This is a genomic window from Pseudomonas sp. MPB03 (genome assembly GCF_046605385.1).
GTDB lineage: Bacteria > Pseudomonadota > Gammaproteobacteria > Pseudomonadales > Pseudomonadaceae > Aquipseudomonas > Aquipseudomonas zanjanensis.
Genome location: NZ_CP176770.1, coordinates 5,372,115 through 5,487,457, shown reverse-complemented (window position 1 = coordinate 5,487,457; position 115,343 = coordinate 5,372,115). Strand labels below are relative to the sequence as shown.

Below are 115,343 nucleotides of genomic sequence, written 5' to 3'. Positions count from 1 at the left end.
CGGGTTTCTCGGTACCTGATTCCACCGGCAAGATCGTTGGTATCGACGCTGACTTCTGCCGTGCCGTGGCCGCTGCGGTGTTTGGCGACGCGACCAAGGTCAAGTTCAGCCAGTTGAACGCCAAGGAGCGCTTCACCGCGCTGCAATCCGGCGAAATCGACATGCTGTCGCGCAACTCCACCATGACCAGCTCCCGTGATGCGGGCATGGGCCTGAAGTTTCCTGGCTTCATTACCTACTATGACGGCATCGGTTTCCTGGCCAACAGCAAACTGGGCGTCAAGAGCGCCAAGGAACTGGACGGTGCGACCATCTGCATCCAGGCCGGTACCACCACCGAGCTGAACGTGTCCGACTACTTCCGCGCCAACGGCCTGAAGTACACCCCGATCACTTTCGACACCTCCGATGAAAGCGCCAAGTCGCTGGAATCCGGTCGTTGCGACGTGCTGACCTCCGACAAGTCCCAACTGTTCGCCCAGCGCAGCAAGCTGGCTTCGCCGAAGGACTACGTGGTCCTGCCGGAAACCATCTCCAAGGAGCCACTGGGCCCGGTCGTGCGTAACGGCGACGACGAGTGGCTGGCCATCGTGCGTTGGACTGGCTTCGCCATGCTCAATGCCGAAGAAGCAGGCGTGACTTCGAAGAACGTCGAAGCTGAAGCCAAGTCCACCAAGAACCCGGACGTCGCTCGTATGCTGGGCGCTGACGGTGAATACGGTAAAGACCTGAAGCTGCCGAAGGACTGGGTCGTGCAGATCGTCAAGCAAGTCGGCAACTACGGTGAAATGTTCGAGCGCAACCTCGGCAAGGACACCCCGCTGCAGATCGATCGCGGTCTGAACGCTCTGTGGAACGCAGGCGGCATCCAATACGCACCACCAGTGCGCTGATGGTTCTATCACCCGGTGGGCCAACCACCGGGTGATGTTCTGTTCCATTCTTTGCGGGGCACTTCATGCAAAATTCAATCGGCGCACCTAAGCAGAGGCTCAGCCTCAGCGATCCACGAGTGCGTGCGTGGGTATTTCAGATCGTCACCATCGTGGCGGTTATTTCGCTGGGCTGGTTTCTGTTCGATAACACGCAGACCAACCTGGAACACCGGGGCATCACGTCCGGTTTCGGCTTTCTGGAGCGCAGTGCCGGGTTCGGCATCGCCCAACACCTGATCGACTACACCGAAGCGGACAGCTATGCCCGCGTCTTTGTCATCGGTTTGCTCAACACCCTCCTGGTGACCTTCATCGGCGTGATTCTGGCGACCATCCTGGGGTTCATCATCGGCGTCGCACGCTTGTCGAAGAACTGGATCATCTCCAAGCTGGCGACCGTCTATGTGGAGGTTTTCCGTAACATTCCACCGCTGTTGCAAATCCTGTTCTGGTACTTCGCCGTATTCCTGACGATGCCGGGACCACGGGCTGCCCACAATTTCGGTGACACCTTCTTCGTCAGCAGCCGCGGCCTCAACATGCCGGCGGCGCTGATGGCGGAAGGGTTCTGGCCGTTCGTGGCCAGTGTCGTGCTGGCGATCGTCGCCATCGTGCTGATGACCCGCTGGGCCAACAAGCGTTTCGAAGCGACCGGCGAACCGTTCCATAAATTCTGGGTGGGCCTGGCGCTGTTCCTGGTGATCCCGGCACTGTGCGCCGTGATCTTCGGTGCGCCCGTGCATTGGGAAATGCCGGAACTCAAGGGCTTCAACTTCGTCGGTGGCTGGGTATTGATCCCTGAGCTGCTGGCCTTGACCCTGGCCTTGACCGTGTACACCGCGGCGTTCATCGCCGAGATCGTGCGCTCGGGCATCAAGTCCGTGAGCCATGGCCAGACCGAGGCGGCCCACTCGCTGGGCCTGCGCAACGGTCCGACCCTGCGCAAGGTGATCATCCCGCAAGCCCTGCGCGTGATCATCCCGCCGCTGACCAGCCAATACCTGAACCTGGCGAAAAACTCTTCCCTGGCTGCCGGTATCGGTTACCCGGAAATGGTTTCGCTGTTTGCTGGCACGGTGTTGAACCAGACCGGTCAGGCCATCGAGGTGATCGCGATCACCATGAGTGTGTACCTGGCGATCAGTATCAGCATTTCCTTGCTGATGAACTGGTACAACAAGCGCATTGCGCTGATCGAGCGGTGAGGAAAAGCGCATGACATCCCATACTTTCAAACCTGATATGCCGCCACCGAGCAAAGTGTTCGGGCCGGTGGCATGGATGCGCGCGAACATGTTCTCCAGCTGGCTCAACACGCTGCTGACGTTGTTCGCGTTCTACCTGATCTACCTGATAGTTCCACCGATCCTCGGTTGGGCTATCCTCGATGCCAACTGGGTCGGCACCACCCAGGCCGATTGCACCAAGGAGGGCGCCTGCTGGGTGTTCATCCAACAGCGTTTCGGCCAGTTCATGTACGGCTATTACCCGACGGGCCTGCGCTGGCGCGTAGACCTGACCGTGTGGGCGGCAGTGCTGGGTGTGGCGCCGCTGTTCATCTCGCGCTTCCCGCGCAAGGCGATCTACGGCCTCAGCTTCCTGGTGCTGTATCCGATCATTGCCTGGTGCCTGCTGCACGGTGGCGTTTTCGGTCTGGATACCGTGGCGACCAGCCAGTGGGGCGGCCTGATGCTGACGTTGGTGATCGCCACCGTCGGTATCGTCGGTGCTCTGCCGCTGGGCATCGTCCTGGCCCTGGGCCGGCGCTCGAACATGCCGGCGATCCGCGTGGTCTGCGTGACCTTCATCGAGTTCTGGCGCGGTGTGCCGTTGATCACGGTGCTGTTCATGTCGTCGGTGATGCTGCCGCTGTTCCTGCCCGAAGGCATGAACTTCGACAAGCTGCTGCGGGCATTGATCGGGGTGATCCTGTTCCAGTCGGCCTATGTGGCCGAAGTGGTGCGCGGCGGCCTGCAAGCCATTCCGAAGGGGCAATACGAAGCGGCCGCGGCGATGGGCCTGGGTTACTGGCGCAGCATGGGCCTGGTGATCCTTCCACAGGCACTGAAGATGGTGATCCCGGGGATCGTCAACACCTTCATTGCACTGTTCAAGGACACGAGCCTGGTGATCATCATCGGTCTGTTCGACCTGCTCAACAGCGTGAAACAAGCTGCCGCCGACCCGAAATGGCTGGGCATGGCCACTGAAGGCTATGTGTTTGCCGCCCTGGTGTTCTGGATTTTCTGTTTTGGTATGTCCCGCTATTCCATGCATTTGGAACGCAAGCTGGACACTGGCCACAAGCGTTAGGAGTTGACTCATGAGTGAAGCGATCAAACAGCCTGTGAGCCCTGAAGGCATTATTCAGATGCAGGGCGTGAACAAGTGGTACGGCCAGTTCCACGTGTTGAAAGACATCAACCTGAACGTCAAGCAGGGCGAGCGTATCGTGCTGTGCGGCCCGTCGGGTTCCGGCAAGTCCACGACTATCCGCTGCCTCAACCGCCTGGAAGAGCACCAGCAGGGTCGCATCGTGGTCGATGGCGTGGAACTGACCAACGACCTCAAGCAGATCGAAGCGATCCGCCGTGAAGTCGGCATGGTGTTCCAGCATTTCAACCTGTTCCCGCACCTGACCATCCTGCAGAACTGCACCCTGGCGCCGATGTGGGTGCGCAAGATGCCCAAGCGCAAGGCCGAGGAAATCGCCATGCATTACCTGGAGCGCGTACGCATTCCAGAGCAGGCGCACAAGTATCCGGGCCAGCTCTCGGGCGGTCAGCAACAGCGTGTGGCCATTGCCCGTGCCCTGTGCATGAAGCCGAAAATCATGCTGTTCGACGAACCGACCTCGGCACTCGACCCAGAGATGGTGAAAGAGGTGCTGGACACCATGATCGGCCTGGCCGAAGACGGCATGACCATGCTCTGTGTGACCCACGAGATGGGCTTCGCCCGCACCGTGGCCAACCGCGTGATCTTCATGGACAAGGGTGAAATCGTCGAACAGGCTGCGCCGAACGACTTCTTCGACAACCCGCAGAACGACCGCACCAAGCTGTTCCTGAGCCAGATCCTGCATTGATCTAGCCTTAGGTAATGAAAATAAACCCGGATTTGTCCGGGTTTATTTTTTTGCAGGCTCAATGAGTCGTGAGGGTTTCGTGCTCTTTATGCGCCGTAGTCTTGAATCCTCTCAAGTCTGCACCTTCAGCCAGGGTTCGTGCATCTACGAGCAAATGCGGGTAGCGATCAAGCAGGCGCATCAGCAGCATCAACGCTTTTGGTGGCAATACCTCACCGCGCTCATAGCGGGAAAACGCGTTGTGCCCGCCACCTGACAACAGCGCTACCGCTTCTTTTTGAGAGAGATTCAGTTTGCGCCGGACACGTTTGATCTCTTCGCCAATCATTCGCCTGGCCGCATTGACCAGCTCATCACCGGCGTGGTCATAGCGATCCGAGCAGCTTGAGTCGAGCTCGACTTCGCCGCACATCTGACATTCCCAGCCAGACAAGTCATCGACCCGGCGTTCCAGTCCCTTGACGCTGATGGTTTCGCCGCGACCTTCGAAATGCAACATGCCCTCCGGGGCACCGCAGCTGAAGCATTGCTGGTGTTTCATGAGTTGTTCTCCTTGAAGGAAATTACCGGTGGGCCTCCGCTGGGGCGGTACGTCACTTTCAGGTAAATCTGCAGACCGTGTGAATTGGCGTGGTAGACGTCATGCCAGACTCGATGATCGTCATAGGTGGTCATCGATTTATAGAACTGTTTTCGTTCAAGCCCATGGATGACCTGCTGCATATCCGAGACGTTTAAACCGAGCGTCCGAGCAGTGTTCTTCGCAGTGCTGGTGAAAGCTTTCCCTTTAAGCCGCCTGACATCCGCCTGTATCGCCACCAAGGCGTAATGGGGTGTGTTCTTCTCCATGGAACGGTGTTCCTCGTCCTTAAAATTACCCTTAAAGGGTAATTTTGACTAATCGAAAATTTCGCTCCTTTTCCGTCCCATTGACCCTAGGGCAGTTGCCGTCCTACACGAAGCTGACTAACATGTCAGAAAATTCATCCTATGATTGGATGAAAGGGCGGACTCTATGTCAGATATTTCTCCATTAATGAAACGCTCCCTGGTCGATCAGGCCCTGGAACAATTGCGTCGACGAATCAGCGAGGGCGTTTGGGCTGTCGGCCAGCGCTTGCCCACCGAGCCGGAGTTGGTGGCGGAGCTGGGTATCAGCCGCAACACGGTGCGCGAAGCCATGCGCGTGCTGGCGTTTTCCGGTTTGATCGAGATCCGCCAGGGCGACGGCAGCTACGTGCGGGCGGCGGTCGATCCGCTGGATACCCTCAAGGTGTTGTCGCGCTGTTCGCTGGAACAGGCCCGGGAAACCCGGCACATCCTGGAAGTAGAGGCCATTGGCCTGGCGGCGCTGCGGCGTACCGATGAGGATTTGCTTGCCTTGCGCCAGGCGCTGAAAACCAGCGGCGAGCATTACCACGGTGACCTGGAGCACTACATCAAGTGCGACCTGGTGTTCCATCGCCTGCTGGTGGACGCCGCGCATAACCCGGCCCTCAGCGAGTTGTATCGCTACTTCTCCAACGTGATCGGCGCGCAATTGCGCCAGAGCCTCAACATCATTCCCCGTCATCAGCATGTGTTCGATTTGCATATCGAGATTCTCGAAGCCGTCGAACGCCAGGATCCGGAGCGGGCCAAGGCCCTGTGCCGGCAGTTGATCAATGAACCCTGAACCAGAGCTTTCCATGTCCCGCGATCCGCTTGACCGCACCCCTTTGACGCCGCAAAAACGCGCCGCCGAACTCGAAGAACTGTTGATCGACGCCGAAGCCGACGATGAGCAGGCCCAGCAGAGCCACCCGTTGGTACGACGTCCCTGGCTGTTGCTGCTTGGGTTGATTCTGGTGGCGCTGAACTTGCGTCCGGCGCTGTCGAGCATGGCGCCGTTGCTCAGCGAGGTTTCCAAGAGCCTTGGCCTGTCGGCTGCGCAAGCAGGTTTGCTGACGACCCTGCCCGTGCTTTGCCTGGGGTTGTTCGCACCGCTGGCGCCTGTGCTGGCGCGACGTTTTGGCGCTGAGCGCGTCGTGCTGGGCATTTTGCTGACCTTAGCCTGCGGCATCGTCTTGCGCAGTTCGTTCGGCCAGTTCGGCTTGTTCGCTGGCAGCATCCTGGCGGGCGCCAGCATCGGCGTCATCGGGGTGCTGCTGCCCGGCATCGTCAAGCGCGACTTCGCCAAGCAGGCCGGCACCATGACCGGCGTCTATACCATGGCGCTGTGCCTGGGCGCGGCGATGGCGGCCGGTGCGACGGTGCCGTTGAGCGAGCACCTTGGCCACGACTGGGCCTTGGGCCTGGGGTTCTGGGCGGTCCCGGCGCTGCTGGCTGCGGTGTTCTGGTTGCCGCAAGTGGGCGAAAAACACGGTGCCCATCAGGTGGCGTACCGGGTTCGCGGTTTGCTGCGCGATCCCCTGGCCTGGCAAGTGACCTTGTACATGGGGCTGCAGTCGTCCCTGGCCTACATCGTCTTTGGTTGGCTGCCCTCGATCCTGATTGGGCGTGGCCTGACCCCGACCCAGGCCGGGCTCGTGCTGTCCGGTTCGGTCATCGTGCAGCTGATCAGTTCGCTGGCGGCGCCTTGGCTGGCCACGCGCGGCAAGGACCAGCGCCTGGCCATCGTGGTCGTCATGGTGATGACCCTGGGCGGGTTGTTCGGTTGCCTTTACGCACCCATCGATGGCTTGTGGGGCTGGGCGATCCTGCTGGGCTTGGGGCAGGGCGCGACGTTCAGCCTGGCGCTCACGTTGATCGTGTTGCGTTCGCGGGACGCCCACGTGGCCGCCAACCTGTCCGGCATGGCCCAGGGCTTTGGTTATACGCTGGCGTCGCTGGGGCCCTTCGCGGTGGGCGTGGTCCACGACTTGACCGGCGGCTGGAATGCCCTGGGCTGGATCTTCGGCCTGATTGGCCTGGGGGCGATCATTGCGGGCATCGGCGCAGGCCGGGCATTGTACGTCGGCGTCAGCAGCGAAAGGGTCACTGACCTTCGTTGATATCATTTTCATGGCGAATGACGATGGTCTTCCCCACGGCGGCAGATTATCGTGCAGGCCTACTGAACCGTTTTCCGGAGCCTGTCCATGAGTGATGCCCACAACGCCTTGATCACCCGTTTTTACCAGGCTTTCCAGCGCCTGGACGCCGACGCCATGAGCGCCTGCTACACCGATGATGTGGTGTTCAGCGATCCAGCGTTCGGCGAACTGCGCGGGCGTGATGCCGGTGACATGTGGCGCATGCTGACGACCCGCGCCAAGGACTTCTCCCTGACCTTCGATAACGTGCGCAGCGACGAACGTACCGGCGGTGCGCACTGGGTGGCGACGTACCTGTTCAGCCAGACCGGCAACATCGTGATCAACGACATCCAGGCACGCTTCGTGTTTCGCGATGACAAGATCTGCGAGCACCACGACAGCTTCGATCTGTGGCGCTGGTCTCGCCAGGCGCTGGGCACCAAGGGCCTGTTGCTGGGCTGGACGCCGCTGGTGCGCAACGCCGTCAGGGCCCAGGCGCTCAAGGGGCTGCGGGCGTTCCAGGCCAGTCGCTGATAAGATCGCGGTTTGTCCTGACTCACCTGTTGAACATTTTGTGACGACCGTCGACTTATCCTCCGATCTGCCTGCACAAGGCGCCGCCGAACCGGACAAACCCTGGTTCGTCTACCTGGTGCGGGCCGCCAACGGCTCGCTGTACTGCGGCATCAGTGATGACCCGGTGCGGCGCTTCGCCAAGCATCAAAGTGGCAAGGGCGCGCGTTTCTTCCTGTCCAGCCCGGCAGTGGCCCTGGTGTACACCGAGGCCTGCCGCGACAAGGGCGAGGCCTTGCGCCAGGAGCGGCTGATCAAAAAGCTCAGGAAAAGTGCCAAGGAATGTCTGGTGGCCAGTGCGCTGCCCCTTCATCAGCCTGGCTGATAGGTCTTTATCAGGCCGGTAGGCTGGCCCGGTCAGGCGCGCTAAGCTGAAAGACTTCATTCCTGCAGTGGCGAATCTCATGTCAGAGTTGATTCTTCATCATTACCCGACGTCTCCTTTCGCGGAAAAAGCCCGGCTGTTGCTGGGTTTCAAGGGCTTGTCCTGGCGTTCGGTGAGCATCCCGCCAATGATGCCCAAGCCTGACCTGACGGCGCTGACGGGTGGCTATCGCAAGACGCCGGTGTTGCAGGTCGGCGCGGATATCTATTGCGATACGTCGCTGATTGCTCGTCGACTGGAGCAGGAGAAAGCCTCGCCGGCGCTGTTTCCCGAAGGACGGGAAATGATTGCTGCCTCCTTTGCGGCCTGGGCCGATTCGGTGGTGTTCCAGCATGCCGTGAGCCTGGTGTTCCAGCCTGAATCGGTGGCGGTGCGGTTCGCCAAGCTATCGCCTGAAGCCATCAAGGCATTCATCAGCGACCGCTCCGGGTTGTTCAGCGGTGGCACGACCACGCGCTTGCCCGCCGACCAGGCCAAGCACCAGTGGCCGACGATCATGGCGCGCCTCGAACAACAGTTGCAGCGCGAAGAGGGCGATTTCCTGCTGGGCGATCCGTCGATTGCCGACTTCGCCATGGCTCATCCGCTGTGGTTCCTCAAGGGCACGCCCGTCACTTCGCCGTTGGTGGACGAATACCCGGCGGTATCGGCGTGGCTCGCGCGGGTGCTGGGTTTCGGCCATGGCGCGTCGAGCCAGATGAGTTCCGAAGAAGCCTTGGAAGTTGCCCGAAACGCAACACCGGCTGCGCTGCCAGATGAGTCGTTCGAAGAGCCTAACGGGTTCACGGCAGGGCAGCAGGTGAGCATCGCCGCGACGGACTATGGTGTCGATCCGGTGGCTGGGGAGTTGCTGTTTGCCGGTAGCGAGGAATTGATCTTGCGCCGGGAAGATGAGCGTGGCGGGGTGGTGCATGTGCACTTTCCGCGGTTTGGGTTTCGGGTCGAGGCCCGATGAACAACGAATGATCTTGTGGGAGCGAGCTTGCTCGCGATGGCGCCAGAGCAGTCAATATTGATGCTGAATGTCAGTCCGCTATCGCGAGCAAGCTCGCTCCCACAGGGGATGTGTTGTTCACAGGATCTGCGTTTGCCGCTACTCACTGTGTAGGGGCGAGCTTGCTCGCGATGAGGCTCTCAAGCCTATATCGCGGGCACTTCTTCAGCACCCTGCCTGCATCAGTTGCGGCGCTTGAGCTGATCGGTCAACGAAGTCGGCAACCCCTTGATGATCAACGTCCCAGCCTCTTCGTCATATTCGATCTTGGAACCCAGCAGGTGCGCTTCGAAGCTGATGGACAAGCCTTCGGCGCGGCCAGTGAAGCGGCGGAACTGGTTGAGGGTGCGTTTGTCGGCGGGAATTTCCGGCGATAGGCCGTAGTCCTTGTTGCGGATGTGATCGTAGAAGGCTTTCGGGCGCTCTTCGTCGATCAGCTCAGAGAGCTCTTCCAGGCCCATCGGCTCGCCGAGCTTGGCCTGGCTGCTGGCGTAGTCCACCAGGGTCTTGGTCTTTTCCCGGGCATCGTCTTCCGGCAGGTCTTCGCTTTCGACGAAGTCGCTGAAGGCCTTGAGCAGGGTGCGGGTCTCGCCGGGGCCGTCGACGCCTTCCTGGCAGCCGATGAAGTCACGGAAGTACTCCGAAACCTTCTTGCCGTTCTTGCCCTTGATGAACGAGATGTACTGTTTGGATTGCTTGTTGTTCTGCCATTCCGACACATTGATCCGCGCCGCCAGGTGCAACTGGCCCAGGTCCAAGTGACGGGACGGGGTCACGTCCAGCTCATCGGTCACCGCCACGCCTTCGCTGTGGTGTAGCAGGGCGATGGCCAGGTAATCCGTCATGCCCTGCTGGTAATGCGCGAACAACACGTGGCCACCCACCGACAGGTTGGACTCTTCCATCAGTTTTTGCAGGTGTTCCACCGCCACGCGACTGAACGCGGTGAAATCCTTGCCGCCCTCCAGGTATTCCTTCAACCAGCCGCTGAACGGATGCGCCCCGGACTCGGCGTGGAAAAAGCCCCAGGCCTTGCCTTGCTTGGCGTTATAGCTTTCGTTGAGGTCGGCGAGCATGTTCTCGATGGCCGTGGACTCTGCCAGTTCGGAGTCGCGGGCATGGAGCACAGCAGGGGTGCCGTCGGGTTTTTTGTCGATCAGGTGGACGATGCAATGACGGATCGGCATGGATTTCTCGGCTGATGAAAGAGAGGAGGGCACGCTCCCCGAAAAAGGGCCCAGTGTACCGCAATCACTGGTTTTGGAACCCGGCAAAGGCCCTTTCAGAGCCGTCCGACAGCCTATATGCAATTTTTTAACGTTTTAGCGCAAGAAAGCTGACCAAATGGGTAGCTAGAGGCGGATATTTCAGAGGCATTGTGCTAGTTTTGCCCGGTCTTACGCGATGTCACTGCGTTAAGCGTGCATTCAGCATCTGTCAGGTCGAACCAAACCCGGTTTTCGGCATCTATTACCCCGATCCGTCGTGGTGATTGCCGAGGGTGCCTGATCCACAGAGATCGGGCTCGATGGCTGACACTGCACTCTGCAATCCATATGAATTTGATAGGGAAGGAACACTACATGGCTCTTACTAAAGACCAACTGATCGCTGATTTGGCTGAATCTGTAGACGCACCAAAAGCTACCGTGCGTGCTCTGCTGGACCAACTGGGCCAAGTCGTTGCCGATCAGCTGGAAAATGGCGGCGAAATCACTCTGCCAGGCGTTGGCAAGCTGAAAGTCACCGAGCGTCCTGCCCGTACCGGCCGTAACCCTTCGACTGGCGCTGCCATCGAAATCGCTGCCAAGAAAGTGATCAAGCTGGTTGTGGCCAAAGGCCTGACCGACGCGGTCAACAAGTAAGACCGCTGTAAAAAAAACCGTGCCTCGGAGCGATCCGGGCACGGTTTTTTTGTGTCTGTGTTTTTTGTGTCGGCGGCGGACACCGTCATCATGGTAGGCGCTCGCTCCCACCTTGGATCAGCGTCGTATTAGCGAACCCAGCGCTCACGCCGCCAGATCTGCTGCTCGGACTTGGTCTGGAAAGTCCACGCCACAAAGCGACTCTGCTTCTGCCCCTGCGACATCTCCACCACCTGGCTCTCCAGTGCGCCAGCCTTCTTCAACGCGGTTTCGATCGCCGGCAGGTTCGAGGCTTTCGACACTAACGTACTGAACCACAAAACCTTGTGTTGGAAGTTCGCACTTTCGGCAATCAACTGCGTCACAAAGCGCGCTTCACCGCCTTCACACCATAACTCCGCCGATTGCCCGCCGAAGTTCAGCACCGGCAGCTTGCGCTTCGGATCAGCCTTGCCCAGGGCCCGCCACTTGCGCTCGCTGCCCTTGGTCGCTTCTTCCATCGAGGCGTGGAACGGCGGGTTGCACATGGTCAGGTCGAAACGCTCGCCCGGTTCCAGCAAGCCGATGAGGATGTGCTTGCGGTTTTGCTGCTGGCGCAGCTGGATGACCTTGTTCAGATCGTTGGACTGAACGATGGCCCGGGCGGCCGCCACGGCTGTCGGGTCGATCTCCGAGCCGAGGAAGTGCCAGCGGTATTCGCTGTTGCCGATCAGCGGATAAACGCAATTGGCGCCCATACCGATATCCAGCACATTGACGATTGCGCCACGCGGCACCTTGCCGTCGTTCATGCTCGCCAGCAGGTCAGCGAGGAAGTGCACGTAATCGGCGCGGCCTGGAACCGGAGGGCAGAGGTAATCCGCCGGGATGTCCCAATGCTGGATGCCATAGAACGCCTTGAGCAGCGCCCGGTTGAACACCCGCACCGCGTCGGGGCTGGCGAAGTCGATGCTTTCCTTGCCGTACGGGTTGGTGATCACAAACTTGGCCAGTTCGGGTGTGCTCTTGATCAGCGCCGGGAAGTCGTAACGACCCTGATGGCGGTTGCGCGGGTGCAGGCTGGCCTTCTCACGCGGCGCCACGGGTTTGGCCTCGGTGGCGGGCTTGGTCTTCTGACGGGCAGGTTTTGGAGCGCGAGGGGCAGTCATGGGCGGGTCGATTCGGGGAGGGTTCAGAAATTGGCGGACATTGTCCCACTATTCAAATGTGGGAGCGAGCTTATGTGGGAGCGAGCTTGCTCGCGATAGCGGTGGGTCAGCTTGCCCTCATGTTGAATGTACTGCCGTCATCGCGAGCAAGCTCGCTCCCACAAGGGTTTTTCATTGTCTGGTAGAAAGGGGCGGGCATAAAAAAGGAGGTCCAGCTGGACCTCCTTTTTCATTGCGAACCACCGTTACAGGCTGGAGATCCGTCCGTGCTGCTCAGCCAGCTTGCCCAGGGCCTGTTCGGCCTCGGCCAGCTTGGCCCGTTCCTTCTCGATGACCTCGGCTGGCGCCTTGTCGACGAAGCCAGCGTTGGACAGCTTGCCGCCGACCCGCTGTACTTCGCCTTTGAGGCGCAGGATTTCCTTGTCCAGGCGTGCCAGTTCGGCCGCCTTGTCGATCAGGCCTGCCATCGGCACCAGCACTTCCATCTCGCCGACCAATGCGGTGGCCGACAGAGGCGCTTCTTCACCCGCAGCCAGCACGGTCACTGATTCAAGCTTCGCCAGCTTCTTGAGCAATGCTTCGTTCTCATTGAGGCGGCGCAGGTCTTCGGCGCTGGCGTTCTTAAGGAACAGGGTCAGCGGCTTGCCCGGGCCGATGTTCATTTCGGCGCGGATGTTACGCAGGCCGAGCATGAAGGTCTTCAGCCACTCGATGTCGTCCTCGGCCGCCGGATCGATGCGGCTCTCGTTGGCCACCGGCCACGGTTGCAGCATGATCGTCTTGCCTTGGATACCCGCCAGCGGTGCAATGCGCTGCCAGATTTCCTCGGTGATGAATGGCATGAACGGATGCGCCAGGCGCAGGGCCACTTCCAGTACGCGCACCAGGGTGCGGCGGGTGCCGCGCTGGCGTTCGACCGGTGCGTTTTCGTCCCACAGCACCGGCTTGGACAGTTCCAGGTACCAATCGCAATACTGGTTCCAGATGAACTCGTACAGGGCTTGTGCGGCCAGGTCGAAACGGAACTGGTCCAGTTGGCGGGTCACTTCGGCTTCGGTGCGTTGCAACTGGGAAATGATCCAGCGGTCGGCCAGGCTCAGCTCGTAGGCTTCGCCGTTCTGGCCGCAGTCTTCACCTTTATCCAGCACGTAGCGTGCGGCGTTCCAGATTTTGTTGCAGAAGTTGCGATAGCCTTCGACGCGACCCATGTCGAACTTGATGTCGCGACCGGTGGACGCCAGCGAACAGAAGGTGAAGCGCAGGGCGTCGGTGCCGTAGCTGGCGATGCCTTCGGCGAATTCTTCGCGGGTGGCTTTCTCGATCTTCTTCGCCAGTTTTGGCTGCATCAGGCCGGAGGTGCGTTTCTGGACCAGGGTTTCCAGGTCGATACCGTCGATGATGTCCAGCGGGTCCAGGACGTTGCCCTTGGACTTGGACATCTTCTGGCCCTGGCCGTCGCGCACCAGGCCGTGGACGTAGACGGTCTTGAACGGTACTTGCGGGGTACCGTCTTCGTTTTTCATCAAGTGCATGGTCATCATGATCATCCGGGCGACCCAGAAGAAAATGATGTCGAAGCCGGTGACCAGCACGTCGGTGGAGTGGAATTTCTTCAGGAATTCGGTCTGCTGCGGCCAGCCCAGTGTCGAGAAGGTCCACAGGCCCGAGCTGAACCAGGTGTCGAGGACGTCATTGTCCTGCGCCAGGGCAATGTCCGGACCGAGGTTGTGCTTGGCGCGGACTTCGCCTTCATCGCGGCCGACATAGACCTTGCCCGATTCGTCGTACCAGGCCGGAATGCGGTGGCCCCACCACAGCTGACGGCTGATGCACCAATCCTGGATGTCGCGCATCCACGAGAAGTACATGTTCTCGTATTGCTTGGGCACGAACTGGATGCGGCCATCTTCCACGGCGGCAATCGCAGGCTCAGCCAACGGCTTGGTGGACACGTACCACTGGTCGGTCAGCCACGGCTCGATGATGGTGCCGGAGCGGTCGCCTTTCGGGACTTTCAGGGCGTGATCGTCGACGCTGACCAGCAGGCCGGCGGCCTCGAACGCCGCGACGATCTGCTTGCGCGCCTCGAAGCGGTCCAGGCCGGCGTATTCGGCCGGGATCTGGCCGTCGACGTTTTCGTTCAGGGTGCCGTCGAGGTTGAAGGCCTGGGCGGCCGGCAACACATGGGCGTTCTTGTCGAAGATATTCAGCAGCGGCAGGTTGTGGCGCTTGCCGACTTCGTAGTCGTTGAAATCGTGGGCCGGGGTGATTTTCACGCAGCCGGTGCCGAATTCGGGGTCGCAATAATCGTCGCCGATGATCGGGATCCGACGGCCAACCAACGGCAGCTCGACAAACTTGCCGATCAGGGCCTGGTAGCGCTCGTCGTTCGGGTTCACCGCCACGGCGGAGTCGCCCAGCATGGTTTCCGGACGCGTGGTGGCGACGATCAGGTAATCCTTGCCGTCAGCGGTCTTGGCGCCGTCGGCCAGCGGGTACTTCAGGTTCCACAGGAAACCTTTCTCGTCGTGGTTCTCCACTTCGAGGTCGGAAATGGCCGTGTGCAACTTGGTGTCCCAGTTGACCAGGCGCTTGCCGCGATAGATCAGCCCGTCCTCGTGCAGGCGCACGAAGGCTTCCTTCACCGCTTCCGAGAGGCCGTCATCCATGGTGAAGCGCTCGCGGCTCCAGTCCACGGACGAACCGAGGCGACGGATCTGGCGGCTGATGTTGCCACCGGATTCGTCTTTCCATTCCCAGACTTTCTCGAGGAACTTCTCGCGACCCAGGTCATGGCGATTCTGGCCCTGGGCTTCAAGGCGGCGCTCCACCAGCATCTGCGTGGCGATACCGGCGTGGTCGGTGCCCGGCTGCCACAAGGTGTTGCGACCCTGCATGCGGCGGAAACGGATCAGGGCGTCCATGATCGCATTGTTGAAGCCGTGGCCCATGTGCAGGCTGCCGGTGACGTTCGGCGGCGGGATCATGATGGTGTAGGAATCGCCCGCGCCTTGCGGGGCGAAATAATTCTCGGACTCCCAGGTGTTGTACCAGGAAGTTTCAATGGCGTGCGGCTGGTAGGTCTTATCCATGCGCGGCGGGACCCTATTGGCATTTATTCAGGAAAAGCCGGGAAGTATAGCGGGCGGGGCTGGTGCAAGCCACATGCAGCAAGCTGGAAGCTTGGCAGATGGCTTATGGGCGCAACCGAACAATGTGGGAGCGAGCTTGCTCGCGATAGCGGTAGATCAGCAATATTGATGTTGACTGACACACTGCTATCGCGAGCAAGCTCGCTCCCACAAGGTGTTCGGTGGTCAGTAAATCTCGGGGTTATTCGTACTGACTCAACAACCGCTCCATCCGCGCATCCAGCCGGCGCTTGATCTCGGTTTCGATGTGCGGGGCGAAGTCGTCGATGACGTCTTGCATGATCAACTGCGCGGCAGCGCGCAATTCGCGGTCCAGGTGCAGCAGGGCGTCGGGGCCCTTGGCTTCGGCCTTGGCGGCAGGCTCGGGTTCGGGCTGGCCGTTGATCGGATCGAACAACAGGGGAATCTGTTCGTCATGCACCGGCTCATGAGCAGGCTCATGCACGACCGTGTCGGTCAGCAGCGGTGGTTGCAGGTTGTCGTCGCCGAGCAGTTGGCGGATCGACTCAAGGTCATCCAGCAGGTGCGCGGGCTTTTGTGGCGATTTTGGAGTGTCCATCGTAGGGCTCAGAGTCGCTGTAAACGGTGGTCTTGCAGAGGATAGCCCTGTTCGCGGTAGAAACGGAAACTCTCCCGCGCGGCTTGTCGGATGGCCGGGTCTTCCACCACCACTTCCGCCACACGGGCGAAGCGCTGGGCAAAGGCCGGTACTTTCAGGTCGAGATTGACCAGCAGGTCCTGGTGCTGACCGCAGTCATCCCCCAATCCCAGCACGATCAGGCCCTCGGGTTCGCTTTCGGCCGGGCCGTGGGGCACGAAGCTCTCGCCCTTGAACGCCCACAGCCGTGCGTCCAGATCCTCGCGCTGGGTGGCATCGCTGCAATGCAGGTAGATGCGGTGTCCCATGCGCCAGGCCTTTTCGGTGAGCTTGCAGGCGAAATCCAGCCGCGCCGACGGATCGGCGCTGGGCAGGATATAAAAATCGACTTTGGTCATTGCGGTTCCTGATCCGTCGCTGGCGCCACCCGAGGGCGACGCCAACGATGGTCATTGGTGTCAGGCCTTGGCGCGGTCCAACAGGTACTGGGTCAGCAGGGGCACCGGACGACCGGTGGCGCCCTTGTCCTTGCCGCCGCTGGTCCAGGCCGTGCCGGCGATGTCCAGGTGAGCCCAGTTCAGGTTCTTGGTGAAGCGCGACAGGAAGCAGGCCGCGGTGATGGTCCCGGCTTTCGGGCCGCCGATGTTGGCGATGTCGGCGAACGGGCTGTCCAGTTGTTCCTGGTACTCGTCGAACAGTGGCAACTGCCAGGCGCGGTCGTCGGCTTGCTGGCCGGCGCTGAGCAGTTGGCCGATCAGCTCGTCGTTATTGCCCAGCAGGCCCGAGGTGTGGGCGCCGAGGGCGACGACGCAGGCGCCGGTCAGGGTCGCGATGTCGATCACCGCTTGCGGCTTGAAGCGTTCGGAGTAGGTGAGGGCGTCACACAGCACCAGGCGGCCTTCGGCGTCGGTGTTGAGGATTTCCACGGTCTGGCCGCTCATGGTCGTGACGATATCGCCCGGACGCGAAGCTGTGCCGCTGGGCATGTTCTCGGCGCAGGCCAGGATGCACACCAGGTTGATCGGCAGTTGCAGTTCGAGCACGGCGCGCAGGGTGCCGAACACGCTCGCGGCGCCGCCCATGTCGTACTTCATTTCATCCATGCCGGCGCCCGGCTTGAGGCTGATGCCGCCAGTGTCGAAGGTGATGCCCTTGCCGACCAGTGCGTACGGCTTCTCGGACTTCTTGCCGCCGTTGTATTGCATGACGATCAGGCGTGGCGGCTGGGCGCTGCCCTGGCCCACGGCATAGAACGAACCCATGCCCAGGTCCTTGATCTTCTTCTCGTCGAAGACTTCGACTTTCAGGCCCTTGAACGCTTTGCCCAGTGCCTTGGCCTGTTCGCCCATGAAGGTCGGGTGGCAGATGTTCGGCGGCAGGTTGCCCAGGTCGCGGGTGAACGCCATGCCATTGGCAATCGCGGTAGCGTGGCTCACGGCGCGCTGGACTTCAGCCTGGGCAGCCTTGATGGTCAGCAGGGTGATTTTCTTCAGGGCGCGAGGTTCGGCTTTCTGGCTCTTGAACTGGTCGAATTGATATTCGCCGTCCACCAGGGTTTCGGCCAACAGGCGGTTCTTGCCGTAGCTGTCGCGACCCTTGACCACCAACTCGTCCAGCGCCAGGACGGCATCACCGCCGCCGAGGCCTTTAAGGGTGGCCAACACGCCGGCGATGATTTTACGGAACGGACGGTCGCCCAGTTCGGCGTCCTTGCCCACGCCCACCAGCAGCACGCGCTCGGCCTTGAGGTTGGGCAGGCTGTGCAGCAGCAGGCTCTGGCCGACCTTGCCGGCCAGGTCGCCGCGCTTGAGCACGGCGCTGATGGCCCCGCCGCTCAGGCTGTCGAGCTGGGTGGCGACGACGCCGAGCTGGCGGTTTTCGCCGACGGCAACCACCAGCGTGGCGGTTTTCAACGTTTCTGGGCTGACGCTTTTTACAACCAGTTCCATGTCCGGATCCCTGAATGAATGGTCAAGAGGCCAGGCGCCGAAACAATGGCGCGCTGAACAGCTGTCTTCTATATAAAAGAAGCGCCGGTAACTTGCCGGCGACAAAGGCCGCAGTTTGAACCCCGGTGCCCGAGCCTGACAACCCTCGGCGCCCCTAACTTTTCGGCTTTGAGCAGCGGGTTAAAGCGTGCGAAGTGACAGGCGCCTTCAATCACAGGATAATGCGGCTCTTTTTTCGGCGGCTCGCAGTATGAGTCGGCTCGATACGTTTCTTGTTCGGCCGCCTAGCCTGACAATCGTGGAGTGTCTGGTTTGATCGTCTTTCGTTATCTGTCCCGCGAAGTCCTGCTGACCCTGAGCGCCGTCAGCGCCGTGCTGCTGGTCATCATCATGAGCGGGCGCTTCATCAAATACCTCGCCCAGGCAGCCTCCGGCGCCCTGGATCCGGGCTCACTGTTCCTGATCATGGGGTTCCGCCTGCCCGGCTTCCTGCAATTGATCCTGCCTCTGGGGTTGTTCCTCGGCATTTTGCTGGCCTACGGGCGCTTGTACCTGGACAGCGAAATGACCGTACTGTCGGCCACCGGCATGAGCCAGCAACGCCTGTTTCGCATGACGCTGTTCCCGGCCACCTTGGTGGCGCTGGTGGTGGCGTGGCTGAGCCTGAGCCTGTCGCCCCAGGGCGCCAACCAATTCCAACTGCTGATCAACCAGCAGGACGCCATGACCGAATTCGACACCCTGGTGCCAGGGCGCTTCCAGGCCCTGCGCGACGGCACCCGGGTGACCTACACCGAACAGCTCTCGGATGACCGGGTCGACCTGGGCGGCGTCTTCATCACGCAAAAAAATGTGTCTGCGGACACCAAGAAGGACCGTGGCATTTCCGTGCTGATGGCCGAGAAGGGCCGGCAGGAAATCAACGCCGACGGCAACCGCTACCTGATCCTGGAAAACGGCTATCGCTACGACGGCAAGCCAGGGCAGGCCGATTACCGGGCCATCAAGTACGACACCTATGGCGTGCTGCTGCCCAAGCCCGAGGTCAGCGACGAAGTCACCGACCGCGACGCGATGCCGACCGCCAGTCTGCTGGGCAACAAGGACATTCGCGCCCGCACCGAGCTGCAATGGCGCCTGTCGCTGCCGCTGCTGGTATTCATCGTGACCCTCATGGCGGTCCCGCTGTCGCGGGTCAACCCGCGCCAGGGCCGTTTCCTCAAGTTACTGCCGGCGATTCTCCTGTATATGGCTTACCTGACCATCCTGATTTCCGCCCGCGGCGCACTGGAGAAGGGCAAGATCCCGTCGGCGCTGGGCTTGTGGTGGGTGCATGGCATCTTCCTGGCCATCGGCCTGGGGCTGCTCTATTGGGAGCCGCTGCGCCTGAAGATGGCCAGCCGTCGCAGCGCGATGGAGGTGGCCCGTGGTTAAACTCGACCGCTACATCGGCAGCAGCGTGTTCATGGCGATCCTCGCGGTGCTGGGGATCATCCTTGGACTGGCGACCTTGTTTGCCTTCATCGATGAAATGAGCGACGTCAGCGATACCTACACCCTGATGGACGTGGCGAGCTATGTGCTGCTGACCGCGCCACGCCGTCTGTACGACATGCTGCCGATGGCCGCGCTGATCGGCTGCCTGATCGGCCTGGGCAGCCTGGCCAGCAACAGCGAACTGACCATCATGCGCGCCGCCGGCGTGTCCATTGGTCGGATCGTCTGGGCGGTGATGAAGCCCATGCTGGTGTTGATGCTTGTGGGCTTGCTGATCGGCGAATACATCGCCCCGGCCACCGAGAATACCGCCCAGGCCAACCGCTCCCTGGCCCAGGGCGGCGGTGATGCGCAAAGCGCCAAGCACGGCCTGTGGCACCGCCAGGGCGACGAGTTCATCCACATCAACTCGGTCCAGCCCAATGGCATCCTCTATGGCGTGACCCGCTATCGCTTTGATGAACAGCGGCACATGCTGTCGTCGAGCTTTGCCAAACGCGCGAATTTCTCCGAGGATCATTGGCAATTGAGTGATGTCACCACCACCCTGTTCCATGACAAGCGCACCGAAGTGGTCGCCGTGCCGAAGGAACGCTGGGATGTGGCGATCAGCCCGCAGTTGCTCAGCACCGTGGTGATGGCGCCGGAGTCGCTGTCGATTACCGGTTTGTGGGGGTACATCCACTACCTGGCGGACCAGGGCCTGAATAACGGCCGCTATTGGCTGGCTTTTTGGGTCAAGGTGTTGCAACCGCTGGTTACTGCCGCCCTGGTGTTGATGGCGATTTCCTTCATTTTCGGCCCGTTGCGTTCGGTGACCCTGGGGCAGCGGGTATTTACCGGCGTGCTGGTGGGCTTCACCTTCCGTATCGCCCAGGATCTGCTGGGGCCGTCGAGCCTGGTGTTCGGTTTCTCGCCGCTGTTTGCGGTGCTGGTGCCGGCCGGTATCTGCGCACTGGCCGGGCTCTGGCTGTTGCGTCGGGCGGGTTGACCCATTTTCTTGTGGCGAGGGAGCTTGCTCCCGCTGGACTGCGCAGCAGTCCCCTGCAGCCTGCCTGACACATCGCCGTGGCGCATAATCGAGGGGCCGCTTCGCAGCCCAGCGGGAGCAAGCTCCCTCGCCACACGTGACGCTTGCGCGGTGTATCAGGTACAATTCCCGGCTATTTTTCGGCGGGCCATGCCTGCAGCCTTTTTGAGTGTTGATCCGTGAGTGATTTGAGTCATATCCGCAATTTCTCCATCATCGCCCACATTGACCATGGCAAGTCGACGCTGGCTGATCGCTTCATCCAGATGTGCGGCGGCCTGGCCGAGCGTGAAATGGAAGCCCAGGTCCTGGACTCCATGGACCTCGAGCGTGAGCGCGGGATCACCATCAAGGCCCACAGCGTTACCCTCTACTACAAGGCTCGCGACGGCGTCACCTATCAGCTGAACTTCATCGATACCCCCGGCCACGTCGACTTCACCTATGAAGTCAGCCGGTCGCTGGCGGCCTGTGAAGGTGCATTGCTGGTGGTCGATGCTGGCCAAGGCGTTGAAGCCCAGTCGGTTGCCAACTGCTACACGGCCATCGAGCAGGGCCTGGAAGTGATGCCGGTGCTGAACAAGATCGACCTGCCCCAGGCCGATCCGGACCGCGTCAAGGAAGAAATCGAGAAAATCATCGGCATCGACGCCACTGACGCGGTCACCTGCAGCGCCAAGACCGGCCTGGGCGTCGACGAAGTGCTCGAGCGCCTGGTCGCCACTATTCCTGCACCGACCGGCAATATCGAAGATCCGCTGCAAGCGTTGATCATCGATTCCTGGTTCGACAACTACCTGGGCGTGGTCTCCCTGGTTCGCGTGCGCCATGGCCGCGTGAAGAAGGGCGACAAGATCCTGGTCAAGTCCACCGGCAAGATCCACCTGGTGGACAGCGTTGGTGTCTTCAACCCGAAACATACCGCCACCGTCGACCTGAAGGCCGGTGAAGTGGGCTTCATCATCGCCGGCATCAAGGACATCCACGGGGCGCCGGTGGGCGACACCCTGACCTTGAGCTCGACCCCCGACGTCGATGTGCTGCCAGGCTTCAAGCGCATCCAGCCGCAGGTCTACGCCGGCCTGTTCCCGGTCAGTTCCGACGACTTCGAGGATTTCCGCGAAGCGCTGCAAAAGCTGACCCTGAACGACTCGTCGCTGCAGTACACCCCGGAAAGCTCCGATGCCCTGGGCTTCGGTTTCCGTTGCGGGTTCCTTGGCATGCTGCACATGGAGATTATCCAGGAGCGCCTGGAGCGCGAGTACGACCTGGACCTGATCACCACGGCGCCGACGGTAATCTTCGAACTGCTGCTCAAGAACGGCGAAACCATCTACGTCGACAACCCGTCCAAGCTGCCGGACCTGTCGGCCATCGAGGACATGCGCGAGCCGATCGTGCGGGCCAACATCCTTGTGCCTCAGGAGCACCTGGGTAACGTCATTACCCTGTGCATCGAGAAGCGCGGCGTGCAACACGACATGCTGTTCCTCGGCACGCAGGTCCAGGTGACCTACGACCTGCCGATGAACGAAGTGGTGCTGGACTTCTTCGACCGTCTCAAATCCACCAGTCGCGGCTATGCTTCGCTGGACTATCATTTCGATCGTTACCAATCGGCTAATCTGGTGAAGCTGGATGTGCTGATCAACGGCGAGAAAGTCGATGCCCTGGCATTGATCGTGCACCGGGACAACGCGCACTACAAAGGTCGTGCATTGACCGAGAAGATGAAGGAACTGATTCCGCGGCAGATGTTCGATGTGGCAATCCAGGCCGCCATTGGCGGGCAGATTGTGGCGCGTACAACCGTCAAGGCGCTCAGAAAGAACGTATTGGCCAAATGCTACGGCGGCGACGTCAGCCGTAAGCGCAAGCTGTTGGAAAAGCAGAAGGCCGGTAAAAAACGCATGAAGCAGGTCGGTAACGTGGAAATTCCACAGGAAGCCTTCCTCGCGGTGCTCAGGTTGGATAGTTAGGTCCTATGTCGCTAAATTTCCCGCTGTTGCTGGTTATCGCCGTGTTTGTCTGCGGTCTGTTGGCGTTGCTTGATCTGTTGTTCCTGGCGCCTCGGCGCCGGGCGGCCATCGCCTCCTATCAGGGCAGCGTCAGCCAGCCTGATGGTGTGGTGATCGAGAAGCTCAACAAGGAACCGCTGCTGGTCGAATACGGCAAGTCGTTCTTCCCGGTGCTGTTCATCGTGCTGGTGCTGCGTTCGTTCCTGGTGGAACCGTTCCAGATCCCGTCCGGCTCGATGAAGCCGACCCTGGATGTGGGCGATTTCATCCTGGTGAACAAGTTTTCCTACGGGATCCGCCTGCCGGTGATCGACAAGAAAGTCATCGAGGTGGGTGACCCGCAACGCGGCGATGTCATGGTGTTCCGCTTCCCGAGCGACCCGAACGTCAATTACATCAAGCGCGTGGTCGGCCTGCCGGGCGACACGATCCGCTACACCGCTGACAAACGTTTGTTCGTCAATGGCGAATCGGTGGCCGAACAGTTGCTCGGCTCCGAGCCGGGGACGCTGGGCAGTGCCGAGCTCTACCGGGAAAAACTCGGTGAGGCCGAACACCTGATCCGCAAGGAAATGAGCCGCTACCGCGCCGCGCCGGACCGTTCCTGGACCGTGCCGGCGGGGCACTATTTCATGATGGGCGACAACCGCGACAACTCCAACGACAGCCGTTACTGGGATGATCCGAACATTCCCAAGAACCTGCTGGGCATGGTCCCCGACCGGAACATCGTCGGCAAGGCCTTCGCGGTCTGGATGAGCTGGCCGGAACCCAAACTCAGTCACCTGCCGAATTTCTCGCGGGTTGGCCTGATCAAGTAATCACCCACGGCGCTGTTGAACACAGCGCCGAATGCTTTTCTGGAGCCTGTACAAGGGTTGCCCGGAGGCATGAAGCCAACGATAGTCAGGACGTCATTTTTGAACACAGCGTTAATTGTCCCAAGCCAACGGCGCCTTGCCGCCGTGGCGGTGGAATCCAGCCACGAACTCAGCGTGGGTAAACCGTGAGCGTTTCTCTAAGCCGACTCGAGCGTCAGCTCGGCTACACCTTCAAGGACCCGGACCTGATGCTCCTGGCCCTCACTCACCGCAGTTTTGCCGGGCGCAACAACGAACGCCTGGAATTCCTCGGTGACGCCATCCTGAACTTCGTCGCTGGCGAGGCGTTGTTCGAGCGCTTCCCGCTGGCCCGCGAAGGCCAGTTGTCGCGTTTACGCGCGCGACTGGTAAAAGGTGAGACCCTGGCCGTATTGGCCCGGGGTTTCGACTTGGGCGATTACCTGCGCCTGGGCTCCGGTGAGTTGAAAAGCGGCGGTTTCCGGCGCGAGTCGATCCTGGCCGATGCCCTGGAAGCGTTGATTGGGGCGATCTACCTGGATTCAGGCATGGAAATGGCGCGCGAACGCGTGCTGGCCTGGCTGACCTCCGAAATCGACAGCCTGACGCTGGTGGACACCAACAAGGACCCGAAGACCCGCTTGCAGGAATTCCTGCAATCGCGCAGTTGCGAACTGCCGCGCTACGAAGTGGTGGACATCCAGGGTGAGCCGCATTGCCGAACCTTCTTCGTCGAATGCGAAGTTGTCCTATTGAATGAAAAAAGCCGGGGTCAGGGTGTGAGTCGTCGTATTGCCGAACAGGTAGCGGCCGCCGCAGCACTGATTGCCCTGGGCGTGGAGAATGGCAATGACTGATACAACCGTCACCCGCTGCGGCTATGTCGCCATTGTCGGTCGGCCGAACGTGGGCAAGTCCACGCTGCTGAACCACATCCTGGGCCAAAAGCTGGCAATCACCTCGCGCAAGCCCCAGACCACCCGCCACAACATGCTGGGCATCAAGACCGAAGGCGCCGTGCAGGCGATCTACGTCGACACCCCGGGCATGCACAAGGGTGGCGAAAAAGCCTTGAACCGCTACATGAACAAGACTGCCTCGGCGGCGTTGAAGGACGTCGACGTGGTGATCTTCGTGGTCGACCGCACCAAGTGGACCGAAGAAGACCAAATGGTCCTCGAACGCGTCCAGTACGTGACCGGCCCCTTGATCGTGGCGCTGAACAAGACCGACCGTATCGAAGACAAGGCTGAGCTGATGCCGCACCTGACCTGGTTGCAGGAACAGTTGCCGAACGCCCAGATCATCCCGATCTCTGCCCAGCACGGCCATAACCTCGATGCGCTGGAGCGGGTGATTGCCGAACACCTGCCGGAAAACGATCATTTCTTCCCTGAAGACCAGATCACCGACCGCAGCAGCCGTTTCCTCGCCGCCGAGCTGGTGCGCGAGAAAATCATGCGCCAGATGGGCGCCGAGCTGCCGTACCAGATCACCGTCGAGATCGAAGAGTTCAAGCAACAGGGGAAGACCCTGCATATTCATGCGTTGATCCTCGTCGAACGTGACGGCCAGAAGAAAATCATCATTGGCGACAAGGGCGAGCGCATCAAACGCATCGGCACCGAGGCGCGCAAGGACATGGAGCTGCTGTTCGACTCCAAGATCATGCTCAACCTGTGGGTCAAGGTGAAGGGTGGCTGGTCCGACGACGAGCGGGCGTTGCGTTCGTTGGGTTACGGCGACCTGTAATCATTACTTGAGTGCATGAATTCCACTGTGGGAGCGAGCTTCTGTGGCGAGGGAGCTTGCTCCCGCTGGGCTGCGAAGCAGCCCCAGGATTTGCGATCACATCTAGCCAAACCCACCGCATGGCCTGGTTTCACGACTGCTTCGCAGCCGAGCGGGAGCAAGCTCCCTCGCCACAGGATTTCTTCAACCATTGATGTCTTGTTGATATTCAGGCCCCCGATGTCCCCCAACCAACCCACCGCCCAACCCGCCTACGTCCTCCACAGCCGTGCCTACCGCGAAAGCAGCGCCCTGGTGGACTTCCTCACGCCCCAAGGACGGCTACGGGCGGTATTGCGCGGAGCACGGGGCAAGGCCGGGACGCTGGCGCGGCCGTTCGTGCCGCTGGAAGTCGAGTTCCGCGGCAGGGGCGAGCTGAAGAATGTCGGGCGCATGGAAAGCAACGGTGTCGCGGCCTGGCTCAACGGTGAGGCATTGTTCAGTGGTTTGTACCTCAATGAACTGCTGATCCGCCTGTTGCCCGCCGAAGATCCCCACCCGGCGGTCTTCGACCACTACACCGCCACACTGCTGGCCCTGGCCGAAGGCCGGCCACTGGAGCCGCTGCTGCGCTCGTTTGAGTGGCGGCTGCTGGATGACTTGGGTTATGGCTTTGCGCTGAATACCGACCTGCACGGCGAGCCCATTGCGGCTGATGGCCTGTACCGCTTGCAGGTGGACGCCGGCCTGGAGCGGGTCTACCTGCTGCAACCAGGGCTGTTCAACGGTGCCGAACTGCTGGCCATGGCCGACGCCGACTGGCGTGCGCCGGGTGCCTTGTCGGCGGCCAAGCGGCTGATGCGCCAGGCCCTGGCCGTGCATCTGGGTGGTCGGCCACTGGTCAGTCGCGAGCTGTTTCGCAAGCCCTGATCAACCCGTATGCTGTGGGCCGACTATTTGTCCTTTCAGGAGCCTTTTCGTGAGCACCAGCAATCGCATTCTTCTCGGCGTGAACATCGACCATGTCGCCACCCTGCGCCAGGCCCGTGGTACGCGCTACCCGGATCCGGTCAAGGCTGCACTGGACGCGGAAGAAGCGGGGGCCGACGGCATCACCGTGCACCTGCGTGAAGACCGTCGCCACATCCAGGAGCGCGACGTGCTGCTGCTCAAGGACGTACTGCAAACCCGCATGAACTTCGAAATGGGCGTGACCGAGGAAATGATGGCGTTCGCCGAGCGCATCCGCCCGGCGCACATCTGCCTGGTGCCGGAGACGCGCCAGGAACTGACCACCGAAGGCGGCCTCGATGTAGCGGGCCAGGAATCGCGGATCAGCCTGGCGGTGGAGCGCCTGTCGAAGATCGGTGCCGAGGTCTCGTTGTTCATCGATGCCGACGAACGGCAAATCGAGGCAGCCAAGCGTGTCGGCGCCCCCGCCATCGAACTGCACACCGGCCGGTACGCCGACGCCGAGACCCCCACGGACGTGGCCGATGAGCTGCAGCGGGTCGCCGATGGCGTCGCCTTTGGCCTGGCCCAAGGCTTGATCGTCAACGCCGGCCATGGCTTGCACTACCACAACGTCGAAGCCGTCGCGGCCATCAAGGGCATCAACGAGCTGAACATCGGCCATGCACTGGTGGCCCATGCCTTGTTCGTCGGGTTCAAGTCGGCTGTGGCGGAAATGAAAGCGCTGATCCTGGCGGCTGCCAGATCCTGATCCCGTCTCATAACGCTTACTTAAGGCTTACCTGATCCATTGTGGCGAGGGAGCTTGCTCCCGCTGGGCTGCGAAGCGGCCCCTAGATTTTGCGGTCGCTACGCAACCGAGCGGGAGCAAGCTCCCTCGCCACAGGTTCATCACAGCATCAGAAATTGGTTACAGCTTATAGCTGCGGGGATTCCTGGCTTGGCTTGCTCTTGTCCACGCCCGGCACATGCAGATTGCCCTCGGCCACTTGGTCGCCTTCAAGCTGCGGCTGTGTCACCCAGGTCAGGATGTCGTAGTAGCGACGGATGTTCGCCACGAAATGCACCGGTTCGCCGCCCCGGGCGTAGCCGTAGCGGGTCTTGCTGTACCACTGTTTCTGGGACAGGCGCGGCAGGATTTTCTTCACGTCCAGCCATTTGTTCGGGTTCAGCCCTTCCTTGGCCGCCAGTTTGCGGGCGTCGTCCAGGTGGCCGCTGCCCACGTTATAGGCGGCAAGGGCGAACCAGGTACGGTCCGGCTCCTCGATGCTCTCGTCCAGCTGTTCCTTCATGTAGGCCAGGTACTTGGCGCCGCCCATGATGCTTTGTTTCGGATCCAGGCGGTTGGACACGCCCATGGCCTGGGCGGTGTTCTGGGTCAGCATCATCAGGCCGCGCACGCCGGTCTTGGACGTGACCGTTGGTTGCCAGAGCGATTCCTGGTAGCCAATGGCAGCCAGCAGGCGCCAATCGACCTTCTCTTTCTTGGCGTAAGCCTTGAAGTGTTGCTCGTATTTGGGCAACCGTTGCTGCAAATGCTGGGCGAAGGTTGTTGCGCCCATGTAGCCGAGGACGTCGACGTGCCCGTAGTAGCGGTCCTTGAGCCGCTGCAGCGTGCCGTTTTTCTGCACCTTGTCCAGATAGGCGTTGATTTCGTTGAGCAGGCTAGTGTCTTCGCCGGGGCCCACCGCCCAGCTTTGGCTGCGGACGTCGCCAAGGTCGAAGGCGACGCGCACGTTGGGGAAGTACACCTGGTTCATCGCCACTTCGTTGGAGTCCACCAGCGTCAGGTCGATCTGGCCCTCGTCCACCATGCGCAGCAGGTCGACCACCTCAACCGCGTCGGACTCTTCGTATTCGATGCCCGGAAATTGCTGCTTCAACTGCGCCAGTTGTTCGGCATGGCTGCTGCCCTTGAGCACCATGATTTTCTTGCCCGCCAGGGCGGCCGCGTCGGTGGGGCGTGATTGGCCGTTGCGGTAGATGATTTGGGGGGTGACTTCCAGGTAGGAGCGGGAAAACCGCACCTGCTTCTTGCGCTGTTCGCTGCTGACCAGGCCCGCGGCGGCCAGGACCGGCCCGTTGGGCTTGCCCACCTGGCCGAACAGGTCGTCGAGGTTGTCGGCGGTCTCGATTTTAAGCTCGACCCCCAAATCCTCGGCGAAACGCTTCACCAGCTCATATTCGAAGCCGGTCTCACCACTGCGATCCTGGAAGTAGGTGGCGGGGCTGTTTCGGGTAACCACCCGCAGCACGCCATCCTCCTTTACGCGCTCCAGTGTGTTGGGTTTCTCAACACAACCACTGAGCACCAGGAAGAGTCCGGTTGCGATCAGCCACTTGGCATATCGCGGACGCAAAGCCGTTGGGGAAAACATCTGCGCAGTATACGCAAACGGCCCCTACCGCCATATCTCGACAGCAAAAGGCCAGTCTGCTAGCCGTTGCAAAACATGTCCGCAACACCGGCCGGCCGGGCTGTGGCGGGCTTTGCGCCGCTGAAAAATATCTCTGCGCGAACCTTGGCACGGGTGTCCAATACCGCCGTGGGCGCAAAGACCGACATTCGGCCTGCACCGTGCGTGCCGTTTCGGGTGCCGTTGCCGGCGGTTTAGGCTAGAATGCACGGCCTCAAAGCACACCCCCTTCCCGAGGCTGTCCCGAAGATGTTGATCCTGCGCGGCGCTCCTGCCCTTTCTGCCTTTCGCCACAGCAAACTCCTTGAGCAACTGAGCCAGAAGGTTCCGGCTGTCAGTGGCTTGTATGCTGAATTCGCTCACTTCGCCGAAGTCACCGGCGGTTTGACCGGCGACGAACAGCAGGTGCTCGCGCGCCTTCTGAAGTACGGCCCCAGTGTTCCTGTCCAGGAGCCGGCCGGTCGCCTGTTCCTGGTGTTGCCACGTTTCGGCACCATTTCGCCGTGGTCGAGCAAGGCCAGCGACATCGCCCGCAACTGCGGCCTGGCGAAAGTCCAGCGCCTGGAGCGCGGCATTGCCTTTTATGTCGCTGGTGAGTTCAGCGAGGCCGAGGCCCAGTTGATCGCCGACGGCCTGCATGACCGCATGACCCAGGTCGTGCTCGGCAACCTGGAGCAGGCCGCCGGTCTGTTCAGCCACGCCGAACCCAAGCCCCTGACCGCCATCGACGTACTGGGCGGTGGCCGTGCCGCGCTGGAAAAAGCCAACGCCGAGCTGGGCCTGGCCCTGGCCGAAGACGAGATCGATTACCTGGTCAACGCCTTCCAGGGCTTGAAGCGCAACCCCCACGACATCGAACTGATGATGTTCGCCCAGGCCAACTCCGAGCACTGCCGCCACAAGATCTTCAACGCCAGTTGGGATATTGACGGCCAGGACCAGGAAAAAAGCCTGTTCGGCATGATCAAGAACACCTACCAGATGCACAACGAAGGTGTGCTGTCGGCCTACAAGGACAACGCGGCGGTGATCGTCGGCAACGTTGCCGGTCGCTTCTACCCGAACCCCGAGACCCGCCAGTACGGTGCGGTCCAGGAGCCGGTGCACATCCTGATGAAGGTCGAGACCCACAACCACCCGACAGCCATTGCCCCGTTCCCGGGCGCGTCCACCGGTTCCGGTGGCGAGATCCGCGACGAAGGCGCCACCGGTCGCGGTGCCAAGCCCAAGGCCGGCCTGACCGGCTTCACCGTGTCGAACCTGCAGATCCCGGGCTTCGAGCAGCCGTGGGAAAAGCCGTACGGCAAGCCTGAGCGCATCGTCAACGCCCTCGACATCATGATCGAAGGTCCCCTGGGCGGCGCGGCGTTCAACAACGAATTCGGCCGTCCGGCCCTGACCGGTTACTTCCGTACCTTCGAACAGTCCATCACCACCCCACGTGGTGAAGAAGTCCGTGGTTACCACAAGCCGATCATGCTCGCTGGCGGCATGGGCAACATCCGCGCCGAACACGTGCAGAAAGGCGAGATCCTGGTCGGCTCCAAGCTGATCGTCCTCGGCGGCCCGGCCATGTTGATCGGCCTGGGTGGCGGCGCGGCTTCCTCCATGGCCACCGGCACCAGCTCGGCCGACCTGGATTTCGCCTCGGTCCAGCGGGAAAACCCGGAAATGGAGCGCCGTTGCCAGGAAGTCATCGACCGTTGCTGGCAGTTGGGTGAGCAAAACCCCATCAGCTTCATCCACGACGTCGGCGCGGGCGGCCTGTCCAACGCTTTCCCGGAACTGGTCAACGACGGTGGCCGCGGTGGCCGCTTCGAACTGCGCAACATTCCAAACGACGAGCCGGGCATGGCCCCGCACGAAATCTGGAGCAACGAATCCCAGGAACGTTACGTCCTGGCGGTCGGCCCGGCTGACTTCGAGCGCTTCCAGGCCATTTGCGAGCGCGAGCGTTGCCCGTTCGCGGTGGTGGGTGAAGCCACCGCCGAGCCACAACTGACCGTCACCGACAGCCACTTCGGCAACAGCCCGGTGGACATGCCGTTGGAAGTGCTGCTGGGCAAGGCCCCGCGCATGCACCGTTCGGCGGTTCGCGAAGCGGAGCTGGGCGACGATTTCGATCCGTCCACCCTCGACATCGGCGACTCCATCGAGCGTGTGCTGCATCACCCGGCCGTGGCGAGCAAGAGCTTCCTGATCACCATCGGCGACCGCACCATCACCGGCCTTGTGGCCCGTGACCAGATGGTCGGCCCATGGCAAGTGCCGGTGGCTGACGTGGCCGTGACCGCCACCAGCTTCGACGTCTACACCGGCGAAGCCATGGCGATGGGCGAGCGCACGCCGCTGGCGCTGCTGGACGCCCCGGCCTCGGGCCGCATGGCGATCGGCGAAACCCTGACCAACATCGCAGCGTCGCGCATCGGCAAGATGTCCGACATCAAGCTGTCGGCCAACTGGATGTCCGCCGCCGGCCACCCGGGTGAAGACGCCCGCCTGTACGACACCGTCAAGGCGGTCGGCATGGAGCTGTGCCCTGAGCTGGGCATCACCATTCCAGTGGGCAAGGACTCCATGTCCATGGCCACGCGCTGGAACGATGAAGGCGTGGACAAGAGCGTAACCTCGCCGCTGTCGCTGATCGTGACCGGTTTCGCGCCTGTCACCGATATCCGCCAGACCCTGACCCCGCAACTGCGCATGGACAAAGGCACCACCGACCTGATCCTGATCGACCTGGGCCGTGGCCAGAACCGCATGGGCGCCTCGATCCTGGCCCAGGTGCATGGCAAGCTCGGCTCGCAAGCGCCGGACGTCGATGATGCCGAAGACCTGAAGGCCTTCTTCGCCGTGATCCAGGGCCTCAACGCCGACGGTCATCTGTTGGCCTACCACGACCGTTCCGACGGTGGTTTGCTGACCACCGTGGTGGAAATGGCCTTCGCCGGTCACTGCGGCCTGAGCCTGACCCTGGACAGCGTTGCCGAGTCCAAGGCCGAGATCCCAGCCATCCTGTTCAACGAAGAACTGGGTGCCGTGATCCAGGTTCGCCAGGACGCCACGCCAGACATCCTTGCCCAGTTCAGCGCGGCCGGCCTGGCCGATTGCGTCTCGGTGATCGGCCAGCCGATCAACAACGCGCACATCAACATTACCTTCAACGGCGACACCGTCTTCGAAGGCCAGCGTCGCCTGTTGCAGCGCCAGTGGGCGGAAACCAGCTACCAGATCCAGCGCCTGCGGGACAACGCCGAGTGTGCCGAGCAGGAATTCGACGCGCTGCTGGAAGAAGACAACCCGGGCCTGAGCGCCAAGCTCAGCTACGACGTTAACGACAACGTGGCCGCGCCTTACATCAAGAAAGGCATTCGCCCACAAGTGGCGGTCCTGCGCGAGCAGGGCGTCAACGGCCAGGTGGAAATGGCGGCAGCGTTCGACCGCGCCGGTTTCAACGCGATCGACGTGCACATGAGCGACATCCTGGCCGGTCGTGTCGACCTGAACGACTTCAAGGGCATGGTCGCTTGTGGCGGTTTCTCCTACGGCGACGTGCTGGGTGCCGGTGAAGGCTGGGCCAAGTCGGCGCTGTTCAACAGCCGTGCCCGCGATGCGTTCCAGGGCTTCTTCGAACGCACCGACAGCTTCACCCTCGGCGTGTGCAACGGTTGCCAGATGATGTCCAACCTGCACGAGCTGATCCCGGGCAGCGAGTTCTGGCCGCACTTCGTGCGTAACCGTTCCGAGCAGTTTGAAGCCCGCGTGGCGATGGTCCAGGTCCAGGAATCGAACTCGATCTTCCTGCAGGGCATGGCCGGTTCGCGCATGCCGATCGCCATCGCCCACGGCGAAGGCCACGCGGAATTCGAAAGCGAAGAAGCCTTGCTCGAAGCCGACCTGTCCGGTTGTGTGTCGCTGCGTTTTGTCGACAACCATGGCAAGGTCACCGAAACCTACCCGGCCAACCCGAACGGCTCGCCGCGCGGGATCACCGGCCTGACCAGCCGCGACGGCCGTGTCACGATCATGATGCCGCACCCGGAGCGGGTGTTCCGCGCGGTGCAGAACTCGTGGCGTTCGGACGACTGGAACGAAGACGCGCCATGGATGCGCATGTTCCGCAACGCGCGCGTCTGGGTGAACTAAGACGGTGTACAAGCTCTGCTTCTTCGTCCCGGACAGCCATGTGGACGAGGTCAAAAGCGCCGTATTCGCTGCCGGTGGCGGGCGAATCGGCGACTATGACCACTGCGCCTGGCAAGTGCTGGGCCTGGGCCAGTTTCGCCCTTTGGACGGCAGCCAGCCGTTCATTGGCGAGGCGGGGCAGGTCGAGCAGGTCGAGGAATGGAAGGTGGAGCTGGTGGTGGCCGATGCGTTGATCCGCCCCGTGGTGGAGGCCTTGAAGCAGAGCCATCCCTACGAGACACCGGCGTTTGAGGTATGGCGGTTGGAGGATTTCTGATTTTCCCTCCGCCCAAATAAAAAAAACCGCTGATCTAATCAGCGGTTTTTTTTGCGTGCGATTCTGTGTACACGAACCCTTGTGGCGAGGGAGCTTGCTCCCGCTGGGCTGCGTAGCGGCCCTAAGCTTTTTGGCGGTTGCTGCGCAACCGAGCGGGAGCAAGCTCCCTCGCCACGGGCTTGTTGTGTGTCAGATATAGGTGTTGGGTGTGTGCAGGCCCCTTCGTCGATCGCCGCCCGGAGCAAGCCCGCTCCCACAGTGGATTTGTATTGTCCACAGAACTTGTGAACGACATCAGACCTGTGGGAGCGGGCTTGCTCGCGAAGGGGCCAGACAGTCGGCGAAGGCCTAGGCTTTGACATCCGCCTTACCACTCAGCACCACCGCCTCCAACGCCCGCCACAACCCCGGCGCTTTCTCCCCTAACAACAAGTGCCAAACACCGCCTTCCAGCGAGCTGATCCCCTGACAACCCAGCGCCTTGAGCTGGCTTTCCGACAATCCCTTGCCATCAGCCAACCGCACCCGCAAACGGCTCGTCGCCACGCAATCGAGCTGCAACACGTTCCTGCCACCGCCCAGGGCATCGAGCCATTGCTGTGCTTCGGCCTCCGAGACAATTGTCGTTGAGGCCGGCTCGACCACGGCGTTCGCGGGCGCACTGGCTGGCCTATCGGAAGAAGGCAATGCCAAGCGGATCTCATCGGCGATGCTGTCGGCCATCGGCCCCACCACCACCTGCAAGCTGCCGCCATTGCCGGGGCGAACCACAGCCATGGCGCCGAGGGCCTTGAGTTGGGTGTCGGACGCCTTGTTGCGATCCACCAGGTCCAGCCGCAGGCGCGTGGTGCAGGCGCCGAGGGTGATCAGGTTGTCAGCGCCACCCAAGGCCTGGATGTAGGCGGCGGCCCGTTGGTTTTCGGCGATGACCGCTTTGTCGCCCGCCGGCACGTCTTCACGGCCTGGCGTCTTCAGGTCGAAGCGGCGGATGCAGAAGTCGAACACCAGGTAATAGATCGCCGCGTAGGCCAGGCCCACCGGGAAGACCAGCCAGCCGTTGGTGGATTTGCCCCAGCCCAGGACCATGTCGATGAAACCGCCGGAAAAGGTAAAGCCCAGGTGGATATTCAGTAAGTTAGTCACCGCCATCGACAGGCCAGTGAGCAACGCGTGGACCAGGTACAACAGCGGCGCAAGAAACATGAAGGCGAATTCGATGGGCTCGGTGACGCCGGTCAGGAACGACGTCAGCGCCATGGACAGCAAAATCCCGCCCATGACCTTGCGCCGCTGGGGCAGGGCGTTGCGGTACATCGCCAGGCACGCCGCGGGCAGGCCGAAGAGCATCACCGGGAACATGCCGGTCATGAACTGGCCGCCCTTGGGGTCGCCAGCGAAATAGCGGGTCAGGTCACCGGTGACCACCGCTCCGGTAGTCGGGTCGGTGAAGCTGCCGAAGATGAACCAGGCCATGTTGTTGAGGATGTGGTGCAGGCCGGTGACGATCAGCAACCGATTGAATACACCGAAGACGAACGCACCAAAGCTGCCGCTGGCCATCAACAGCTCGCCGAAGCTGTTGATGCCGTGCTGGATCGGTGGCCAGATCAAACCGAACACCACGCCAAGGCCCACCGCGCTGAAGCCGGTGACAATCGGCACGAAGCGCCGCCCGCCAAAGAACGCCAGGTATTCCGGCAGCTTGATGTCCTTGAAGCGGTTGTACAGCGCGCCGGCCAACAGACCACTGATGATCCCGGCCAGCATGCCCATGTTGATGGTCGCGTCGAGGACCTTCAGCGTCGCGATCATCACCAGGTAACCGATGGCCCCGGCCAGCCCGGCCGTGCCGTTATTGTCCCGGGCGAAACCCACGGCGATGCCGATGGCGAAGATCAGCGCGAGGTTGGCGAAGATCGCCTGGCCGGCATCGTGAATGATCGCGATGTTCAACAGGTCGGTGTCACCCAGGCGCAGCAGCAGGCCGGCGATCGGCAGGATCGCGATAGGCAGCATCAGCGCCCGGCCGAGGCGTTGCAGCCCTTCAATGAAATGCTGGTACATGGCGTCTCTCCTTTTATTGTTGTCCGACGTGGCTCAGCCCAGGGGCCAGTGTTGATGACAGGCCTGGCGCACGGCGGCGGCACTGGCCAGGTTCAGCAAATCGGTACTGACGCCGCGGCACTGGGCGGCATCGAGGTGACGCAAGCGGTCCTTGATTTCGCCGACCTGGGGCGGGCTGACCGACAGCTCCCGTACCCCAAGGCCGATCAGCACCGGCGTCGCCAAGGGATCGGAGGCCAGGGCCCCGCACACGCCGACCCAACGCCCATGTTTGGCGGCGCCAGCGCAGGTCTGGGCGATCAACCGCAACAGTGCCGGGTGCAGGGCATCGACCCGGGCGGCGAGACCCGCGTGGTCGCGGTCCATGGCGAGGGTGTACTGGGACAGGTCGTTGGTGCCGATGGACAGGAAGTCCGCGTGCTCGGCCAACTGTTCGGCCAGCAAGGCGGCGGCCGGCACTTCGATCATCACCCCCAGTTGCGGGCGTTCGCTCACGCCGAGCTCGGCACCCAAGGCGTCGAGGCGCTGGCGAATGTGCAGCAGTTCGTCGACCTCGGTGACCATCGGCAACAAAATCCGGCAGCGGTGCAGAGGGCGGGTTTGCAGTAGGGCGCGCAATTGCTGGTCCAGCAGTTCCGGGCGCGCCTGGGCCAGGCGGATGCCCCGCAGGCCGAGTACCGGGTTGGCTTCGGCCGGCAGGGGCAGGTAGTCCAATTGTTTGTCGCCACCAACGTCGATGGTGCGGATGATCACCGGCCTGTCGCCCATGGCATCGAGCACGGCTTGATAGGCCAGGCGCTGTTCTTCTTCATCGGGGGCGGTGTGGCGGTCGACGAAGAGAAATTCGGTGCGCAGCAGGCCAACGCCCTCGGCACCGTTGGCGAACGCCTGGCCGGCTTCGGCGCTGGAGGCGACGTTGGCGGCGACTTCAACCTCCACCCCATCGACCGTTCTGGCCGGCGTATGGGCGAGGGTCTGCTGCTCGGCGCGCCGGGCTGCGCGTCGGGTCTGTGCTTGCTGCACCTGGGTCAGGCGCTCGGCGGTTGGCGTGAGTTCGAGGCGGCCACCGTCCGCGTCCAGCACCACCGATTGCCCCGGCGCCTGTGCAAGCAGTGCCTCGCCCAGCGTCACCAGGCAGGGCAGGCCTTTGCCACGGGCCAGGATCGCCACGTGGGACGTCGCGCCGCCCTCGGCCATGCACACACCGGCCACGCCTTGGGCACTGAGCTGCAGCAGGTCCGACGGGGTCAGCTCCTGGGCGACGACAATGGCGCCCGCCGGCACGTCGAATTGCCAGGTTTCACCCAGCAGCGCCCGCAGGACCCGCTGGCGCAGGTCATGTAAATCATTGGCGCGCTCGGCCAGCAACGCGCTGTGCAATTGCCGCAGCACTTGGCACTGCGCGTCGATGGACCGGCTCCAGGCCTGAGCCGCCGCGCTCCCTTGCTCAATAGACAGGTAGGCGGCGTCCAGCAGGACCGGATCTTCCAGCAACGCCAGATGGGCGCTGAAGATCGCTTGCTCATCGACGTGATGCCGGGCCTTGGCGTTCTCCAACGTCAACTCGATGTCGCGACTGACGTGCGCCAAGGCATCGCGCAGCCGTTGCCGTTGTTCTGCGACGTTGTGGCCACCGACGTCCTCGGGCAACTGTGTGCCTTCCAGCCGAACCAGCGGTCCGCTGACCAGCCCGGGCGCGGCACAGACGCCGTGGAGCACACCGTCTTCGGCGGTGCGGCTCGGCGCCTTGGCCGGTGGTGCCTCGGCATGGGCTTCTTCGGCCAGGGCTGTGGATAACGTTTTCAGCAGCGCTTGCAACGCCGCTTCGGCATCGCTGCCGCGGCAACTGACGTGCACTTCGGCCTGTTCGGTGATCGCCAGCCCCATCATGCCCATCACACTGTCGCAGGACGCCGAGCGGCCACCGAAGTGCAGGTGTGAGCGACTCTTGAACCCTTGTGCGGCCTGGCGAACCAAGGCGGCCGGCCGCGCGTGCAGGCCGCCTCGATGGGCGATACGGATCTGGCCGAACACTTCGATGCCGACGTCCGGCTCATCGTCGCGTGTTTCGCTCGGTTTCTTGCTGACGATGTGCAGCAACGGCTCGCCGACCTTGACGCCCTTGAGGGTAATGGGCCGTGCCTGGAAGTGTTCGCCATTGGTGAGGATCAGCAGGCTGACCAGGCTTTTGCAGCGCCGGGCCACGCTGTCCACGTCATAACGCAGCAGTGCCTGGCCGTTGCTGACCCGCGCGCCTTCCTTGACCAGCATGGAAAAGCCGTCGCCCTGCAACTCGACGGTGTCCAACCCCAGGTGCAGCAGCAGTTCGGCGCCGTTGTCGGCCCGCAGGGTCACGGCGTGGCCGGTGCGTGCGACGTGGATAACTTCGCCATCGCAAGGGGCGTAGAGGGTGTCGTTCAGCGGATCGATGGCAATTCCGTCGCCCATGGCGCCGCTGGCGAACACCGCGTCCGGGACGTTGGCGAGGGTGAGCACCGGCCCGCTGAGCGGTGCGCTGAGGGTCAGCTCTTTATTGTTGTTGGGCATGGGCTCGCTCTCTGTGAAGTCTTATTGGCCTTGCGTTAAAGGGCCATCGGTTCAGTGGGTCCGGGTGACCTTGCTCAAGTGCCGTGGCTGGTCCGGGTCCAGGCCTCGAGCCACGGCCAGGTTGGCGGCCATCCGGTAAAAGCTCTGGATCGCCAGGATCGGGTCCAGGGCCGAGTGCTCGGCACGGGTCAGCGTCAGGTCACGCTCGGCGATGTCATCGGGCGCGGCCAGCAGCACCCGGGCGCCGCGCTGGCGCATGTCGGCGGCCAGGCTCAACACACCGGCCTGCTCGGCACCGCGGGGGGCGAACACCAGCAGCGGATAATGCTCATCGATCAGTGCCATCGGCCCGTGGCGAACCTCGGCGCTGCTGAAGGCTTCGGCCTGGATCGCCGAGGTCTCCTTGAATTTGAGTGCCGCTTCCTGGGCGATGGCGAACCCAGCGCCACGGCCGATGACCATCAAGCGCTGGCATTCACGCAGCGCCTCGACGGCAACGTTCCAATCCTGGTGCGCGGCTTCACGTAGGCCTTCGGGCAGCGCGGCGCCGGCGTCGAGCAACTCGGCATCGTCTTTCCAGTGGGCCACCAGGCGCGCGCTGGCGCTGAGGGTGGCGATGAAACTCTTGGTGGCGGCGACACTGCTTTCGATGCCGGCGCACAAGGGCACGCTGAATTCACAAGCCGCCTCCAGCGGAGAGTCTTCTGCGTTGACCATCGCCACGCTCAAGGCGCCGCGCTTGCGCAACAGGCGCAGGCTGTTCACCAGGTCCGGGCTCTGCCCCGATTGAGAAAACGCGAACGCCACCTGGCCACTGACCTTCAACGGCGCCTGCTGCATGGTCACCACCGACATCGGCAACGAGGCCACCGGAAAACCCAGTTGTTGCATGGTCAGGTAGGCAAAGTAGCTGGCGGCATGGTCGGAGCTGCCACGGGCCACGGTCATCGCCACCTGCGGCGGCTGGCGGCGCAGGCGTCCGGCAATCTCCTGCAGGGCGGGGTCCAATCGCTGCAATTGGCGCTCGACAGCGTCGGACGAGGCCAAGGCCTCTTCAAGCATCTTGGAAGTCAATGGCTTCTCCTTCGACCATCACGTCGATCAGGTTCAGGACACGGTCAAGGCGCACGCAGTCGGCCCAGGCGCCGGGTTGCAGGCGCCCGCGTTCGGGCAGGCCGAGGTAGTCGGCGGGGAATTGCGACAGGCGTCGGGAGGCTTCGGCGAGGGGCAGGCCGATTTTCACCAGGTTGCGCAGGGCCTGGTCCATGGTCAGGGTGCTGCCGGCCAGCGTGCCGTCGGCCAGGCGCACACCGCCCAGGCATTTGGTCACGGTGTGGCTGCCCAGCTTGTATTCACCGTCGGGCATGCCGGCGGCGGCGGTGGAATCCGTGACGCAATACAGGCACGGGATCGAACGCAAGGCCACGCGCATGGCGCCGGGGTGCACGTGGAGCAAGTCCGGGATCAGCTCGGCATATTGCGCATGGGCCAGCGCCGCGCCGACGATGCCGGGCTCACGGTGATGCAGCGGGCTCATGGCGTTGTACAAATGGGTAAAACTGCTGGCCCCGGCCGCCAGTGCCGCGACGCCTTCTTCGTAGCTGCCGAGGGTATGACCGATCTGCATGCGCACGCCCCGGGCGCTGAGGGCACGAATCAAGGCATCGTGGCCGGCGATTTCCGGCGCGATGGTGATCACCCGGATCGGCGCCAGGGCCAGGTACGTCTCCACTTCAGCCATCAACGCGGTATGGGCGAAATTCGGTTGGGCGCCGAGTTTGCCGGGGTTGATGTAAGGCCCTTCCAAATGCACGCCCAGGATGCGCGCGCTGCCGCTGGGCCGCTGTTCGCAGTATTCACCGAGGGCTCCGAGTACGCTGGCGATCTCTTCGCTTGGCGCGGTCATGGTGGTGGCGAGCAGCGCCGTGGTGCCGAAGCGCACATGGGTGCGGGCAATGGTGTCGAACGCCGGCGCGCCTTCCATGATGTCCTTGCCGCCACCGCCGTGCACATGCAGGTCGATGAATCCCGGCAGCAGGTAGGGCAGGTCGTTGCTCGTCGGGTCGCAGGGCTGGCCTTCGATGGACACGACCTTGCCCTGTTCATGGACCAGGCGGCCGCGTATCCAGCCGTTGGCGGTGAGGATGTTGTTTTCGGACATGGGGATTCTCTGATCGTCTAGCGCCGCAACTCGGCGACGAAGTCGTAGTAGTCGTTGCGGCAATAGGTGTCGGTGACTTCGATGGGCGTGTTGTCTTCCAGGTAGCCGACCCGGGTCATCAGCAGCATCGCGGTGCCGGGGGCGATGCCCACCAGGGCGGCGAATTCGTCCGAGGCGTTGATCGCCTGGATGTGTTGCAGGGCGCGCACCACGGGTTTGCCGATGCCGTCGAGGAATTCATAAAGCGAATCGCCCACTGCCTGCGGCTTGGGAATAATCGAGGCGGGCAGGGTGCTCATCTCAATGGCCATGACCGTATCGTCGGCCTTGCGCAGCCGTTTGAGCCGGGCGACTTTGTCAGTGGGCGACAGGCCCAGGCGGATCAGTTCTTCGTGGGTCGGCGGAGTGATTTCTCGCTCCAGCCACTGGGACCCGGGTACGAAGCCTTTGAGCCGGAGCATCTCGCTGAAGCCGCTGAGGCGTGACAGCGGTTGTTCCAGGCGCGGGGTGATGAACGTGCCCGAGCCTTGGTTGCGGCGGATCAGGCCTTGTTCGAACAGCACCTCCAACGCCTTGCGGGCGGTGACCCGGGAAATGCCCAGTTGCTCGCTCAAGCTGCGCTCGGAGGGCATTGCTTGCTCGGCTTTCCATTGGCCGGCGTGGATCGCGGCTTCGAGATTGCGGGCCAGTTGCAGGTAGAGCGGGGTGGGTTGGGTGTCGTCGGGGCGTAGGGTCTGGATGTTGTTCATTTGTTTGTCCGATGCGTTTTTTTTGGGCGTTGTCGCTCGGTGAGTGGGGTGGAAGCTAATACCACTTGAATACCATGTCAACGCTGCTTTTCTGGGGTTGGCCAGTGTTTTCTGGGTATTTATTCGGGTGTAGTTTAAGTGGTATTAGGGTGGTTTTTGTGGGGCGTGGAATTACAGCGTTGGGATGGGGTTTTTGAAGGTCAGTGGTATGCACGGAGGGCGGGTTGCGGAGTTTGATATTTATTTTTATGGCGACCGGTGGTAGTTCGTTTTGTGTGTATATCCGTTGCTAAGGTCACGGCGGCTTAGGGTTCCGCCCTGACGGTGGGTCACTTTTGAGAAGCCCGGAAGCCGCCCCAGTCAAAAGTAACCAAAACGCTTCTCCCCACCATTCGGTGCCTCGCCTAGGCATTGCTTTGCGGTGACGTTGAATATCCACAAAGGTTTTGGGAACGGCAGGGTCCTGTGGCGAGGGAGCTTGCTCCCGCTGGGGCGCGCAGCGGCCCCAAAAAAGCGATGAGCGCTACGCACTCAAGCGGGAGCAAGCTCCCTCGCCACAAAAGCCTTCCCAGCCATCACGGCACAGATTGATCCACGGTAAACACTGTGGGAGCGAGCCTGCTCGCGATAGCGGTGGCTCAGTTAATGAAGATGTTGGATGTGCCGGCCCCTTCGCGAGCAGGCTCGCTCCCACAGGGGACTGGGTGCACACATGAATTTGTGTCTGCTGAAGATCCAGTGTGGGAGCGAGCTTGCTCGCGATAGCGGTAGTTCAGTTACCCAGATTTGGATTGGCTACCGTCATCACGAGCAAGCTTTGCTCCCACAGGATAAACGCAGTCCGATCAGGAACCAGGTCGGCTATCAGGCCGCCTCGGGGAGGACGTTGATCTCGGGCGCCCCGTTAACCACGCTGGCCGCACGCAGGCATTGTGGAGTGGGCAACCCGGCATGGATGCCGGGTTAGCCGCGCTGGGCCATGGATGGCCCTTCGCGGCGGCCCACGGAGCAATGCCGGAGTGAGGGCACACCGAGCCTAGGCGAGGTGCCAAGTGGTGGGGCAGAAGCGTTTTGCTTACTTTTGCGCTTCTCAAAAGTGAGCCGCCGTCAGGGCGGAACCCTAAGTGGCCGTTACCGCAGCAATGGATATGTACCCAATTCAATCCAAAAAAGCCTATCTGGAATTTTGTCTGAAACATCCATGATCAAGTGGACGGTCTGTCAGACGCACCGAAGTTTCCGACATGTTTTTAAGGTTGTCCCTCGGAAGCGAGGACTCTAGCCTTTGGGTGTCGCTGCCAATTCAGCGACCGGATTTGACCGTCCGAGAAATCTAGACGCGCCAGCGTTCCAAGACCTAGTTCAGGCGCTTTTCTTCCGTCTGAGGTATCGTGTCGCGGCAGCTGTGCGTGGGACGTCTTCGGACGTGCCGGTTTTCTTGATTCCCGGTCGGTCAACCCGCGTACAGCTGCCCTTTTTTGTTTGACCGCGAAAAGTGGTGGCTCCATTGAATCAGGAGCTCTAAATGATCAAAGAAACCCCCAACCCTCCCAAACCCGCCTCCACCTTCCCCTACGGCGACTACGCCCCCGACAAGCTGAAAGAAGCCGCCGACCGCGCGATGGATCATTACCTCAAACCCGACGACAGCGAACCAGAACCCCAACCCTCGGTGCAGTTGTTCACCGTATCGGACAGCGTTGACACCGAAACCCTGCTAGCCAACCTCAGCGAAACCCTGGCCTCGGCCAATGCAGTACTTAGCGACCTCATGTTTGATTTGGACGGCTCACGGCGGCATGTGGCGTCGGGGGTGGCGCAAATGATCGAACTGGGGACGTTGCTGGCGAACAAGGCCTTGGACCGGGTTGAGCTTCGGACTTGATGCCAACGTAACTTGTGGCGAGGGGATGAAATCCCCTCGCCACAAGAGCTCCGTCGGCGCATGGAAAAATGAGTTAAGGCCGAATCTCGATCATCGTCCCATCCGGCACCAGGTTCCACACCTCACGCATGTCCACATTGCGCATGGCGATGCAGCCGTCGGTCCAGTCCAGGGTGTGGAACAACTGCTCGGGGTTCTCTTCCGAATCCGGGGTGCCATGAATCATGATCATGCCGCCCGGTTCAACGCCCTCGCGACGGGCGCGGGCGGCGTCGCTGATGTTGGGGTAGGAGATGTGCATCGACAAATAGAACCGGTCACTGATCTTGCGCCAGTCGATCCAATAGAAACCCTCGGGGGTACGCTTGTCGCCCTCGATCAGCTTGGGGCCTTTCTTGGCGCCCTTGCCCAGGGAGATGCGATAGGTCTTGAGGGGCTTGCCGTCGTTGATCAATTGCAATTGATGGGCGGACTTTAGCACCAGCACTTTTTCGATGACCTTGCCGTTGTAGGTGCCCACGGCAGCGGCTTGGGACACAGCGGTAAACGACAAGCAGAACAGGACAAGCAACCAGCGCATTGAAACGATATCCCTAGAGGTGTCGCGGCTATATTGGATTTTCAAGTATTGGCAGGCTGGGCCAGCGGCGGTATCGACTCGGATCGCACCGGATAGTCTTCGGCTCGCCGATCAGCGTAGAAGTATTCTAGGGTACGGCCCACTGTGCGGAAAGCCAGCTCGTCCCAGGGAATGTCGGCCTCTTCGAACAGCTTCACTTCCAGGCTTTCGGGCCCGGCGGCGAAATCCTCGTCCACCAGCTCGGCGCGGAAGAATACATGGACTTGGCTGATATGCGGGACGTCGATCAGCGTATAGATGCTCAGGTTACGCACCCGGGCGCAGGCTTCCTCGGCGGTTTCGCGCACCGCGGCCTGCTCGACAGTTTCGCCGTTCTCCATGAAGCCCGCTGGCAGTGTCCAATAACCGCGCCGTGGCTCGATGGCGCGTCGGCACAACAGGACCTTGCTGCCCCAAGTCGGTACACATCCGGCAACGATATTGGGGTTCTGATAATGGATGGTATGGCAAGTGTCACAGACAAAGCGCAGTCGCGAGTCGCCCTCGGGTATGCGCTGGGTCACCGGGTTACCGCACTGGCTGCAGAATTTCATGCTTGGATTCCTGGAGGCTGCGCCTATCTTGGCGTGTACGGGGCGGTATCGGCAAGTTGTCGTTTCGCGACATGACGCGGTCCGGGGCTTGGGCCGCTTGCGTGATTGGTGCATGATGCTAGGCAGCGAATAAATCGAGAAGTCTCATGCTGGACGAGCTACTGCATCGAGTAACCAACCACACGCCGCGCGATCTGGAGACCGATCGGCGTTTCCCTGAAGCGGCGGTGCTGGTGCCGATCACTCGCAGTGATGAGCCGGAGCTGGTACTGACCCTGCGCGCCAGCGGTCTGTCGACCCACGGCGGCGAAGTGGCGTTCCCCGGCGGACGTCGAGACCCGGAAGACCCCGACCTGATTTTCACCGCCCTGCGCGAAGCGGAAGAGGAAATCGGCCTGCCCCCCGGCCTGGTGGAGGTGATCGGTCCCCTCAGTCCACTGATTTCGTTGCATGGAATCAAGGTCACGCCTTACGTCGGCGTGATCCCGGATTACGTCGAATACCAAGCCAACGACGCCGAGATCGCCGCAGTGTTCAGCGTGCCGCTGGAGTTTTTCCGCAAGGATCCGCGCGAGCACACCCACCGCATCGACTACCAGGGCCGTAGCTGGTACGTGCCCAGCTATCGTTTCGAGGGTTACAAGATCTGGGGGCTGACAGCGATCATGATCGTCGAGTTGGTCAACCTGCTGTACGACGCCGATATCGACCTGCATACCCCGCCAAAGAGTTTCATCAATACCTGATGCCCCCGAGGATTCCCATGAAATACCGCCTGGGCGATGCCCGTGTCGAAACCCATCCACAGAGCTGGGTCGCGCCCAACGCCACGCTGGTGGGCAAGGTCCGCCTCGAAGAGGGCGCCAATGTCTGGTTCAACGCCGTGCTGCGCGGTGACAACGAACTGATCCTGATCGGCAAGGACAGCAATGTGCAGGACGGCACGGTGATGCACACCGACATGGGTTATCCACTGACCATCGGCACCGGCGTGACCATTGGCCACAACGCCATGCTCCATGGCTGTACGGTAGGCGACTACAGCCTTATCGGCATCAACGCGGTGATCCTCAACGGCGCGAAGATCGGCAAGCACTGCATCATCGGCGCCAACGCGCTGATCGGCGAGAACAAGGAGATTCCCGACGGCTCGCTGGTGATGGGCTCGCCCGGCAAAGTGGTGCGCGAATTGACCGAGGCCCAGAAGAACATGCTCGTGGCCAGCGCGGCGCACTATGTGCACAACGCCCAGCGCTACGCCCGCGACCTGGTCGAGCAGGAACCATGAGCGCCATTGAGCGCCCGGTGCCGTCGCCCTGCGTGAATATCTGCGCGCTGGACGATGACGACATCTGCACCGGCTGCCAGCGCACCGTGGCCGAGATTACCCGTTGGAGCCGGATGGACAACGAGGAGCGGCGCGCGGTTTTGGCGTTGTGTCATGAACGGGCCAAGGCCAGTGGGTTGGTGTGGATGTTGCCGGCGAGGCGGTGATATCCACTTGTGAACACAAACCCCTGTGGGAGCGAGCTTGCTCGCGATGGCGGCGGCACATTCAACAATGCCTCAAGCTGATCCACCGCTATCGCGAGCAAGCTCGCTCCCACAGGGGGTCAGGGTTTTTCCTTGATGCCTAACCACCGATCCACCCCCACCACCCCCAGCGCAATCCCGACAAACCCCGCCAATATCCCCCCGGCATTGATGAACACCTGTGGATAACCCAGGCTCGCCACGTCGATGAAAGGGTAGGGGTAGGCCGCCAGCAAATCCCCGCGCAGCAGGACATAAGCGAAATAGACCAGGGGGTAGATCATCCATAGCCCGATGTGGCCCAGGCGCAAGCTGCCTTTGGGCATGCACCGCCACCAATAGGCGATGTACAGCAACGGCACCACGTCATGCAGTAATTCATCGGCCACGAATTGCCAGCCTTCGGGTTGCCAGAGATGGCGCAGCAACAGGTTGTAGGCCAGGCTGACCAGGGCGATGCTCACGGCGATGCCGCTGCGTACGCTGGGCCTGAGGAACCAGCGTCGGGCCGGGGAGGGGCGCGGGGTCAGCTCCCAGGTCAGCACCACCGCCACCAACAGGTTGGTCAGCACCGTAAAGAAGCTGAAGAAACTCACCAACCCGCCCAGCAGGCTCGCGCCCAGTTCCCAGCGGCCCAGCAGAATCAGATACAGCTGGATGCTCAACCCCGCCCAGGCCAGCAGCGCCGCCACCGACACGAAGCGCTGTCGCAGGGTGAGGTGAGGACCTTTCACAAGCCCCACGGCTATTCAGACCGGCCGTTTGGTGCGCATCAACTTGATGTACAGGCGCTCGACTTTCTCCCGCGCCCAAGGCGTCTTGCGCAAGAAGGTCAGGCTAGACTTGATGCTCGGGTCGCTCTTGAAGCAGCGGATATCGATGCGTTCAGCCAGGCCGGACCATTCGTAATGCTGTACGAGGGCATTGAGGATCTGCTCCAGCGTCACGCCGTGCAGCGGGTTGTTGTTGGGTTCGGTCATCGGGGGCCTTCGCGGGAAAAAGGGTAAAGCCGCGCACCTTAGCCGAGGTGCCCTTGTGGTGGAAAGCATAGCCTTCATCGTGACCTCCCGAGCCCGGCGCACTGTTACTGAATCCGAGATGATTCATGTCAATAAAAGCGCTTTCTCTATTTGTAACTGGACATTATCCTTGCGCCGCCTGCTGAAACGCTTCTTCTGGGGTGCCAGAGCCTCTGCGTACAGCTCACTCCCTGCTGAAAGATCAAAAAATGCTCAATGTTCAGATCCTGAAAGACAGCGCTGTCTCAATGGGCTCCTGTGGGAGCGAGCTTGCTCGCGATAGCCATTGCACATTCAACCTGTCAGCCGACTGACCCGCCGTCATCGCGAGCAAGCTCGCTCCCACAGGGATCGCGGCAACCGAATTTGCCTTTTTCCAACTGAACCATGGCCCCTCAAGATCGTCATCTAAAGTGACTACTTGCGCGGGACTCTTCAAAACGACACGGAGAATCACACTATGAGCACTGAGGGTGCTTTGAGTCGAAGCCGTCTGCTACCGAGCTTGCTCGGCATTCTGTTTCTATTGATGGGCCTGGCCCTGCTGGCCGGAGGAATCAAGCTGAGCACGCTCGGCGGCTCGCTGTATTACCTGCTGGCCGGTATCGGCCTGGCGCTGACCGGCGTGTTGCTGATCATGGCCCGTCGCGCGGCCTTGGGCCTGTACGCGCTGGTGCTGTTCGCCAGCACCGTGTGGGCACTCTGGGAAGTAGGCCTGGACTGGTGGCAGCTGGTGCCGCGCCTGGCGATGCTGTTTGCCCTGGGCATCGTCATGTTGCTGCCGTGGTTCCGTCGCCCGCTGTTGGCCGCCGATGCCTCGGCCATGGGCACCCGCGCATTGGGTGCCGCCGTGGTCATCGCCGGTATCGCCGCGCTCGCCAGCCAGTTCACTAACCCGGGTGAGATCAAGGGCCAACTGGACCGCGACAGCGTGCCGGGCATGGCCAACACCGCACCGGCCATGCCGGAAGGCGACTGGAACTCCTACGGGCGCAGTGCCCATGGCGACCGCTATTCGCCGCTGGCGCAGATCACCCCTGAGAACGTCGGCAAGTTGAAGGAAGCCTGGTCCTATCGCACCGGCGACCTGCCAGGGCCGAACGACCCGGGTGAAACCACCGCCGAAAACACCCCGCTAAAGGTCAACGGCATGCTCTATGTGTGCACGCCTCACAGCCAGGTGATTGCCCTGGAGCCTGAGACCGGCAAGGAAATCTGGCGTTTCGATCCGAAGCTTTCCACGCAAAAAGCGGAAAATTTCAAGGGTTGGGCCCACATGACCTGCCGTGGCGTGACCTACCACGATGACGCCGTGTACGCCTCCGCCGAGCAGAGCCCGACCGGCACCGCCAGCACCACGCCGGCCAGCACCGTGTGCCCACGGCGGATCTTCCTGCCGACCGCCGACACCCGTCTGATCGCCCTCAATGCCGACACCGGCAAGATGTGTGAAGACTTCGGCGACAAGGGCCAGGTCGACCTGACCGCCAATATCGGTGGCTTCACTGCGGGTGGTTACTACTCCACGTCGCCACCGGCGGTCACCCAAAACCTGGTGGTGATCGGCGGTCACGTCACCGATAACGTTTCCACCGACGAGCCAAGCGGTGTCATCCGTGCCTACGACGTGCACACCGGCAAGCTGGTGTGGAACTGGGACAGCGGCAACCCCGACGACACGACGCCGATTGCCGAAGGCAAGACCTACACCCGCAACTCGCCGAATATGTGGTCCATGTTCAGCGTCGATGAAAAACTCGGCATGCTCTACCTGCCGATGGGCAACCAGACCCCCGACCAGTTCGGCGGATTCCGCACACCGGAATCGGAGAAATACGCCGCCGGCCTGACCGCCCTGGACATCGCCACCGGCAAGGTGCGCTGGTACTTCCAGTTCACCCACCACGACCTGTGGGACATGGACGTCGGCGGTCAACCGACCCTGATGGACCTGAAGACTGCCGATGGCGTTAAACCGGCCGTCTTGGCGTCGACCAAGCAGGGCAGCATTTACGTGCTGGACCGCAGCAACGGCCAGCCGATCGTGCCGATCAAGGAGATCCCGGTGCCGCAAGGCGCGGTGGAAGGCGACTTCACCTCGCCGACCCAGCCGATGTCCGACCTGAACTTCGTGCCGCCGGTCCTTCAGGAACGCGACATGTGGGGCGTGACCCCGTTCGACCAGATGCTGTGCCGGATCGACTTCAAGTCCTTGCGTTACGACGGCATGTTCACGCCGCCGTCGCTGCAAGGCTCGATTGTCTACCCGGGCAACTTCGGCGTGTTCGACTGGGGCGGCATTTCGGTTGATCCGGTGCGCCAGATCGCGTTCGTCAACCCGAGCTACATGGCGTTCAAGTCGAAACTGGTGCCGGCGGCGGAAGTGGCCGGTGGCCCGGGTCGCAAGAGCGAAACCGAAGGCGTGCAGCCGAACAAGGGCGCGCCCTATGGCGTGATCCTCGAAGCGCTGCTCTCGCCCATGGGCCTGCCGTGCCAGGCGCCTGCGTGGGGTTATGTCGCGGCCGTGGACCTGACCAACAACAAGACCCTGTGGAAGCACAAGAACGGCACCGTGCGCGACAGCTCGCCGGTTCCGATCCCGCTGAGCATGGGCGTCCCGAGCCTGGGTGGCACGTTCACCACGGGCAGCGGCCTGGCGTTCCTCAGCGGTACGCTGGACCAGTACCTGCGTGCCTACGACGTGAAAAACGGCAAGCAGTTGTGGGAAGGCCGCCTGCCCGCTGGCGCCCAGACCACGCCGATGACCTACACCGGCAAGGACGGCAAGCAATACGTGCTGGTCGTTGCCGGCGGCCACGGTTCCCTGGGCACCAAGCAGGGTGATCATGTAATTGCCTACAAGCTGCCGGATTAAGCCCAACCGGCGTTCATGAAAAAGGCGACACCCGCAAGGGTGTCGCCTTTTTTTAGCAGCGCGGAGTCTCTGTGAACCCAGGCCTCCGAGCTTCTGAGCTTCTGAGCTTTTGTGGCGAGGGAGCTTGCTCCCGCTGGGCTGCGAAGCGGCCCCCTGCTTTGCCAGCCATCCCACCGCAGGGGATGCTGACGCATCCAGCGGGAGCAAGCTCCCTCGCCACAGGGGATCGTGCTCAGCCTAGGACTTGAACTCAGCCCTGGGCTTTACAGTTCGATTTTCACGGCCTGGGAAGCCCGGGTCGCCTTGGCGCGGGCGGCTTCGATGGATTCATCGCGGGCCAGGGCCACGCCCAGGCGGCGCTGGCCGTTGACTTCCGGCTTGCCGAACAAGCGCAGGGCGGTGTCCGGTTCGCTCAGGGCCACGCCCAGGTTGGCGAAGGCGGTCTGGGTCGACTGGCCTTCCACCAGGATCACCGCCGAGGCCGAAGGGCCGAACTGGCGGATCAACGGGATCGGCAGGCCGAGGATCGCGCGGGCGTGCAAGGCGAATTGCGACAGGTCTTGGGAAATCAGCGTCACCAGGCCGGTGTCGTGCGGGCGTGGCGAGACTTCGCTGAACCACACCTGGTCACCCTTGATGAACAGCTCGACGCCAAACAGGCCGCGACCACCCAGGGCTTCGGTCACCGCCTTGGCGACGCGCTCGGATTCGGCCAGGGCCACCGGGCTCATGGCCTGGGGCTGCCAGGATTCCTGATAGTCGCCTTTTTCCTGACGGTGGCCGACCGGTGCACAGAACGTGGTACCGCCGACGTGACGCACGGTGAGCAAGGTGATTTCGTAGTCGAAGTCGATAAAACCTTCGATGATCACCCGGCCCTTGCCGGCACGGCCGCCTTCCTGGGCATAGTCCCAGGCTTTCTGCACGTCATCAGTGCTGCGCAGCAGGCTCTGGCCCTTGCCCGAGGAACTCATCACCGGCTTGACCACACACGGGAAACCCAGAGTCTCGACGGCCTTGCGGTAGTCCTCCACGGTGTCGGCGAAAAAATACGGCGAGGTGGGCAGGCCCAGCTCTTCGGCGGCCAGGCGACGGATGCCCTCGCGGTTCATGGTCAGTTGCGCGGCGCGGGCCGTAGGAATCACCGTGAAGCCTTCCGCTTCCAGCTCCACCAGGGTGGCGGTGGCGATGGCTTCGATTTCCGGCACGATGAAATGCGGCTTCTCGGCTTCGATGACCGCACGCAGGGCCGCGCCGTCGAGCATGTTGATTACATGGCTGCGGTGGGCCACTTGCATGGCCGGCGCGTTGGCGTAGCGATCCACGGCAATCACTTCGACGCCCAGGCGCTGCAGTTCGATCACCACTTCCTTACCCAGCTCACCGCTGCCACACAACAAAACGCGGGTCGCGGTGGGCGACAATGGGGTTCCGATACGGGTCATCTGAAGGTCCTCAAACAGGAGCGGATCATCGGGGGCGCGCGCCGGGCGAGCTTCCCATGGGAGAAAGCGCGGCATTTTACATGAACCGCGTCAGCCGGCGACGGCCTGTTTGCGCAGACGCCAGGCCATGATCAGCCAGACGGCGGTGACCCCGGCGAATTTCGAGAGCAGGGCGGTGATCACCACGGCGGGCGTCAGGGCGTCGATCAGGCCGAAGAAAATGAACGTGTCCAGGGGAATACTCAGGGCCGAACTGATCCACAACCGGTCATGGAGCGGGCGCTTGGTGATCGTGAACACCAGCCAGTCGATGCACTCGGACACCGCGAACGCCGTGGCGCTGGCCAGGGCGATGGTCGGGTCCGATGTCACATAGGACAACACCAGCGCCGCCAGCATCGCCACGATGGCGCCATGGCCGAAACGGGTCTGCACCATGTCCCGCAGGATAAACACCAGTCCGCCCCAGGCCGACCAGATGATGTCCAGGTGCGGCGCGGCGGAAAACGCGAAGTTGATCAGCACGACGCTGCTGATGTAGGCGAGCAGGAAAAGCATGGGGCGGGGTACCTGGTGGGGATGGATAAAATATTAAAGGACAGTGATAGCCCTGTGGCGAGGGAGCTTGCTCCCGCTGGGCTGCGAAGCAGACCAAAAACCTGACAACTCGGTGGATCAGATAGATCGAGGTGACTGCTTTGGGGGGCTGCTGCGCAGCCCAGCGGGAGCAAGCTCCCTCGCCACAGGTGTTGGCGGCGTCAGTGTAGGGAGGGTACTTCAGGTACCGCCAGTCCCTCAATCTTCCTCACTGTCATCCAGCTTCCAATACCCCACCGCCTTCACAAAATCCTGATCCAACCCTTTCTCTTCCAGCAACACCTTGCGAATCTGCCGCGACACCTTGCTCTCGGTCGCGACCCAGGCGTACAGCTTGCCGCCAGGCATGTCCAACTGTTGCACGGTGCGCAGCAGGTTGTCCTGGCGGCCCTCGCGCAGTACCCAGATCACGTGCACCTGCGCCGGGCTCTGGAGGATTTGCTGCTCGGCGCCGTTTTCCACCTCCACCACCACCAGCGCACGCCGGTTGGGCGCCAGCCCTTCGAGGCGGCGGGCAATGGCCGGCAGGGCAGTTTCGTCGCCGACCAGCAGGTAGCTGTCGAAAATGTCCGGCACGATCATCGATCCCCGTGGCCCGGCAATGTTGAGGTATTGACCGGGCGTGGCCTGGGCGGCCCAAGTCGAAGCAGGGCCGTCACCGTGGAGCACGAAATCGATGTCCAGCTCTAAGGTTTCCAGGTCATAGCGGCGCGGCGTGTAGTCGCGCATCTCGGGCATCGGGCCTTGGGCCTTGCCCGCGCTGGGGTTGAAATTATCCAGGGCGGCCTGTTCCTCGGCGTTCTGCGGGAACAGCAGTTTCACATGGTCGTCCGTGCCCAGGCTGGCGAACCCGGCCAGTTCCGGACCGCCGACGGTGATGCGGCGCATACGCGGTGTCAGGTCGACCACCCGCAGCACTTGCAGGCGGCGACGTTTGATCTCGTGGTTGACGCGGTGGATGGTGTTTGGATCGACTCCAGTCATGCTTCTACTCCGAAACGGTTGGACGGCCAGGGCCGTCGACAATGGCTTTGGCGGTGTCGTTGAGCAGGTCGCGCACCCGCAGGATTTCGTCAGGGCTCCAACGGCCATGGTGCATTTGCAATGCATGCCGCAGGTTATACACCGCTTCATGGATTTCCGGGGGGCGGTCATGGCCGCGCAATGTGCGCTTGCTGATTTCGATGCGCGAGTGCACTTCATCCAGCGCTTCGGCCTGGTTCTTCAGTGATAGACGTCCGGCATCGGTCACGCTGTAGCTTTTTTTTCCATTTTCGACGCTGCAGCTGACCAAGGCGTTCATTTCCAGAAACGTCAGGGTCGGGTAGATCACGCCCGGGCTGGGGCTGTAGGCGCCATCGAACAGGTTCTCGATCCGGCGGATCAGGTCATAGCCATGGCAGGGCTGTTCGGCAATCAGCGCGAGCAATAATACTTTTAAATCGCCAGGGGCGAACACCCGGGGGGCCTTGCTGCCTCGCGAACCAGTAGGGCGTCGTTCGAAACCGTCGTGTTCACGTTTGGAGCAAGAGTCGGGTTGGGAATAAAGGACGTTCATATGCTGTCTCCGTTCTGCATATAGAAAAAGCACCCAGATATATCTCCAATAAAAGATATATCTTTTTGCTTGAGGTTTTTGCGAGCTGAGATATATCTTGTTTTCGTCGGAGGTTAGTTGGGCGGCGGGAGCGGACCTTACATCAAAGCTCAATGTTTGCGGGGCGGCGGCATGGATTTCCAATGATGAAAATGGTGAAAACTTAAAATGTGGGCAGTTTCTGACAGCGGAACTTAAGTTTTATAAATAACGGCGTATTTTTCGCTCTTGCGTATGCTGGAGTTACTACAAGGCTATAGGAAGTTGCCTGCTTTTTTTTAGCGGAGGAAAGCCGATCATGCTCGGCGTTGGAGAGGCGGGCCAAGTTGCTCTTGGTCTGCAAGCCCAACCTTCTATTTACGCTAAGAACAGGTGTTAACAACATGCTTAAGCAATTCGTAACCGCTGCCTCCCTGACCGCCGCCGCGCTGAGTTCGTCGTGGGCATTCGCTGCTGATGATGCACGCTCGTCCATCCATATCACTGCGGACATCCCGACCGATTCGTTCCGCGTCCTGCCGCGCAACCCGGACTTCGGTAGGGACGAATACATGGGCTACAACCCGACTAGCAGCACCTTGACTCCGTTGCGACAGGTTTTCGACGTGAAGAACACCGACGGTTCGGTCAATGCCTACATCGACGGCGGTCCGAAGTCGCTCTCCAATGGCAGCGACAGCATTGGCCTGACCACCACCTTCAACGGCGTCACGTTGACCGCCACGTCTCAAGAAGTGGTGGACGACGCATCGTCGACCCCGGTACCACCGCTGACATGGTGATCACCGCGGCCAAGCCCTTGGCCAACCAGACTGGCCGGTATGTCGCTGACATGACGGTCATCTTCGACGCGGTACCTCGCCCGTGATGCCATCGATTGCCTGATGGAACTCATCCGTTCCATGGCATGACCGCAGGCCGGCCGGTCCTCCCCAACCGACCGGCCTGTACCTGAAACGCCCTGATCACTCGCTGATTATGAGAGTCCGTTGATGTTTTCGATGACACCCATCGCGGGTGCGCTCGCGCTATTGTTATGCGCGAACGCATTGGCCGCGCCGACTGCCCCCGGTACGACGCCGACAAGCCTGTTATCCCAGGCCAAGGGACTGCCGGCGGAGTTCGAATCGCACTTCTTTGACGTGCCCTTGGCGGTTCGTGTTGAACTCAATCAACGCTATCTCGGCGAGGCCATGGTGGTCTTGACCCGGGATGATCGGGTCACCTTGCTCGAGTTCACCGACACCCAGGACAGCCTGATAAAACCAGTCGAGCGTGATCAATGGGAGCAATTGCTCAAGCGAGGGCAGCCGCTGGGCGCATGCGAAGCCAACTGCGTGTCAGGGTTGCTCGCGATACATTACAGCCTTGAAAATTCCTTGGTCTCGATCCTCACCCGGGACGTGGAGCGAACCAGCGAAACCAAGCGTTATCATGATCAACCGCAAGACGGTAGCTTCGGCCTGATCTTCAATAACCAACTCAATATCAATGGCGGCCAGGAACAGGACACCGGCGGGCGTTATGGTCTCAACGCCAGTTCCAGCCTCGGAAACTGGAGCCAATCGCTCGACCTCCAGCTGTCTCGCCTTGGCGGCCCGGACGACAAGCTGTACCACGCCGTCCACGAGCTTTACACCCAGCGCGAGCTGGAAGGCAGTTTTTTTCGCCTGGGGTATTTCACCCCCGGCTCCGATGGCTTGAATCGCCAGATTCGCGCGTTCGGCGCCAACCCCGACACCGCGCTGGGCGTGATGTATGGCAGTTCCGACAGCTTGGCGATCGACAATCCGAAACCCAGCGTCTACCCCATTTATGTCACCGCCAGTCGTCAGGCGGCGGTGGAGATTTATCGCAACGGCCTGTTGATCAACACTCAAGCGGTCAGCGCCGGTTTGCAGAGCCTCGACACCCGGTCTTTGCCCGGTGGCATCTATGAAGTGGAAGTCCGGCTGCTCGAGGACGGGCAAACCACCGCCACCAGCCAGGAGCTGGTCTACAAGCCCAACAACTGGACCAACGTCGAGGACCGCTGGCGCTACAACCTGTTCGCCGGACGCGAAACCCGGTTGTGGAGCAACTGGGAAGAGCAGCCCTCGGGTTTCAACACGGCTGGGCTAGGGGTCAATTACCTGCTCCATCCCCGGGTGATCCTGGGCGCTTCCACGCGGCAGGTGCAGGACAAATTGCAAGTCGGCACGTCGGTGGACTGGACACTGGGCAATAGCACCAGCCTGTACGCCAACGTCTATCAGACCCAGCAGTACGGCACCGGGATGGATGTGCAGGGCTTGTACAGCTACGGCCATGGCAGCGTGGTAGCCAGCCACAACCGCAGTTGGCTGGACACCCGCAACACCTACGAGACCTTGCCCGACGGCACCCGCATCCGCCAGCGCAATGTGTTCATCGGCCAGACCAGCAATTCGTCGCTGTCGGTCAATCATCGCCTGAGCAACAAGACCTCCCTCAATGGCCGGCTCGCTTACAGCGAAGGCAATGTCCAGGGCACGGGGCTGGACTTGGGCTGGACCCAGCGCGGCAAGCTGCGCGGCAGCGACGCCAACTGGCGGTTGTCGATGTTTGACCGCCCCGGTACGTCGAGCACCGGCGACAAACGTAATCGTGGTCTGGACCTGAGTGTCAGCGTTGCGCTGGGTGGGCGGGGCGAGTACTGGTCGGGCAGCGTAGGCACCCGCACTTCGCGCGATGGCGAGCGGGACAACAATGCCTCGCTGTCCTATCGGCGCAGCCTGGAGGACCACGTCTTGCAGAGTGTCTCCGGCACGGTGCTGGCCGACACCTATGGCGTGGGCCTGTCCGGCCTCGCCAGTTTCCAGACCGACGCTCTCTATGGCGACGGTTTTGTCCAGCGCTCGTCCTATAACGACAACCTGGCCGGCGGCTTGAACCTGAGCAGCACGGTGGCCGTCGGCGGCAGCAAGGCCGCGTTCACTGGCGAGCCCCAGGGGCGCGGCGCGGGGATGATCGTCGACGTGGAAACCGACCTGGAGGATGTCGTCCTGCGCGCCGACGACTTGACCGGTGGCAGCACCGTGTTGCATCCGGGCCGTAACTTCGTGCCGATCACCGCCTATCAGAACAGCATGGTCACCTTCGACTTCGATGGCGTGCATCCACCGGCGGCGAACATCGCGCCGTCGCGCACCCGTTATCACCTGAACAAGGGCGGGGTGGACTACCGCCGGATCAGCGTGATGAAAACCGTGACCGTGCTAGGTCGCCTGCTGGACGAACAGGGGCAACCGCTCAAGGGCCATCACGTGATCAACCACGCCAGTCGCGGGGTCAGCGAGGTGGACGGGTTCTTCTCCATGGAAATGAATGCCGGCTCGCCAACGCTGGAAGTGCGTTACGGCAACCAGTTGCTCTGCCAGTTCCGTCTCGATCCGGACAGCGCCGGCCACGAGGAGGATGTGTTGTTGATCGGTGACTTGCGTTGTACGCCAGACACCTTGGCCGATACCACGATTACCGATGCCGGCGCGGCCAAACGGCCTTCATGAGCCGCTTGAATGCCGGGATTGCGCTTTTCCGGCGATGGCTCGCAACGATTCGCTTTGATGCATGAGGTTGTATAGATGAAGTTTTTAAGGAGACTGGCAAGCGGCGCGGCTGCGGTGGCCTGGTTGGCCGGCTTGCCGGCTGTCAATGCCGCCACGCTGGATATCACCGCGCGCTTCAAGGCCGATAGCTCGAAACCCCGCGAGAACACATTCGTCAATACCACGCGAAACAGCGGGTATTGCGCGCAATTTCCCGCCTACTGCGAGTCGGCGGGGATCGCCAGCCTGAGTTGGGCCGTGGGGGCGGCAGGCGGGCCTGTCCAAGCCAATCATGAAGACGTCCGGCAAGGTGTGATGCTTAAAGCCCCGGCCAGTTGGCGTAAGGTGCAGGTCACCCATACCGGTACGGGCCGTACCGAGACGCTTGAGTTTCGCGTGGTCGGGATCGGCGGGAGCATTGGGCTTACCCCTCGTGCGAGCGAAATCGTCGGTGGCGGCGTCGATGAGCCAGCCGCCAGGCCAATGATTTTTGGTTCTCCTTTTTGGCAAGCACCCTCGCCATGTACCGGTAGCAATAACAACCTGTCGCCCCAGGGATTTTTCTGGGGGACGCCAACAGAAGGCGTCTGTACCAAGCGGTCTCAGTATCAGATTTCTCGTCTGTCCTACGACGGCATGAGCTTTGCCTACGAGTTGCGCACGCCCAAACCCATCGGAATGGCCGGCGGCCGCTACCAGGGTTCGCTGACGCTTAGCGTAGGGCCGGGCCAGGATTTCGATTTCGGTGATGTTGTGATCCCCAATGATCCGGTGCTCACACTCAATTTCACGCTGGATGTCGAACATATTCTCAAGATTGAAGTGCCGCCGGGAGGAAACCGGATCGATCTGGCGCCTAGAGGGGGCTGGTCAACCTGGATTGGCGGATCTACGCCGAAGCTGTACCAGGATCAGCTGTTCTATATCTCGACGTCTTCGCCTTTCTCGATAACCCTTGAATGCACCGGCCTCCAAGGCGAGTGCGGTTTATCGAACACCGTGAACAACGCGTGGACTCAGTTGGATCTCTATGTGACGTTACCTGGCACTGTGTGGGTACACGATGGAGCTGAGTATCCGGCCAATCACGTCTGGCTTGCACCAGGGACAGCCTTCACCAACGATTTTCGCCCACTCAAATATATCGATCGCCAACCCGCAACCCTACATTTCGAGGCATCCCCCAATAGATCTTTGCGTTACGACGGCACCAATATCGGCACCGTCACGGTGATTTGGAATTCAGAGGTTTGAATGGCCCGCCAGCTGGCAGTGTCCGTGAGTTGCATTTAATACATAAGGTAAAGACGTGATGAAGCATTTATGGGTATGGATCGGGCTGTCTATGTTTAGCGGCATGGCTCTGGCCGGGCCGCAGATCAGTGTCGGAGTGGTGTATGACTACCTCCAAGGTGACAAGAGCACCTACATGAAGCGGGTGTTCAATGGCGGGACCTCTACCGCGTTCGTCAAGGTCAGTGTCTTGGAGATTATTTACAACGACGACGGCAGCTTTCAAGAAGTGCCCGTTGAGAATCAGGCCGGTGTCATCGCCCGCGATGGTCTGATGGCGAGCCCGGCGCGCCTGATCGTGCCGGCCAACGGCGTGCAGGGCACCCGCTTGCTGTTCATGGGCGATCGGAGCAAGGAACGCTACTTCAGGTTGCGCTTCGTGCCGGTGGTGCCCGAGGACGAGGACGAGTTCGCCGTCAGCGCCGAGGAGCGCGAGGCATACAAGAAAGAACGCATGGAGGCTGGTGTCAAGGTCTTGGCCGGCTACGGCACGGTGTTTTTCGTTCGCCCCAAGGACACCCGTTTCGAGACCGTCATCGATAGCACCGACAGTCGCTATTCGTTGCGTAATAACGGCAATAGTGTGGTGGTGATCGACGAGTTAAAGAACTGTTCGGTCCTGAAAGCGAACGACTGCGAGCCGAGCACCAAGCATCACGTCATGGCCGGGCGGACCTTTTCCATCGACAAGCAGCCGGGGCGTGAATACCGCTTCACCTTGGTCGAGGGTGAGCAAAAGAAAGAAATCGAGTTCAAGGGCTAATGGCTCGCCGTCGTTCGCTACAGGTAATCATTATGTCCAAGACATTGGCACGTCCGACCCTTTGCATTTTTTTGATGATCTCGAGTTTCATGGCTTGGGGCGCGGTTGAACGGGAAACCTTTGAAGTTTCCTTCGTCCCCCCGTCGGATCGATTCCATGTGTGGCCGGTCGATCCGAGCCTGACCTTCGTGGAACAGAGGCTACCCTACAATTCAAACACCGGAGCGTTAGGACCGTTGCGGGCTCCTTATCGTGTAAAGAATGCCAACGGTGCCATTGGCGCCCGCCTTGGGGAGCTGGCCTACCTGTCCGACGGTCGCGAGCGCATCGACCTACGGGTAAAGTTCAACAATGTGGAGTTGAACCTCGAGTCCAGGGAAGTGGTGTCAGCCGCCGACGCGGGTACTATTGGCAAGATCGTGGATCTGGAAATCGCCGCCATCAAGCCGGCCGGCGGTTATCCGTCCGGCCAGTACCACGGCACTGTGCACATGGTTTTCGATGCTATTGCGCCGTAGGCCGTGGCTCAATGGCGGAGGCCTGGCCTAACGGCTCGTCACCAACGGCTGGCACTGGGTATGCGTGCCCGGTTGCAGGTAGGGCGAGAGAAACGGCGCCATGCCCTTGAGCACCTGCACCGGCAAGGCCGAGGTGAACTTGAAGTTCTGCGCCGACACGCCGGGTACGTAAGCGGTGAGCGTGCCGAAATGGTTGTCGCCGATATAGAACACGAACGTCGCGGTGCGGTTGATGGATTTGGAACTGATCACCCGTCCACCGGAACCGATCGCTTCGATGCGGTTGTCCCCGGTGCCGGTCTTGCCGCCCATGGCCAGTGGCGTACCGTCGGCCAGCTTGAAGCTGCCGGCCACCCGTTTCGCGGTGCCGGCATCCACCACTTGCGACAATGCACCGCGTAATGCCCGCGCAACCTCCACCGGCATCACGCGCTTGCCGCTGTCCGGGTTGTTGACCAGTCGCGTTTCATAGGGCGTGTCGACGGCGAACTGCAAGCTGTCGACGCGCAGCGCCGGCTGGCGGACGCCGTCGTTGAGAATGGTGCCCACCAGCTCGGCGAGTGCGGCGGGGCGGTCGCCGCTGCTGCCGATCGCGGTGGCCAACGAAGGCACGAGGTGGTCAAAGGGGTAACCGACTTGCTGCCAGCGCTGGTGGATATCCAGGAAGGCTTCGATCTCCAGCATGGTACGGATGCGACTGTCCCGGGCGCTCTTGTGCCGGCTCTTGAACAGCCAGCTGTAGACTTCCTGACGCTCGAACTGGCTGGCCTTGACGATCTGGCTGAACTTGACCTCGGGGTTGTTCAACAAGTAGCCCATCAGCCACAGGTCCAAGGGATGGACCTTGGCGATGAAGCCTTGATCCGGCAGGTCATAGGCGCCGGGACCATAGCTTTGGTAGAGCCGTTCGAGACGCTCATCGGTGAGCTTTTCGGCGCTCTTGGCTGACTTCAAGTGCGCACGCACGAAGCGATTGAAGTTTTCCTGGCTGTCGTTGGGAAAGAAATAACGGTGCACGGCGGCCAGGCGGATGGCGGTAGGGCGCATGCCGTCGAGGAAGGTTTCGAGGCGCTGGCCGGTGTCCTTTTTCTGGTACTTCTTCCAGAACCTGAGCAGGAACGAAGTGCCTTCGCGATCGGCGAACTGGGCCAGGTATTCCTGGCGGCGCGGGTCCTTGTCGTCCTTGAGCAGTTCGGAGCTGTTGTTGGGGCCGGCGTAGGTGGCGTAGCGCACCAGGTCGCGCATCAGGCGAATGAACGGCAGGTTGATGGATTCGCGCAAAGAGTCGCGCAGCGTGGGGATGCGGCCGTCGTCTTCCTTGCGGAAGTTATGAAAAGTGTGCAGCCCGCCGCCGGTAAAAAACGCCTCGCCGGGGCTGGCTGAATAGGTGCGGTCCAGTGCCGCTTCGAGCATCTTCGGCAGGCTGCGGTCGGTGTTTTCGATCAGGTAGTCCACGGCCCAGCGGGACAGGCGGTCCTGGTCGGCGATCTCGGTTTTCTTCAAGGCTGCCGGCGTCTGTTGGGCATAACGCTCATGCAGTTCGGCGATGATCTGCAAATAGGTGGTCAGCACCCGCAATTTGGCGGTGGAGCCCAGTTCCAGCTTGCTGCCTTCGTTGATGTCGAAGGGTTGGTCGGTACTGTCAGTCTGTACCCGCACGCGCGAGCCGTCCGGGGTCAGTTCCAGCAAGGTGAAGCTGTAGCGCACCTGCGTGGTGCTGGTGGGGGTCAGCAGGCGTTCTCCCATCAGGCCGATCTCGGTCGCGAAGGCCGGGTCGGCCAAACGCTTGAGGTACTCGGTGGCCTGGGCCTGCAGGTCGCTTTGCAGCGTGCTGGTGGCGGAGAGGTCGAGGCGATCGAGGTCGTACAACGGGCGGTTGAGCAGCGCGGCGATGCGACTGCGGGCGGCACTGATGCCCTTGTTGGTTTCGATGGGCTGGACGGTCGGGTCCTGGACCCAGTCGCGGTAGCTGACCTTGCTGGCCAGGGCCGCCTCGGACAACGCGGCGTCGATCACGCCGTTTTGGGCCAGCAGGCGGATGTGGCTGTCGGTGAGGCGCGCCAGTTCATCATGACCCTTCGAAAGATAATGCGACGGGCGCCGCTGGGCGATCATCAACGACAGCATTTCCCGCAGGGCCAGGCCTTTTTCCGCCAGGCTCTTGGGGTCGGTGGCGGTGCTGAACAAGCGTTCGTTGGCCCGTTTGAAATCCGCGCCATACCAGACCCGCAGCCCTTCCGCCATGCCATGGACCTCGCCATGCCCCGGCACGGCGGAGAGCGGCACGCTGTTGAGGTAGTCGCGGATGATCCGCTGCCGCGCCTCGAGGGTCTGCGGGCCGGCCTGGTAGGCGCGCACGCTGGCGGAAATCATCTGGCGGATCTTCTCCGCGCCGGACACGGTCAGGCCTTCGGGCGAGTGGCGGTACTTCTCCAGTTGTGTCGCCAAGGTGCTGCCGCCGGCGGACTGCCCTGGCAGGCTCAACAGCTTGGCGACTTGCGACCAGGCCGCCATGCCGAAGCGCGGCCAGTCCACGGCCGGGTTGGCCAAGGGTTGCTTGGGGTCGAGCAGAAAACGGTTCTCGATGAACAACAGGCTCTGCACCACCACGGGCGGGATCGCTTCGAAGCTTGCATACAATTGCTGCGGGTACTTGAACTGATAGACCGGCGCGGCGCGGCAATCGGTGATGGTCAGCCCGGCCTGGATTTTTTCCACATACGGCACGAACAGGCCTTTCTCGACGTAGCCCATCAAGGCCGGCGAGAACCTCGCCTGGGCCTGGATCACGTAGTCGCGCTTGAGCAGCCGCGGCAGGAACTCCCCCAGCGCGCTGTAGCCCAAGCGCCGGTCGAACGGGCCCGCACCCGGATAGGCGATGGCATCGCTGGGCCCCGGCTGCACCGAATAGTTCAGGGACTCGGCGTACTTGCTGATCTCCCGGGCCTGAAACCGCGACGTGCGCATTTCCTTGGCCGCCGCCAGGCCGACCACCACGACGATAATCAGCAACAACAACCAGAACGCCCGCCAGCCATGCCGTGCGCGGCGTTTTTCTTGAGGTAAAGGCGCTTCTTCCATACGTTCAGTCGGGACCACAGGTTCATTCGAATCGGTTTGCCACAAAGCGCCCATAGTCGACTGATCCATTAAGCAGATTGATCGGACTTGCTTGAAGCTTAGACGGTGGTTGGCGTGGGGGGAGGGGAAATTGTGGACAGCCGACATGCGAACGCTTGTCAGAGGTCATTGGCTGATGAGCTTTTGTGGCGAGGGAGCTTGCTCCCGCTCGGCTGCGCAGCAGACGCGACGGTGGCATGGCTTAAGCGTTTTCGGAGTTGAAAAAGCGGGGCGGCTGCGCCACCCAGCGGGAGCAAGCTCCCTCGCCACGGTAGGTGTTTTCAGGATAGGTGGTTGCCAGCCTTGGGCGAGGAATGCGCAGGTGCTTGTGGTTGTCATGGTCTGATGCGCATTTGTGGCGAGGGAGCTTGCTCCCGCTCGGCTGCGCAGCAGACGCGACGGTGGCATGGCTGAAGCGTTCTCCGGGTTGAAAGCGGGGGCGGCTGCGCCACCCAGCGGGAGCAAGCTCCCTCGCCACAGGTACTACGCCGTCTTCGGAAAAGTCGTTCAACTATAATCGCGTCGGATCGTCGCGGGTGAGGCTACCGTAAGTAGACACCCCAACCACAGGAAGCCAAGGAATGCATCCTGCACGCCCAAACTCTCATCGCTTACGTCGCGGACGCTCTTCGGAACCGGGGCGAGGTTATCTCATCACTACGGTCGTTCACCGACGCACACCGATTTTCAAGGACTGGCGACTGGGCCGCTTACTGATCGCAGAAATGCGCCTGGCTCATGAGCGAGGTCAGATCAATTCGCTGGCATGGGTTGTGATGCCGGACCATCTGCATTGGCTGGTACAGCTATAGCAAGCTCAGCTCACACAAGTGATGCAGACAGTAAAATCCCGCAGCACCCTAACAATCAATCGAGCAATGAACAGAAAGGGTGCCTTCTGGCAAAGCGGCTTCCATGACCGCGCGATCCGCGATAACGAGGACCTGCGACCTACCGCCCGCTACATCATTACCAATCCGCTTCGTGCAGGGTTAGTAGATCGAATCGGCGATTACCCACTGTGGGACACGGTGTGGCTTTAGTCGCTTTTTGTGACGAGGGAGCTTGCTCCCGCTGGGGGGCGAAGCCGCCCTCACTTTGCGGCTTTTGAATGCAGGCGGCTGCTGCGCAGCCGAGCGGGAGCAAGCTCCCTCGGCACGGGGGCGGTGGTATCCTGAAAACCTCGCGCTAGAGCCTTCGCCGCCTGCAAAGACATGACGCTGCACCCTCACTGTGCAATACTCGGCGCTGCTTCTAAAAGGCCATTAGCTCAGGCAATCCCTCTTCATAACGCCGTCCTCGGCTGGCGCATTCCCTGAATTAACCTGCTTTTATGGTGAAACTTTCTGTTCCCGGCTTTTTATACTGCACGGCCCGCTGATCTTGAGGAATTTTCCTACAGGACGGTCTGCCCACGAAGCAGGCCCGGTTTCGGCAATGCTCGCAGGCCCACCCGCCCGCAGCCTTGGACACTCGGCGGCTAATCCAATAACAAGACGAGGTTTATCCCTATGCCTGTCGGCAATCATCTGCCCCATGGCGAGACCGCCCAGGGTGGTCCGCTCAAACGTGAACTCGGTGAGCGGCATATCCGCCTGATGGCCCTTGGCGCCTGCATCGGTGTCGGGCTGTTCCTCGGTTCGGCCAAGGCCATCGAAATGGCCGGGCCGGCGATCATGCTGTCCTACATCATCGGTGGCCTGGCGATCCTGGTGATCATGCGCGCCCTCGGTGAAATGGCCGTGCACAACCCGGTGGCCGGTTCGTTCAGCCGCTATGCCCAGGATTACCTCGGCTCATTGGCAGGTTTCCTGACCGGTTGGAACTACTGGTTCCTGTGGCTGGTGACCTGCGTGGCGGAAATCACCGCGGTGGCGGTGTACATGGGCATCTGGTTCCCCGACGTGCCCCGCTGGATCTGGGCCCTGGCCGCGCTGGTCAGCATGGGCTCGATCAACCTGATCGCGGTCAAGGCCTTCGGCGAGTTCGAGTTCTGGTTTGCCCTGATCAAGATCGTCACCATCATCGCCATGGTCATCGGCGGCGTCGGCATCATCGCCTTCGGTTTTGGCAACGACGGCGTTGCCCTGGGCATTTCCAACCTCTGGACCCACGGCGGTTTCATGCCCAACGGGGTGTCGGGCGTGTTGATGTCCCTGCAAATGGTCATGTTCGCCTACCTGGGCGTGGAGATGATCGGCCTGACCGCCGGTGAAGCGAAGAACCCACAGAAAACCATCCCCAACGCCATCGGCTCGGTGTTCTGGCGGATCCTGCTGTTCTACGTCGGCGCGCTGTTCGTGATCCTGTCGATCTACCCATGGAACGAAATCGGCACCCAGGGCAGCCCGTTCGTGATGACCTTCGAGCGCCTGGGCATCAAGACCGCCGCCGGCATCATCAACTTCGTGGTGATCACCGCCGCGCTGTCCTCCTGCAACGGCGGGATCTTCAGCACCGGACGGATGCTCTACAGCCTGGCGCAGAACGGCCAGGCCCCGGCCGGCTTCGCCAAGACCTCCAGCAATGGCGTACCACGCCGCGCACTGCTGCTGTCCATCGCCGCGTTGCTGCTGGGCGTGCTGCTCAACTACCTGGTGCCGGAGAAAGTCTTCGTCTGGGTGACGTCTATTGCCACCTTCGGCGCGATCTGGACTTGGGTGATGATCCTGCTGGCCCAGCTCAAGTTCCGCAAAGGCTTGAGCGCTTCCGAGCGGGCGGCCTTGAAGTACCGCATGTGGCTGTACCCAATCAGCTCGTATCTGGCGCTGGCATTCCTGGTGCTGGTGGTAGGGCTGATGGCGTACTTCCCCGACACGCGCGTGGCGTTGTACATCGGCCCGGCGTTCCTGGTGTTGCTGACGGTGTTGTTTTATACCTTCAAGTTGCAGCCGACCGGTGATGCCGCAGGGGCGGTGCGTTCGATTTCGTAACAAGATAGCCCTGTAAAACAAGAGCTCTGGTCGGATTGACTGGGGCTTTTTGTTGGTGCGCCAGCATGGCGCGTAGCGTCGTGACTGGCGCTGTTCGGTTCACTGTGGTGGTGAGCTAAACGACTTAGCTGTACCGTCGAAAGAGCGTCCAGATTATTCGATCCGGGTTTCCAAGCCGCTGGTGCTATTAACGATTGGGATGACATTGACAGTTGGGCTGAGAAAGTCAATGTGAAAGCCGCTCGAGCCATCCCCAATAGCTAAATGGATACCGCTAATGCCTTCATTCATTTGAGAGTTCACGTTGTAATTTATGAGGGGCGCTATTTCTTCGTTAACCCCTATGGCGAACTCAGTCAACCCCAGCCCTCGAGCGCCGGCAGCTAGTTTCAAGGTTTCAATATGCTCGCCATCGCTGGTTGTCAGGGACGTGACCTCATTTCCCACGACAGTCAGCGAACCGCCCGTCTTGGCAACTGCATCTGATAGCCGCTGAAGCCTAACCCTAATATCTTTAGGGAGTTGCGGATTGGTTTTTCTTAATACAGTTAAAATCCCAGAGATTTTGAGTTTCCCATTCACGCAAAACGGACAAGGTTCTTGAGTGTTCATGTGCGCATAATGAACCTCGAAAAATTCTGCGACAGAGTGAATGAAATTTTCTGAAATGTCTTCCGCTATCAAAGCATAAGGCTGTGCCTGGCGGTTTAGCATAACGCTTCCATACGTGTCTTTGCCTGATATGGTAAATGAATCATAAGAGTTGAGCATGTTTAAAAAAAAGCGTTGTCTTTTTAATGCTTTTTTGAAGTCGCTGTTAAGTAATAAATGCAGGCTGTAGTCTGCGCTATCGAAAGACGGATCGAAAACCTGCGCTGCGCAGAAAACGCTTTTCTTAACTGGTGTGGCCTTGGCCATCTCTAATGTGAGCTTGGCCGCGTTGTTACTGAAGGAGAATACTATGCTGTTTCGAGGAAGCGTGCTGATTTCATGAATGTGCACTGTTTTTAATCCTTGAACGGCGCACTCATCAAGAAATTCCTGTGAGTCCGCAACAATCCAGAATTCTTCCGCCCCAAAAAGTGTATGTAGCTTGATCATAGATGACATGGAATTGTTTCCTTGAATAGGCGGGCGGTCTCTCCGTGCCGCCCGCCGGGTTAGCGGAAGTTAATCCTCCGTGTAGGCCCAAGCCAATGGAGCCCAACCGAAGTTTTCAGGGCCCGATGCCATGCGGCTCAGTTTTTCTGATGTATCAATTTCTTGTTTCATGATTGCTCCTTGTTGTTGGATTCCCTCTGGTGAGCGAGGGATTTGTATTAAGGCAAGCATTTTTAAGATTTGGAACGGCTTTTTCACTTGTTTTTAGAATTGTTTTTAAGGTTGCGTCTATTTTTTCTTCGAAGGGGTTATTTGTGTAGGAAGTGTCTGTAGCGGGTTTCTGAAATTTATGTAAATTGCTCTCCGACGTTGTTTGGTTGATCTAGTGTTGATAGGTTCGATTGCTGTTTTGTCGAGTTTTCAATGAAGAGGTCGGAATGAATGGTAGTTACAAAAAAATACCTGTCTGATGCGGCGCTACAGCAAGCGCTGTCTGTAACAGACCTGACGGAATCACGCTCACCCATCCATGCAGTTCGGCTGATGGTTGATGAAATTGTTGAGGGGCTGATTCGTAGCGGTTGGCCTCGAGCCCATATCCAGACCGGCCCACGCATCGTGTCTGCCGAGGAAAACTATGGGCTGCTAGGCTACGATCCGGCAGAGATCACCTTAGGCAGTGAACACACACGCTGGGTGAACGAACATTCGTTGTTACGCACGCAAACCACCAGTCAGATTCCCGCCGCGCTCCAACGTGCTGCTCAAGAGCGTAAGGCGGGAGAGATGATCCTGCTCGCTGCTCCTGGGATCACATTCCGCCGCGACAGTAGGGATAGATGGCATTGCGCCGAGCCACACCAAATGGATATCTGGGTACTGGGGGATCCAGATCTTTCGGACCGAGAGAACCTGTTGCGTCTGGTCGGCGACATTCTCAGGGCTGCCGTACCCGATAAGCCTTGGGTTTATAGCGACAGTCCCCATCATTACACCGAAGGCGGAATCGAAGTGAATGTATTGAATGACGGCGTCAATGTTGAAGTACTTGAATGTGGTCTTATCGCCACTTCGCTGCTTCGGCGATTAGGAATTGATCCTTTGCGTCATGGCGGCCTGGCGTTAGGAATGGGCCTGGATCGGCTGACTATGCTTCGAAAGGGCATTCCAGATATCCGCTTGTTGCGTGACTCTAACGAGCGGGTGCGGGCCCAAATGCACGATCTGCGACCTTGGAATGCCGTTTCGCGCTTGCCTTCGATTTCTCGGGATATTTCGGTGGCTGTGTCTCCCGGATTGAGTGAGGAAGTGCTGACTGAAAAGATGTTACAGGCGGCAGGGGACTGTGCTGGGTGGATCGAGGAAATGCAGATCAGAGGGCGCTGGGTTTCGTCTGAATTACCACCGCAGGCTATTGAACGACTCGGTCTTCTAGCCGATCAGGAGAATCTCCTACTGCGCGTCGTATTGCGTGATTGTTCTCGGTCAATAACGACTGCAGAGGCGAATGCGCTGTATGAAAAGATTCAGTCGTCGTTGCACGAGGGCGCTCCGGGAGCAGGATACCGAATGGACTTGACGGTGCCTTAGTACACTCGCCAATTGCATGGAGCCCTCTTTCCAGTTGTTTGGCTCACAGGGATGAGCCAAACAACTGGAAGATACAAGTCCTCTACACACCCGGCAAGGGGAACTGGCGCTGAATCGGGAAAAGAGCCGCGTGGCGCGGCCCTGGGTCTTTGGCTGCCTCCTACTCGATAGGTGAGGTTGACCGTCCGTCGGGATGGTCAATGGACTGGTCCATTGCCAGGTTTTTTTCTTGCTGTATGACGCCGTCGGTCTGACTCAGGCAACCAGGCCCTCGCTGGCTGCTCCATGGATATTGACGGTGGCGGTATTCTCACTGCTGGGTTTAGTGTTCGTTTTCTGCTCTCCCGGTTCGTGGTGTTTCGTGGACACCGGACATGAGGATTCTCGTTTATCGGACAGTTCTTTCGAGCGAGGGGTGAACCAAAATGCAGTTCCTGTCCGCAAGAACAGTTACGCCAAAAGAGGTACTGCTGTTTTTTCTAATGGCGAATTTTCTTTATATCTTCCCTTTGGTGCAGGCTGATTATTTCTACAACGATGATAATTGGCGTGTCCTCATGGCGGGAGAAGGATGGCGTGAGGAGGGGCGGGGCGCAGTCGATTTTTTCTACAATGCTATTTCGTTTAGCTCCAAGGCACCGGATCTCTTTCCATTGCCGCTGTTCGTCGCTACGGTCGGTGTATCACTCGCCTTGAAGGACCTGACTTTCTTTTACTTCGAGCGCCCGACCTTGGCCCATTGTCTGGTAGTCCTGCCCATTTGGTACAACCCCTTTTTCTTGCAGAGCCTGTCCTATCGCTACGACGGTGCAGCGATGGCGTTGGGGTTGGTGGCGCTTATTTACGCTGTTGCCTGGCAACGCGATAAGACCTGGCAACATATAGTGGTCCCCGTACTGTTGGTAGTCCTGGCACTTTCGATTTATCAGGTATTCATCGGCGTGTTTATTGCCCTGTGCTGCGTCGAGGTCATCCGATTGGTTTGGGAGCGAAAAACGTCGGACGTCATTTTCGCCTTCATCAGGCGTAAGTCGATGGTGATCGGAATTGGCTTGCTGGTTTATTACGCGACGGCTTATCAATGGATGACCGCTACTCGTCAGGACGTCTTACCGTTAGAGACAAGCAGTCTGTTGGAAATTGGAAACAGGCTGTTGTATGTGGGGCAGATGCTGAACGGATTGGGAACGGAGGGCATTCGGTTGCTTGTCTGGGGCGGTGCGGTGTTGGCCGTGACCGGGTATGTATGGGCAGGTTTCAATCTGTTTAACAGTCAGGAAAGCCTTTGGCGAAAAATGACGTTGGCGAGTCTCTACCTATTAGCCGTCCCGGTGCTGCTGTTTTGCATACCGGGTATCACCTTGGTCTTTACCTATTTCAATTACGGTGCCAGAACTCTGGTGGCTTTTTCCGCCCTGTTGGTATTGGTGTTTTTCCTTGGTTTCCAGGTAGTCACGCGCATACATGCGCATCTTGGGATAATCCTGTTCATTCCTTTGCTGGCGATCTTGTCATTTTCCTTTGGCTATGGCCGGGTCTTGTCGCTGCAAAAAGAGCAGGAAGCTGCGGTGCTGGCCTCGCTCATCTATGACATTAACCATTCGTCCTTGCGTGACAGGCCCAGTATTTACATGATCCCCGAGCTGAAAGCCAACTGGCTGCCGGCGGCCAGCGGCATGTATGCGGCGATGCCGGCCCTGAAGTATGTGCTGGGCGTGGATTATGTGTTGTTGCCCGAAACTTTGCCGCGTGGCGGAATAACCAATGTATACCTCGCCAGAAACCCTGCGGTGATTGCCTCGATTCGGCGCGGGGAGCAGTCGCCAGTAATTTCCACACGTTTTTATGACCTCTACGTTATCAACGACAGTGGTTATATCTTCATGAAAAAACCGCAGGGCGACCCCAATGTCTTGCCTAAGTTGTGTTTGATTACTGATATCGAGCGTTGCCGCTGAGCGTCCGGACTGTTGGTTAGGCAGCCACCACCTCCCGCGGCTCAAAACTGTCCGCCCGCGCCATCTGCCACATCCGCGAATAAAACGCCCCATTGACCTCACCCGTGAGCAATTCCCCCGGCTTCAAAAACACATGCAACTGTGAGAATAACTTCACCTCGGTGGCCGACATCCGCCGCACCAAATGCTTTGGCTGCAATTGCGACGGATGGTCGAGCCCGGCGGCGGCGAGCATTTCGGCCAGAGCCTTGAGGGTGTTGCGGTGGAAGTTGTAGACCCGCTGGGCCTTGTCCGGAACCACCAGGGCGCGTTGGCGCAGGGTGTCCTGGGTGGCGACGCCAGTGGGGCATTTGTTGGTGTGGCAGCTTTGCGACTGGATGCAGCCGATGGCGAACATGAAGCCGCGCGCGGCGTTGGCCCAGTCGGCGCCGATGGCCAGGACGCTGGCGATGTCGAAGGCGCTGACGATCTTGCCACTGGCGCCGAGCTTGATCTTGTCCCGCAGGTTCAGGCCCACCAGGGTGTTGTGCACGAACAGCAGGCCCTCGCGCAACGGCACGCCGATGTGGTCGGTGAACTCCACCGGCGCCGCGCCGGTGCCGCCTTCCTTGCCATCAACGACGATGAAGTCGGGCAGGATCCCGGTTTCCAGCATGGCCTTGGCGATGCCCATGAACTCCCACGGATGCCCCAGGCAGAACTTGAAACCCACCGGTTTGCCGCCGGACAGTTCACGCAGTTGCTGGACGAACTGCATCAGTTCGACCGGCGTGGAAAACGCGCTGTGGCATGACGGCGAAATACAATCCTCCCCCATCAGGATGCCGCGGGTCTCGGCGATTTCCCGAGTGACTTTGTGCTTGGGCAGGATCCCGCCATGGCCGGGCTTGGCGCCCTGGCTCATCTTGATTTCGATCATCCGCACCTGGGGGGTCCGGGCCTGGGCGGCGAAGCGTTCCGGGTCGAAGCGCCCGTCGCTGGTGCGACAGCCGAAATAGCCGCTGCCCAGTTCCCAGGTCAGGTCGCCACCGTGTTCGCGGTGGTAGGGGCTGATGCTGCCTTCGCCGGTGTCGTGGGCGAAGTTGCCCAGCTTGGCCCCCTGGTTCAACGCCCGGATGGCGTTGGCGCTCAGGGAGCCGAAGCTCATGGCCGAGATGTTGAACACCGAGGCCGAGTAGGGTTGGGTGCATTGCGGGCCGCCGACTGTCACACGAAAACCGCTGGGGTCGCTCAACGGCGCCGGGCGCATGGAGTGGCCGATGAATTCGAAACCGGTCTGGTAGACGTCGATCAAGGTGCCGAAGGGTTTGTCGGCGCTTTCGTTTTTGGCCCGGGAGTACACCAGCGAGCGCTGGGCGCGGGAGAAGGGCAGGGCATCGCTGTCGGATTCGAGCAGGTACTGGCGGATCTCTGGGCGGATGCCTTCGACCAGGTAGCGGATATTGCCCAGGATTGGATAGTTGCGCCGCACGGCGTGGCGGCTCTGCAGCAGATCGAACAGCCCCAGCAGGCTCAACAGCCCGGTCACCAGCGCAATGGGCCAGAGCCAGTCGTGTTGCAGGAACGGCAGGCTGGCGAGGGTGAAGATCACGCAGCCAGCAAAGAAGGCGTAACGGCTCAGCAGCGACAGGCTCATGCGGGTTCCTTGGGGTTGAGCGATTGGCGAGACATTAGCTTGGAATGAAGTCCGTGGCGAGGGAGCTTGCTCCCGCTGGGCTGCGCAGCGGCCCCAAGGGGTCATTGCGACCATTCAGACAGACCGCGTCAGCAGGTTTTACGACGGCTGCGCCGCCGAGCGGGAGCAAGCTCCCTCGCCACAGGTTGTGTGTGTTGGCTGGAATCGCCGATAACCCGTGGGAGCGAGCTTGCTCGCGATGGAGGTCGCACACTCAATACCTGCATTGACTGACCCACCGCTATCGCGAGCAAGCTCGCTCCCACAATTTGAACTGCCGAGGGGCTCAGCCTGCCTGCTTCATCTGCCGCACCGGCAATTCCACGCGGAAGGTGGTGCCGACGCCGACTTCGCTGCGGACGGTGATCTCGCCGTGGTGTTTTTTCACGATGCCGTAGGACAACGACAGCCCCAGCCCGGTGCCTTGACCGATGGGTTTGGTGGTGAAGAACGGGTCGAAGATTTTCTGCAGGGTCTCGGGGGGAATGCCCGAGCCGTTGTCCGCCACTTCGATCCACACGGTTTCGTCACCGACCCCGTTGCGCAGGGTGATGGTGCCGCGTTCTGGGCCGATGGCCTGGGCGGCATTGACGATCAGGTTCATGATCACCTGGTTGATCTGCGACGGCAGGCATTCCACCTCCGGTAACGGCGTGTACTCCTTGACCACGTCGGCCTTGTACTTGATCTCATTGGCGACGATGTTCAACGTCGAATCCATGCCTTGCTGCAAATTGGCCATCTGCCATTCCTGGCTGGAGTCGACGCGGGAGAAGTCCTTCAGGTCCTTGACGATCTGCCCGACCCGTCCAATGCCATCCTTGGATTCCTTGATCAGTAGGGGGATGTCCTCCACAAGGAAATCCAGCTCCACCTGTTCGCGCAGCTTCCTCAAGTTCACCACCAGCTCCGGCGAGGCGATGGCCTCCTCGGCGCTGCCGTAGGCGCTGAGCATTTCCTGGAGCTTGCCGAAGTAGCCGTCCAGCGCCCCCAGGTTCGAAGAAATGAAGCCGATCGGGTTGTTGATTTCGTGGGCCACGCCAGCTGCCAACTGCCCCAGCGAGGCGAGTTTTTCCGATTGCACCAACTGGGTCTCCAGCATCTTGCGTTCGTCGATCTCCATTTGCAGCAGCTCGCTGGCCTGTTTGAACGCCTGGGTACGTTGCTCCACCAGGTCTTCGAGCTTGTTCATTTTCAACTGCGCACGGGAGGTCATTTCCCATTTGGTGGTCAGGGTGTTGGCCATCTGCTGGACTTCGATGTTGTCGAACGGCTTCTTCAGGATCAACAAGCGGTCGTGGCCGTTCAGGCGATCGAGCAGTTCATCCCAGGAGTAATCCGAATAGGCGGTGCACACCACCACTTGCAGCTGCGGATCGCGCTTCCAGAGTTCTTCGATGGTCTTGGCGCCATCCCAGCCTTCGGGCATGCGCATGTCGACAAAGGCCAGGGCATAGGGTCGTTCCTTGGCCGCTGCCGCCAGCAATTTGTTCAGGCCCTCCTGCCCGCCATAGGCCGAGTCGAGTTCGAACACAGTGGCGGCAGGTTTTGGCGCATCGCCAAACAGCGCGCTTTCCATGTCCTGCAAGTCCGTGCTGCTGTCATCCTCAGGGGTGAGGATCTTACGGAAATCTTCATGAATGGCGGGTGTATCGTCGATCAACAGGATGCGGCGGTTACTCAGGCTGTTCATGGTTCACCTTCTGCAAGTTTCAGGGGCACCTGCAATTGGAACGTCGCCCCTTTGCCTGGCCCCTCACTGTGGGCGGTGAGGTGGCCGTTCATTTCAATGGCCGCCAATGCGCAGCTGTGCAGGCCGAAGCCGTGGCCTTCCTTACGCGTGGTAAAGCCATGGGCGAAGATGCGCGTCATGTTCTCCTCCGGGATGCCTTCGCCTTCGTCCTTGACGCTGATCTGCAGGGTCTCGCCATTGACGACGTCCGCCTTGAGCGTCATGTTCCGCGCATGGTTGGACACCCCGGCCATGGCGTATTTGGCGTTGCTGATCAGGTTGATCAGAATCAACAGTAGACGGTGCTTGTCGCCCATGATCCGCGGCACGTCGCCGTATTCCTTGATCACCGTAACATGGTGGCGGGTCAGGGCGCCGGAGTTCATGCGCAGGGCGTCTTCGAGCAGCTCGCTGACCACCAGGGGTTCCAGCAGGCTGCTGGCCCCGGCATAGGATTGCTGTGTGGCGACGATGTCCTTGATGTGGTCCACGCTCTTGCTCAACTGGGCCAGTTCGTCGGTCAGGCTCTGCTGCTCCGACGCGATGGCCTCCACCAGTTGGTTGAGGTAACCGGGCAGCAGCTTGCCCTTGGCGTCTTCGGTGAGGAAGTGGCCGAGGTCATCGGCGTGTTCGTTGAACAGTTGCATCGCCTTGCCCAGCCCCAGGGCCTTGCTGCTGCGTATCTTGCGGCTGACCAGATCGGCGGAGATGTTCACGCTGTTGAGGACGTTGCCGACGTTGTGCAGCACGTTGGTGGCGATTTCCGCCATGCCGGCTTGGCGGGCGGTGTCCATCAGCTCGCTCTGGGTGTCCTTGAGTTGGCGGGTACGCTCTTCGACCCGTTGTTCCAGCTCGTCGTTGGCGGTTTGCAGGGCGTTGTTGACCCGCTTGATCTCGGCGAAGCTGCGGATCAGCCGGATCCCCAGCCAGATCAGGATCAGCACCAGCAGCGTGGCGAACACCAGCAGGTAAACGTGGTTGCGCTCGTATTTGGCCGCGGCTTTTGCCTGGTCTTTCTCGAGTAGGTTGGTAATGGTGTCCAGGCGGCCGGCCAAGGGGACCATTTCGATGCCCATTAATAATTCATTGACCTTTGGCTGTTCCCGCAGGATCACCCCGATGTGTCTGCGCAGGACTTCGACGGAGTTGAGCAGTCCCTCAGGCAGGCGCTCCTTGTTGACCTCCAACTGGTTCAACCCCAGCAGGACCTCAGCCGCGATATCAGGGGAGCTGAGCTGGGCGAACTCCATGCTGCTGAGCAACAGGTCGTAGGTGTCGATGGCAACGTTCTGCAACTCCAGCCGATACGTGTCGGGCAGCCGGGCGAACTGGCCCTGGATATCGTCCTCGCCGGTGGGCAGGAAGGCCAGGGAGTTGCGCAACACCGCGTTATGGGATTTGAACTGCTCCACCAAGCGGGTCTTTTCCTTGACCAGCTTGAGGTATTCGTCGCGCTGGGCCTCCCAGAGTGACGGCCCATGCCGGCCCGGCTCCGCCTCGATGGCGTCCAGGCGCTGCCACAGGCGTGCCATCTCGTGCAACGGGGAGACCAGCGGGTCGTAGTTGTGGGTCAGGGCGATCCGCGACTTGAGGATTTCGTTGTCCCAGATGGCGTCCTGTTGCTTGAGCAGGCGAATCAGGTCCCGGGATTCAATGTACGAGGCGGCCTGTTGGGCGCCCGAGTTGACGTACATGAATAACAGGATGCCCGCCAGCAAGACGCCAATGAAGGCCAGGCCGAGGCGACGGAGGACTGTCATAGGGGCTTGCCCTCCCATTCACCGGTCAGGGTCTTGAGGAACTCGACGATCAACGTCGTATCGTTCTTGAGGGGCTCACGACCCAGTTGGTACTTGAACATGACCTCTACCGCGCGCTCCAGGGTTGGCGCCGACCCGTCATGGAAATAGGGCGCGGTAACGGCCACGTTGCGCAGGCTCGGTACTTTGAAAACCTGGTGATCATTTTCATCACCGGTGATGTTGAAGCGTCCTTCGTCGGCCCGGGTGGGGTTGCCGCGGTCAACGAAGTAGTCACCCATGATGCCGAATTTCTGGAACATGTTGCCCCCGATATTCACGCCCTGGTGACAAGCGATGCAGCCGTATTCCTTGAACCGCTGGTAACCGAATTTTTCCCGGGGCGTGAGGGCATCGGTATTGCCCAGCAGGTACTGGTCGAAGCGCGAATTGGGTGTCTGCAGGGTGCGTTCGTAATCGGCCAGGGCGCTTTGGATATTGGGCTTGGTCACGCCGTCGGGGTAGGCGTCCTTGAAGTCCTTGGCATAACCTGGGTCATCGGCGATGCGCTTGACCACGGTTTCCCAGGTGCTGCCCATTTCCGTGGGGCTGAGGACCACGATATGCACCTGTTCTTCCAGCGTATCGACGCGGCCATCCCAGAACTGGTGAAAGTTCAGGCCGGCGTTGAACACGGTCGGCGTATTGACCTCTACCGGCTTGCCGTCGAAGCCCAGGGAAAACGGTTTGTCGTCGGCACCGCCCTTTTCCAGGCGATGGCAACTGGCGCAGGACAGCGTGTTGTTGACCGACAGCCGCGGGTCATTGAACAGCCGCAGCCCCAGCTGGACGCGCTTGGGGTCCAGGGTCGGGATCGGTGGCAGGGGCTTGAGGGGTTCGTCCAGTGGGGCGGCGTGCGCGATCACGCTCATTCCCACGAGCAGGCCGAGCGCCAGAGTCAGTCCATGTAACGCCATGGGATGTTTTCCTTGAAACGTTGGTTGAGGACACTCCGGTGTTCACGAAAACGGGTTCTGGCGTTTTTCCCATTCGGTCATCCAGTCGGCAAAGGCCTGTGGTTCGACGGCCTTGCTGAAGTAATAACCTTGGACTTCCTCGCATTGGTGCTGCTTGAGAAATTCAAGCTGCTCAAGGGTTTCCACCCCTTCGGCGATGATGTGCAGATTCAGGCTCTTGCCCAGGCTGATGATGGTGCTCACCAGCTTGGCATCGTTGCTGTCGATGCTCAGGTCACCGACGAACGACTGGTCGATCTTCAGCACATCCACCGGAAATTTCTGCAAGTAGCTCAGGCTCGAATAGCCGGTGCCGAAGTCATCGATGGCCAGGCGTATCCCCAACTGCTTGATGGCCTTGAGGATGGCGACCGTGGTGTCGACGTTCTGCATCAGTACGCTTTCGGTGATCTCCAGTTCTAACTGTGTCGGTTCCAGGCCGGTTTCCTTGAGGGTGCGGGCGATGCCTTCGACGAAGCCGCGCTGGCGAAAGTCGATGGCCGAGACGTTCACCGACAGGTACAGCGGGCGCATGCCCTCGGCTTGCCAGCGACAGGCCTGCTGGCAGGCTTCCTGGAGCACCCATTGGCTCAGTGGGACGATCAGGCCGCTGTCCTCGGCCACCGGAATGAAATCCGACGGGTAGACCATGCCGTGCCCCGGCCTGTCCCAGCGCACCAGCGCCTCGACGCCGACCACCTTGCCGCTCTTGAGGTCGAGCTTGGGCTGGTAATGCAGCACGAATTCCTTGCGTTGCAGGCCCAGGCGCAGGCCCGATTCGATGGTCTGCTGCTGCCGTGCCCGGCGGTTCATATCCTCGGTGAAAAAGCGGTAGTCGTTGGGGCCGGTCTCCTTGACGTTGCGCATCGCCGTCTCGGCTTTCTTGATCAGCGCCACGGCGTCGAAACCGTCGCTCGGGTAGACGCTGATGCCCAGGCTCGCGGTGACGCTCAGGTCATGGCCGTCGATCGGTTGTGGGGAACTGATGGCCGCCAGCAGCTTGTCGGCCACGCCTTTGATCTGCTGCGGATCAACAATGTCCCCCAGCACCACGACGAATTCATCGGAGCCGTAGCGAAACACCGAGTCGGACTCGCGCACCACGGTTGCCAACGTCCGCGCCACGCGCTTGAGCATCTCATCGCCCACCGGATGGCCCAGCGCGTTATTGATGCGCTTGAAGCGGTCCAGGCCGAGGAACATCACCGCCAGTTGCCGGTCGTGCCGGCGGCACTGGGCCATGGCCTGGGTCAGGCGATCGCCGAGCAACATGCTGTTGGGCAATTCGGTGAGCACGTCGTATTGCAGCAGGTGGGAGACCTTGAGCAATTCCTGGACGCGCTCTTCGATCGTGCGTTCCAGGCTGCGCATTTTCCTCGCCGCATCCTGGGCCAGTTGCCATTTCCAGGTCATGGCGCTGGCCATCTGGCGGATTTCCAGGGTGTCGAAGGGCTTCTTGAGGATCAGCAACTGATCGTCGAACTCGATCCGTTCGGACATGGTTTCCCAGGAGTAATCCGAGAACGCCGTGCACAGGGCGATTTGCAGCCGTGGGTCGGCCTCCCACAGCCGCTCGATGGTTTGCAGGCCATCCCAGCCCGGCGGCATGCGCATGTCGGCGAACACCAGTGCATAGGGCTGGCCTTCGGCCTGGGCGCGCTTGACCAGTTCCAGCGCTTCCTCGCCCTGGTAGGCCGAGTCGATCTGGAATTGCAGCCGGCTGACCTGCGGGGTGCCGAACAGCAGGCTCTCGGTGTCGTCCAGCGAGTCATCGAGGCCGGCGCTGGGGCTGAGGATCTTGCGAAAGTCCTGGTGGATCGCCGGCGTATCGTCCACCACCAGGATTCGCCGGTTGGCAGGTACCGACATGGGGTTCATGGATTGCTCTCCGATAGCTGGCTCGCTGGTCGGGTCCAGTGGTCTGTCGCGGGAATGATGGTGCCGGCCTTGAGCAATTCGGCGGCCTGGCCGCTGTCGACCACGGTGCTGAAGTAATGCCCCTGGGCCTGCATCGCCCCGCCGCTGGACATCAGCGTGGTGCGTTGCTCCTGGGTCTCGACGCCCTCGGCAATGATCCCGATGCCCACGTCCCGGGCAAAGTTGATGATCGCCCGCAAGGTCGTGGCGTTTTCGGGATTGTCACTGGCACTGTCTAGGAACCGCTGCGCGAGCTTGAGGTGATTGACCCGGTAGGTCTTGAGGTAGTCGAAGGAGGAATATTCGGTGCCGAAGTCATCGATGGCGATCTGCACACCCAATTCGCAGAGGCGCGGCAGCACGTCGTTGTGGGTCCACTTGGTCTGGGCCAGGGTGGCTTCGGTAACGTCGAAACGCAGGTCCCAGGGCGCCAGTTCCCAGCGCGCGGTGGTGCGCAGCACGTCGTAGATCAGTTCCGGGCCGGTCTTGAGCTGGGTCAGGGACAGATCGATGGCGATCACCGGCGGCGCCATGTCCTGGTCGCGCCACTGGCGCATTTGCTGGCAGGCCTGGTCCAGCACCCAATGCCCCAGGCCAATGATGATCCCGGTCTTCTCGGCGGCGGGCATGAAGGCCGCCGGTTCCAGCCAGCCTCGTTCGGGGTGGTTCCAGCGCACCTGCACGCCCATGCCGAGGATCTTGCCGGTGCCGAGGTCGACTTCCGGCAGGTAGTGCAGGTGCAGCTCGTGGTTTTCGATGGCTTGGCGCAGGTCGTTGGCGAGGGCGACCCGGTCGGTGACTTCCTGGTTGATCTCCTCGTTGTGGAAGTGGTACTGGTTGCGGCCCTTTTCCTTGGAGCGGTACAGGGCCATGTCGGATTGCGCCATCAGGCTGTCGGCACTCAGGCTCTGCGGGGTGTACAGGGCGATGCCGATGCTCACCGAGATCCGCACGTCGTTGCCGTCCAGGGAGTACGGCGCCACGAGGGCGTCGCGGATCTTGCCCGCCAGCGCGGCGCAATGGGTCGCTTCATGCACGTCCAGTTGCAGCAGGGCGAACTCGTCGCCGCCCAGGCGCGCCACCACGTCGTTTTCCCGTGTACAGGCCTTGATGCGCGTGGCGACTTCCTGCAACAGCAAGTCGCCGATGGGATGGCCCAGGGTGTCGTTGATGCGTTTGAAGTGGTCCAGGTCCAGGTAGAACATGGCAAACGGCGCCGCCCCGCGACGCGCGGCGGCGAAGGCCTGGTGCAAGCGCTCGATCATGGTGGCGCGGTTGGCCAGCCCGGTCAGGCCGTCGGTGCGGGCGAGCAGGGCGATCTTTTCTTCGGCCAGCTTGCGTTCGGTGATGTCGAGGATGATGCCTTCCACTTCCAGCAACAGCCCCTGGTCGTTGCGCACCGGGATGTAGCGGTTCTCCACCCAGCGGAACGTGTCGTCGCCGGTGCGCATGCGAAACTCGATGGACGCCCCCACGGTGTCACGGTCGAGGACGCGCACCATGGCCTCCTGGACTTTGGCCTGGTCATCGGCATGGATCAGGGTTTCTGCCCAGTCCGGCGAGTTGATCAGTTGCGCCGCGGAATGACCGAACTTGGTGATGTTATGGGAGATGTACATCAACGCGAACGGCGGTTCGCCCCGCAGGCGATAGAGGATGGTCGGGCTGTTCTGCACGATGATATTGGCGTCGGCCAACTCACGGGTGCGTTCCTCGACCGCTCGTTCGAGCATGTCCATTTTCAGCGCCGCGTCTTCGGTCATCTGCCATTTGACGGTCAAGGCGCTGGCCATCTGGCGGATCTCGATGGCGTCGAAAGGTTTTTTCAGGATAAGCAGGCGGTCGCCCAGTTCGAGGCGCTCGGAAATATCTTCCCAGGAATAATCCGAGTATGCGGTGCACAACGCCACCTGCAGCTTGGGGTCGGCGCGCCATAGCCGTTCGATGGTTTCCAGGCCGTCCCAGCCCGGTGGCATGCGCATGTCGATGAACGCCATGGCGTAGGGTTGCCCTTGGGCCAGCGCCGCTTCGACCTTGTTCAAGGCCTCCATGCCCTGGAACGCCGAGTCGAGCACGAAACTCGTGCCGGCGACCGCCACCGGCGCGCCGAACAGGGCCTCTTCGGCGCTGCTCAGGTTGTCTTCGGCGCTCATCTGCGGGCTGAGGATCTTGCGGAAATCCTCATGGATGGTCGGGGTGTCGTCGACGATCAGGATCCGCCGATTGGTTTTATCCAAAGGCAGGCTCATGGCCGTGCACCGTTTTGATGCGGACTATAGAACCTTGGGAACATCTGCTATCCCTTTCGCTGGCATGAGTATTCGGCCTATACATGGCCCTTCATGGGGTACAGCATAGTCGTCTGATCGGGATGCGCTCGGCCACCGAGGGCAAATGTGTCTAAATCTTCGCAATCTACTAGCCTGTTTTTTGGGGCTAAGGTAGAACGGTTGTCGTGAATCAGGAGGGGGTTGCAAATGGAAGGTCAATCGCCGGATGTTCCGGTAAAGAAGCCGACGGTGCTGCTGGTCGATGACGAAGAGTCGATCCTCAACAGCTTGCGTCGGCTATTGCGCAGCCAGCCGTACGAGATCCTGCTGGCAGACAGTGGCGCCAAGGCGCTGGAAATTCTCAAGGAGCGCCCGGTCGACCTGGTCATGACTGACGCGCGCATGCCGAACATGGATGGCGCCACGCTGCTGGCCGAAATCCGCAAGTTGTATCCATCGACCTTGCGCATCCTGCTCACCGGTTATGCCGATGTGGACATGATGACCAAGGCCATCAACGAGGGGCAGCTTTATCGCTACCTCAGCAAGCCGTGGAACGATGAGGAGTTGGTGCAGGCCTTGCGCCAGGCCCTGGCCCACCAGCATTCCGAAAGCGAGCGCCAGCGCCTCGAAGCGCTGAACCGCGAGCAGAACCAGCAACTCAAGACCCTGAACGCCACCCTGGAAAAACGCGTGGCGTCGCGCACCTCCGAGCTGCAGCAGACCGCCGACATGCTTGACTTGGCTTATGACGAGCTCAAGCGCAGCTATGTGACCAGCACCGAGGTGTTTTCGCTGATCGCCAACCTGCGCCTGCCCAAGGCCAAGCAGACCAACCGGCAGATCATCGAGTTGATCCGGGTCTATAGCCGGCTCAATTTTCTCGATGAGTCCACCGACCGCGACCTGACCATGGCGGCGGCGCTCTACAACATCGGCAAGCTGAGCTGGACCGACAACATGATGGTCACGCCCGCCGACATGCTGCATCACACCGAACTGGAGCTGTACCGCGCCTATCCGAAGCAGAGCGAATCGCTGCTGATGACCCTGGACCCGATGAAGGACGCGGCGCGGATCATCCGCCATCACCAGGAGCGTTGGGACGGCAGCGGTTTCCCCGAGCATCTGAAAGGCGAAGCGATTCCGTTCGGTTCGCGGCTGTTGAAGCTGGCGGTGGATTTCATCGAGCTGCAGCGTGGGTTGATCCTGGAACGGCAGATGAACAGCGACGAAGCGCTGGTCTACATCCGCAAATACGCCGGCAAGCTGTACGACCCGGACATGATCGAGGATTTCATCAAGGCCTGTGCCGAATACCTGGAAGACGTGACCTTGTCGGATCCGACGGTGCAAGTCTCCACCACTCGCGAGTTGACTCCGGGGATGATCCTGGCGCGCAACCTCAATGCCGACAACGGCATGTTGCTGCTCAACGCCGGCAAGGTCCTGAGCGGCCCGTTGATCGAAAAACTCATTGCCTTCGAAGCGATGGAAGGCGCGCGGTACAGCGTATTCGTCAAGATTCCCGAAGAGGCGGCCGACCCTTCGGCGCCGAAGCCGATTTTGGGGTGAAGAAAACCTGACAGGCGACTGGGGTCCCCTGTGGGAGCGAGCTTGCTCGCGATAACGGAATAACAGTCAGATATTTTTCGACTGACACACCGCTATCGCGAGCAAGCTCGCTCCCACAGGAGATTGTGTTGGTTTAGAGGTTGGGCCAGGCTTTGCTCCCGCCGCTGCGGTCTGTAATCTCCCTGGCATTTTCTCGACCAAGGCTTTGACTCCTCATGACCACCCCCCTCATCCGCATCGCCGCCGCCCTGCTGCTCGGGCCGGACGGGCGAACCCTGCTGGTGCGCAAGCGCGGCACCCAAGCCTTCATGCAGCCGGGCGGCAAGATCGAAGCCCATGAACAACCGGTGCAAGCGCTGGCCCGTGAGCTGGAAGAAGAACTTGGCCTGCGGATCGACCCGGCCCAGGCCCGCCACCTGGGCGTGTTCAGCGCGCCGGCGGCCAACGAGCCGGGGTTTACCGTGCAGGCCGAGGTGTTTCTGCTGAGCATCGACGCTGCGGTTTCGCCAGCGGCCGAAATCGAAGAGGTGTGCTGGATCGATCCGGCCGGCGACAGCGATCTGGTGCTGGCACCGTTGACAGGCGAGGTGATCCTGCCGTTTTATCGAGCGACACTGCTCGCCACCTGCTGATTCACATTTCAAGGACGGATGCCCATGATTCCATTGCCGGATCTGCTTATTTTCGCCGCCGCCGCGTTGCTGATGGTGCTGACGCCCGGTCCGAACATGATCTACCTGATCTCCCGTTCGATCTGCCAGGGTCGCAAGGCCGGCGTCACGTCCTTGTTGGGCGTGGTGGCGGGTTTCTTCGTGCACATGTTCGCTGCCGCGGCGGGGCTGACGGCGGTGTTCCTGGCGGTGCCCATGGCCTACGAAGTATTGAAATGGGCCGGTGCGCTGTACCTGTTGTGGCTGGCCTGGCAGGCCGTGAAACCGGGGGCGCGTTCGCCTTTCGAGGCCCAGCAACTGCCGGCGGACTCGACGCGCAAGCTGATCACCATGGGCTTTCTCACCAGCGCGCTGAATCCCAAGATCGCGGTGTTCTATCTGTCGGTGTTCCCGCAGTTCATCAGCCCGGAACACGGTTCGCTGTTCACCCAGAGCCTCATCCTCGGGCTGACCCAGATCAGCGTCAGTTTCAGCGTCAACCTGCTGATCGCCCTGTTCGCCGCCGGCATCGCCTCGTGGTTCGTCCATAACCCGAGCTGGCTGGCGGTGCAGCGCTATTTCATGGGGTTTGTCCTCGGTGCCCTGGCCCTGCGCCTGATGCTTGAGCAGCGGCGTTCGGCGTGAGCATTCGACGCCTGCGGGCTGGCGATGCCGAGGCCTATCGCGAGCTGATGCTCCAGGCGTATGCCTTGCACCCCCAGGCCTTCACCTCCAGCGTCAGCGAGCGGGCGAAGTTGCCCATCAACTGGTGGGAGTCACGCCTGGGCAGTCGGCTCGATGTGCTGTTGGGGGCGTTTGTCGAACAAGATCTGGTCGGCATCGTCGGCCTGGCCCTGGAGCCCCGGGAAAAAGCCCGACACAAGGCGCTGCTGTTCGGCATGTACGTCGCCGACGAACATCGCCATCGCGGGCTCGGCTACCAACTGGTGCAGGCCGCCCTCGACGAAGCCCGGCGCCACACCTTCCTGCGCCTGGTGCAACTGACCGTCACCGCCGGCAACGACCCGGCGCTCAAGCTCTACCAACGCTGCGGTTTCGTCCTCTACGGCCTCGAACCGATGGCGATCCGGGTGGACGATGAGTACCTCGACAAAATCCATATGTGGCTAGAACTTTGAGCGAACCACTGATTTGAGTGATGGAGCTTTTGTGGCGAGGGAGCTTGCTCCCGCTTGGGCGCGAAGCGGCCATAAAACGGGTCTGCTGCGCCCGAAGCGTCGGACCGGCCCAGCGGGAGCAAGCTCCCTCGCCACAAAAAGCTGTCAGCGCACGGCACTGACACCGTCGAGTGTGGAAAACGACGTGTCCTTGGCCGTCAGCAAAAAATCGCGCATGTACGGCGCGTCGAGCATGTCGGTGCGCACCGCCGCGTACAGCGTGGCGAACAAGCCTTTCTCCCCCAGCCGCTTGGCTTTCACATAGCCCCGTGAGCTGTATTCATGCAGCGCCCAGTGCGGCATGCCACAGACGCCACGGCCGCTGGCCACCAGTTGCATCATCATCACCGTCAGCTCGGACGTGCGCACCTGAGCCGGTTCGATGTCGGCCGGTTCCAGGAAGCGGGTGAAGATGTCCAACCGGTCTCGCTCCACGGGATAAGTGATCAGGGTCTCGCTGACCAAGTCCTCAGGCACGATGTAGGGCTTGCCCGCCAACCGATGCTGGTTGGCGACGGCAAGCATCGCTTCATAGGTGAACAGCGGCACGTAGGTGATGCCGGCCAGTTCCAGCGGGTCGGAAGTCACCACCAGGTCAAGGTCGCCTCGGGCCAGGGCCGGCAACGGCGCGAAAGCGAAGCCCGAGGCCAGGTCCAGCTCGACTTCCGGCCAGGCATCGCGGAACTGGTCGATGGTCGGCATCAGCCACTGGAAGCAGCTGTGGCACTCGATAGCCATGTGCAGGCGCCCGGCGGTGCCGCCCGCCAGCCGCGCGATGTCCCGTTCAGCACTGCGCAGTAACGGCAGGGCGGCATCGGCCAGTTGCAACAGGCGCAGGCCAGCGCTGGTGAAGCGTACTGGCTTGGTCTTGCGCACGAACAATTGCATGCCCAGGCGCTCTTCCAATTCCTTGAACTGATGGGAGAGGGCGGATTGGGTCAGGTGCAGGCGTTCGGCGGCTTCGACCAGGCTGTCGGCTTCGCGCAGGGCGTGCAGGGTCTTGAGGTGACGGAGTTCAAGCACCGGAGTAGCTCCATGAGTAAAACTTGTGATCAACACGAAAAGGTTGAGTTTGTCTCATGCAGGTCGGGTTGTCGACAATGGCGCCATCTTTTACAGGAGGACGCACACCATGGCCCTGGCCCACACCCTCGGTTTCCCCCGCATCGGCGCCGACCGCGAATTGAAAAAAGCCCTCGAAGCCTACTGGAAGGGTGACCTGGCCCCGGTAGCGTTGCAGGCCGTAGGCCGTGAACTGCGGGCCCGGCACTGGCAACTGCAAAAAGACGCCGGCATCGACCTGCTGCCCGTCGGCGACTTCGCCTGGTACGACCAAGTGCTCAGCCACACGTTGACCCTGGGCGCCGTCCCACAGCGTTTTCACAGCACTTTGAATGCCCAGGGCCGACCGACCCTCGACACCTTATTCGCCATGGCCCGTGGCGCCACGGCCAGTTGCTGCGGTGCCGACCACGGCCAGGCGCAATACGCCCAGGAGCTGACCAAGTGGTTCGACACCAACTACCACTACCTGGTCCCGGAGTTTTCCGCCGACCAGGCCTTCGCCCTGAGCTGGGAACAGTTGTTCGACGAAGTGGACGAGGCCCATGCCTTGGGCCACCGGGTCAAACCGGTGATCATCGGCCCGTTGACCTACTTGTGGCTGGGCAAGGCCAAAGGCGCGGCGTTCGACAAGCTCGACCTGCTGGAGCGCCTGCTGCCGGTCTACGGTGAAATCCTCAACCGCCTCAAGGCCCAGGGCGTGGAATGGGTGCAGATCGACGAACCGATCCTCACCCTCGATCTGCCTCAGGCCTGGAAGAGCGCCTTCGAGCGCGCTTACCACATCCTTCAGTACTCGCCGTTGAAAAAACTCGTGGCCACCTATTTCAGTGGCCTGCAAGACAACCTCGGCCTGGCCGTGAGCCTGCCGGTGGACGGCTTGCATATCGACGCGGTACGTGACCCGGAACAACTGGGCCAGGTACTGGACCGCCTGCCGACGTACAAGATTCTCTCGGTGGGCCTGGTCAACGGTCGCAACGTCTGGCGCTGCGAACTGGAACAGGCGCTGGCGCACTTGCAACCGGCCCAGGAGCGCTTTGGCGACAACCTTTGGGTCAGCACTTCGTGCTCATTGCTGCACAGCCCGGTGGATCTGGAACGTGAAGACCGGCTCGATCCGGAACTCAAGAGCTGGCTCGCCTTTGCCGTGCAGAAGTGCGGTGAAGTCGCGGTGCTGCGCGATGCGCTGAACGATCCTCAGGCCCCCGCGGTGCGACAGGCCTTGAGCGACAGCCGCGCGGTGCAGGCCCGTCGCGCGGGCTCGGCGCGTATTCACAAAGCCGAGGTCCAGGCGCGCCTGGCGGCGGTCGGGCCACAGGACAGCCAGCGGCGTTCGCCGTTTGCCCAGCGCATCGAACGCCAGCGCGCACGCCTGGCGCTGCCGACCTTTCCCACCACCACTATCGGCTCCTTCCCGCAGACCCCGGCCATCCGCCTGGCACGCCAGGCCTACAAGCAAGGCAAATTGTCGGCCAACGACTATCAGGACGCCATGCACACGGAGATCCGTCATGCCGTGCAGATCCAGGAGCGCCTGGGCCTGGACGTGCTGGTGCACGGTGAAGCCGAACGCAACGACATGGTGGAATACTTCGCCGAGCAACTGGATGGCTATGCCTTCACCCGTTTCGGCTGGGTGCAGAGTTATGGCTCGCGGTGTGTGAAGCCGGCGATCATCTACGGCGACATCAGCCGCCCGAAAGCCATGACCGTCGACTGGATCCGTTACGCGCAAAGCCTGACCGACAAAGTCATGAAGGGCATGCTCACCGGCCCCGTGACCATGCTGATGTGGTCGTTTCCTCGTGAGGACGTGTCGCGCCAGGTCCAGGCCCGACAACTGGCTCTGGCCCTGCGGGACGAAGTGCTGGACCTGGAAAAAGCCGGGATCAAGATCGTGCAGATCGACGAAGCGGCGTTCCGCGAGGGATTGCCGTTGCGTCGCGGGGAATGGCAGGCCTACCTGGACTGGGCCGTGGAGGCGTTCCGCTTGTGCGCCTCGGGCGTGGCGGATGACACCCAGATCCATACCCACATGTGCTACAGCGAGTTCAATGATGTGATCAAGGCCATCGCCGACATGGACGCCGATGTGATCACCATCGAGACCTCGCGCTCGGACATGGAGTTGCTGGATGCCTTCGAGGCGTTCGACTACCCGAACGACATCGGTCCGGGTGTCTACGACATTCACTCGCCACGGGTGCCGGACACCGCCGAGATGGTTGCGCTGATGAGCAAGGCAGTGAAACGAATCGCCGCCGAGCGGCTGTGGATCAACCCCGACTGCGGGCTGAAAACCCGGGGCTGGCCTGAGACGGAAGCGGCCTTGGTGAACATGGTGGCGGCGGCGCGGCAGTTGCGTGGCCAACTGGCCTGAAGCCTGGATGTTGTGGGCGAGCTCCCTGTCTTAGGCAACGACGCTTTTTTGTGGCGAGGGAGCTTGCTCCCGCTGGGCTGCGCAGCAGCCCCTACATTTCATGCCCTGTTCCTATTTTGAGGTTGAAGCCTTTTGGGACCGCTTCGCGCTCCAGCGGGAGCAAGCTCCCTCGCCACAGGGTGCGCACCTGGCTTCAGATCACCATTCGGCAATCTTCATCAAACTGTCACGCAACTGTGGCAGCGCGCTTGAACAAACTTCATCAGACTCGCGCTCTACTGGGGTTCTGCGTTTTGGTGTTTCTTCATGCGTGTATTCATTTTCCTGGCCGTGCTGTTTTTCGGCCTGCCGTCGATGGCGGCGTCTCGTTGTGATGTCAACGTTGCAACTCAACATGTCGACCTGGATCAGGTCAGCCTGGCTTACCAAAGCATTGGCCGTGCTTCGGATCCTGCCTTGCTGTTGGTGATGGGCCTGGGCGGGCAACTGATCCATTGGCCGGACGAAGTGGTGGTCGCCCTGTGTGAGCAGGGTTTCCGGGTGATTCGCTACGACAACCGCGATGTTGGCCTGTCCACCTGGCGCCAGGCGCCCGGCAGCGCCAACCTGACCTTTGAAGCCCTGCGCTACAAACTCGGCTTGCCCGTGGCCGCGCCGTATACCTTGACCGACATGGCCGACGACGGGCTGGGGCTGATGGACGCGCTGCATGTGCAAAGCTTTCACGTACTGGGCGCGAGCATGGGCGGGATGATCGCCCAGCACATGGCCGCCATGGCGCCTGAGCGGGTTGAAAGCCTGACCCTGATCATGACCAGTTCCAGTGCCGCCGGCTTGCCCGCGCCCAGCGAAAGACTGGTGCAACTGTTGTCCCGGCGCGGTGCGCCGAATCGCGAAATGGCCCTTGAACAGCAAGCCGATTTGCTGGCCGCGTTGGGCAGCCCGGTGGTGATGGACGATCGCCAGGCCTTGCTGCATCAGGCCGCCGTAGCTTATGACCGGGCCTTCAATCCTGAAGGCGTGAAGCGCCAGATCATGGCGATCATGGCCGAGCCGAGCCGGGTGGCCCTGCTCAATCAACTGCGGGTGCCGACCCTGGTCGTCCACGGCACCGCCGACCCTTTGCTGCCGGTGATGCACGGCGTGCACTTGGCCGCGCACATCCAAGGCAGCCAACTGAAACTGATCCCGGGCCTGGCCCATCGCTTCCAGGACGCGTTCAAGGCGCCCTTGCTGGGGGCGGTGTTGCCGTACCTGCAGCAGCACCGTGAAGACACTTCGCACTGGGCGCAGATCGAGCCGGCGCAGGCGCCCAACCTGCTCTGAAAAACCCGGTTGCTTGAGATCTGTCCTGCTTTTGTGGCGAGGGAGCTTGCTCCCGCTGGAGCGCGAAGCGGTCCCAAAAAGCTCGACTGTGGGATAGGATCAGACTGAAGTTTTTGGGGGCTGCTGCGCAGCCCAGCGGGAGCAAGCTCCCTCGCCACAAAAGCACCTTGCGAGCATTCAACGCGCCCGTGCCTGCTCCACCAACCACCCCATCAATGCCTGCAACGGCCCGGAGGCCTGGGGCTTGCGCGGGTGCACCAGGTGATAGCCCAGGCCGGTCTTGACCTTCAGCTCGAACGGCATCACCAGTCGGCCGGCGCTCAGGTCGTCGCCGATCAGCGACCAGTCGCCAATCGCCACGCCGGTGCCCTGGGAGGCCATGGACATCGCCAGGTCCAGGGTTTCGAAGTGCTGGCCCTTGCTGACATTGCTTAAATGCACATCGGCCGCCGCCAGCCAGGCGTTCCAGTCGCGCTGGTCAAGGGCCGGGTGCAACAGCAGGTGGTGTTGCAGGTCGGCGGGATCATGCAACGGCACCAGGCCTTCGAGGACCGGGCGCGAGCACACGGGCGTCAGTTGCTCATCGAACAGGTGCAGGCACGCCAGCGAGGTGTCCGGCGGCGGGCCATAGACCACCGCGGCGTCGAAGGCTTCGCGCTGAAAATCCACGCCGTGCCTGACGGTGGTGGTCAGTTCCACCGGCACGTCCGGTCGTTCCTTTTGCCACTGCAACAGACGCGGCAGTAACCAGCGCATCACGCAGGTCGGGGCCTTGAGTCGCAGGACCTGGCGCTTCTCGCCGATCTGCTCGACCGCTTCGTCGATCAGGCTGAACACCTGCTGCACCCGTGGCAGCCAGGCCTGGCCCTCGGCGGTCAGGCTCAGGCCGCGCGCCTGGCGCCGGAACAGCGCATAACCCAAATGATCTTCCAGCCCGGCGATCTGCCGGCTCACCGCGCCCTGGGTGATGTGCAGCTGTTCGGCGGCCCGGGTGAAGTTGCAGCATTGGGCCGTGATCAGAAAGGTGTGCAGCGCCGGCAGCGGGGGAAGTCGTTTCATTTCGATCCAAGCCATGACGTGGAGACATGGCGAGTATGACTTTTTATCGATTGTTGCCGCCATGCCCGGCCCGTTCCAATAACGCCATTCCCAAGACAAAAACGGGCCTGCCGCGTGCAGTGCGCGGCCCTTTACCCGACCAGAAAAAGGCAATGGCAATGGCAATGGCAATGGCGACGTGCGGCGAAGTATTGGTCAAGTTACTTGAAGGTTATGGCGTGGAGCAGGTGTTCGGCATTCCCGGCGTGCACACCGTCGAGTTGTACCGCGGGCTGGCCCGTTCGAGCATCCGCCATGTGACGCCGCGACATGAGCAGGGCGCAGGCTTCATGGCCGACGGTTACGCCCGCGTCAGCGGCAAGCCCGGCGTGTGTTTCATCATCACCGGCCCGGGCATGACCAATATCACCACCGCCATGGGCCAGGCTTATGCCGATTCGATCCCGATGCTGGTGATCTCCAGCGTGCAGTCGCGCAGCCAGTTGGGCGGCGGCCGCGGCAAGCTGCATGAACTGCCGAACCAGTCTGCGTTGGTGGGCGGTGTCGCGGCGTTTTCCCACACGCTGATGTCCGCTGCCGAGTTGCCCGGCGTGCTGGCCCGGGCGTTCGCGGTGTTCCAGGCCGGGCGCCCACGGCCAGTGCACATTGAAATCCCGCTGGACGTGCTGGTCGAAGACGCCGATGCCTGGCTGGCCAGCGTGCCAGTGAATATCAGCCGAGCCGGTGCCGCACCCCATGCGGTCAAACAAATGGCTGGCCTGCTGGCGACCGCTCGGCGGCCTTTGATCCTGGCCGGTGGCGGGGCCATTGACGCCGCGGCCGAATTGACCGAGTTGGCCGAACGCCTCGGCGCGCCCGTGGCGTTGACCATCAATGCCAAAGGCCTGCTGCCGGCGCGCCATCCGTTGTTGATCGGCTCCACCCAGAGCCTGGTGGCCACCCGTGCCTTGGTGGCCGAGGCGGACGTGGTGCTGGCCATCGGCACCGAATTGGCCGAGACCGACTACGACATTACCTTCGCCGGCGGCTTCGAAATTCCCGGTGCGCTGCTGCGTATCGACATCGACCCGGACCAGACCGTGCGCAACTACCCGCCGCACCTGGCCTTGGTGGCCGACGCCCGCATCGCGGCCCGGGCCGTGCTCGACGAATTGGGCCGGCAACCCTTGGCTGAACGCCACGCCGATTGGGGACCGGCGCGTGCCGCCCGGTTGCGCGCCGAGCTTCAAGGCACTTGGGACGCCGCGACCCGGGCCCAGACGGTGTTTCTCGACACGGTCTTGCAGACGCTACCGGAGGCGGTGTTCGTCGGCGATTCCACACAACCGGTGTACTCCGGCAACCTGACCTTCAACCTGGAACAACCGCGCCGCTGGTTCAACTCCTCCACCGGCTACGGCACCCTCGGCTACGCATTGCCGGCGGCCATCGGCGCCTGGCTCGGCGGCAAGGACCTGGGCCACGGCCGCCCGGCGGTGGTGTGCCTGATCGGCGACGGCGGGTTGCAGTTCACCTTGCCGGAACTGGCCAGCGCCGTGGAAGCGCTCACGCCCGTAATCGTGCTGTTGTGGAATAACCAGGGCTACGAAGAGATCAAGAAATACATGCTCAACCGCGCCATCGAACCGGTGGGCGTGGACATCCATACCCCGGACTTCATCGGCGTCGCCAAGGCCTTGGGCTGTTTTGCCGAGGCCATCGATGATGTGCCGTCGCTTCGGGCTGCGTTGCTGGCGGCGCGTGAGCGGCAGGGGCCGACGTTGATTGAGATCAATCAGGCGCGCTGGAAATTGGATTAACTGAGGTGTGACGACTGGCCCCATCGCGAGCAAGCTCGCTCCCACATTGGACTGCGGTGAACAAACAATTTGTGTTCACTGAACATCCCCTGTGGGAGCGAGCTTGCTCGCGATGAGGCCAGCCCTGCCAACACAACCCTCAGCTCAAACAGTCATCCGCAACCGCGCCAGATCCCTTAGCGGCGGCGCGCCGAACAACCGGCTGTACTCGCGGCTGAACTGCGAAGGGCTTTCGTAACCCACCCGATACCCCGCCGCCGAAGCTTCCAGCCCTTCGGCCAGCATCAGCCGGCGGGCTTCCTGCAAGCGCAGTTGCTTCTGGTATTGCAGCGGGCTCATGGCGGTCATGGCCTTGAAGCGGTGATGCAGGGTCGAGACGCTGAGGTTCACTTCCCGGGCCAGGTCATCGATGCGCAACGGCTGTTCGAAATGACCGTTGAGCCATTTGATCGCCTGGCTGATGCGGTGGCTCTGACTGTTGGCGATGGCAATTTCATACAGCCGATAGCCCTGCGGGCTGCGCAACAGGCGATAGAGGATTTCCCGGCGCACCAGGGGCGCGAGCATGGCGATGTCTTTTGGCGTGTCGAGCAGCCGTGCCAGGCGCAGGACGGCGTCGAGCATTGGCGTGTCCAGGCGTTCGACATACAGCCCGCGCCCGGCGGGGCGGGTCGGCACGCCCAAGGGGCCGGCGTCGGCGATCAACGCGGTGATTTCCGTCGGGTCGATGTCCAGGCGCAAGGCCAGGATCGGCTGCTCGGGCGACACGTCGGCGATGCAACCACTGAGCGGCATCGAGACCGAGACCACCAGGTAATGGAGTGGATCGTAGTTGAAGAACTCATCCGCCAGACGCACCTGCTTGCTGCCCTGGGCCATGATGCACAGCGCCGGTTGCGCCAGCACCGGGGCGAATTTGTGCGGCTGGCTGTGTCGCGACAGGTTCAGCGAGCCGATCGCCGTGGCATAGCTGCCGTCTTCGCTGGTGTTGCGGTCAATGATCGACGCCAGTTCGGCGCGCTGTTGTTCCAGGTACGTGTCCAGCGGGACGTGGGCGTGATCGAGTGGCGACATGCCGGAATCCTCAGGCAATAGAAAGCGATGAACAAAGCTTATGTTTGTGCAAGGCGCAACGGTAGTCACATCCTGTTGAAAGCTTGCCTGATCCTGCACGGCGCAATGGGCCATGACGGTGCAACGCTGCCAAAACTTGCTTGAAACCTTTTGTTTCAACTTCCCGGCTTGTAACCGGATCGATGGCGAAATTCGAGCGGCCGATGCGCAGGATTGTGCAATGGGTCGGCAGGAATCGACTAACGAAGCTGGCGGCGCGGCGCTTAACCTTTGATCCTGTCGCAGCCTGTCCCGGCTGCACAACGGATTACCTGGGAGGGTTGAACATGACTACACACATCCCCGTCAGCCACATGGCTTTTGTCCGGGCCCGCGGCGGTTGCTCCAAGCAATTGGGTGCGCGCCTGAGCACGCTGATCGCACCTTCGCGCCAGGCGCCCGGTTGCTTGCACTTTGCCTTGCAGCAATCGCAATGCGACGCTGATTTGTGGCTGGTGTCCGGGCTCTGGGTCAATCAGCCGTCGATGGACGCCTACTTCAATTCACCGGCCATGGCGATTTTTGCCGAGCTGGTGCAGGACCTGGTGGTGAGCAGCCTGGATTTCCACACCTTCCGCGAAGTCTCTGCCACCCAGGCGACCGAAGGGTGCCGGGCGCAGGTACACAAACTGGCCGGTTGAAGGTTTAATGAGCGTCATTTTTCATCGCCAGGATGCGCAATATGGCACGTAAAGCCTTTGAAACTTTTGAAGCTGTTTCTGCTGTTGTTCCCAAGGAGGGCGGTGGTTACCACGCCGCCATAGCCACCAAGGCCATCGGCGGCTCAGGTGCGCCGCGTTTCAACAAGGTGCTTGAAGAGCAGACGTTCGAAACCGCTACCACGGCCGATGAAGCCGCCGCCGTGCAGTTGACTCATCTCAAGGGCGTCGACGATGAGGGCGGGTTGGTCTGGTAATCAGTCTTTTGGTGATTGCTTTTGTGGCGAGGGAGCTTGCTCCCGCTGGGCTGCGCAGCGGCCCCTTTTTTGGTGGGCGCTGCGCACCCAAGCGGGAGCAAGCTCCCTCGCCACACAGACCTTCATTTCAAGTGAACGGTGTTGTTTGCAGGATTTTATCGCTTACTTCGGGCGATGCATCTTGAACAACGCCTCAGGCCCCAGCTGGAAATAATCCGCCGGCCCGCCACCGCGCAAGATCGGCTCGGCGGCGGCGGTGTCGTACACCCCATCCTTCAACAGCCACTGGGCGATATGCACGGCGACCACTTCACCGAGGATCAGCCAGCTCGGCACCAGCCCCTTGTCCGCCCGCTGCAGTTGAATGATCTGCGTGACCTTGCATTCGAAGGACACCGGGCTTTCGGCGACACGCGGTACCTGGATCACCCGTGACGGAGCCGCCGTCAGACCCGCCAGTTCGAACTCATTGACCTCGGGCGCGACCATCGCGCAGCTCTGGTTCATCTGCTCGGCCAGCGGGCGAGTGGCCAGGTTCCAGGCAAACTCACCAGTCTGTTCGATGTTGTTGAGGCTGTCTTTGCGCCCGACGCTGGAGAAGCCAATGATCGGCGGGACGTAGTTGAAGGCGTTGAAGAAGCTGTAGGGCGCCAGGTTCAGGCGGCCTTCGCCATCCTGGGAGGAAATCCAGCCAATGGGCCGCGGACCGACGATGGCATTGAACGGGTCGTGGGGCAGGCCATGGCCTTGGGCGGGTTCGTAGTAATGAGTATCGTCGGGCATGAGAGTGCGCAGATCCGGTGCTATTTGGAGGGATCCGACGATAGTGCAGCGATCAGCCCGTTTTGTCAGCACCGTAAGACCTTGTGGGAGCGGGCTTGCTCGCGAAGGCGCAGTGTCAGTCAGTATAGTATCGACTGACACCCTGCCTTCGCGAGCAAGCCCGCTCCCACAGGATTTAGTGATGGCTGAGGTTAGTTGGTAGACGCCGCATCCGCGCGGTCGGCGCCATCCGCGGCGACGGCAGGCTCGATGGCGTGGTTTTCATCTTTCTTGGCAACAACGGCGGAACCGGCGCGCTCGTGACCGCTGGCGATAAAAGCGGCGGTGCCGGTGCGGTCGAAGCCGTCGTCGGCGAAGGCGCTGCTGGCCAGTGCAGTGAGGGTCAGGGCGAAGATCAGTTTGGTTTTCATGGTCATACTCCAAGCATCGATAGTTGATGGGGGGGAGGATGGAGTGGGGCCATTAAGTGGAAATTAATGTAGGAAACGACGCCGGCCCGAAACGACGAAAGGGGCGAGCCTGTGCAGGTTCGCCCCTTTCGTTTGTACAAACGCAGCTATCAGTCCGTCAGGATCCGCGAGTGTTTACGGGTGTCCTTCATGGTGATGTACACCAGCAGCGAAACCGCGATGCACGCCGTCACGTACCAGTAGTAGCCGGTTTCCATGCCGATGCTCTTGAACCACAGTGCGATGTATTCAGCGGTGCCGCCAAAGATCGACACGGTCAATGCGTAAGGCAAGCCGACGCCCAGGGCGCGAATTTCGGTAGGGAACAGTTCGGCCTTCACCACGGCGTTGATCGAGGTGTAGCCGCTGACGATGATCAGCGCGGCCATGATCAGGAAGAACGCGCCCCACCAGGTCTCGATAGTGTGCAGGGTGGTGAGGATCGGCACGGTGAACAGCGTTCCCAGGATGCCGAAGGCAATCAGGATCGGCCGACGACCGATCTTGTCCGAGAGCCCGCCAATGACCGGTTGCAGGCACATGAACAGGAACAGCGTGGCGGCGGAAATGGTGGTGGAGTCGGAAATGCTCATGCCGACGGTGTTCACCAAATATTTCTGCATATAGGTGGTGTAGGTGTAGAAGGCCAGGGTGCCGCCCATGGTCAGGCCGACCACGGTCAACAGTTCCTTGGGATGACGCATCAAGGTGCGCATGGCGCTTTCCTTGGCTTTTTCCTTCTTGGTGAACGACTCGGTTTCTTCCATGCCGCGACGCAGGTACAGCGCCACCACCGCACACAGCGCGCCGATGGCGAACGGGATGCGCCAGCCCCAGGCGTACAGCTGCTCGGTGGTCAGCAATTGTTGCAACACGATCAGCACGCCGAGGGCGATGAGCTGGCCGGAAATCAGCGTTACGTACTGGAAGCTGGAGAAGAAACCGCGACGTTCCTTGGTCGCCATTTCGCTCAGGTAAGTCGCCGAGGTGCCGTATTCGCCACCCACCGACAGGCCTTGGAGCAAGCGGGCGAACACCAGCAGGATCGGCGCACCGACGCCGATGGTTTCGTAGCCGGGGCTCAGGGCGATGATCAGCGAGCCGAAGCACATCAGGTACACCGAGGCCATCAATGCGCGTTTGCGACCGGCGCGGTCAGCGTACAGGCCCATCAGCCAGCCACCGATCGGGCGCATCAGGAAGCCGACGGCGAAGATCGCGGCGGTGTTGAGCAATTGGGCGGTGGTGTCGCCCTTGGGGAAGAAGGCTTTGGCGAAGTACAAGGAGAACGCGGCGTAGACGTACCAGTCGTACCACTCGACCATGTTGCCGACCGAGCCACTGAAGATCGACTTGATCCGGCTGGCGGTGGTTCTTTCACGGGCGGGCACGGCAGCCGACCCGATGGGCAGGGCGTTTGAGTTATCCATTGAAGGATCCTTCGTTTAATTGTTTTTGTGGAGCGCGTGGGAACGCAGCCTGACAGGGCTATAGCAGGAGCTGTGCCAGGTGGGAGAAGGCCGGTTTAGAGGGGGTGTGGTGATTCGGTGAGCGGAAATCCGCTTATTGAAGCTGGGGGTGTGGGCGGGAATCCGCTTATGTGGCGGTGCGGGCCGGCCCTTTCGCGAGCGGGCGCCGACACATTGGATCTTTGAAATCCGACACATGTGCTCTGCTGTTATCGCTGTGGGGTTTCACGGACCCTAAAAACAACTAAGCCCGGCCGAAGCCGGGCTGTGAGGGAGGGTTATCGGATTAGCTGATGGCAGCGCCATTGGTGCGGTCGAAGCCATCTTCAGCGAGGGCGCCGTTGGTGCGGTCGAAGCCGTCTTCAGCGATGGCGCCGTTGGTACGGTCGAAGCCATCGGCGGCGATGGCGCCATTGGTGCGGTCGAAGCCATCGGCAGCGAGGGCGCCGTTGGTGTGGTCGAAGCCGTCTTCAGCGATGGCGCCGTTGGTGCGGTCGAAGCCGTCTTCAGCGAGGGCTCCGTTGGTACGGTCGAAGCCATCGGCAGCAACAGTGGCAGCGCCAGTGCGGTCGTAACCGTCAGCGGCGACGGTGCGGTCGAAGCCATCGGCGGCGAAGGTGTTGGCGGCCAGTACAGACAGGGTCAGGGCGATGATCAGTTTGGTTTTCATGGTGATTACTCCGGGTTCGTTGGCGATGTGTCTTGCATGGGTTGAATGCTACGCCAATAAAATTGATTGAAAAGCGCAAATAAATGCTAATAACAATCGATTAAATCGATGTTAAGGCGGGCGCATTCACTCGCTTTTGGCTTCTCAGCGAACCTTGCGCAGGACATCGATTCAGTGAACCCAGGGTGGGGCACGGGCATTAACGCGGGATTAATCGCAGTTGAATGACAGATTTTTCATACATGGCCGATCTGTTTTTCATCGCCGCGATGTCAACTTGGCCCCCACGGCTAAATGGGAGAATTCGGTGGCTCTAGTGCCCTCATCGCGAGCAGGCTCGCTCCCACATTTGGACCTGTGGACACATAATCCTTGTGGGAGCGAGCCTGCTCGCGATGAGGCCACTCCAGGCGCCCAAAAACCTCAGGGCGAAGACGTCGAAGGCGTGAACTCCAGCTTCAACTCGCCCCGGTACTGCCCGGAGTTCTTGTCGATCTGGTTGAAGTCCGGCGTGTCCAAGGTGATCGGCCACGGCGTGCACACCACCGGGAAAGGCACATTGGGCAGTTTCACGGCGCGGATCTCGGCGTTGTTGATGCCGGTGAAACTCACCGGTTGCCCGGACTGATGTTGCGTCTCCCCTAGATTGGCGGTGCGGGTGCGTACCTTGTACTCGATGCGGTTGTGCTCACCCGTGCCGCCTGAGACATGATGGGCAAAGAAGCGCCCGTCCATGCCCGGCACGGGATTCATGCCGGTCACGCGAATCTCGTAGCGCTGGCTGTTGGCGTTGTAGCCGTCGTAGAGGCAGGCATCCACCACCGCCTGGCCGGAGACGACGCCGCCAGGGGCGGTGCTCAACGGGCGGGTGCGCAGGTTGAGGTCTACCTGTGGAGTGCTGATGCCGTAGGCGGGCAGGTAGATTTGCATGTTGTTGTGGTCGGTGACGTCGAGCTTGAAGTCTACGGTGTAGGTGTTGGCCGCGCTGATCGGTTGCGAGTAATACCGCTTGAGTTTCAAGATCATCTTCGCCGTCCAGATGCCGCCGGTGGGCAGTTTGGCGAGTTCTGATTGGGGGAGCCAGACGGTTGAGCCTGTCCCCTCCGATCGCAGGGAAACTTCCTCATCTTCCTGGCCGCAATAAGCCGGTGCGTTGGTGGTCAAGACAAATATCTTGCCGTCCCAAGACCCGTTGCAAAGATTGAGCGGAAACCTGCGGTGGAGTTGGCCCTTGAGGACGAGTACATAGCTCAGACCGCTGCGCCGCTCGGTGAAGCGCAGCGGGATGTTGGTGGTGCCCAACCGTCCGGCAGTCGTCGTGGAACATTGGCCCGTGGCCGGATCCGTGCTGGACAGGCAGACAAAGTGCAGGTTCGTATATCCGGCGCCCGGTATGTGTTGTTCGCTCCAGCCATGCGTCATCCGGGTCCAAAGGTAATGATCGGCGGGTGGGGCCGAGCGGTCGAAATTGAGGACCACGGATTGGTAGTGGTCGCTGGGTACGACGCCTGCGAAGGCGGGTAATGCGGTGGCTGCAGCGATGAGCGCGCCTAATCGGCGAGCCCATCGGGGAAAGAGTCTGTTCATTGCGGGTTCTTATGACTGCATTTTTGGAAGGGGAAATTTGACGGCGCTGCTGGCCTCATCGCGAGCAGGCTCGCTCCCACATTTGGACCTGTGTACACATAATCCTTGTGGGAGCGAGCCTGCTCGCGATGGCGCCACCCTGGGCGCCAAAAAACTCAGGGCGAAGACGTCGAAGGCGTGAACTCCAGCTTCAACTCGCCCCGATACTGCCCGGTGTTCTTGTCGATCTGGTTGAAGGCCGGCGTGTCCAAGGTGATCGGCCACGGTGTGCATACCACCGGGAAAGGCACATTGGGCAGTTTCACGGCGCGGATCTCGGCGTTGTTGATGCCGCTGAAACTCACCGGTTGCCCGGACTGATGTTGCGTCTCCCCTAGATTGGCGGTGCGGGTGCGCACCTTGTATTCGATGCGGTTACGCTCGCCGGTGCCGCCGGAGACATGGTGGACGAAGAAGCGTCCGTCCATGCCCGGCACGGAGTTCATGCCGGTCACGCGAATCTCGTAGCGCTGGCTGTTGGCGTTGTAGCCGTCGTAGAGGCAGGCATCCACCACCGCCTGGCCGGAGACGATGCCACCGGGTGCGGTGCTCAACGGGCGGGTTCGCAGGTTGAGGTCTACCTGTGGAGTGCTGATGCCGTAGTCGGGGAGGTAGATTTGCATGCTGTTGTGGTCGGTGACGTCCAGCTTGAAATCCACGGTGAAGGTCTTGGCGTTTCCAATGGGTTGCGAGTGATACGTTTTGAGTTTCATGATCAGTTGCGCGGTCCAGACGCCACCGGAGGGTAGCTTGGCGAGCTCCGATTGAGGAATCCAAAGGGTAGAGGCCGTGCCCGTGGGCTCCTCCTCCCCGCAGGTACTGAGCCTTGCCGTTGAACTCAGTAAGAAGTCAAGCGGCACCCAGGTTCCGCAACCGTTGCCAAGATGGCGTTTGCGCGACAGATAGCCTCTGACCTGCAGTACCACGGACAGGCGGCTGCGTCTCTCGGTGAAACGCAGCGCTACGTTGGTGATACCGGTTTCCCCATAGCTGGATGTGCGGCACTGGCCGGTCGCGGGATCGGTATTGGAAAGGCAAACAAAATGCATGGTTCTATAGCCGGTTTGCGTTTGTGGGGCTTCGTGCCAGCCATGCAGCATCTTATTCCAGAGGTAATGATCCCCAGGTGGCGCCGCCCGGTCGTAATTGAGCGTCACCATCTGGTAGTGGTCGACGGGATGGACATCCGCGAGCGCCGGCAGCACGGCGCCCGAGTAAACGAGTACAACCAGGTGAAGGGCCCAATGGTTCAAGGTTCTGCTCATGGCTGATTCCTCTTGTCCGACGATAACGCGGCACTGCGCCGTGCGGTCCAGCGTCCCAGGCGATCCGGGTCGTTGAGGTCCTTGGGCAAAGCGTCCAGAGTGGTGCTTTCGCAGGTCAGTGTGCCGACCCGGCGCAGGCTGCTGCGGGCCGCGCGGGTTTGGATCGCGCAGGCGTGCACACCGTTGAGGTCCAGAGCGAACAAGGGCTCGGGGTGATGGTTGAGGTCGACGACGAAGCTGCCGTCCTCGCCGGTTTCGAGCATCGCCGCATTGAGAATGGCTGCCTGTGCCAGCGGTTCACCTTGCGGATTCACCAAGCGTCCGACGTAGGTGTAGCTGACGCTGGACTCGATCCGTTGCACCGCCAGTTTGCCCGGTGGCAGGAACCACTCGCGGCTGCCGTTGCCGACGTTCACCGAGCTGAGGTTCTGGCGCGAGGCATCGGCGTCGCTAATGCGGGTCTGGGTGGCTTCGAAGCCATTGACCGGAATCAGGCGTTTTTCACCAAAGCCGATGCTGGTCTGGGCGCCGTAGCCGCCGCTGATCTTGGCGGCCGCACCGGTGGCGTTTTCCAGCGGCGCGGCAACGATGCCCACGGCGGCCCCTGGTCCTGTACCGCCTTGGCCTTGGCCCCAGAAGAAACCTTCGCGCCCCAGCGCCAGGGAGGAAGAGTGATTGCCGCTCAGGCTTGGCCGCGAGTCTTGCTCGTCGCCGCCACGCTGGGCCACGGTCAGGCTGGTTTCGCCCCAGTTACGTTCGATCCGTCCGCCGACTTCCGCGTCCCAGCGGCCCTGGTCATCGTAGCCGACGCCGGTGTTCACTTCGTTCCTGCCCTGTTCGTTGTCCCAGGCGCGGGTATGGCCCAGGCCGGTGCGCAGGCTGTCACGGGCATGCTGCTCGCGGCGCATGTCCACGCCGAGGTTGCTTTGGCGGTAGCCGCCGGTGTTCGAACGCTCGTTGTGGGACAGGTTCAGGCTCAGGTACACGCCGTGGTCGGTGTCGCGGTTGCCGCTGGCATTGCGGAACGCGCCCACCCGATGAATGAGGTGGAAGGGTCCCAGGACATGGCTGCGGGAGAAGCCCAGTTGCAGGGTTCGGGCCCAGGTGGATGTGGTCAGGTCGCGGGTCGGATCGTCTTCGTCAGGTATATCGTTCCAATAGGAGAACGGGTTCACTTGGGCATAGCGATTGTAAGTGTAGCCGGCGCTGAAGGTACCGCCGGCCAGCGGCAGGGAGGCACTGGCCATCAAGGTTTCGTTGCAACCGCTCTGTTGGTAGGCGCGGGTGTTGTGTTCGCAGGAGGGGCTGCGCAGCGAGTAGCGATACAGGTTCCAGGAGATCCCGTGGGTGAAGGTCATTTGCTGACTGTTGCCGCTCGCGCCATCGTTGCCGGCCAGGACGGCGCCGGATAACGACCAACTGCTGGCCCCCAGCGTGCCGGCCCAATCCAGGCGGCTTTCGTTATAGAACGCCGAGTCCAGCCAGGTGACCGCGCTGGTGAGCGCCAGGTCATCGCGCAACGGAATGCGCAGGCCGGTCTGGGCCACGGCGGAGGGGTCCTGTTCGTACAGCGAATGTTCCGCCGTGCGCCCGCCTTGCAGGAACCATTGCACGGTGTCGTCCCCCAGGCCGTTGCCGTCGGTGCGGCTGAAAGGCACGGTTTCAGTACGGGTCACCTGGCCGTTTTCGATCACCCGCAGGGTCACCGGATAGCTGCCGTTGGGAAAGGTCCGGGTGTCGACGTTCTGCACCCCGGCGTCGAGGTAGGACGTGGACAGCAGTTCTTCGCCACGGAACGCATCGACCCGCGAGCGCTGGGTCAGGATCAGGGAAATCGGCGTACCTTGCCCAACGACTTCGCGGTTTAGGTAGGCCAGGGTGGTGCCGACGCGGGCGCCGTCGATCCGGCCCAGGGGCAACAAGCTGAAGCTGAAATTGCCGCCTTCGGCGCTGGACAGGTTGCTCATGTCCATGCGCCCGGCCTGGGCGTAGTGTTCGCGATCGAAGTCCTGCCGGTAGTAGGCGTTGTTGAACTCCAGGTTGCTCTCGCTGCCGCGCTTGTTCTGATAGGCCTGGTAGTTCCAGGTGAAGCCCAGGTGGCTGCTTTCTCCCAGGCCCAGGGCTCCGAGGCCGCTGGCACCCAGGGCGCGGTAGCTGTCGGCCTGGGCGATGTTGATGTTCTGCCGATGGACCAGGGCGTTCTGGGCCTCGGTGGGCGTATGCAGGCGCAGCGCCGCTGCATCGTTGGCCGGCAGCCAATCCTTGCGCATGAGGATTTGCAGGCGTGCGCCGGCCTCGTCGAGAATCACTGCCACCGCATCGGTTTCCAGGTAGCCGCAGCTCGCTTCGCTGGCCAGGCCATAGGAGCAGGCCAACTGGCTGTTGCTGGGCAACGGTTCGGACAGCAACGGCTGCAGTTCCTGGGCGGAGGCCGAGGCACCGGCCTCGACCAGCAGCGCCGCGATTCGCTCGGGCTGTTGGAATTCGATACGGCCGGGTCGCACCATTACCGGGTGCAGGCCGAGGTTGCGATTGAGCAATTGAAGTTCGAGTTGTTCCACCTGACCTTCAACCAGCGCCTCGAAACCGGCCGGCACCTGGGGCAGATCGGTGGACGCGGCCGATACGGCATCGGCCAGCGCCCAGGTCAGGGAGATGGAGAGTGCAGTGAAGTGGCGTTTCATACAGGGCCTTGACGAAGGAAAAGGGAAGTACGACGGTGCCGTACCTCCCTTCTGGGGATGAACCGGCGATACTTACGGCTGCTGGGTCAATACCAGGCTGACCATGCCTTCGTAACGACCGGCGTTGGCGATGGCGCCCGCGGTGCTCTGGCGGATCTCCAGCATTTGCTCGATCGAGCCGCTGGTAGGGTCGCCACCCGGGAACAGGTCGGCGGCGGGCAACGTGACACCGGTGGTGTTGAGCGCACGACCGCCGTAGCTCACGCTCAGGGGAACGGCGGCGGCGGCGGGGTTGGTCATGTTGGCCAGGACCGGACTGGTGATCAGTCGCAAGGTCATGTCTTTGTCGGTGTCATTGCTGTAGATCCGCGTACCCAGGCTGGTCGGCCGCAGGCCGGCACCCGGCAGGTAGGCCATCTCCATGGAAGGCGGCAACGGGCTGCCATCGGACTGGAGGATTTCCAGCGTCGGGTCGACATCGGCAAAGACCATAATGCTCTTCTCCACCGCCATGGCGGGCAGCGAGGTCAGGGCGACCAGGGCCAAGGGGGCGAATTTCATCAGTTTCATGGGTGTTCCTCTTTTGCTATGGGTGAACGGGGGCCTGACCACGTGCCAAGGCACGTGGCTTGGGTGAAAAATGGGAATCAGCTTTCCGGCAATACGGCGAGGGTGCGGGGACGTTTGTCGTCGCTGGTCACGAAACGCACGACCACGTTGCCACTTGAACCGGGTGAGACTGGCAGCGTGCTGCCGGGGTAAAGGCTGCGGTTGACGTCGTTCCAGATGCAGTCTTTCTCGCCCTGGACGTCGGCGCACTGGCCGACCTGCAGCACGCCGACGCGCAGGGTGCCGTCGTTGCGCAGTTCGTTGCTCTTGGGTTGCAGCTTGAGGCTGGTGCGGCGATCGTCGGGTAACACGCGCACCAAGGCGCCCCAGATCAGATTGACGCCGATCTTGGGTTGTACGCCGTCGGGCTCTGAATCGTCTTCGTCCGCCAGGCCCGGTGCCGCGACCGGCTCGAAATAGACCCGGTAGACGGTTTCTTCGCTGGGTATCGCCTGGGCGATGATCCGTATGGTGCGACTCGCGCCGGGCGCCAGCACCGTGCGCTGTGGCGACACGACAATGCCCAGGGCATCGGCCGGCGACAGCGGGCTTTCGTGTTCGTCGGGCGTGCCGGGGCGCTGGATCTGGGTCACGTTGACCTTGATGTATTGCACCTTGTCGGACTTGGAGTGCAGTTGGATCTGGCCAATGCCGTCCTGCTCGGTGCCGATGGTGCTGTTCATCGGGTAGACCACCATGTTCGCGGTGGCTGGCAACGACAGGCCGATGGCGAGCGTCATGAATGCCAGTTTGCCCAGGGCAGCCCAGGGACGGGTAAACACTTGATACAAATGCATTTAAAACCTCGAACAAGGAAGAGGGACGATCAACGTTTAATACATAGGGGACGTGTTTCGACCCAACCTGCGGTCATGCATGAGAAAAAAACGGCGCTTCGTTACGCCGCGCAAGACCCCGTGTCCTACCTCTTTTTTGCTTTCAGACTCTTCGCTATTTCCTGTAGGAAATTTCCGGAGTAAATTCATGCTCAATGCACCCTGCTTGCTGATTACCGCGAAATGGATGGGATTCCGAATGCGCGCAGTCTTTGCACGGCCGTGGTGCCGATTCTAGTGAGGCGATGATGGCCGTTTTTTGTGTTGGTGATTTTGGTGGGATATATCCACCATGTCAATAGTTTTGGTGGATTATATCCACGTTCGTCTGCGCGAAGAAATTACGCGTTGTGGTGTTTCGCTGGCCGCCGCGTCTCGTGCGGCAGGCGAGTCGAGCCCGCAACGCCTGAAAGAAGTGGTCTCCGGGCGGCAGAAATGCCCGGCCGATCTGGTGGCGAAACTGGTGGCGATCGGGGTGGATGCCCACTACGTCCTGACGGGCGAGCGTGCGCCAACCGCACCGGCCTTGGCGCCGGATGAAGAATTGCTATTGGATGGCTACCGCGCGCTGGATGTGGCAGGTCGGAAACGGCTGATTGCCAGTTTGCTGTCGGGTTTGACCCCAGGCCAGGGGTGATCGCGAGTCGCGTCGCGACAGCCCATCAGTTGTCCTGCAGGAACATCTCTCGACTCAACCCATGCCGCTGCATCTTTTCATTGAAGGTGCGGCGCGGCAGTTGCAGTTCCTCTAGCACCGCTTTCACATCGCCTTTATGTCGAGTCAGGGCGGCGCGCAGGCATTGGGCTTCGAAGGCTTCCTGCTGGGCCGCCAGGGACTGGCCCGGCTCCGCCTCCAGGACGGGCAGTTGATCGAGCCCCAATACCTGGCGTTCGGCGACGTTGGCCAGCTCGCGCACGTTGCCCGGCCAATCGTGGCTCAGCAGATGGCTCAGTTGCGGGCCACTCAAGGGCGTGGCGGGGCGGCCGAGGCGTTCGGCGGCGCTGTGGGTGAAATGCTCGAACAGCAACGGAATATCTTCGCGCCGTTCACGTAAGGGTGGCAGGCGCAGCTCGGCGATGTTCAAGCGATAAGCCAGGTCTTCGCGAAAACGCCCGGCCCGTGCTTCGTCCAACAAGTCCGGCTTGGTCGCGGCGACGATGCGCAAGTCCACATGGATGCTCTGGTTGGAGCCCAGGCGTTCGAGCTTCTTCTCCTGCAGAACTCGCAGCAACTTGGCCTGCTGGGCCAGCGGCATGCTTTCAATCTCATCGAGAAACAGCGTGCCGCCGTCGGCGTATTCGAGCTTGCCGATGCGTTTGCCCTGGGCGCCGGTGAAGGCGCCGCTTTCATGGCCGAACAGTTCCGCTTCGAACAGTGGTTCGGGGATGGCCGCGCAATTCAGCGCCACGAAGGGTTTGCTCGCCCGTGGGCCGAAGTCGTGCAGGCAACGGGCGACCAATTCCTTGCCACTGCCGGTTTCACCACGGATCAACACGTTGACCGGCAATGTCGCCAGGTCCAGCACTTGGCGGCGCAGGTTTTGCAACGAGCGGGAGACGCCAAGCAAGGTGGCATCGAGCCTGGTCCTGGTATCGGCCTGCTCGTGCAATCGACGGTTTTCCAGCACCAGGAAACGCTTGTCCAGGGCCCTGCGCAAACTGCCAAGCAGGGCTTCCGGGCTGAAGGGTTTTTCCAGGAAGTCGTAGGCACCGTCGCGCATGGCCTCCACCGCCATGGGCACGTCGCCGTGGCCGGTCAACAGAATCACCGGCAGGTCCGGATCCCGGCGGCGCACTTCGGCCAGCAGCTCCAGGCCGCTGAGGCCGGGCATGCGCACGTCGCTGAGGATCACCCCGGGGAAATGCTCCGGCAACCGGGCCAGGCATTCGTCGGCGCGGCTGAACAGCTGCACCTGGAACCCCGACAGGCTCAACCATTGCTCGACGGCGCTGCGAATGCTGCCTTCGTCATCCACGACCATGACTGAATCAAGCATGCGGTTGAGCCTCCTGATCAATGGGCAAGGTCACGCAGAATACCGCGCCGTTCTCATGATTGTCCGCCGTCAGCCGTCCACCGGATTCATGGATGATTGCGAACGAAACCGCCAGCCCCAGGCCCAGGCCGTCGCCCACGGCCTTGGTGGTGAAGAACGGATCGAACACCTGGGCCAGGTGTTCCTCGGCGATGCCGGTGCCGCTGTCGCTGACGCTCAGGCGCCACAAGTGCTCATCGGCCTCCAGGCGCACTTCCAAGCGTTTGAGCGGTTGACCGACCATGGCGTCGAGGGCGTTGCGCAGCAGGTTGATCAACACCTGTTCGAGACGGATCGCATCGCCACGCACCCACGCCGGGCGGGTCAGGTGCAACACGGTACTGACCTGCTCATCACGCAGGCGTGTGTCGAGCAATTGCAGGGCCTGGTCCACCACCGCCGCCAGGTCCAGTCGTTCGCGCAGGCCGCTGGGGCTTTTGCGCGCGAACGTCTTCAAGTGGCCGGTGAGGGCGGCCATGCGGGTCAACATGTCATCCACCGGCTTGAGGGCCTTGTAGGCATCATCGACCCGACCGTGATCCAGCAGCAGGCGCAGGGTTGCCAATTGCATGCGCTGGGCGGTCAACGGTTGGTTGATTTCATGGGCCAGGGCCGCCGACATCTGCCCCAGCGCCGCCAGCTTGGCCGATTGCACCAGCCCGTCCTGGGCCGTGCGCAGATCCCGAGTGCGCTCCTCCACCAGCCGTTCCAGCTCTTCGCGGCTGCGCTGGCGCAACCTTGCCAGGCGCCAGCGCTGGTTGAGAAACAGCAACAGGAACACCAGCGCCAACCACAAACCCGCAGCGGCGAGCCCGGCGTTGCGCAAGTCCTCGAAGGTCATCTGCGGGCGGCGCAGCAAGTGCAGGGTCCAGCCCTCGGCGGTCAACGGCAAGGATTCCCACAGGTAATCCGCCGAGCCATCGGGGGCTTCGACCCGGGCCAGATGGCTGTTGTCATCGAAGCGGCGCAGCGGCTCATAGGCCAGGGCTTGCAACGGTTGTTTGTCGTATTGACGGGTGGCCTTGAGTTCGGCACGGTCGTTGTCGGTCAGTGGCTGCAAGTGGCGATAACGCCAGCCCGGGCGATTGGCGATGAAGATGATGCCCCGGGCATCGCTGACCAGCAGGGTATCGCTGCCCTGGCGCCATTCGCGCTCCAGCTCCGGAAACTCCAGTTTCACCACCATCGCGCCTAGGAACGTGCCGTCGTCGCCAGTCACGGCGCTGGAGAGGAAATAACCCGGGATGCCACTGGTCACGCCCACCGCATAAAACCGTCCGGTGCCCTGGGTGCGGGTCTGGATGAAGTAGGGGCGAAAACCATAGTTGTGCCCGACGTAGCTGCTGGGCAGGCGCCAGTTGCTGGCCGCGACGGCCAGGCCGCTGTGATCGAGCAGTTCCAATGTGGATGACTGGGCGGCGCCATTGATTTGTTCGAGCTTGCGGTTCAGCGCATCCTGTTGAGTCGCACTGACCGGCCCCTTGAGGGCCGAGCGCAACTCTGGGTCCAGCGCCAGCACGGCGGGCAGGGCGCGGTAGCGTTCGATCAGGGTATGCAACGAATTGGCATACAGCGCCAACTGCTGGCTGGCACGGCTGGCGTCTTCTTCCAAGGCCTCGCGCTCGGCGTGGCGCACGGCGAGGGTGGCGGCAACGGCCGCGCCGATGAGGATCAGCAAGGTGTACAACGACAGACGCAAGGTACGGGGAGTCGGCAGCATGCTGGCGTAAACCAGTGGAAAGTCGGGCGGGCACGATAGCATGGCGGTTGCGTCAAGCGATCATGTACTTCGAGCCTGCCGCAGATCCTGTGGGAGCGGGCTTGCTCGCGAAGAAGCCGGCACATTCAACATTGATGTCGGCTGGCCCACCGCTTTCGCGAGCAAGCCCGCTCCCACAGGGAATTGGCGGTGGGTCAGTTACTTGAATGCTGGATATAAACCATCGTGGCGAGGGAGCTTGCTCCCGCTCGGCTGCGCAGCAGTCGTAAAACCAGTCGGCCGATTTTTCCTGGAGTACTGGGTTGACTGGTTTGGGGCTGCTACGCAGCCCAGCGGGAGCAAGCTCCCTCGCCACAAGGTTGTGTAGGTATGGCTTTGGTGCCTGCATAAAAAAAGGCCGGTGGACTTGTCGCCCCACCGGCCTTTTTCACCGCGCCAAAATGCCTGTTACTGCACTTCGACCGCCAGGCTGTCGCTGATCTTTTTCTGCCAGATGGCAGGACCGGTGATATGCACCGACTCGCCCTTGCTGTCCACTGCGACCGTCACTGGCATGTCCTTGACCTCGAACTCGTAGATCGCTTCCATGCCCAGTTCGGCGAACGCCAGGACCTTGGATTTCTTGATCGCCTGGGCCACCAGGTAAGCGGCACCGCCGACGGCCATCAGGTAGACGGCTTTGTTGTCCTTGATCGCTTCGATGGCGGTCGGGCCGCGCTCGGATTTGCCGATCATGCCCAACAGGCCGGTCTGCTCGAGGATCTGGCGGGTGAACTTGTCCATCCGTGTAGCGGTGGTCGGACCGGCTGGGCCGACCACTTCGTCGCCGACCGGATCGACCGGGCCGACGTAGTAGATGAAGCGGCCCTTGAGGTCCACCGGCAAGGTTTCACCCTTGTTCAGCATCTCGACCATGCGTTTGTGCGCGGCGTCGCGACCGGTGAGCATCTTGCCGTTGAGCAGCACGGTTTCGCCCGGCTTCCAGCTCTGCACGTCTTCCGGGGTCAAGGTGTCGAGGTTGACGCGACGGGCCGACGGGCCGGCTTCCCAGACGATTTCCGGGTAGGCGTCCAACGGTGGCGCTTCCAGCGATGCCGGGCCGGTGCCGTCCAGCACGAAGTGAGCGTGACGGGTGGCGGCGCAGTTGGGGATCATGCACACCGGCAGGGAGGCGGCGTGGGTCGGGTAATCCATGATCTTCACGTCGAGCACGGTCGTCAGGCCGCCCAGGCCCTGGGCGCCGATGCCCAGTTGGTTGACCTTCTCGAACAGCTCCAGGCGCATCTCTTCGATACGGTTCTGCGGGCCGCGGGCCTTGAGCTCATGGATGTCGATGGATTCCATCAAGACTTCCTTGGCCATCACCGCGGCTTTCTCGGCAGTGCCGCCGATGCCGATGCCGAGCATGCCCGGTGGGCACCAGCCGGCGCCCATGGTCGGAACGGTCTTGAGCACCCAGTCGACGATGGAGTCGGACGGGTTGAGCATGGCCATCTTCGACTTGTTCTCGGAACCGCCGCCCTTGGCCGCCACGTCCACTTCCACGGTGTTGCCCGGGACGATGGAGTAGTGGATGACCGCCGGGGTGTTGTCCTTGGTGTTTTTGCGTGCGCCTGCCGGGTCGGCGAGGATGGAGGCACGCAGGACATTTTCCGGCAGGTTGTAGGCGCGACGCACGCCCTCGTTGATCATGTCGTCCAGGCCCATGGTCGCGCCATCCCAACGCACATCCATGCCCACACGCACGAACACGGTCACGATGCCGGTGTCCTGGCAGATCGGCCGATGGCCGGTGGCGCACATGCGCGAGTTGATCAGGATCTGCGCCATGGAGTCACGGGCCGCCGGCGATTCTTCGCGCAGGTAGGCTTCGTGCATCGCCTGGATGAAATCCACGGGGTGGTAGTAGGAAATGAACTGCAGGGCGTCGGCGACGCTCTGTATCAGGTCATCTTGCTTGATCACGGTCATGAGTCGCGCTCCTCTCTAAAGACGGGAACATTCAATAAGGTGCCGGCCGCTTGGGTGCATCGGTCGACGGGCGGCACCTCTATAAGGCACGCCGGGCATGCTGGCGCGACGCTAAAAAGGCGCGGCAGTATATCGCAGGCCAGCATCCTGTGGGAGCGAGCTTGCTCGCGATCGCGACGGACTGATGAGGATGGCGGTGAAAGCCTGTGGCGAGGGAGCTTGCTCCCGCTGGGCTGCGCAGCGGCCCCAGGATTTTGCGGTCGCTGCGCAACCGAGCGGGAGCAAGCTCCCTCGCCACAGGGATATCAGGGGCGCGAGCCACTGCGTCAATTGGGCCATTGCTTTGACGCCATTTTTCTGCTCCAGAATTGAATGGTCATTTGTCCTACACGCCACTAAAGTGGCGTCTGGCCTGTAGCGTAGGACGCCTCCTGTCAGTTTCCTTTCCCATGGTGAGTCAACGATTGACCCATAACGCCATTCAACGTCTTTTGCTGAAACGCTTCGCTTTGGCGGCCGCGACGTACGCGCTGGCACTGGTTTTGTTGTGGCTGGCATTTTTCAGTGGGCATTACCTGGACTCGTTGCGCGGTGTCATCATCGGCAGCGTGTTGGTCGTGCTGTGCCAGGCCGGGCTGTTCACCCTGTTCATCACCGACCGCAACCTGCGCTTTGCCGACCCCAGCCTCACCGAAGTCCAGGTGTTGATCGGCCTGGGCTGGCAGACCTGGATGATGGCGCACCTGGACCAGGCCCGGGGCGTGTTCCTGGTGTTTTATGTGCTGATTCTGTTGTTCGGGCTGTTCCACCTGTCACGCCGGGCGTTTGTGCGCTGCGCGTCGCTGGTGTTCATCAGTTTCACCGCGATTACCCTCTGGGATGGTTATTTCTTCAGGCTTCCCGATCCCACCCTGGCCGGGTTGCAGGTGGCCGTGCTGTTTCTCGTGCTGGTGTGGCTGGTGTTTTACGCCCGCTACGTCCAGACCTCACGCCAGCGCATGCGTCAGCGGCGGTTTGCCTTGCAGGCGCATCAGGACACCTTGCGCGGCATGATGCGCCAGCTCGAAGACCTGGTGGCCACCGATGAGCTGACCGGGCTGTTCAATCGCCGGCATTTCCTGCGCCTGGCCTCCCGCGAGCTCAACACCCTCCGGCCCGGCGTCGCCCATGGCCTGGCCCTGATCGACCTTGACCATTTCAAGCGCATCAACGACCTGCACGGCCATGCCGCCGGCGATCAAGTGTTGCAGGCGTTCGCCGCGGTCGCTACGGCGTGCCTGCGCGAAGGCGATGTATTGGCCCGTTACGGCGGCGAGGAATTTGTCATGCTGTTGCCCGCCTGCGATCCCCAGAGGCTGACGGCCTGTTGCGAGCGGCTGCGGCTGGCGTTCACCGAAGTCGAGCTGATCGGCCTGCAGGTCGGCGCCCTCAGCCTGTCGGCGGGCATGACGATGCTGGACATGGGTGATGACTTGGACAACGCGTTGCAGCGGGCCGACCAGGCCCTGTACCGTGCCAAGCGAGACGGCCGCAATCGGTGCGCCGCCGCTTGGGAGAACGTCGATGCCTGAACTGACAGTCGCCGGTCGGCACTGGACGGTGGCGGCGGGCAGTAACCTGCTGGACGCCTTGAACGGCGCTGGCGTGCCGGTGCCCTACAGTTGCCGCGCCGGGAGCTGCCACGCCTGCCTGGTGCAGTGCGTGGGTGGCGACGTGCGCGACAGCCGTCCCGATGCCCTGAGTCCGACGCAGCGCGACCAGGGTTGGCGGCTGGCCTGCCAATGCCAGGTGGTCGAGGATGTGCAGATCCACACCTTCGACCCGCAACGCGACGGCCAGGCCGCCCAGGTGATGGCGGTGGATTGGCTGGGCGGCGAGGTGCTGCGCTTGCGCGTCACCCCCGAGCGACCGCTGCGCTATCGGGCCGGGCAGCATCTGGTGCTGTGGGCGGGCGAGGTGGCCCGGCCGTATTCCCTGGCAAGCCTGCCCGAAGAAGACCGTTTCCTGGAGTTCCACCTCGATTGCCGTGAGCCCGGCCAGTTCATCGAGGCGGCCCGGCAGATGAACGCCGGCGACCCGATCCGCCTGGGCGAGCTGCGCGGTGGCGCCTTGCACTACGATCCCGACTGGCATGCCAGGCCGCTGTGGCTGCTCGCCGCCGGGACGGGGTTGGCGCCGCTGTTCGGCTTGCTGCGCGAGGCGTTGCGCCAGCATCACCAAGGCGCGATTCGCCTTATTCACGTGGCCCATGATGCGGCCGGGCATTACCTGGCCAAACCCCTGGAGGCGCTGGCGGCCAAGCATCAAAACCTCTCGGTGGAGCTGCTGACCGCGGCCGAGGCGCCGTCCGCCTTGGCGCAACTGCGGCTTGTTTCCCGGCAAACCCAAGCCTTACTCTGCGGCCATCCCGACCGGGTCGAGGCCTTTGCCAAGCGTTTGTACCTGGCCGGCTTGCCGCGCAATCAACTGCTGGCCGACGTCTTCCTGCCCCGTGGTTGAGCGCTGATTCCCAGACGCGAGACCGACCATGACCGAAACCCTGTTGCTCGACCGTGAACGCGGCCTGCTGACCGTGCGCTTGAACCGCCCGGACAAGAAAAACGCCCTCACCCGGGCGATGTACAGTCAATTGGCCCATGCCCTGACGATGGCCGACACCGACCCGCAGATTCGCGCGGTGCTGCTCACCGGCTCCAGCGATTGCTTCACCGCCGGTAACGACATCGTCGACTTCCTCGAACAGCCGCCGAACGACCTCGATAACCCGGTATTCCAGTTCATGCTCAGCCTGCTCGATTGCCGCAAACCGGTGATCGCCGCCGTGGCCGGGCCGGCGGTGGGCATCGGCACCACGTTGCTGCTGCATTGCGACCTGGTCTACGTCAGCCGGGATGCGCGGCTGCGCATGCCGTTCGTCAACCTGGGTTTGTGCCCGGAGTTCGGCTCCAGCCTGATCCTGCCGCGGCTGCTGGGCCAGGCCAAGGCTGCGCAATTGTTGCTGTTGGGCGAGGGCTTCAGTGGGGAACAGGCGGTCGCATGGGGCATCGCCACCGAGGCGCTGGACAATGGCGAAGCGGTGTTGGCCAAGGCCAGGGAAGTGGCATTGCGCTTCGAATCGCTGCCGCCGGAAGCGGTGCGCATCAGCAAGCAACTGATGAAAGCGCCGGACCGGGAAGCATTGCGCAAGGTGATCGAAGAGGAGGGCAAGTTGTTCACCCAACGCCTGCGCTCGCCCGAGGCGGTGGCGGCGTTGTCGGGGTTTATCAACAGGCGTTGAGTTTTTTGGTGCCTGGTCCGGCCCTATCGCGAGCAAGCTCGCTCCCACAGGGTTTTGTGTTGAACACATTATTGATGAACACCACAGACCTACTGTGGGAGCGAGCTTGCTCGCGATGGCGGCAGATCAGGCAGCACAGGCTTCAGCAGGCAAAAACCAAAAAGCCCCACCATTCACATGGCAGGGCTTTTATTTTTCAGCGCTCGGTCACTCAGACCATCGGGTCGCCAACGTGCAGGATCTTCATCCCGTTGGTGCCGCCGATGGTGTGGTAGCTGTCGCCCTTGGTCAGGATGACCCAGTCGCCGGTCTGCACCACGCCGCGCTTGACCAGTTCATCCACCGCCGCCTGGCTGACTTCGCCCGGTTGCAGGGCCGCCGGGTCGAACGGCACGGTGTAGACGCCACGGAACATCGATGCGCGGGCCTGGGTTTCGCGGTGTGGGGAGAACGCGTAGATCGGCACCGAGGAGCGGATGCGCGACATGATCAGCGGCGTGTAACCACTTTCGGTCAAGGCGATGATCGCCTTCACGCCCGGGAAGTGGTTGGCGGTGTACATCGTCGCCAGGGCGATGCTTTCGTCGCAGCGCTCGAAGGTCTTGCCGATGCGGTGGCTGGAGGTCTTGCTGGTCGGGTGCTTTTCAGCGCCGATGCAGATACGCGCCATGGCCTGCACCGCTTCGAGCGGGTAGAGGCCGGCGGCGCTTTCGGCCGAGAGCATCACGGCGTCGGTGTAGTCGAGCACGGCGTTGGCTACGTCGGACACTTCGGCGCGGGTCGGCATCGGGTTCTGGATCATCGACTCCATCATCTGGGTCGCAACGATCACCGCTTTGTTGTGGCGGCGTGCATGCAGAATGATCTTCTTCTGGATGCCCACCAGCTCGGCATCGCCGATTTCCACGCCCAGGTCGCCACGGGCCACCATCACGGCGTCGGACGCCTTGATCAGGCCGTCGAGGGTTTCGTCGTCGGCCACGGCTTCGGCGCGTTCGATCTTGGCCACCAGCCAGGCGGTGCCGCCGGCTTCGTCGCGCAGTTGACGGGCGTATTCCATGTCCGCCGCGTCACGGGGGAAGGACACGGCCAAGTAGTCGACTTCCATTTCCGCGGCCAGCTTGATGTCGGCCTTGTCTTTTTCGGTCAGGGCTGGGGCCGTCAGGCCACCGCCGCGACGGTTGATGCCTTTGTGGTCCGACAGCGGGCCGCCGATGGTCACGACGCAATTCAGTTCGGTGGCGGTAGCGGTCTCGACGCGCATCACCACACGACCGTCGTCAAGCAGCAGCTCGTCGCCGACGCCGCAATCCTTGACCAGGTCCGGGTAGTCGATGCCGACCACTTGCTGGTTGCCTTCGGTCAGCGGATGGCTGGTGGAGAAGGTGAAGGTGTCACCGATCTTCAGCTCGATGCGCTTGTTGGCGAATTTGGCGATACGGATCTTCGGGCCTTGCAGGTCACCCAGCAGGGCAACGAAGCGGCCGTGCTTGGCAGCGAGGTCGCGCACCAGCTTGGCACGAGCCTTGTGCTCGTCGGGGGTGCCGTGGGAGAAATTCAGACGGGCAACGTCCAGGCCAGCCAGAATCAGCTGTTCGAGAACTTCCGGCGAATTACTGGCCGGGCCAAGGGTAGCGACGATTTTGGTGCGACGGACGGACATGCAAGACTCCTCAAGTTCAAGCGCCAGCGAAGGCTACTATGCTCTTTGGGTGTAGTCATTGTTCATATGCACTACTTTTTCGTTTGTTTTTCGAAATGAACATTCCTGAAAATTTTTGCGCCTTTAACTACTTAAGCCGAACACTGCTCTTGTGGCGAGGGAGCTTGCTCCCGCTGGGCTGTGCAACAGCCCCAAGATTTTACGGTCGCTACGCAACCGAGCGGGAGCAAGCTCCCTCGCCACACAGGTGTTCACCATGGGAGTGTTTTCGGCTGAAGATTTTCCCCGCCAGGTCGATACAGAGCTCAAGACAGGAGAACCTCCCATGCGATTCGTGCTTTTTGTTGCCCTGGCCCTGAGCGTCACGGGCTGCACCCGTTGGTCGATGAACCACCACATGAACCTGGCCTACAAGGCCTATGACCGTGGCAATTGCGAGCAGGTCATGCTCGAACTGTCCAAGGTCGATCGCGCCAGCCGTGCCCGCCGCTATATGCAGCCGGAAGTCTCGATGCTGCGCGGCCAGTGCCTGGAGCGGCAGAAGCTGTTTATCGATGCAGCGCAGACCTACCAGTTCATCATCGCCCAATACCCTAACAGCGAATACGCGTTCCGCGCTCGTGCCCGGCTCGAAACCCTGCAGAGCCTGGGCCACTACCCGACCCGCAGCGCCTCGGCGATCCGTCCTGCTTCTTGACCCTCCCTCCCGTGGCCAGGAGTAATCCTGGCCATCCGTCCTCTGCCCGTCGTGTTTATGAAAATTAATACATGGGACTGGTTGCCATCTTAGCTTGGGCTATATTTGTACAAGTCATGGCTAGAGCAACATCTCTACTTTTTCAGAAGCACCTGAGACCGGCAGAAGTAGGCTCATAGACGGTTTTAGCGTCTGGCACCGGGATTGGGGAGAGCGGGCTCGCTTGGGTTCGTTCCGAAGTGATCGGTTGGCCCGGTATGTGGCCGCTAAGAAAGCGATACAGGACATGTACAAGGAACGCCGAATCGAACGGCACCAATTGCCGTATTTCTTGAGAGTATTCAACGCTGTCAACGACAGGCCCATCGGTTTCCTGGGCAATGTTTCCGAGAATGGATTGATGTTGATCAGCCATTTACCGTTGATGGTCGGTGCGGATTTTGACTTGCTCCTGAAAATCCCCGTCGAGGAAGGACCGCAGCAAAACATCCAGTTGAAAGCCAGGTGCCTGTGGTGCCATGAAGACGTGACGCCACAACATTTCGATGCCGGTTTCAGCCTGCTGGCGGCATCACCGGATTATGGGCAACTGGTGAGCGCGTTGCGGCAGTATTTCAGTTTCTATCCGTTGCCGGCGTCGGCCTGAGCATTCAGGGGTCAATTACTTTGTGGGAGCGAGCTTGCTCGCGATAGCGGTGGATCAGCTTGCAGCAATGTTGAATGTACCGCCGCCATCGCGAGCAAGCTCGCTCCCACAGGGCAGTCATCTATCCCTGTAGCTTTTACAGGTCATTCGGCCATTTTTAGCGCTGAACCCTTGTTTCGTTATCCAGCATCTTCTCCAGCAACAACACCCCCATCTCGCCCATTTGGTGAATCGCCAACGCCAGGTTGCGCGGGGCGCCTTCCAGGTCTTCCGATAGATCCAGGATCAACGTGCTTACCGAACAGAAGGTTTCGTAGGTGTGGGCGAGCATGCCTTCGGGGTCGGCGTCGGGGGCGACGATGAAGTAGTCCGGTT

General features: G+C 61.4%; 95 protein-coding genes and 3 pseudogenes (2 of these 98 cut by a window edge). 50 read left to right on the top strand and 48 right to left on the bottom strand.

The features are described from left to right. The 4 genes from ACLH0I_RS23775 to ACLH0I_RS23760 all read left to right on the top strand — a co-directional run. On the top strand, positions 1 to 893 hold the 3' portion of the coding sequence (locus ACLH0I_RS23775) for an amino acid ABC transporter substrate-binding protein (RefSeq protein WP_053124867.1). 139 nt of this gene lie to the left of the window's left edge; 893 of the gene's 1,032 nt are visible here — the last part of the coding sequence; the start codon falls outside the window, past its left edge; its stop codon occupies positions 891 to 893. A gap of 65 nt (positions 894 to 958) precedes the next feature. Continuing rightward, positions 959 to 2,140, top strand: a complete 1,182-nt coding sequence (locus tag ACLH0I_RS23770; RefSeq protein WP_053187026.1) for an amino acid ABC transporter permease — start codon at positions 959 to 961, stop codon at positions 2,138 to 2,140. A gap of 10 nt (positions 2,141 to 2,150) precedes the next feature. Further along, the gene (locus ACLH0I_RS23765; RefSeq protein WP_186705160.1) at positions 2,151 to 3,248 is read left to right on the top strand and encodes an amino acid ABC transporter permease; all 1,098 of its coding nucleotides are present in this window, start codon (positions 2,151 to 2,153) and stop codon (positions 3,246 to 3,248) included. Between the two features lie 10 nt (positions 3,249 to 3,258). Next, on the top strand, positions 3,259 to 4,023 hold the full coding sequence (locus ACLH0I_RS23760) for an amino acid ABC transporter ATP-binding protein (protein WP_003178331.1): 765 nt from the start codon (positions 3,259 to 3,261) through the stop codon (positions 4,021 to 4,023). Positions 4,024 to 4,081: 58 nt separating this feature from the next. On the opposite strand, the gene ACLH0I_RS23755 is transcribed toward ACLH0I_RS23760, so the two are convergent. Beyond that, the gene (locus tag ACLH0I_RS23755; protein WP_186705161.1) at positions 4,082 to 4,564 is read right to left on the bottom strand and encodes a type II toxin-antitoxin system MqsA family antitoxin; all 483 of its coding nucleotides are present in this window, start codon (positions 4,562 to 4,564) and stop codon (positions 4,082 to 4,084) included. Continuing rightward, the gene (locus tag ACLH0I_RS23750) at positions 4,561 to 4,872 is read right to left on the bottom strand and encodes a type II toxin-antitoxin system MqsR family toxin (RefSeq protein ID WP_250965961.1); all 312 of its coding nucleotides are present in this window, start codon (positions 4,870 to 4,872) and stop codon (positions 4,561 to 4,563) included. The genes ACLH0I_RS23755 and ACLH0I_RS23750 overlap by 4 nt, the downstream gene beginning before the upstream one ends. 166 nt (positions 4,873 to 5,038) lie before the next feature. Between ACLH0I_RS23750 and ACLH0I_RS23745 the strand changes: the two genes are divergently transcribed. From ACLH0I_RS23745 to ACLH0I_RS23725, 5 genes are all read left to right on the top strand, one after another. Next, entirely contained in the window at positions 5,039 to 5,698 is a 660-nt protein-coding gene (locus tag ACLH0I_RS23745) for a FadR/GntR family transcriptional regulator (RefSeq protein ID WP_250965960.1), read from the top strand. Beyond that, positions 5,688 to 7,016 carry a CynX/NimT family MFS transporter gene (locus ACLH0I_RS23740; protein ID WP_411385549.1) on the top strand — a complete coding sequence of 443 codons (1,329 nt, stop codon included), beginning with the start codon at positions 5,688 to 5,690 and terminating at the stop codon, positions 7,014 to 7,016. The genes ACLH0I_RS23745 and ACLH0I_RS23740 overlap by 11 nt, the downstream gene beginning before the upstream one ends. Before the next feature lie 87 nt (positions 7,017 to 7,103). Beyond that, a complete protein-coding gene (locus tag ACLH0I_RS23735; RefSeq protein WP_411385548.1) occupies positions 7,104 to 7,574 on the top strand; it encodes a nuclear transport factor 2 family protein in 471 nt (156 codons plus the stop codon). Between the two features lie 40 nt (positions 7,575 to 7,614). Further along, a complete protein-coding gene (locus tag ACLH0I_RS23730; RefSeq protein ID WP_186705165.1) occupies positions 7,615 to 7,938 on the top strand; it encodes a GIY-YIG nuclease family protein in 324 nt (107 codons plus the stop codon). 79 nt (positions 7,939 to 8,017) lie between these two features. After that, on the top strand, positions 8,018 to 8,953 hold the full coding sequence (locus ACLH0I_RS23725) for a glutathione S-transferase family protein (RefSeq protein WP_411385547.1): 936 nt from the start codon (positions 8,018 to 8,020) through the stop codon (positions 8,951 to 8,953). A gap of 221 nt (positions 8,954 to 9,174) precedes the next feature. On the opposite strand, the gene yejK is transcribed toward ACLH0I_RS23725, so the two are convergent. Beyond that, positions 9,175 to 10,179 carry a nucleoid-associated protein YejK gene (gene yejK / locus ACLH0I_RS23720; protein ID WP_411385546.1) on the bottom strand — a complete coding sequence of 335 codons (1,005 nt, stop codon included), beginning with the start codon at positions 10,177 to 10,179 and terminating at the stop codon, positions 9,175 to 9,177. 396 nt (positions 10,180 to 10,575) lie between these two features. On the opposite strand from yejK, the gene ACLH0I_RS23715 reads away from it, so the two are divergent. Then, a complete protein-coding gene (locus ACLH0I_RS23715) occupies positions 10,576 to 10,857 on the top strand; it encodes an HU family DNA-binding protein (RefSeq protein ID WP_058544106.1) in 282 nt (93 codons plus the stop codon). 128 nt (positions 10,858 to 10,985) lie between these two features. On the opposite strand, the gene rlmF is transcribed toward ACLH0I_RS23715, so the two are convergent. From rlmF to ACLH0I_RS23690, 5 genes are all read right to left on the bottom strand, one after another. After that, the gene (gene rlmF / locus ACLH0I_RS23710) at positions 10,986 to 12,005 is read right to left on the bottom strand and encodes a 23S rRNA (adenine(1618)-N(6))-methyltransferase RlmF (RefSeq protein ID WP_411385545.1); all 1,020 of its coding nucleotides are present in this window, start codon (positions 12,003 to 12,005) and stop codon (positions 10,986 to 10,988) included. Between the two features lie 245 nt (positions 12,006 to 12,250). Beyond that, positions 12,251 to 15,097: a valine--tRNA ligase gene (locus tag ACLH0I_RS23705; RefSeq protein WP_411385544.1), complete on the bottom strand. Its 2,847-nt coding sequence runs from the start codon at positions 15,095 to 15,097 to the stop codon at positions 12,251 to 12,253. Positions 15,098 to 15,338: 241 nt separating this feature from the next. Continuing rightward, entirely contained in the window at positions 15,339 to 15,716 is a 378-nt protein-coding gene (locus ACLH0I_RS23700; RefSeq protein WP_186705169.1) for a DNA polymerase III subunit chi, read from the bottom strand. 8 nt (positions 15,717 to 15,724) lie between these two features. Then, on the bottom strand, positions 15,725 to 16,153 hold the full coding sequence (locus tag ACLH0I_RS23695) for a DNA polymerase III subunit chi (protein WP_250965815.1): 429 nt from the start codon (positions 16,151 to 16,153) through the stop codon (positions 15,725 to 15,727). A 60-nt stretch (positions 16,154 to 16,213) separates the two neighbouring features. Next, positions 16,214 to 17,704, bottom strand: a complete 1,491-nt coding sequence (locus ACLH0I_RS23690) for a leucyl aminopeptidase (RefSeq protein WP_411385543.1) — start codon at positions 17,702 to 17,704, stop codon at positions 16,214 to 16,216. Positions 17,705 to 18,016: 312 nt separating this feature from the next. On the opposite strand from ACLH0I_RS23690, the gene lptF reads away from it, so the two are divergent. The 8 genes from lptF (at position 18,017) to pdxJ (ending at position 26,542) form a co-directional block, all read left to right on the top strand. Then, positions 18,017 to 19,138, top strand: coding sequence for an LPS export ABC transporter permease LptF (gene lptF / locus ACLH0I_RS23685; RefSeq protein ID WP_411385542.1), 1,122 nt, complete (start codon positions 18,017 to 18,019; stop codon positions 19,136 to 19,138). After that, positions 19,131 to 20,192, top strand: a complete 1,062-nt coding sequence (lptG, locus tag ACLH0I_RS23680; RefSeq protein ID WP_411385541.1) for an LPS export ABC transporter permease LptG — start codon at positions 19,131 to 19,133, stop codon at positions 20,190 to 20,192. Before lptF ends, lptG begins: the two co-directional genes overlap by 8 nt. Positions 20,193 to 20,410: 218 nt before the next feature. Further along, positions 20,411 to 22,210, top strand: coding sequence for a translation elongation factor 4 (lepA, locus tag ACLH0I_RS23675; protein ID WP_135847028.1), 1,800 nt, complete (start codon positions 20,411 to 20,413; stop codon positions 22,208 to 22,210). A 5-nt stretch (positions 22,211 to 22,215) separates the two neighbouring features. Beyond that, the gene (lepB, locus tag ACLH0I_RS23670; RefSeq protein ID WP_186705174.1) at positions 22,216 to 23,070 is read left to right on the top strand and encodes a signal peptidase I; all 855 of its coding nucleotides are present in this window, start codon (positions 22,216 to 22,218) and stop codon (positions 23,068 to 23,070) included. A gap of 185 nt (positions 23,071 to 23,255) precedes the next feature. After that, entirely contained in the window at positions 23,256 to 23,945 is a 690-nt protein-coding gene (gene rnc, locus ACLH0I_RS23665) for a ribonuclease III (protein WP_186705175.1), read from the top strand. Then, positions 23,938 to 24,840, top strand: coding sequence for a GTPase Era (era, locus tag ACLH0I_RS23660; protein ID WP_003205264.1), 903 nt, complete (start codon positions 23,938 to 23,940; stop codon positions 24,838 to 24,840). The genes rnc and era overlap by 8 nt, the downstream gene beginning before the upstream one ends. Before the next feature lie 219 nt (positions 24,841 to 25,059). Then, on the top strand, positions 25,060 to 25,749 hold the full coding sequence (gene recO / locus ACLH0I_RS23655; RefSeq protein WP_411385540.1) for a DNA repair protein RecO: 690 nt from the start codon (positions 25,060 to 25,062) through the stop codon (positions 25,747 to 25,749). Positions 25,750 to 25,798: 49 nt separating this feature from the next. Further along, positions 25,799 to 26,542 (top strand): pyridoxine 5'-phosphate synthase, encoded by a 744-nt coding sequence (gene pdxJ / locus ACLH0I_RS23650; RefSeq protein WP_411385539.1) that lies wholly within the window; start codon positions 25,799 to 25,801, stop codon positions 26,540 to 26,542. A 166-nt stretch (positions 26,543 to 26,708) separates the two neighbouring features. Here pdxJ and mltF read toward each other — a convergent pair whose 3' ends face one another. Then, a complete protein-coding gene (mltF, locus tag ACLH0I_RS23645) occupies positions 26,709 to 28,169 on the bottom strand; it encodes a membrane-bound lytic murein transglycosylase MltF (protein ID WP_411385538.1) in 1,461 nt (486 codons plus the stop codon). A 288-nt stretch (positions 28,170 to 28,457) separates the two neighbouring features. Here mltF and purL point away from each other — a divergent pair, with 288 nt between their 5' ends. Both purL and ACLH0I_RS23635 read left to right on the top strand, forming a co-directional pair. Beyond that, complete coding sequence (gene purL / locus ACLH0I_RS23640) at positions 28,458 to 32,354, top strand: phosphoribosylformylglycinamidine synthase (RefSeq protein ID WP_411385537.1); 3,897 nt, start codon at positions 28,458 to 28,460, stop codon at positions 32,352 to 32,354. Positions 32,355 to 32,358: 4 nt separating this feature from the next. Next, complete coding sequence (locus ACLH0I_RS23635) at positions 32,359 to 32,670, top strand: NGG1p interacting factor NIF3 (RefSeq protein WP_411385536.1); 312 nt, start codon at positions 32,359 to 32,361, stop codon at positions 32,668 to 32,670. Positions 32,671 to 33,018: 348 nt separating this feature from the next. On the opposite strand, the gene nagE is transcribed toward ACLH0I_RS23635, so the two are convergent. From nagE to ACLH0I_RS23610, 5 genes are read right to left on the bottom strand one after another with little or no spacing between them, the layout of a single operon-like run. After that, complete coding sequence (gene nagE / locus ACLH0I_RS23630; protein WP_411385535.1) at positions 33,019 to 34,734, bottom strand: N-acetylglucosamine-specific PTS transporter subunit IIBC; 1,716 nt, start codon at positions 34,732 to 34,734, stop codon at positions 33,019 to 33,021. Positions 34,735 to 34,767: 33 nt separating this feature from the next. Further along, positions 34,768 to 37,281, bottom strand: coding sequence for a phosphoenolpyruvate--protein phosphotransferase (gene ptsP / locus ACLH0I_RS23625; protein WP_411385534.1), 2,514 nt, complete (start codon positions 37,279 to 37,281; stop codon positions 34,768 to 34,770). A gap of 51 nt (positions 37,282 to 37,332) precedes the next feature. After that, positions 37,333 to 38,355, bottom strand: coding sequence for an SIS domain-containing protein (locus ACLH0I_RS23620; RefSeq protein WP_411385533.1), 1,023 nt, complete (start codon positions 38,353 to 38,355; stop codon positions 37,333 to 37,335). Next, positions 38,336 to 39,442: an N-acetylglucosamine-6-phosphate deacetylase gene (gene nagA, locus ACLH0I_RS23615; RefSeq protein WP_250965757.1), complete on the bottom strand. Its 1,107-nt coding sequence runs from the start codon at positions 39,440 to 39,442 to the stop codon at positions 38,336 to 38,338. Before nagA ends, ACLH0I_RS23620 begins: the two co-directional genes overlap by 20 nt. Positions 39,443 to 39,459: 17 nt before the next feature. Then, a complete protein-coding gene (locus tag ACLH0I_RS23610) occupies positions 39,460 to 40,191 on the bottom strand; it encodes a GntR family transcriptional regulator (RefSeq protein ID WP_181286541.1) in 732 nt (243 codons plus the stop codon). A 1,525-nt stretch (positions 40,192 to 41,716) separates the two neighbouring features. On the opposite strand from ACLH0I_RS23610, the gene ACLH0I_RS23605 reads away from it, so the two are divergent. After that, on the top strand, positions 41,717 to 42,076 hold the full coding sequence (locus tag ACLH0I_RS23605) for a DUF6124 family protein (RefSeq protein ID WP_411385532.1): 360 nt from the start codon (positions 41,717 to 41,719) through the stop codon (positions 42,074 to 42,076). 73 nt (positions 42,077 to 42,149) lie between these two features. Here the strand turns inward: ACLH0I_RS23605 and ACLH0I_RS23600 are convergent, their stop codons facing one another. Both ACLH0I_RS23600 and ACLH0I_RS23595 read right to left on the bottom strand, forming a co-directional pair. Continuing rightward, entirely contained in the window at positions 42,150 to 42,656 is a 507-nt protein-coding gene (locus ACLH0I_RS23600; RefSeq protein ID WP_250966036.1) for a murein L,D-transpeptidase family protein, read from the bottom strand. 41 nt (positions 42,657 to 42,697) lie between these two features. Then, complete coding sequence (locus tag ACLH0I_RS23595) at positions 42,698 to 43,249, bottom strand: NUDIX hydrolase (RefSeq protein WP_092205380.1); 552 nt, start codon at positions 43,247 to 43,249, stop codon at positions 42,698 to 42,700. 146 nt (positions 43,250 to 43,395) lie between these two features. On the opposite strand from ACLH0I_RS23595, the gene ACLH0I_RS23590 reads away from it, so the two are divergent. Genes ACLH0I_RS23590 through ACLH0I_RS23580 form a run of 3 tightly spaced genes read left to right on the top strand, consistent with a single transcriptional unit; the run spans position 43,396 to position 44,743 of the window. After that, on the top strand, positions 43,396 to 43,995 hold the full coding sequence (locus tag ACLH0I_RS23590) for a CoA pyrophosphatase (protein WP_250966037.1): 600 nt from the start codon (positions 43,396 to 43,398) through the stop codon (positions 43,993 to 43,995). Positions 43,996 to 44,012: 17 nt separating this feature from the next. Further along, positions 44,013 to 44,537, top strand: coding sequence for a gamma carbonic anhydrase family protein (locus ACLH0I_RS23585; RefSeq protein WP_250966038.1), 525 nt, complete (start codon positions 44,013 to 44,015; stop codon positions 44,535 to 44,537). Continuing rightward, positions 44,534 to 44,743 (top strand): DUF1289 domain-containing protein, encoded by a 210-nt coding sequence (locus tag ACLH0I_RS23580; RefSeq protein ID WP_411385531.1) that lies wholly within the window; start codon positions 44,534 to 44,536, stop codon positions 44,741 to 44,743. The genes ACLH0I_RS23585 and ACLH0I_RS23580 overlap by 4 nt, the downstream gene beginning before the upstream one ends. A 119-nt stretch (positions 44,744 to 44,862) precedes the next feature. Here ACLH0I_RS23580 and ACLH0I_RS23575 read toward each other — a convergent pair whose 3' ends face one another. Continuing rightward, entirely contained in the window at positions 44,863 to 45,516 is a 654-nt protein-coding gene (locus tag ACLH0I_RS23575; protein ID WP_411385530.1) for a Pr6Pr family membrane protein, read from the bottom strand. Positions 45,517 to 45,531: 15 nt separating this feature from the next. Continuing rightward, the gene (locus ACLH0I_RS23570) at positions 45,532 to 45,762 is read right to left on the bottom strand and encodes a VF530 family DNA-binding protein (RefSeq protein ID WP_003205228.1); all 231 of its coding nucleotides are present in this window, start codon (positions 45,760 to 45,762) and stop codon (positions 45,532 to 45,534) included. A 499-nt stretch (positions 45,763 to 46,261) separates the two neighbouring features. Between ACLH0I_RS23570 and ACLH0I_RS23565 the strand changes: the two genes are divergently transcribed. After that, the gene (locus ACLH0I_RS23565; RefSeq protein WP_411385529.1) at positions 46,262 to 48,676 is read left to right on the top strand and encodes a glucose/quinate/shikimate family membrane-bound PQQ-dependent dehydrogenase; all 2,415 of its coding nucleotides are present in this window, start codon (positions 46,262 to 46,264) and stop codon (positions 48,674 to 48,676) included. 263 nt (positions 48,677 to 48,939) lie between these two features. Here the strand turns inward: ACLH0I_RS23565 and purT are convergent, their stop codons facing one another. From purT to ACLH0I_RS23545, 4 genes are all read right to left on the bottom strand, one after another. Continuing rightward, a complete protein-coding gene (purT, locus tag ACLH0I_RS23560; protein WP_186709961.1) occupies positions 48,940 to 50,121 on the bottom strand; it encodes a formate-dependent phosphoribosylglycinamide formyltransferase in 1,182 nt (393 codons plus the stop codon). Between the two features lie 90 nt (positions 50,122 to 50,211). After that, positions 50,212 to 50,679: a preQ0 transporter gene (locus tag ACLH0I_RS23555; RefSeq protein WP_186709959.1), complete on the bottom strand. Its 468-nt coding sequence runs from the start codon at positions 50,677 to 50,679 to the stop codon at positions 50,212 to 50,214. Between the two features lie 237 nt (positions 50,680 to 50,916). After that, the gene (locus ACLH0I_RS23550; RefSeq protein WP_411385528.1) at positions 50,917 to 51,702 is read right to left on the bottom strand and encodes a siderophore-interacting protein; all 786 of its coding nucleotides are present in this window, start codon (positions 51,700 to 51,702) and stop codon (positions 50,917 to 50,919) included. Positions 51,703 to 51,706: 4 nt separating this feature from the next. Continuing rightward, positions 51,707 to 52,276 carry a PadR family transcriptional regulator gene (locus tag ACLH0I_RS23545; RefSeq protein ID WP_250962446.1) on the bottom strand — a complete coding sequence of 190 codons (570 nt, stop codon included), beginning with the start codon at positions 52,274 to 52,276 and terminating at the stop codon, positions 51,707 to 51,709. A 422-nt stretch (positions 52,277 to 52,698) separates the two neighbouring features. Here ACLH0I_RS23545 and ACLH0I_RS23540 point away from each other — a divergent pair. The 5 genes and pseudogenes from ACLH0I_RS23540 (at position 52,699) to ACLH0I_RS23520 (ending at position 58,455) form a co-directional block, all read left to right on the top strand. After that, a pseudogene (locus ACLH0I_RS23540) lies at positions 52,699 to 53,183 on the top strand (CS1 type fimbrial major subunit). A gap of 124 nt (positions 53,184 to 53,307) precedes the next feature. Continuing rightward, a complete protein-coding gene (locus tag ACLH0I_RS23535) occupies positions 53,308 to 55,842 on the top strand; it encodes a CS1-pili formation C-terminal domain-containing protein (protein ID WP_411385527.1) in 2,535 nt (844 codons plus the stop codon). 75 nt (positions 55,843 to 55,917) lie between these two features. Next, a complete protein-coding gene (locus ACLH0I_RS23530) occupies positions 55,918 to 57,135 on the top strand; it encodes a hypothetical protein (protein WP_250962449.1) in 1,218 nt (405 codons plus the stop codon). A 58-nt stretch (positions 57,136 to 57,193) separates the two neighbouring features. Continuing rightward, positions 57,194 to 57,937 (top strand): molecular chaperone, encoded by a 744-nt coding sequence (locus ACLH0I_RS23525; RefSeq protein ID WP_411385526.1) that lies wholly within the window; start codon positions 57,194 to 57,196, stop codon positions 57,935 to 57,937. Positions 57,938 to 57,969: 32 nt separating this feature from the next. Further along, entirely contained in the window at positions 57,970 to 58,455 is a 486-nt protein-coding gene (locus ACLH0I_RS23520; protein WP_411385525.1) for a CS1 type fimbrial major subunit, read from the top strand. Positions 58,456 to 58,482: 27 nt separating this feature from the next. On the opposite strand, the gene ACLH0I_RS23515 is transcribed toward ACLH0I_RS23520, so the two are convergent. Continuing rightward, on the bottom strand, positions 58,483 to 61,590 hold the full coding sequence (locus tag ACLH0I_RS23515) for a transglycosylase domain-containing protein (protein WP_411385524.1): 3,108 nt from the start codon (positions 61,588 to 61,590) through the stop codon (positions 58,483 to 58,485). 566 nt (positions 61,591 to 62,156) lie between these two features. On the opposite strand from ACLH0I_RS23515, the pseudogene ACLH0I_RS23510 reads away from it, so the two are divergent. Beyond that, positions 62,157 to 62,618 (top strand): annotated as a pseudogene (locus tag ACLH0I_RS23510) (REP-associated tyrosine transposase). A gap of 468 nt (positions 62,619 to 63,086) precedes the next feature. Next, positions 63,087 to 64,508, top strand: a complete 1,422-nt coding sequence (locus tag ACLH0I_RS23505) for an amino acid permease (RefSeq protein WP_411385523.1) — start codon at positions 63,087 to 63,089, stop codon at positions 64,506 to 64,508. 153 nt (positions 64,509 to 64,661) lie between these two features. Here the strand turns inward: ACLH0I_RS23505 and ACLH0I_RS23500 are convergent, their stop codons facing one another. After that, positions 64,662 to 65,618: a hypothetical protein gene (locus ACLH0I_RS23500; RefSeq protein ID WP_411385522.1), complete on the bottom strand. Its 957-nt coding sequence runs from the start codon at positions 65,616 to 65,618 to the stop codon at positions 64,662 to 64,664. A 432-nt stretch (positions 65,619 to 66,050) separates the two neighbouring features. Here ACLH0I_RS23500 and ACLH0I_RS23495 point away from each other — a divergent pair, with 432 nt between their 5' ends. Both ACLH0I_RS23495 and ACLH0I_RS23490 read left to right on the top strand, forming a co-directional pair. Further along, the gene (locus ACLH0I_RS23495) at positions 66,051 to 67,199 is read left to right on the top strand and encodes a hypothetical protein (protein WP_411385521.1); all 1,149 of its coding nucleotides are present in this window, start codon (positions 66,051 to 66,053) and stop codon (positions 67,197 to 67,199) included. 425 nt (positions 67,200 to 67,624) lie between these two features. Then, positions 67,625 to 69,157, top strand: coding sequence for a glucosyltransferase domain-containing protein (locus ACLH0I_RS23490; protein ID WP_411385520.1), 1,533 nt, complete (start codon positions 67,625 to 67,627; stop codon positions 69,155 to 69,157). A 16-nt stretch (positions 69,158 to 69,173) separates the two neighbouring features. Here ACLH0I_RS23490 and ACLH0I_RS23485 read toward each other — a convergent pair whose 3' ends face one another. The 7 genes and pseudogenes from ACLH0I_RS23485 to ACLH0I_RS23455 form a co-directional block, all read right to left on the bottom strand. Further along, complete coding sequence (locus ACLH0I_RS23485) at positions 69,174 to 70,793, bottom strand: FMN-binding glutamate synthase family protein (RefSeq protein WP_411385519.1); 1,620 nt, start codon at positions 70,791 to 70,793, stop codon at positions 69,174 to 69,176. A 325-nt stretch (positions 70,794 to 71,118) separates the two neighbouring features. Then, positions 71,119 to 71,553, bottom strand: a complete 435-nt coding sequence (locus ACLH0I_RS23480; RefSeq protein WP_411387550.1) for a sensor histidine kinase — start codon at positions 71,551 to 71,553, stop codon at positions 71,119 to 71,121. 291 nt (positions 71,554 to 71,844) lie between these two features. After that, positions 71,845 to 71,931 (bottom strand): annotated as a pseudogene (locus tag ACLH0I_RS23475) (hypothetical protein); the annotation flags it as partial. Between the two features lie 590 nt (positions 71,932 to 72,521). Next, on the bottom strand, positions 72,522 to 74,324 hold the full coding sequence (locus tag ACLH0I_RS23470; RefSeq protein WP_411385518.1) for a DAHL domain-containing protein: 1,803 nt from the start codon (positions 74,322 to 74,324) through the stop codon (positions 72,522 to 72,524). Beyond that, on the bottom strand, positions 74,321 to 75,280 hold the full coding sequence (locus tag ACLH0I_RS23465) for a cytochrome-c peroxidase (RefSeq protein ID WP_411385517.1): 960 nt from the start codon (positions 75,278 to 75,280) through the stop codon (positions 74,321 to 74,323). Before ACLH0I_RS23465 ends, ACLH0I_RS23470 begins: the two co-directional genes overlap by 4 nt. 42 nt (positions 75,281 to 75,322) lie before the next feature. After that, complete coding sequence (locus tag ACLH0I_RS23460; protein ID WP_207966756.1) at positions 75,323 to 77,197, bottom strand: putative bifunctional diguanylate cyclase/phosphodiesterase; 1,875 nt, start codon at positions 77,195 to 77,197, stop codon at positions 75,323 to 75,325. Continuing rightward, positions 77,194 to 79,485, bottom strand: coding sequence for an EAL domain-containing protein (locus tag ACLH0I_RS23455; protein ID WP_411385516.1), 2,292 nt, complete (start codon positions 79,483 to 79,485; stop codon positions 77,194 to 77,196). Before ACLH0I_RS23455 ends, ACLH0I_RS23460 begins: the two co-directional genes overlap by 4 nt. Positions 79,486 to 79,713: 228 nt before the next feature. Here ACLH0I_RS23455 and ACLH0I_RS23450 point away from each other — a divergent pair, with 228 nt between their 5' ends. The 4 genes from ACLH0I_RS23450 to ACLH0I_RS23435 all read left to right on the top strand — a co-directional run bounded on the left by ACLH0I_RS23450 (position 79,714) and on the right by ACLH0I_RS23435 (position 82,870). Next, positions 79,714 to 81,081 carry an HD domain-containing phosphohydrolase gene (locus ACLH0I_RS23450; protein ID WP_411385515.1) on the top strand — a complete coding sequence of 456 codons (1,368 nt, stop codon included), beginning with the start codon at positions 79,714 to 79,716 and terminating at the stop codon, positions 81,079 to 81,081. Positions 81,082 to 81,296: 215 nt separating this feature from the next. Further along, complete coding sequence (locus tag ACLH0I_RS23445; protein WP_250962499.1) at positions 81,297 to 81,713, top strand: NUDIX hydrolase; 417 nt, start codon at positions 81,297 to 81,299, stop codon at positions 81,711 to 81,713. Positions 81,714 to 81,737: 24 nt separating this feature from the next. Next, the gene (locus tag ACLH0I_RS23440) at positions 81,738 to 82,376 is read left to right on the top strand and encodes a LysE family translocator (RefSeq protein WP_411385514.1); all 639 of its coding nucleotides are present in this window, start codon (positions 81,738 to 81,740) and stop codon (positions 82,374 to 82,376) included. Next, positions 82,373 to 82,870: an N-acetyltransferase family protein gene (locus tag ACLH0I_RS23435; protein WP_411385513.1), complete on the top strand. Its 498-nt coding sequence runs from the start codon at positions 82,373 to 82,375 to the stop codon at positions 82,868 to 82,870. Before ACLH0I_RS23440 ends, ACLH0I_RS23435 begins: the two co-directional genes overlap by 4 nt. A gap of 144 nt (positions 82,871 to 83,014) precedes the next feature. Here the strand turns inward: ACLH0I_RS23435 and metR are convergent, their stop codons facing one another. Then, a complete protein-coding gene (gene metR, locus ACLH0I_RS23430; RefSeq protein ID WP_053124730.1) occupies positions 83,015 to 83,932 on the bottom strand; it encodes a transcriptional regulator MetR in 918 nt (305 codons plus the stop codon). A 109-nt stretch (positions 83,933 to 84,041) separates the two neighbouring features. On the opposite strand from metR, the gene metE reads away from it, so the two are divergent. Both metE and ACLH0I_RS23420 read left to right on the top strand, forming a co-directional pair. Continuing rightward, positions 84,042 to 86,354 carry a 5-methyltetrahydropteroyltriglutamate--homocysteine S-methyltransferase gene (gene metE / locus ACLH0I_RS23425; RefSeq protein ID WP_411385512.1) on the top strand — a complete coding sequence of 771 codons (2,313 nt, stop codon included), beginning with the start codon at positions 84,042 to 84,044 and terminating at the stop codon, positions 86,352 to 86,354. 306 nt (positions 86,355 to 86,660) lie between these two features. Further along, a complete protein-coding gene (locus tag ACLH0I_RS23420; RefSeq protein WP_411385511.1) occupies positions 86,661 to 87,680 on the top strand; it encodes an alpha/beta fold hydrolase in 1,020 nt (339 codons plus the stop codon). Between the two features lie 177 nt (positions 87,681 to 87,857). Here the strand turns inward: ACLH0I_RS23420 and ACLH0I_RS23415 are convergent, their stop codons facing one another. Then, positions 87,858 to 88,739, bottom strand: coding sequence for a LysR substrate-binding domain-containing protein (locus ACLH0I_RS23415; protein ID WP_411385510.1), 882 nt, complete (start codon positions 88,737 to 88,739; stop codon positions 87,858 to 87,860). A gap of 170 nt (positions 88,740 to 88,909) precedes the next feature. Here ACLH0I_RS23415 and ACLH0I_RS23410 point away from each other — a divergent pair, with 170 nt between their 5' ends. Continuing rightward, positions 88,910 to 90,538 (top strand): 5-guanidino-2-oxopentanoate decarboxylase, encoded by a 1,629-nt coding sequence (locus ACLH0I_RS23410; RefSeq protein ID WP_411387549.1) that lies wholly within the window; start codon positions 88,910 to 88,912, stop codon positions 90,536 to 90,538. A gap of 144 nt (positions 90,539 to 90,682) precedes the next feature. On the opposite strand, the gene ACLH0I_RS23405 is transcribed toward ACLH0I_RS23410, so the two are convergent. Beyond that, the gene (locus tag ACLH0I_RS23405) at positions 90,683 to 91,612 is read right to left on the bottom strand and encodes an AraC family transcriptional regulator (RefSeq protein ID WP_053124712.1); all 930 of its coding nucleotides are present in this window, start codon (positions 91,610 to 91,612) and stop codon (positions 90,683 to 90,685) included. A gap of 112 nt (positions 91,613 to 91,724) precedes the next feature. Here ACLH0I_RS23405 and ACLH0I_RS23400 point away from each other — a divergent pair, with 112 nt between their 5' ends. The 3 genes from ACLH0I_RS23400 to ACLH0I_RS23390 are packed head-to-tail and all read left to right on the top strand — an operon-like array spanning position 91,725 to position 92,567. Then, positions 91,725 to 91,886: a hypothetical protein gene (locus ACLH0I_RS23400; RefSeq protein ID WP_411385509.1), complete on the top strand. Its 162-nt coding sequence runs from the start codon at positions 91,725 to 91,727 to the stop codon at positions 91,884 to 91,886. 52 nt (positions 91,887 to 91,938) lie between these two features. Then, positions 91,939 to 92,292 (top strand): putative quinol monooxygenase, encoded by a 354-nt coding sequence (locus tag ACLH0I_RS23395; RefSeq protein ID WP_411385508.1) that lies wholly within the window; start codon positions 91,939 to 91,941, stop codon positions 92,290 to 92,292. A 41-nt stretch (positions 92,293 to 92,333) separates the two neighbouring features. Beyond that, positions 92,334 to 92,567, top strand: coding sequence for a hypothetical protein (locus tag ACLH0I_RS23390; RefSeq protein WP_411385507.1), 234 nt, complete (start codon positions 92,334 to 92,336; stop codon positions 92,565 to 92,567). A 162-nt stretch (positions 92,568 to 92,729) separates the two neighbouring features. Here the strand turns inward: ACLH0I_RS23390 and ACLH0I_RS23385 are convergent, their stop codons facing one another. From ACLH0I_RS23385 to ACLH0I_RS23345, 9 genes are all read right to left on the bottom strand, one after another. Next, the gene (locus tag ACLH0I_RS23385; RefSeq protein ID WP_250962508.1) at positions 92,730 to 93,350 is read right to left on the bottom strand and encodes a flavin reductase family protein; all 621 of its coding nucleotides are present in this window, start codon (positions 93,348 to 93,350) and stop codon (positions 92,730 to 92,732) included. A 191-nt stretch (positions 93,351 to 93,541) separates the two neighbouring features. Further along, positions 93,542 to 93,760 (bottom strand): hypothetical protein, encoded by a 219-nt coding sequence (locus ACLH0I_RS23380; protein WP_411385506.1) that lies wholly within the window; start codon positions 93,758 to 93,760, stop codon positions 93,542 to 93,544. 149 nt (positions 93,761 to 93,909) lie between these two features. Next, the gene (locus tag ACLH0I_RS23375; protein ID WP_411385505.1) at positions 93,910 to 95,229 is read right to left on the bottom strand and encodes an MFS transporter; all 1,320 of its coding nucleotides are present in this window, start codon (positions 95,227 to 95,229) and stop codon (positions 93,910 to 93,912) included. Positions 95,230 to 95,554: 325 nt separating this feature from the next. After that, positions 95,555 to 95,938 carry a heme utilization protein gene (locus tag ACLH0I_RS23370; RefSeq protein WP_411385504.1) on the bottom strand — a complete coding sequence of 128 codons (384 nt, stop codon included), beginning with the start codon at positions 95,936 to 95,938 and terminating at the stop codon, positions 95,555 to 95,557. 423 nt (positions 95,939 to 96,361) lie between these two features. Further along, positions 96,362 to 97,525, bottom strand: coding sequence for a CfaE/CblD family pilus tip adhesin (locus ACLH0I_RS23365; RefSeq protein ID WP_411385503.1), 1,164 nt, complete (start codon positions 97,523 to 97,525; stop codon positions 96,362 to 96,364). A 155-nt stretch (positions 97,526 to 97,680) separates the two neighbouring features. Then, positions 97,681 to 98,829, bottom strand: a complete 1,149-nt coding sequence (locus ACLH0I_RS23360) for a CfaE/CblD family pilus tip adhesin (protein ID WP_250962513.1) — start codon at positions 98,827 to 98,829, stop codon at positions 97,681 to 97,683. Next, entirely contained in the window at positions 98,826 to 101,513 is a 2,688-nt protein-coding gene (locus ACLH0I_RS23355; protein ID WP_411385502.1) for a TcfC E-set like domain-containing protein, read from the bottom strand. The genes ACLH0I_RS23360 and ACLH0I_RS23355 overlap by 4 nt, the downstream gene beginning before the upstream one ends. A gap of 72 nt (positions 101,514 to 101,585) precedes the next feature. Continuing rightward, positions 101,586 to 102,083, bottom strand: a complete 498-nt coding sequence (locus tag ACLH0I_RS23350) for a CS1 type fimbrial major subunit (RefSeq protein WP_250962515.1) — start codon at positions 102,081 to 102,083, stop codon at positions 101,586 to 101,588. Positions 102,084 to 102,160: 77 nt separating this feature from the next. After that, positions 102,161 to 102,919 carry a hypothetical protein gene (locus ACLH0I_RS23345; protein ID WP_250962516.1) on the bottom strand — a complete coding sequence of 253 codons (759 nt, stop codon included), beginning with the start codon at positions 102,917 to 102,919 and terminating at the stop codon, positions 102,161 to 102,163. Positions 102,920 to 103,250: 331 nt separating this feature from the next. On the opposite strand from ACLH0I_RS23345, the gene ACLH0I_RS23340 reads away from it, so the two are divergent. Further along, complete coding sequence (locus ACLH0I_RS23340; protein WP_411385501.1) at positions 103,251 to 103,595, top strand: hypothetical protein; 345 nt, start codon at positions 103,251 to 103,253, stop codon at positions 103,593 to 103,595. 25 nt (positions 103,596 to 103,620) lie between these two features. Here the strand turns inward: ACLH0I_RS23340 and ACLH0I_RS23335 are convergent, their stop codons facing one another. The 3 genes from ACLH0I_RS23335 to ACLH0I_RS23325 all read right to left on the bottom strand — a co-directional run bounded on the left by ACLH0I_RS23335 (position 103,621) and on the right by ACLH0I_RS23325 (position 108,685). Next, positions 103,621 to 104,955, bottom strand: a complete 1,335-nt coding sequence (locus ACLH0I_RS23335; RefSeq protein WP_411385500.1) for a sigma-54-dependent transcriptional regulator — start codon at positions 104,953 to 104,955, stop codon at positions 103,621 to 103,623. Next, positions 104,948 to 106,714, bottom strand: coding sequence for an ATP-binding protein (locus ACLH0I_RS23330; RefSeq protein WP_411385499.1), 1,767 nt, complete (start codon positions 106,712 to 106,714; stop codon positions 104,948 to 104,950). Before ACLH0I_RS23330 ends, ACLH0I_RS23335 begins: the two co-directional genes overlap by 8 nt. Before the next feature lie 447 nt (positions 106,715 to 107,161). Further along, positions 107,162 to 108,685: a fumarate hydratase gene (locus tag ACLH0I_RS23325; protein WP_003178511.1), complete on the bottom strand. Its 1,524-nt coding sequence runs from the start codon at positions 108,683 to 108,685 to the stop codon at positions 107,162 to 107,164. A gap of 464 nt (positions 108,686 to 109,149) precedes the next feature. Between ACLH0I_RS23325 and ACLH0I_RS23320 the strand changes: the two genes are divergently transcribed. Genes ACLH0I_RS23320 through ACLH0I_RS23310 form a run of 3 tightly spaced genes read left to right on the top strand, consistent with a single transcriptional unit; the run spans position 109,150 to position 111,962 of the window. After that, positions 109,150 to 110,256 (top strand): sensor domain-containing diguanylate cyclase, encoded by a 1,107-nt coding sequence (locus ACLH0I_RS23320; protein ID WP_186706392.1) that lies wholly within the window; start codon positions 109,150 to 109,152, stop codon positions 110,254 to 110,256. After that, positions 110,249 to 111,184, top strand: coding sequence for an iron-sulfur-binding ferredoxin reductase (locus ACLH0I_RS23315; protein ID WP_186706391.1), 936 nt, complete (start codon positions 110,249 to 110,251; stop codon positions 111,182 to 111,184). Before ACLH0I_RS23320 ends, ACLH0I_RS23315 begins: the two co-directional genes overlap by 8 nt. 28 nt (positions 111,185 to 111,212) lie before the next feature. Then, positions 111,213 to 111,962 (top strand): enoyl-CoA hydratase, encoded by a 750-nt coding sequence (locus ACLH0I_RS23310; protein WP_411385498.1) that lies wholly within the window; start codon positions 111,213 to 111,215, stop codon positions 111,960 to 111,962. A 211-nt stretch (positions 111,963 to 112,173) separates the two neighbouring features. On the opposite strand, the gene pyk is transcribed toward ACLH0I_RS23310, so the two are convergent. Beyond that, positions 112,174 to 113,625 (bottom strand): pyruvate kinase, encoded by a 1,452-nt coding sequence (gene pyk, locus ACLH0I_RS23305; protein WP_053124684.1) that lies wholly within the window; start codon positions 113,623 to 113,625, stop codon positions 112,174 to 112,176. Positions 113,626 to 113,950: 325 nt separating this feature from the next. Between pyk and ACLH0I_RS23300 the strand changes: the two genes are divergently transcribed. After that, positions 113,951 to 114,322: a tetratricopeptide repeat protein gene (locus tag ACLH0I_RS23300; RefSeq protein WP_411385497.1), complete on the top strand. Its 372-nt coding sequence runs from the start codon at positions 113,951 to 113,953 to the stop codon at positions 114,320 to 114,322. Between the two features lie 286 nt (positions 114,323 to 114,608). Continuing rightward, the gene (locus ACLH0I_RS23295; RefSeq protein WP_411385496.1) at positions 114,609 to 114,968 is read left to right on the top strand and encodes a PilZ domain-containing protein; all 360 of its coding nucleotides are present in this window, start codon (positions 114,609 to 114,611) and stop codon (positions 114,966 to 114,968) included. Positions 114,969 to 115,125: 157 nt separating this feature from the next. Here ACLH0I_RS23295 and ACLH0I_RS23290 read toward each other — a convergent pair whose 3' ends face one another. Beyond that, positions 115,126 to 115,343 carry the 3' portion of a DUF6124 family protein gene (locus ACLH0I_RS23290; protein ID WP_411385495.1) on the bottom strand. The gene runs 151 nt beyond the window's last position, so the window shows 218 of its 369 coding nt (coding positions 152-369); the start codon falls outside the window, past its right edge — the gene reads right to left on this strand; it ends in the stop codon at positions 115,126 to 115,128.

Coding starts and splice junctions, on each gene's coding strand:
- ACLH0I_RS23735 (WP_411385548.1), top strand. CDS start 7,104: ATGAGTGATGCCCACAACGCCTTGATCACCCGTTTTTACCAGGCTTTC.
- ACLH0I_RS23530 (WP_250962449.1), top strand. CDS start 55,918: ATGAAGTTTTTAAGGAGACTGGCAAGCGGCGCGGCTGCGGTGGCCTGG.
- ACLH0I_RS23480 (WP_411387550.1), bottom strand. CDS start 71,553: ATGGATTCGACGTTGAACATCGTCGCCAATGAGATCAAGTACAAGGCC.
- ACLH0I_RS23340 (WP_411385501.1), top strand. CDS start 103,251: ATGTCAATAGTTTTGGTGGATTATATCCACGTTCGTCTGCGCGAAGAA.
- ACLH0I_RS23740 (WP_411385549.1), top strand. CDS start 5,688: ATGAACCCTGAACCAGAGCTTTCCATGTCCCGCGATCCGCTTGACCGC.
- ACLH0I_RS23525 (WP_411385526.1), top strand. CDS start 57,194: ATGAAGCATTTATGGGTATGGATCGGGCTGTCTATGTTTAGCGGCATG.
- ACLH0I_RS23485 (WP_411385519.1), bottom strand. CDS start 70,793: ATGAGCCTGTCGCTGCTGAGCCGTTACGCCTTCTTTGCTGGCTGCGTG.
- ACLH0I_RS23395 (WP_411385508.1), top strand. CDS start 91,939: ATGACTACACACATCCCCGTCAGCCACATGGCTTTTGTCCGGGCCCGC.
- lepB (WP_186705174.1), top strand. CDS start 22,216: ATGTCGCTAAATTTCCCGCTGTTGCTGGTTATCGCCGTGTTTGTCTGC.
- ACLH0I_RS23375 (WP_411385505.1), bottom strand. CDS start 95,229: ATGGATAACTCAAACGCCCTGCCCATCGGGTCGGCTGCCGTGCCCGCC.
- era (WP_003205264.1), top strand. CDS start 23,938: ATGACTGATACAACCGTCACCCGCTGCGGCTATGTCGCCATTGTCGGT.
- ACLH0I_RS23600 (WP_250966036.1), bottom strand. CDS start 42,656: ATGCGCTGGTTGCTTGTCCTGTTCTGCTTGTCGTTTACCGCTGTGTCC.
- ACLH0I_RS23700 (WP_186705169.1), bottom strand. CDS start 15,716: ATGGACACTCCAAAATCGCCACAAAAGCCCGCGCACCTGCTGGATGAC.
- ACLH0I_RS23360 (WP_250962513.1), bottom strand. CDS start 98,829: ATGAGCAGAACCTTGAACCATTGGGCCCTTCACCTGGTTGTACTCGTT.
- ACLH0I_RS23535 (WP_411385527.1), top strand. CDS start 53,308: ATGTTTTCGATGACACCCATCGCGGGTGCGCTCGCGCTATTGTTATGC.
- ACLH0I_RS23565 (WP_411385529.1), top strand. CDS start 46,262: ATGAGCACTGAGGGTGCTTTGAGTCGAAGCCGTCTGCTACCGAGCTTG.
- ACLH0I_RS23705 (WP_411385544.1), bottom strand. CDS start 15,097: ATGGATAAGACCTACCAGCCGCACGCCATTGAAACTTCCTGGTACAAC.
- ACLH0I_RS23315 (WP_186706391.1), top strand. CDS start 110,249: ATGCCTGAACTGACAGTCGCCGGTCGGCACTGGACGGTGGCGGCGGGC.
- ACLH0I_RS23440 (WP_411385514.1), top strand. CDS start 81,738: ATGATTCCATTGCCGGATCTGCTTATTTTCGCCGCCGCCGCGTTGCTG.
- purT (WP_186709961.1), bottom strand. CDS start 50,121: ATGACCCGTATCGGAACCCCATTGTCGCCCACCGCGACCCGCGTTTTG.
- rlmF (WP_411385545.1), bottom strand. CDS start 12,005: ATGACTGCCCCTCGCGCTCCAAAACCTGCCCGTCAGAAGACCAAGCCC.
- ACLH0I_RS23495 (WP_411385521.1), top strand. CDS start 66,051: ATGGTAGTTACAAAAAAATACCTGTCTGATGCGGCGCTACAGCAAGCG.
- ACLH0I_RS23605 (WP_411385532.1), top strand. CDS start 41,717: ATGATCAAAGAAACCCCCAACCCTCCCAAACCCGCCTCCACCTTCCCC.
- ACLH0I_RS23410 (WP_411387549.1), top strand. CDS start 88,910: ATGGCGACGTGCGGCGAAGTATTGGTCAAGTTACTTGAAGGTTATGGC.
- ACLH0I_RS23760 (WP_003178331.1), top strand. CDS start 3,259: ATGAGTGAAGCGATCAAACAGCCTGTGAGCCCTGAAGGCATTATTCAG.
- ACLH0I_RS23765 (WP_186705160.1), top strand. CDS start 2,151: ATGACATCCCATACTTTCAAACCTGATATGCCGCCACCGAGCAAAGTG.
- ACLH0I_RS23460 (WP_207966756.1), bottom strand. CDS start 77,197: ATGAACCCCATGTCGGTACCTGCCAACCGGCGAATCCTGGTGGTGGAC.
- ACLH0I_RS23405 (WP_053124712.1), bottom strand. CDS start 91,612: ATGTCGCCACTCGATCACGCCCACGTCCCGCTGGACACGTACCTGGAA.
- ACLH0I_RS23335 (WP_411385500.1), bottom strand. CDS start 104,955: ATGCTTGATTCAGTCATGGTCGTGGATGACGAAGGCAGCATTCGCAGC.
- purL (WP_411385537.1), top strand. CDS start 28,458: ATGTTGATCCTGCGCGGCGCTCCTGCCCTTTCTGCCTTTCGCCACAGC.
- ACLH0I_RS23370 (WP_411385504.1), bottom strand. CDS start 95,938: ATGAAAACCAAACTGATCATCGCCCTGACCCTGTCTGTACTGGCCGCC.
- ACLH0I_RS23750 (WP_250965961.1), bottom strand. CDS start 4,872: ATGGAGAAGAACACACCCCATTACGCCTTGGTGGCGATACAGGCGGAT.
- ACLH0I_RS23715 (WP_058544106.1), top strand. CDS start 10,576: ATGGCTCTTACTAAAGACCAACTGATCGCTGATTTGGCTGAATCTGTA.
- ACLH0I_RS23330 (WP_411385499.1), bottom strand. CDS start 106,714: ATGCTGCCGACTCCCCGTACCTTGCGTCTGTCGTTGTACACCTTGCTG.
- recO (WP_411385540.1), top strand. CDS start 25,060: ATGTCCCCCAACCAACCCACCGCCCAACCCGCCTACGTCCTCCACAGC.
- ACLH0I_RS23595 (WP_092205380.1), bottom strand. CDS start 43,249: ATGAAATTCTGCAGCCAGTGCGGTAACCCGGTGACCCAGCGCATACCC.
- ACLH0I_RS23380 (WP_411385506.1), bottom strand. CDS start 93,760: ATGAAAACCAAACTGATCTTCGCCCTGACCCTCACTGCACTGGCCAGC.
- ACLH0I_RS23570 (WP_003205228.1), bottom strand. CDS start 45,762: ATGACCGAACCCAACAACAACCCGCTGCACGGCGTGACGCTGGAGCAG.
- ACLH0I_RS23580 (WP_411385531.1), top strand. CDS start 44,534: ATGAGCGCCATTGAGCGCCCGGTGCCGTCGCCCTGCGTGAATATCTGC.
- ACLH0I_RS23500 (WP_411385522.1), bottom strand. CDS start 65,618: ATGTCATCTATGATCAAGCTACATACACTTTTTGGGGCGGAAGAATTC.
- ACLH0I_RS23755 (WP_186705161.1), bottom strand. CDS start 4,564: ATGAAACACCAGCAATGCTTCAGCTGCGGTGCCCCGGAGGGCATGTTG.
- ACLH0I_RS23295 (WP_411385496.1), top strand. CDS start 114,609: ATGTACAAGGAACGCCGAATCGAACGGCACCAATTGCCGTATTTCTTG.
- ACLH0I_RS23505 (WP_411385523.1), top strand. CDS start 63,087: ATGCCTGTCGGCAATCATCTGCCCCATGGCGAGACCGCCCAGGGTGGT.
- ACLH0I_RS23555 (WP_186709959.1), bottom strand. CDS start 50,679: ATGCTTTTCCTGCTCGCCTACATCAGCAGCGTCGTGCTGATCAACTTC.
- yejK (WP_411385546.1), bottom strand. CDS start 10,179: ATGCCGATCCGTCATTGCATCGTCCACCTGATCGACAAAAAACCCGAC.
- ACLH0I_RS23355 (WP_411385502.1), bottom strand. CDS start 101,513: ATGAAACGCCACTTCACTGCACTCTCCATCTCCCTGACCTGGGCGCTG.
- ACLH0I_RS23450 (WP_411385515.1), top strand. CDS start 79,714: ATGGAAGGTCAATCGCCGGATGTTCCGGTAAAGAAGCCGACGGTGCTG.
- ACLH0I_RS23455 (WP_411385516.1), bottom strand. CDS start 79,485: ATGAGCCTGCCTTTGGATAAAACCAATCGGCGGATCCTGATCGTCGAC.
- ptsP (WP_411385534.1), bottom strand. CDS start 37,281: ATGCCCAACAACAATAAAGAGCTGACCCTCAGCGCACCGCTCAGCGGG.
- ACLH0I_RS23345 (WP_250962516.1), bottom strand. CDS start 102,919: ATGCATTTGTATCAAGTGTTTACCCGTCCCTGGGCTGCCCTGGGCAAA.
- nagA (WP_250965757.1), bottom strand. CDS start 39,442: ATGTCCGAAAACAACATCCTCACCGCCAACGGCTGGATACGCGGCCGC.
- ACLH0I_RS23545 (WP_250962446.1), bottom strand. CDS start 52,276: ATGAACGTCCTTTATTCCCAACCCGACTCTTGCTCCAAACGTGAACAC.
- ACLH0I_RS23585 (WP_250966038.1), top strand. CDS start 44,013: ATGAAATACCGCCTGGGCGATGCCCGTGTCGAAACCCATCCACAGAGC.
- ACLH0I_RS23400 (WP_411385509.1), top strand. CDS start 91,725: ATGACGGTGCAACGCTGCCAAAACTTGCTTGAAACCTTTTGTTTCAAC.
- ACLH0I_RS23745 (WP_250965960.1), top strand. CDS start 5,039: ATGTCAGATATTTCTCCATTAATGAAACGCTCCCTGGTCGATCAGGCC.
- ACLH0I_RS23610 (WP_181286541.1), bottom strand. CDS start 40,191: ATGAACAACATCCAGACCCTACGCCCCGACGACACCCAACCCACCCCG.
- ACLH0I_RS23415 (WP_411385510.1), bottom strand. CDS start 88,739: ATGAAACGACTTCCCCCGCTGCCGGCGCTGCACACCTTTCTGATCACG.
- ACLH0I_RS23590 (WP_250966037.1), top strand. CDS start 43,396: ATGCTGGACGAGCTACTGCATCGAGTAACCAACCACACGCCGCGCGAT.
- pyk (WP_053124684.1), bottom strand. CDS start 113,625: ATGTCCGTCCGTCGCACCAAAATCGTCGCTACCCTTGGCCCGGCCAGT.
- ACLH0I_RS23310 (WP_411385498.1), top strand. CDS start 111,213: ATGACCGAAACCCTGTTGCTCGACCGTGAACGCGGCCTGCTGACCGTG.
- ACLH0I_RS23385 (WP_250962508.1), bottom strand. CDS start 93,350: ATGCCCGACGATACTCATTACTACGAACCCGCCCAAGGCCATGGCCTG.
- ACLH0I_RS23550 (WP_411385528.1), bottom strand. CDS start 51,702: ATGACTGGAGTCGATCCAAACACCATCCACCGCGTCAACCACGAGATC.
- metE (WP_411385512.1), top strand. CDS start 84,042: ATGGCCCTGGCCCACACCCTCGGTTTCCCCCGCATCGGCGCCGACCGC.
- ACLH0I_RS23690 (WP_411385543.1), bottom strand. CDS start 17,704: ATGGAACTGGTTGTAAAAAGCGTCAGCCCAGAAACGTTGAAAACCGCC.
- mltF (WP_411385538.1), bottom strand. CDS start 28,169: ATGTTTTCCCCAACGGCTTTGCGTCCGCGATATGCCAAGTGGCTGATC.
- ACLH0I_RS23300 (WP_411385497.1), top strand. CDS start 113,951: ATGCGATTCGTGCTTTTTGTTGCCCTGGCCCTGAGCGTCACGGGCTGC.
- ACLH0I_RS23490 (WP_411385520.1), top strand. CDS start 67,625: ATGCAGTTCCTGTCCGCAAGAACAGTTACGCCAAAAGAGGTACTGCTG.
- nagE (WP_411385535.1), bottom strand. CDS start 34,734: ATGTACCAGCATTTCATTGAAGGGCTGCAACGCCTCGGCCGGGCGCTG.
- ACLH0I_RS23695 (WP_250965815.1), bottom strand. CDS start 16,153: ATGACCAAAGTCGATTTTTATATCCTGCCCAGCGCCGATCCGTCGGCG.
- ACLH0I_RS23350 (WP_250962515.1), bottom strand. CDS start 102,083: ATGAAACTGATGAAATTCGCCCCCTTGGCCCTGGTCGCCCTGACCTCG.
- ACLH0I_RS23390 (WP_411385507.1), top strand. CDS start 92,334: ATGGCACGTAAAGCCTTTGAAACTTTTGAAGCTGTTTCTGCTGTTGTT.
- ACLH0I_RS23725 (WP_411385547.1), top strand. CDS start 8,018: ATGTCAGAGTTGATTCTTCATCATTACCCGACGTCTCCTTTCGCGGAA.
- ACLH0I_RS23325 (WP_003178511.1), bottom strand. CDS start 108,685: ATGACCGTGATCAAGCAAGATGACCTGATACAGAGCGTCGCCGACGCC.
- ACLH0I_RS23420 (WP_411385511.1), top strand. CDS start 86,661: ATGCGTGTATTCATTTTCCTGGCCGTGCTGTTTTTCGGCCTGCCGTCG.
- ACLH0I_RS23365 (WP_411385503.1), bottom strand. CDS start 97,525: ATGAACAGACTCTTTCCCCGATGGGCTCGCCGATTAGGCGCGCTCATC.
- ACLH0I_RS23515 (WP_411385524.1), bottom strand. CDS start 61,590: ATGGGCGCTTTGTGGCAAACCGATTCGAATGAACCTGTGGTCCCGACT.
- ACLH0I_RS23465 (WP_411385517.1), bottom strand. CDS start 75,280: ATGGCGTTACATGGACTGACTCTGGCGCTCGGCCTGCTCGTGGGAATG.
- ACLH0I_RS23445 (WP_250962499.1), top strand. CDS start 81,297: ATGACCACCCCCCTCATCCGCATCGCCGCCGCCCTGCTGCTCGGGCCG.
- ACLH0I_RS23770 (WP_053187026.1), top strand. CDS start 959: ATGCAAAATTCAATCGGCGCACCTAAGCAGAGGCTCAGCCTCAGCGAT.
- ACLH0I_RS23520 (WP_411385525.1), top strand. CDS start 57,970: ATGTCCAAGACATTGGCACGTCCGACCCTTTGCATTTTTTTGATGATC.
- ACLH0I_RS23470 (WP_411385518.1), bottom strand. CDS start 74,324: ATGACAGTCCTCCGTCGCCTCGGCCTGGCCTTCATTGGCGTCTTGCTG.